Consider the following 87,734-nt stretch of genomic DNA (forward strand, 5'->3'; position numbering starts at 1 on the left):
AATTATCTGCAAATTCAGTAATGAGAGGACGTGTAAACGCAATAAGGACGTTCAAGGGCTTAGTTGCGGATTTGAGGCTTATCAGTATCGTCCGATTGATACTCCTTTAGGAAACGGTGACGATGCTTTGTTCCAGATGGGATCTAAGAATATTGAGGTGGGTGCCAATCCTGTTGGTCTTACTAATGCTATCACTGATTTGACAAATCGCCAAAATATCCGTGCAAATGCTGCTTTGAACTGGGAGATTATTAAAGGTTTGAAAGCTCGTACAGAATTTGCGATTGGTCACGGATGGAGTGAGGGTAAATATTACGATGATGGTTCTGCTTCTTCTGCTGATAATTTTACTAGAGGATATAAATATGCTAAGTTGACAAAAGGCAATACTGAAAATTGGCGTTCTGTTACTACAGTGAATTATGAAGTACAAGGTTTGGGAGATAATCATAATCTTTCTTTCTTGTTGGGTAACGAAGTCATTAAAAATACGGGTGCTTCAAGTGAAATGATTGGTGCCGGATATTCGATGGCTGAAAGCTGGGACATGGATCGTGTCTTTGGTATGTTCAATATGTATCAAGCTGGTCATGCCGATAATTCTTATTCAAATAAAATTAATACTCCTTCTACTACGGTTTCTTTCTTTGGACGTGGTAACTATTCGTTGAAGGGACGTTATTTATTGACTGCTACATTACGTGCTGATGGCTCTTCTAAGTTTGGTCCCAATCATCGTTGGGGATATTTTCCTGCTGGTGCTTTTGCATGGCGTATTTCTGATGAACCATTCTTTCAGCCATTGGCAAGAGTTGTTGATAATTTGAAATTGCGTCTTTCTTATGGACTTGCGGGGGCTGATAATATTGATGCTAGTTTATGGCGTGAAACTTGGAAAACAGGAACTACTACTTATAATGGTAATGTGGTCTCCACTTATGAACCGAACGGAATGAAAGCTAATCCAGACTTGAAATGGGAAACTACTACTTCACGTAATATTGGTTTTGATTTTGGATTGTGGGGAAGCCGTTTGTCTGGTACTTTGGATTTGTATTGGAATACAACAAGTGATTTGTTGATGCGTCAAGAAATTGATTCTTCTACAGGTTATAGCTATCAGTATCGAAATATTGGTCAGACTTCTAACAAAGGTGTTGAATTGGCTTTGAATTATCATTTGATTCGTACTAAAGATTTTAATTTGAACGTATCGGCGACTTATAACTTCAATAAGAATAATATTGATGAGTTAGATGGTGGTAAAGATATTTACTATAATAGTGGATGGGGGTCTTCAGCACAACATCCTTCATATGACTATGTTCTGTCAGAGGGCAAACCTGTAGGTGTTATTCGAGGTTTCAAAAGTGCCGGTTTCTATACGGTAGATGATTTTGATTATGTGGATGGCGTTTATAAATTAAAAGCAGGTATACCTGATATCTCAACTGCAGCTACTGGTACTTATCGTAGACCATCAGAACTGCAAGTGGCAGATGGTCAGATTGCCTTTCCTGGCGCTTTGAAATTACAGGATGTTGATAAAAGTGGTATTGTTGACTTGGATGATGTTGTTGATTTGGGTGAAGTCCAAGCAAAACATACAGGTGGTTTTTCTTTAAATGGTAATTATAAAAATATTGATTTTGGAGCTAATTTCACTTATCAGATTGGAGGAAAAGTATATAATGTTGCTACAATGAGTCAGCTTAGTGGTGGTAAAGAAACTGGTTTGGGACTTAATAAGTATAAAGATTTGGCAGGTGCTTTTCAATTGTATGATATACAGAATGGAAATTTGGTACCGGTAATAGAGCCGACAGCTTTGAAACAATTAAATGCTAATGCTAAATATGCTCTTCCTTATTATGAAGATGCCCCTATATTATCTGATTATGTAGAGGATGCTTCATATTTGCGTTTGAATACATTGACTGTCGGTTATACTTTGCCAAAAGCATGGACAACAAAAGCATACATGCAGAAAGTACGTATATATGTCACGGGAGGTAATTTATTCTGCATTACAGGTTATTCAGGTCTTGATCCTGAAGTAAACTCAGATCCGGATAAAGCCAAGTCTTATCCTACTCTTGGACTTGACTGGGGGGCATACATGCGTGCTCGTACATTTACGGTGGGTTTGAATGTTGAATTTTAATTTGAAGTCTAATAATTAAAAAACACGTAACGATGAAAAAAATATTATATACAATGATGGGTGTAGGAATGCTGTTTGCTGCTACATCTTGTGAAGACTTCTTGGATACTTCTTCACCTTCAGAGGCTGATGTGGATTTTGTATTTTCTGAAGCGTCTACTGCCCGTGCCGCACTTTATAATGCTTATGAAAAGTGGCGTGGAAATGCAGGGGTACATTCTAATGGCGTATTTTATGACTTGGTGGTTTGTGGTTCTGATGCAGAGCGTCATCCTGAGGCTTATGCATCACAAATAGCTCGTCATGTTCCTGAAAATTTATATGGTTATTCAGATGCTACTTTTACAAAGAAGGGACCTTCTAACTATACTATTTCTCAATATGGTAATGCAAAAGGAACTTGGGAATCACTGTATGCTATTATTGCTACAACAAATACATTGATTTCTGCTGTGGAAGGGTCTTCTGCTTTTGCTGGATTTGCGACTCAGGACGGACCATCTGAATTGAGTCAGATTTATGGTGAGGCTGTCGCTTTGCGTGCTACTTGTTATCATGAACTGATTCGTTTTTATGGAGATATTCCTCATCAGCTTCAGGCTGGTGAAGAGGCCAGTGAGATAACTCCCCGTGATGTGATTGCGGAATATCATATTAATAAATTGAAAGAGGTTGAGCCTTTAATGTTTAGAGCGGGAGAATCTTCGGGGATTGATAAGACTTTCATGACTAGAACTTATGTACAAGGCTTGATTGCTCGCATGGCTTTGATGGAAGGTGGATATCAGACTCGTCGTTCTGATTTTGGAAATGATTATTATAAGGATCTTGACGGTAATGTATTGTCTTTTGAGAAAGCAGGCGAAACATCAGCTACTCAGTGTTTTTATGGTCGCCGTACAGATTGGGAGAAGTTTTATAAGATTGCAGAAACTTATCTTACTTCTGCTGTAAATAATTCTGGTACTACAGCTTTGCAGGTTAATGACCCTAGAAGCAGTGATAAGAAGACATTTGGTAATCCTTATCAGTATGTATTCCAACAAATGATGGATGAAACGATTGCAGATGAAAATGTATATGAAATTCCTGAAACTCGTGGTAAGCAGGGTGAACGTCCTTATGCATTCGGACGTCCGTCGTCTGGTGGCGGTTCTGCTGCTTATCCTTGTAAAAACTATGGTCAGAGCCGTTTCCATGCAGTTTATTATTATGGTGATTTTGATCCGAATGATATGCGCCGTGACGTTACATGTACGGTGACCGGTTCGACTGGTGATGGCTCTGAGAAGATTATTCCTTTTACTATGGGCTCTGTAGCTAATAATGGTGGTATTGCTTTGAATAAATGGGACGAGAATCGTCAAGCTAATCCTTGGGTTATTAAGAGCCGTCAGGCTGGTATCAATACTCCTTATATGCGTTTTTCGGATATCATTTTGATGTTGGCTGAAGTAAAAGCAGCATTGGGTGATGACGCTTCTGCCAAGCAATATTTGTCTATGGTTCGTAATCGTGCTTTTGCTTCTACATCAGAAGCTAATGTAGATGGCTTTATCAGTAAATGTGGTTCTGTATTGGATGCTGTCCTTGAAGAACGTAAGTTGGAGTTTGGTGGTGAAGGTATCCGTCGTTATGATCTGATTCGTAATAATAAATTAGGTGCGGCTATTGATAACTTCCATAAGCGTACTAGTACAATGATCAGTGATTTAAAGTCTAAAGGTTATCATACTTTTGATAATGGTAATACCATTTCATCTTATATTTGGGTTAAAAAAGTAAATCCGGCAGATTTTGGTGTTAGTTATAGACTTACCACGACTTGTACTGATAAAACGAATCCTGTACTTTTCCCAGGCTGGAGAGGTCAGAACGATGATTGGGCATCTGTAGCTTCTTCCAATGGAACTTCAACAAAGAATCTTACGGCAGGTAATATTACTAATCTTGCTATCAAAGGATTGTTTGAATATATTGATCCAAATGGAAGTGAGGCTAAAGCTTTAGAAGCCGATGGATATACAAAACAACCGTGGGGAGCAAAAATCGCAGAATTGGAGAATGAATACAATTCATATGTATTTAATGGATACGTTGCAGGTGAGGCTCCTATTTATTTGATTCCTTACCATCCTGATGTTATTAAGAATTCAAATGGTGTATTGACTAATGGATATGGTTTTGGACAAGAATAATGTATTATAAGTAAATAAAGAGAGGTTTGATAAAGACCTTTGTAAATAAAATCTTAAAGTCTTACTCAGGTTTGCGAAGCTTAACGTATTCCTGAGTAAGCTTTTTATAGATATACCAGATTTTTGGAATTTCTGATCTAAGTGTTCAAAGGGGGTGGGTAGTAATTTATTAATTTTTGCTTCTCAATTGTATAACTATTATTGATAGCTAATGTGCTTTTATATGCAACGATGTTTATTATTGGTGTTGATAGTGCTCATGCTTGTGGTAAAGGTATGGGGTGAACCTGTATGTGAAATTTTGTATTTTAATGAACTGAAGGGACTACCCAGCAATCACATCACTCGTATAATACAGGACAAACAAGGTGCTATCTGGATGGCTACTTGGAATGGTCTTTGCCTTTATGATGGTTATGAGTTTCACACCTATAAGAGCAATGATGCTTTGAGCACTTCCGATCGCTTTCGTAATGTAGTGATGGAAGAGGATGGAAATTTTGTATGTGCCATAGATGATGATTTTTTCAACTTCAATGTGGTTAGTCATGTGTTTTCTAGGCTTAATGGGGTGGAGAAGGAGTACGCCAAGCAGAAGATGACACTACACCCTTTACAGATAAAGACTGAAATTAGTTTGACTGACGATTTCGGCACGAGATGGCAGATTGCTTTTGACGGTAGAATTAGCTATTGTGGTCAGGACGATAATACATTTACGAATATGCCAGACCGTATAAAGTTGAACCATATCACAGGATTTTTCATAGACCGCCAAAAATGCTTGTGGATATATGGACACGATGGAGTTTGTCGCATAGCCTTCTTTGACAACAATATTCATCGTTTAGCATTCTCAGGTGGTGCAGCGGTGAAGTGCTTGTTTTCAGATAGCGATGGTCAGTCGTTCTGGATGGCTTCAAGCAATGGAATGGTCAGATATTACGCTGACCTACAGTCGTCACCGCAGTATCTCGATGCCCAAGGACATTTGTCGAACAAGATGGATCACTTTGGAAGAAAAGTATATTGCATGGATCGTTTCGATGATAAACTTTGGCTGGGTTGTAAGGGAGAGGGGGTCTTTGTTTTAGGAAAAACGCTAGAGAATATTCTGCCAGACTTAGATGTTTACAGTTTTGAGTGCGATAGTTTGGAACGTTTGTGGGTAGCCACAATGGATGATGGTTTGAAGGTGATCCAAAAGGGCGAGCACTATATTATATATAATGTGGAAACACCGATGAAAAGCATTCGTCGTCTGCTGCTGACAAGCAGTGGAGAGTTGTTGTTGGCCGGTCCTGAAGGATTGGCAGTTGCCAAGATTGATAAAGACTTACAGAAGATGAAGTTTCACCTCTACCTTAATCAACCCGACAATGAAGCGAGTCTGCCTAGCAATGCAGTGATGTCACTTCTAGAGAGTTCTAGTGGACGTATTTACGTGGGTACGGAAAGCCGTGGGCTCTGCTATATGGAGGAAGATAAACAGAGTTTTCATCGTATGAGCCACTATCAAAACGTGATACTGTCACTGAGTGAATGGGACGGAAAAATATGGATTGTGTCGTCCAACCGTATTGAGAATGTAGACGAATCCACTAATACAAGAACTGTTTATGACCACTACCCATATCCAATTAATGTATCCCATGGAGAATGCGCGCCACTCATCACTGCTGAAGGCAAGTGGTTAGTACCAGTGTCTAGTGGCGTATATGTGATGGACATGAAGCAGTATATCGCGAAGCGCTATGTGCCACCGCTAGTTATTCTGAATGCAAGTGTTGATGGTTATCGCCACGGGTTACAGGGGGATACATTGTTACTTAGTCCGGATGAGCGCAACCTATCGGTTCAGTTTGCTGCTTTGGATTATATCTACAATGAGAACATAGTCTACGCGTATCGTTTCATGAAGGAAGGAGAAGAGAACACCAATTGGATAGACTTGGGGGAGCAGCATAGTTTGACGCTAATGGATATCTGCCCAGGTGAATATGTCTTGGAGATGCGTTCCACTGATGCTTCTGGAGGATGGGCTGACAATATAAGACATATAAAGGTTTTCGTTGAACCAAAGTTCAGTGAGACTGTTTTAGCTAAGGTGTTGCTGATAATGGTTGTAGTAGTAGGTTGGGGTTATATCATCCGTTACTTAAAAGTTATAAAACGCCGTCAACGTGAAATTGCTGATACTTATCTGAAACTGATTGAGGAAAATGCAAGGATTAGAGAATCAGAAGTTACAACTCTTCGGAGAAGGAAGTCTGTGATCGGAGTAGCCCCCAATCATAAGCAAGCAGAAACGCAGACAACAATACTAGCTGTAGAACAGCTATCAGAATATGATAACGAATTCTTGTCGCGCGTATCGGCATTTGTAGAAGAGAATCTTTCGAATGCTAATGCCACAATAGATGACATGGCTTTGGCTACAATTACGAGTAAGTCAGTCCTCTACAGGAAAATGAAATTGCTTACTGGCAATTCACCTATGGACTTTTTAGCTTCTGCTCGCATACGTGAGGCATGTCATTTGCTGGAAAGTACTCAGTTATTGGTGAAAGACATTAGCTCTCGCTGTGGTTACACGAGTCAGCGTTATTTTAGTCGTGCTTTCAAACGTGATTTAAATATGAGTCCATCGGAATATCGTGATACCCATAAAATTCTAAATTGATGCACTTTTCTATTCAAACAGACTTTTTTGTGTTTGTTACCTGACTTGTTTTAAAAAAATAGCAATAATTTTATGCATGAATAATTTACTAAAACTTAATTTTATGCTTAAAAAACTACTATTTTCTTTTTTATGTGCAGCATTTCTTGTAGGATTCCCATTTTCATTATCCGCCCAAAAGCTAATGGAGGTGGAACCTATCGTGATTGAACTTTGGCCGAATGGAGCTCCAAATGACAACGGGCTCACAGGCGAGGAATATCGTAATAAAAATAACCGTATTACTAACGTTACGAAACCAACATTAACAGTGTTTCCCGCACCTAATCCCAATGGTATGGCAGTGATAGCCTGTCCTGGTGGTGGATATCAGCATCTAGCATTCGAGCATGAGGGCATCGATCAGGCTGCTTGGTACAATGCTCAGGGGATCACGTTCGCTGTGCTGAAATACCGTATGCCAAATGGACATTTCGAATGTCCGTTGAGCGATATTCGTCAGGCTATGGCATTGATGCATGAGTATGCTAAAAAATGGGGTGTTGATAATAATAAAATAGGAGTGCAGGGCTCATCGGCAGGTGCCCATTTGGCTTGTACTTTGGCCACGGGCTTTCGTACCCCCAAGGAACGTCCAGCCTTTCAGATTATGTTTTATGGAGCTATAACTCCAGCAATGGAGGGTTGCAAAAAGAATGGAACAAATTCGAAACTTGCTTTTCAAGATAATAAACTTGAAGTGGTAGCGAACACACCTCCTGCATTCATTATGGTGAGTGCGGACGATAGACTTTGTGTGGATCTGTGTGTCAACTATTTTCTAGAATTGAAAAAAGCTGGTGTTTGGTCAGCCCTACATGTTTATCCTGAAGGAGGACACGGCTGGGGATTTAAGGATGCTTTTAAGTATAAGCCTATGTGGACTATGGAATTGAGTCACTGGCTTTCTTTACTAAACCAGCGACTCGACAACCAAAAAGCTGAAATCATCCAGAAAAAGACCATTGAGAATGGTGGTACAGGTCCTTATAAGGCCATCGCTGCCAAAGTGAACACATTGAATGATTATGTGGTGTATCGTCCTGCCGACCTTAAGGTAGCTGTAGAGTGCGAGGAGAAGGCTCTGCCATTGGTGGTCTTTGCGAATGGCGGTTGCCACGATTGTTCTGTACGTTTTGAAGGTATGCTTAACGAGATAGCTTCTCATGGCTACATTGTGATAGCTCTTGGTGAATTACGTATGGAGTATAGTCTGGAAGGTAATCACAAGACCAATCCTCAACAACTCATTTATGCTCTTGATTGGATGGAGCAGCAATTGAATGATTCTGAGAGCGAATATTATAATATGGTGGATATGCAGGCAGTAGCTTCGGCTGGGCAGTCGTGTGGAGGTGCTCAGGTGCTTGCCGTATGTGGTGACCCACGTTTTAAGGCTCATATTATGTACAACTCAGGCTTAGGTGAAATGAAAATGGCAGGAGTTGACATGGAGTCACTGAAAAATCTTCATGCTCCCATTCTCTATATGCTTGGAGGTGACGATGATATAGCTGCTAGAAATGCAATGATGGATTACGACAACATAATCACTGTCCCTGTGGTAATGGCTAACCATAAGACTGCAGGTCATACAGGTGCTTTTGATGAGCCCCAAGGTGGTAGTTATGCTAAACTCAGTCTAGACTGGCTTGACTGGCAACTGAAGCACAAGAAAACATTATCGAAGGTCTTCAAAAAAGGTGATCCCCAGCGCTATTCAATGTTTGAAATAAAAAGTAAATTTTGATGGTTACTTCGGTTTTACAGCAGGTGTGGTTGAAATATTGCTTCCGGGGTCAAGATGGAGCTGTTCATTCTTTACCAGCCATACCAGATGAGGGGAAGAGTGGCTCTGTGAAGGGAATCTGTGCTCGTGGTGGTTTTATGGTGGACATAAAATGGGAAGCAGGAATACTCATTTCTGCGGATATCACTTCTCGTAAGGGGGGCAACTTGCGTCTATGTTCATATGTTCCTTTTAAGGGCGAGGGTGTAAAGAAAGCTTTTGGCGATAATCTAAATAAGCTATACCAGAGATTATAATCCATATTGTTATAATTAATGAATAGAAATGAAAAAAACATTGTTTTTATATAGTATTACGTTCTGTGCCGTATTCCCCATTTTCACTTTCGCCCAGAAGCCTTTGTATAAGAATCCGGAAGCAGCAATAGAGGAACGTGTAGAAGATCTCTTAGGACGAATGACTCTTGAGGAGAAAGTAGCGCAACTTGGTTCTACTGGTAATTTGGAAGTGGAGAATGGCATAATAATGCAACGAGATGGACTCCGCAACGGTTTGGGACAGTTGAGTCGTACGGGTGAGAAACTGCTTCCTAAGCAAACTGTACAATTGGTAAATGCTCTACAGCATTTTCTGATGGACAGCACTCGACTGGGCATACCCGCTATAATTCATGAAGAGACGCTTCATGGTGTGATGATGGCTGGTGCGACAGTATTTCCTCAGGCTATTGCTCGTGGTTCGTCATGGAATGTAGATCTTGAACGAAAAGTTGGGGAGGTTATTGCTCGCGAAACTAGAAGCAGAGGAAGTAATCTTTCGCTCTCGCCTAATCTTGATTTGGCTCGCGACCCACGGTATGGTCGCACTGAGGAAACTTATGGTGAGGATCCTTATTTGGCTTCTCGAATGGGTGTTGCTATTATAAGCGGTATGCAGGGTGATACCTATAATATAGGTAAGGACCATATAGGTGTCACTGTTAAGCATTTGGGGGCTTCTGGGCAGCCACTTGGCGGTCTCAATCTTTCGCCTAACTATATGAGCGAACGAACGATGCGTGAGGCCGATTTTGTGCCGTTTCGGGCTGCTGTAGAGGAGGCTAAGGTTGCATCGGTGATGGCTGCTTATGTGGAATATGACGGACAGCCTTGCCATTCCAATCAGTGGCTTCTTGATGACTTGTTGAGACGCGAATGGGGATTTGAAGGCATTGTGGTATCTGACTACGGAGGCATTGGTACAATTGCCCATTCTCATCATTGTGCTGAGGATATGGATGAAGCAGCTCTATTGGCGCTTAATGCTGGAGTCGATGTAGAGCTGGCACGTACTAACGCCTATAAAAACTTGGTGAAGTTGGTACACGACGGACGGCTTGAAGAGAAGAGTATCGACCGTGCCGTGAAACGTGTGTTGCGGCTGAAATTCCGTTTGGGGCTGTTTGAAAATCCGTACGCTGATGAGAATTATGCCATGAAGAATAACCGTTCGGCAGAAAATCTCTTGTTGTCGCTCAATATGGCTCGTGAATCAGTTGTGCTGTTGAAGAATAAACAAGGTATTTTGCCTCTCAATCTTGACAAATACAAGGATATTGCTGTAATAGGTCCTAATGCTGCTCACGCCCATTATGGAGGTTATACCACTGAGTGGAGCTATGACAAGGGGATTTCTATTCTTGACGGTTTGCAAAAGGTACTCTCAGAACTCAATCAGATATGTTCCATTAAGTATGCCGAGGGTTGTAAGATTCATTCTGATGATGGCTATTGGCGCCATCCTGAGCCAGCATTTTACGATGAAGACAAGGACCATGAGTTGATATGTGAAGCTATGGAGGTGGCCGGTCAGAGCGATATTGTCATTCTGGTTCTTGGTGGCACACCTCGTACTTGTCGCGAGAGTGCAGGAATGAAGCGACTGGGTGATCGTAACGACCTTTGCCTGTATGGACGTCAGCAGGAATTGTTCGATTCGCTCTGTACGCTTGGCAAACCGATAATAGTTTATCTGATGAACGGTCGGCCGCTTACCATTAACAGGATTGCGGCTGAGGCTGACGCCATTCTAGAGGGTTGGTATTTGGGTGAGGCTACGGGTAAGGCTGTGGCAGAGGTATTATTGGGTAAAGTCAATCCTTCAGGTAAACTTCCTGTCTCATTTCCTCGTTCAGTCGGCAACTTGCCAGCCTATTACAATCGTCATCCATCTGCCTTTGGGCTACGTTACATCAACGCGGATAATGAACCTCTTTATCCGTTTGGATTCGGCTTGAGTTACACCACTTTCGAATATGGCAAGCCCAAACTCAGTACAAAGGAAATGACGGTAGATGGAAGCGTTCTACTAAGCGTTAAAGTGAAGAACACAGGTTCTGTGGAAGGCAAGGAAGTGGTACAACTCTATGTGCGCGATGATTTGAGTACAGTGACACGCCCTATTAAAGAACTGAAAGGCTTTAAGAAGATATTTCTCAAACCAGGCGAAGAGCAAATTGTGAGGTTCACAGTTGACCGCACTACTCTGAAGTATTTTAACCGCAAGATGCAAGAGGTAGTAGAGCCTGGTACATTCACACTCATGGTGGGGCCTAACTCTACCGATTTGCAAGATATAAAATTTATAGTAAAATGAAAAAGATTCAATTGTTGTTTTGTTTACTATTGATACCCATAATCGTTTCGGCTCAAGACGTATGGCAAGCGAAGTATGTAGAAATTGAACAGAGTATTAAGGTTCCAAATTTTAAGAACAAACAGTATAGAATAACAAAGTTTGAAGCTCTAGCTAGTGCTTTGGCGGCAGTTAATCAGAAAGCCTTCGATACTGATAATGGATGTATGGCAGATCTCGGATGTACCCAGGATAATCATGACCATGATTATCCTAGTGCAGAAAATGTTGCCATCGATTGTTTATTGGGTAATATTTGTTCTGAGGGTTGGAACAGCATTGCTTTTCCTTCAGTCACAATGGTGGAATACAATAGTAGCAAACTCGGTAATCCGGTTGAAAAGGTTGATAATTCAAAGCAACACAAGTGGAATTGTCAATTTGCTTTGGAGAAAGACGTCGAATTGATTGGCAACTATCGAAATCCAGTCTATGTTCTTAATAGTTGGAATCCTACGCAAATATCCATGGTCGATACACTTAGAATTCAGGGGGCACGCGGACGATTGGCGGCAACACTTGAAGTGCCCGTGCTCAAAGTTGGTGAGAAATGTCCCATCGTGATAATTTGTCATGGCTTTGGAGGCAATCGTGACAGAGGTACTACTTACATGGTGGCAAAGCAACTCCCAAACGAAGGTATAGCTACACTTCGTTTCGATTTCAACGGTCACGGACAGAGCGATGGAAAAATGAAAGACATGACTGTGCTCAATGAGGTTGAGGACGCCAAATGTGTATATCAGTATGCTGCAGGATTGCCTTTTGTTGACCGTGAACGTATCGCTATGTTAGGAGCTTCACAAGGTGGTGTGGTAACTAGCATGGCTGTTGGTGAATTGGGTTCAACGAAGATAAAGGCAGCCGTATTGATGTGCCCGGCAGCTGTGCTCCGCGATGATTGCATCAAAGGGCTGCTGATGGGTAAACGTTACGATCCGCTTGATCCTCCTGAGGTTGTGCAAGTTGGCGATAAGTGCATTGGGCGTGAGTTTATCAAGACTACATTCCGCTTGCCTATTTACGAAACAGCCGCAAAATTCCAAGGCCGTGCCTGCATCATTCATGGCACAGGTGACCGCACGGCTCCATATACTTATGGTATTCGCTATCATAAAATATGGACTGACAGCGAGTATCATGAGCTCGATGGCTACGACCATAGTTTTAATCCTGAACCACAGACGGCAGTTTCGATAGCTATTGATTTTCTTAAAAGAACTTTGTTGTATGCAAAATAAAATCGTTCTCTACAACTAAAGCATTACAGCTATGTAATATAACCGTCATTCCATAGCCTATCAGTTGACCAATGAAATCATAGGCGATTTTTTTGATACGTCGTTATCTGTAGATAGGAATTTCGAGCCACCGATAGGATATGGAATGATTTTTAGAGAAATTATTGAAGGAACGGTGTTTGAATGTTCAATCTGTGCGATATTATTCAATTCATTACTGACTGTTTCAATCAACACCTTCTTTCTAAGCAGAATTTTATCTGCTATGCTCATCAAGGAATCGCTCATGCTGTTTTTTACCTTGGTGACAAGCTGTATTCCGTTAAGGAAAAGATTCTCAAACATAATCAGCCCGATATATCCCTTGTCAGCGCATAATTCTTCCTATATGTTTTCTAGAAATTTTCCCTGCTTCAAAGGCTCATGGGACATCCACATTGTGTCATACAATTAAACTCTGTAACTATGGACTCTGAGAACATAGGGATAATCGTTTAAATGTTATAATTCAGCACTATAAATTTAATACTTTTATTACTATGTTCCTAATCAGCAATGATATATCTGCATATTTATATCGAACTCATGTTATATTAGAATAATCCTTGTTTCCTAATGTTCGATAAGGCGGTATTCGTTATTTTGTATGGTGCTTTTAAAGTTGCCCATCCTCCTCAAGAACGACATCTTCCGAGTATGAGCTATTGTTATGGGTAGATAGATTATCTTACTTTTTCTCAATAAGTTTCATAGATAACTTTTGGGGGGGAGCTTTGATTCTTTTATTAGGTATTATAATTGTGAAGCATTATATATGATAGTTTGGATTAAATTCAAGGATATGGAGATGTCGTAATCTTATGGTTTTATACATATATCCTGATTGATCCAAAGAGAAAAAATATTTTATTTCTAAATACGTGATAGGACATTTTCTGCCTTTGTGAGGGCAACTGCTCTCACCTTTAGAGGTATCTCTCACCCCATCTCTCACCCTTGAAACGCTTTATTCATCGGGGGAAAGCGATAAAAGGTGAGAGCATGAGAGATAAAATGTGTTTTTTTGTATTGATAGGAGTAGTCCCGAAAGTTAACGGCATAACTTCCGGGAACAATGGTGGAAACTCCCTAAAGTTATGCCGTCAGTTTGGAAAAGACTCCCGTCATGAAAGGGAAGACGTTCCGGGGAAAAACAGCCTGTTTTTACACGAATGTTCATGTGGGTCTTCATGAACGTTCACGTAGGGCTACATATACGTTCGCGTGAGGTTGTACGTATATACGTGTTGAACCATCAGTGTTGTCTTCATGTGCAGAAAGACCTTGTTCTTTTAGAAAAAGATAAGGATCTTTTAAAAAAACGAACTTATCTTTTTTGCCTGTCTGCAAGATCAAGAACGTCTTACTATAGAATGTCTTAAAGAAGTTCCCACTCTATTTATCCCAATCTGTTTTTTCGACCATGTTCTTATGTTGCTAAATTGTGCACATAAAAGACCAATTTTTACCTTGTTCTTCTTTGATTGCCTGTTATTTTTGCACCCAGACACATTCTAATCTGATACGAAATGAAATTAAAAGTTTTAATAAGTGCAATAGTGAGCATTATTATATGGCCGGAAAGTATTGTAGCACAAAGTGAATTGATTCCAATGATAGAAATACCTGCAGGAAATTTCTATATGGGTACCTTGGGTGAAGATGAGAATTATGATGAGGCGCCTATGCATAAGGTACATATATCCAAATCTTTTAAAATGGGAATGACCGAGGTGACTAATGCACAGTATGAATTGTTCTGCCCTGAGCACAAGACGTTACGTGGTAAAAATGGTTTTTCAAGTGAAGATGATGAAGCGGTGGTGTACGTAACTTATCAAGATGCTGTTGCCTTTTGTGACTGGTTGACTCAAAAAGAAGGTAAAACTTATCGTCTGCCTACTGAAGCTGAATGGGAGTATGCCTGTAAGGCAGGTCGTTATTGGAATTTCTATATGGATGACAAACTTCCTGTTGCTTGGCAAAAAAATCAAGTGATAACAGCTACTCCAAAACCGTTGTCTTTGAAAGTGGCTCAAACCCCTCCTAATGACTGGGGACTATATGATATGTGTGGAAATGTGGAAGAATGGTGCCTGGACTGGTATGGACCTTATATAGATAAGGAACAGACAGATCCGGTAGGATATTCGGATGGCATAGCACGGGTGACCAGAGGAGGTAGTCATAATACACCGGTGAAATATCTCCGTTCGGCAAACCGTATGGCTATGTTGCCAGAGGATAAACATGCAATGACGGGCTTTCGGGTGGTACAGGCAGAGTATCCGCAGACCGCTCCGCTTTCTCAGCCAAAAGATGAGTATGTTGTGTCTCAGATAAAATGGGATTGGGCCTCTCAATATATCACGGAACCTGTCTTCACTGCTCCTTTGGTTTATGTGCATGAACCGGATGCGCATAGTGGAACGCCTTTTTTCAAACATAATCATCAGCCGGCATTGACTTGGTGTGATAATGGAGATTTGTTAGCTGTGTGGTTTTCTACCAATGAAGAAAAAGGGCGTGAGATGGTGGTGCTCTCTTCGCGTTTGCGTGCCGGAAGTAGTGAATGGGAGAAGCCCCGTATGTTTTATCAGATAGCTGATCGTAACTTGACCGGAACTGCATTATTGAATGACCATCAAGGGACTCTTTATCATATTAATGGAGTGGAGGCGGCCGGACATTGGCAGAATTTGATGATGACTTTGCGTACAAGTACAGATAATGGACAAACTTGGAGTAAACCTCGTATTATTGCTCCAGAACATACGAGACGCCATCAAGTGATAGCCGGAACCTCTATTACAAAGGAAGGCTGGTTTGTTCAGGCTTGTGATGCCGGACCAGGTGGAAGAGACGGGGCGGCTGTTCATATCAGTAAGGATAAAGGAAAAACTTGGACGGATCCATGGGATGGAGCATCTTTGCCTGATTTTAAAGAAGGGGGGACAGGTACCACTATCGCTGGAATCCATGCCGGAGTGGTGCAATTGAAGGATGGCAGATTGATGGCATTGGGGCGTAATAATAGTATTCGTGATAAAGAAGGACATCTACGTATGCCCATGAGTGTGTCTGATGATATGGGTAAGACTTGGCATTATTCCGCTTCGGAATTTCCCCCCATTGATGGAGGACAACGGCTGGTATTGATGCGTTTGAATGAAGGTCCTATTTTACTGATATCTTTTACTGAGCATCCTTATCGTACTCCGAAGGAGGAGCGTGGTATGATGTTTACTGATAAGTCAGGAAAGTCTTTTAAAGGATATGGCATGTATGCTGCTTTGTCATACGATGAAGGTAAGACTTGGCCTGTACAACGTTTGTTGACTGACGGTACTTATCGTTTTCTTAATGGTGGAGCTTGGACTCAGTTTTTTGAAATGGATGAGGGTCATGCCGAACCTCGTGGTTATTTGGCTGGAACACAAACACCCGATAATATGATCCATTTGATAACAAGTCGCTTCTATTATAAATTTAATTTAGCTTGGTTGAAAGGAAACGAAAGTATTATATCTCCTCAATCTTTGTCTGACTAAAGGACGTAGAATGCATATATCCAATACTTTGTATTGTCTTACTTTCGTTTTCTAGTTGTATTGTTTGTTGTAAATGAAAGTAATCGAAATAAAATAAAGTAAAATAATGCAAAATGATTTTTGTTTTCCGAAAATATTTCTACTTTTGCAATGTGTGATTTAAGATATTATGATTATGGCGCACGCTTAAAGAGAACACAAAAAGAATTATTAAATCTAAAATGATTATTTGTTAACCCAGGAAAGTATGGAAAATGTTCAGAAAACAAGGCGTTTGTTTGCAAGCGCATACGGTTGCAAAGCCAGCCGTTCTTTTCTTATTTGGGGATTGTCGGCCGCAATGTCTATAAGTGTTATACCGATGATGGCTGAGATTTCTGTTGGTGAGAAAAACTATGATACTCAAATTGTTAGCCAGACAAAGACTATAACCGGAACCATTATTGATGAAACAGGTGAACCTATGATTGGGGTGTCGGTTTTAGTTCAAGGGACTACTACAGGGGCAGTTACAGATTTGGATGGTAAATTTACATTGGAAGTTCCCGCAAACGCTACATTGGTAGTTTCCTATATCGGATACAAGACTCAAAATGTAAAAGTCGGTAGCCAAAATACGTTTGCCATTAAGATGGAGAGTGATAATGAGGTGCTTGATGAAGTGGTAGTAATTGGTTATCAGACTATTAAACGTAAGGACTTGACTGGTTCTGTTGCTTCTGTTAGTGGTAAAACCGTGTCTGTTATGCCTGTTTCTAATGTAGCACAGGCTATGCAAGGTAAACTTCCTGGTGTGAACATTACCTCACAAGATGGACGTCCTGATGCGGCAATTTCTATTCGTGTGCGAGGAGGAGGTTCCATTTCGCAAAGTAATGAACCTTTGATTTTAGTAGATGGTGTAACTGTGAATTCTTTAAATGATATTCCGTCTGATCAAGTGGAAAGTATTGATGTGCTGAAAGATGCTTCTTCTACAGCTATCTATGGTGCGCGTGGTGCCAATGGTGTAATTCTTGTGACTACAAAGGGAGCGAAAGAAGGAAAGGTTTCGGTTTCTTATAATGGCTATGTTAAATTCAATACTCCGACTAAATACTTGGAAACATTAGATCCTTATGATTATTTGTCATTTGTTTGGGGAAATGCCGCCGCCAGTGGCGATGCATATCGTTTGCCATTTGAAAAATTATATGGTATTGGTGATTATTTGGGTAGTAATACAGAGGGTATAGAAAGCTATCGTAACACCAAGAATTATAACATCCAAAAAGATGTGTATAATAGTTCTGTATCCCATAATCATGATTTGTCTGTTAGTGGAGGTACTGAAAAAACAAAAGTCTTGTTTGCGATGAACTATATGGATGAGCAAGGTATGAAACTTAACTCTTATGCAAAGCGTGGAGGTGTTTCGTTGAAGATTAATCAGAAATTACGTGATAATTTAGATATTAATCTGGATACTCGTTATAGTGATATGCGTACTATGGGAGATGAAGGAACAACTAATGGTTCCGGCTCATTGCTTTCATCTTCTTATCGTTTTCGTCCGATTGCTACTCGTGATATTTTGGGGGACTTGAATGCTTTGCGTGAAGGGAATATGGAGATGTATGGTCGTCAGTCTACCTGGGATACTTATAGTCCTGTGGCTCGTATCGGAGATTATGATCCACTATATATTAAACAAAGACTTCGTGGTACTTTATCTTTAAATTGGAGATTGTTTGATGGCTTTGCTTATCATACTGACTTTACTTTAAACCAATCATGGGAACAAGATAAGATTTGGGGGGGGGCTATTTATAATAATTATTTGGATGACGAAACAGGAGCCAAACTATATGCGGGAAATGTGGAATATACAAAGCGTGACAGTTGGGGACTGCGTTGGACGAATACAATCAGTTATGACTTCAATTTTTTACCTAAACAGCATCGTTTGAATATTCTGTTGGGACATGAAGTTACAGACTCCGGAGGTAGTAAAATGTCAATTTCAGCTAGTCACTTTCCCTCTAATTTTACAAAGGATAATGCATTTGCCATGATTAACCAATATGATGCAGATCATGGAACAAGTAAATTTTCTTCTGGAGTAGATATTCCCGGACGTATTCTCTCATTCTTTGGTCGTGCTAATTATACATTGATGGATCGTTATTTGTTTACTGTGACATTCCGTGCCGATGGCTCTTCTAAGTTTTCCCCCGAACACCGTTGGGGATATTTTCCTGCTGCGGCTTTTGGATGGCGCCTTTCTGAAGAAACTTTCATGGAAGGGACGAAAGACTGGTTAGATAACTTGAAAGTCCGTTTGTCTTATGGTACGGTAGGTAATGATGGTATCAGCTCTGATTTATGGTCACAAACGTGGACTTCTGAAACAGATTTACGATATCAATATATACTAAATAACCAGTATTCATCTTCTTATGACCTTTCAACGGAACAAATGGCAAATAAAAATCTAAAATGGGAAACAACTATTACACGTAATTTTGGTTTCGATTTCGGATTTTTAAAGAACCGTTTGTGGGGATCTTTGGATTTATATTGGAATACAACAAAGGATTTGCTGATGTTGACTTCGCTTCCGGGGATTACCGGATTCACATCTACGTATGATAACATTGGTCAGACTAGTAATAAGGGAATTGAGTTTTCTTTGTCAGGTGTGATTTTTGAAAATAAAGATTGGAATATTACGGCTGGTATGAATATAAATTTCAATAAGGGTAAGGTCGATAAGTTGGCAGAAAATGTAACAGGTTTATATGGCTCTAGTTGGTGTGGCAGTAGCAGTTTCCCGGGTGAGGATTATATTTTACAGGAAGGCAAACCTGTGGGTATGGTCAGAGGTTTTATATATGATGGCTTTTATACTACAGATGACTTTAATTATGTAAACGGACAATATATATTGAAAGAGGGCGTGGCAGATTTAGGTTCTTTTATTAATCCTGTACATGGGGTGGACCGTCCGTCCGGACAAAATGCCTATCCGGGTCTTCCGAAATTTAGGGATATGGATAATAGTGGCAGCATTGATGAGAAAGATGTTACCATTATTGGTGATATGAATCCTGTTCATACAGGTGGTTTCAATATCAATACAACTTATAAAAATTTTGATTTAGGATTGTATTTTAATTGGAGTTATGGTAATGATGTGTATAATGTGAATAAAATCGCTTCCTTGTACGGCGCAAAAGAAAAGGGAGTATATGAGAATAAACTTGGTTTTATGAAAGACTCCTATAAGATTTATGACGTGGTAGATGGGAAATTAGTTCGTCTCACTACTCCTGAGCAATTAAATGCAGCTAATGTAAATGCTAATTTACCATTACCTTATAGTGAAAATGGGGTTACTTCCAGTATTGCTATTGAAGATGGTTCTTATTTGCGTCTGAACACGTTGACATTGGGGTATTCATTGCCCGATAAGGTTTTGCATAAGGCTGGTTTGAGTAAATTGCGTATTTATGGAACAATCTATAATTTGTTTACCTTAACCGGTTACTCAGGTCTGGATCCTGAAGTTAGTGCTAATACCTCTCAGAATAAGGCGAAATACCCTACAGTAGGATTGGACTGGGGTACTTATCCTAGAGCACGTTCGTTTGTGGTTGGTTTAAATCTTGCTTTCTAATCAAAAAAACAAATCATTAAATTAATTATTATGAATAAATTAGCAACATATATATCTGCATTGGCACTATGCTGTTCCTTTGCTCAATGTAGTGATTATCTGAATACTTCTTCACCGGAGAACACTGGAGATGAGTTTGTAACCTCTTCTACTTCCGAAACTTTTAAAATCCTGTCTTGGTGTTATGCTAATTATCGGCAGAATTGTATTATGGGAGCTTATCGTTGGAATGATCCCATTGGCTCAGACTCTGAAATATATCCGGAAATAGGCTCTTTAAATAATGCCAACGCTAGACTATTACCGGAATTGTTAAGTGTAAATGCTGGTGGTTCAGGCTTCAACGGGCTTTATACTACGATTGCACGTGCATCTAAGGTAGCGGAATTGGTAGCTGATAAACCTGCATTTCAAGATGCTGTGGCAGCAGGAAAAGTAAATGATTGGACTCAACTTTATGGTGAGGCTTTAACAATGAAGGCTTTCTGCTATTTCGATTTGGTAAAACATTATGGTGATGTACCTTATGGATATGAAAATAACAATGTGGAAGATTATTCATTGACTTCCCGTTTTGAAATTTATGATAATCTTATTGAGATATTGAAGGAGGCAGAAGCATTGATGTATCCACTGGGAGAAGGTGGCATTACTGCTGAACGTTTTTCCAAGGGGTTTGCTGACGCGTTGTTAGGACAGATAGCTCTTTATTCCGGTGGATATCAGACAATTCGTACAGATGTGCCCGGTTTGTATGGTGACGTACAGTTTACGACAAAAGGAAAAGAAGAACTAGGATGTGTCTATGCTCGGCGCAATGATTATCTAGATTATTATAAGATTGCCGAGAAGTATTTTCAGGCTGCTTTGAATAATAAAGGGACGGCTGCTTTAGTTACGGTTGATGACCGGAGTTATGCGAATAACCCGTTTCAGCGTCATTTTCAATATACTCATGATCTGGCTCTGAGCCCAGAATCTATTTTTGAAGTAGGTAATATACAAGGGGGACAAAGTGGGCAGACTACTACCAGTGAATATTCTTATGCTTTTGGACGTCCGTCCAGTGGTGGTAGTAATCAGGCTGCGCCTTGCAAGTCGTTTGGGGCGTTACGTATTATTCCCTCTTTCTATTATGGTGAGTTTGAAGCAGGTGATATGCGTAGAGATGCTAGTGTGACTGTTACTGGTAGTAAAGGTGATGGCAATGAAGCTCTGTTGTCTTTTACTCCGGGTAGCAAGTTGGATGGGGGAATTGCTATTAATAAATGGGATGAGAATCGTATGAATCCTCCTTATACTACATCTCAACGTACTTCGGGAATGAATTGGCCGGTGTTGAGGCTTGCTGATCTTATTTTGATGCAAGCGGAGGTCAAAGCGGAATTGGGAGCGGAAGGAGAAGCAATCCAATTACTTAACCAAATCCGTCAACGTGCATTTGGGAATTCTGAACATGCTATTTCAGCTTCAGGTGAGGCTTTGAAGGAAGCTATTTTGCAAGAACGCAAATTAGAACTTCTAGGTGAAGGGACTCGTCGCTGGGATTTGATTCGTTCTGGTAAGTTTGTGGAAAAAGCTTTAGCTGTTCGTGCAGAAATGACGGAGATGGTTAATGATTTGCAAACAAAAGGATATCATGAATTTGCTAATGGTAATGTGATTTCGAATTATGTATATACTAAGAAAGTGTATTTAAGTTCACCGCTGACTTTTGATCCAGATGAGTCGAATCCGGCTCTGTATCCGGGATGGAGAGGTCAATATGATTATAGCACTACTCCGGTAAAAGTTACTGGGACAGACCATAATCTGGCTATTGAGGGGCTGTTTAATTATATAGATCCCGATGGTGCTGAAGCAAAGAGATTGCTTGACGAGGGTTATACACAGGATGATTGGGGAGTGACATTGGTGAAATATGCTGATCATTATACAAATAGCAATTTATTGCCGGGAGTAAAAGAAGGTAATGTTCCTCCCAGATATTATTGGCCTATTCCATTTGAAACGCTGAGCAAGTCTAAAGGCAAAATAACGAACGGATATGGCTTGGCACAAGAATAAAGAGTATATATGAAAAACATTTTATCTATTTGCACATTTTTATTGGCCTTTGGGACGCTTCCTTTATGGGGGCAGTCCCAAGACCCTTTGAATGAGGATCAGACTACAGTACGCATTCTTGAGGGGGATAATTCAGACCCTTCTATTGTCCGTTATGGAAAATCTTATTATCTGGTTCATTCTTCCTTTGTTTATACCCCGGGACTGGTAGTTTACAAATCGGATGATTTAGTAAACTGGACTCCGTGTTCCACAGCTTTGACTACTTTTACAGGAGATATCTGGGCTCCGGATATTGTGGTTCATAACAATCGTTTTTATATCTATTTCCCGACCTTGAATGGAAAAGGGAGAAAGACCAATATGGTAACTTGGGCTGATAGTTCGGAAGGTCCGTGGAGCACTCCGATAGATTTGAAAATAGGAGGTATTGATCCGGAGCATGTGGTTAGTGAGGATGGAAAACGTTATCTGTTGCTCAGTTCTGGCGCTTTATATCCGTTGTCGGATGACGGATGCTCTATTACAGGAGAACCGGTCAGAATTTATAAGGAATGGGAAATACCGGAGGAATGGGATATAGAAGGAGTTTCCATGGAAGGTCTGAATGTGAAAAAAGTAGGAGAGTACTATTATTTATTTGCGGCCGAAGGGGGGACGGCAGGTCCTCCCACCAGTCACATGGTAGTACAGGCACGTAGTAAAAATATAATGGGCCCTTGGGAGAATGCTCCTTTCAATCCGCTTCTTCGTACGGAATCCCGTAATGAAAAATGGTGGAGTAAAGGGCATGGCTCTATTGTTGATACGGAAGATGGACGGTTATTTATGATTTTCCATGCTTATGAAAACGGATTCCAGACATTGGGGCGTCAGACCCTTTTACGTGAACTGGTCCAAAAAGAAGATGGATGGTTACATTTGAAAGAAGGAGCCATTTCTTTACCTGCACCGGAACGTTTGAAATTATCTGGTATAAAAGATTTTGTATGGCAGACGTGCCGGGAACATAACTTAAATGATCGGTTCCGGATTACTCCTGATAAAATCAGTATAGAGGCAAAGGGGAATACTCCAAAAGAAGGATCTCCCTTGTTAGCACGCACCAGTGCTCATAAATATGAAGTGGAGGCTTGTTTTGAATTGAAAGGTGAAAATACATCTGCCGGATTGGTGGCTTATTATGATGAGAATTATCATTTTGGATTTGGTTTTAATCATAAGCAGATGCTTCGTTATCGGCGTGGACAAGTAAGCCGTACGGAATCAAAATTACCTCAAGCAAACCAATGTGGAAAGATGTGGTTACGTTTGCGGAATGATGCTAATGTATTGTCGGCCTGGTACAGTGCCGATGGTAAAAAATGGCATAAGTATCCATGGGGATTTGAGATATCGGGAGTACATCATAATACGGTATATGGTTTCTTGTTTGTTCGCCCAGGTATTTTTGCCGGTGGTGACGGGCAGGTGGAAGTAACAGATTTTGTTTTGAGAAATCTTGATTGATGCGTTGTTTAACTGGAATTTAATGATTGAATTGCTTATGAAATATTGCTGCTCTTTTTTATTGTTATTGCTTTTTGGGATTTCCGGTGGATTTGCCCAAGATAAGGTGGAGTGTTGGGGACGTTATGAAATCTCCCTGCCTGCCAAAGTAAAGGGGAACCCTTTTGATATTGAGCTTACGGCAACGTTTAGCGGACCGGATACTACATTGACTGTACGTGGATTCTATGACGGAAATGATACCTTCAAAATTCGTTTTATGCCTGTGAACCAGGGAGTATGGTCGTACGTGACGCAGAGTGAGATTCCGGTGCTGAATGAGGTGAAAGGGCGGATAGAATGTATTGCTCCGGGTAAAGGAAATCATGGCCCAGTTAAAGTGGATGGAACTTATAATTTTAAATATGCTGACGGAACGCGTTATTATCCAGTTGGAACTACTTCTTATGATTGGATGCATGTGGCAGGTAACCAGCCTGATCAGACAGTGAAATCATTGGAGCTATCCAAGTTCAATAAAATCAGGATGCTGTTTTTTGTGCAAAACTTTGATCCGGATTATCCTGAACCCTCCATGTTTCCTTTTGAGATAAAGAAGATAACAAAGGATGAAAAGGGAAAACCTGTGTATGAATGGGATTTCACCCGCTTCAATCCTGCTTATTTTGCTCATGTGGAAGCATGTGTGGATAAATTGGCCGGAATAGGAGTAGAGGCTGATTTGATTCTTTTCCACCCTTATGATGGTGGCCGTTGGGGATTTGACAGAATGCCTTTGGAAGCCGGTGTCCGATACTTGAAGTATCTGACAGCCCGTATGAGTTCATTTCGCAATATTTGGTGGTCATTGGCCAATGAATATGATTTTTTGAGAGAATTAAAACCGGAATATTGGGATACTTTTACACATACGGTAGTAGGGAATGATCCTTATTCCCATTTATGCTCCATTCATACTTATACAGCTAAGTATTATAAATATTGGGAACCTGAATACACTCATGCCAGTATACAGGACCAGGCACCTGTGGAGGGATTTGGAAGAGCGGCTACGGTGAAGAACATTTATAAGAAACCGATTATTTTTGATGAGGTATGTTATGAGGGTAATATGGATAACCGATGGGGAAGCTTGAGCGGTCAGGAATACCTTTATCGCTTGTGGCAAGGATTGATTGTGGGGACTTACGTGACTCATGGAGAATGTTATATGGATGATCCTAAAGATTATTCTCGTGACTTTTTGGCTGTGGGAGGAACTTTTCAAGGGGAATCCTGGAAGCGCATTGGCTTTACAAGACAGATTTTGGATGCACTCCCTAATCCTCTACATTTATGTGATAGCAGTTGGGACCCTTATACTTCGACTGCCGGAGAGAATTATTATATGATTTATCTGGGCAAGGAAATAAAACCGGAATGGGCATTTGATTTACCGGTAAAAAACGCTTTTTATCCACGTTTGAAAGAAGGAGTACGTTTTAAAGTGGAAGTCATTGATACTTGGAACATGACGATAGCCGAATGGCCTGTCGTTTTTGAAACGACTGCTCCTGTAAAGGATAGGGTGTATGATAAAAATCAAGGAAGAGTAAGACTGCCTGCAAGTCCTTATCTGCTGCTAAGGATAACTGAAGTAGAATAATTTATGAATGTGTTAGTTTGTTAATATGCTAATTGCCGTTTGGTTCCGCTATGTTTACATGTCAATTGGCCTATTAGCAAATTGGCAAATTAGCACATTATTCAAAATTTGCACATAATAGACCAATTTTTACCTTTCTGTCCTCTGTTTCTCGTTTAATTTTGTATTAGAACAAATCTTAATCTATACAAAATGAAACATTTACATTTTCTTGCTTTTGTCTTGTGCTGGCTTGTATGGGGACATCTGTTAAAAGCACAAAGTCTTGATAATTATAGTTCGTTAGATCCTTCGCAACCTATAGAATTTAAAGGGAACTGCCTTCGTTATGCAGATAAAGAAATTATTTTAGGTCCGAAAACATTTTTTGTTGATGGGCAGTTGTCCGATAGAGAAGTGGCGGATAATCCTTATGTTTTTAATAGTTTCAATAAAGCTGCCGCTAATTTCTCAGCTGGTACGGAAGCGGAACCAATGAAAGTCTATCTGGCTCCATACGTTTATTGGATTGATGATCCAGATGACCCTGCTATTCGTGTTGGTAAAGACGGCCGTGAACCGTTCGGCTTGGTTGTTAAATGCCCTTATCTCCATATTATCGGATTGAATACTCATCCTGAAAATACAGTCCTGGCATCCAGACGTGGACAGACACAGGGGGCTGTCGGTAATTTCACCATGTTTGATTTTTGGGGAGACGGTCTGTTAGTAAAGGACTTGACTATGGGGAATTTCTGTAATGTCGATTTGGAATACCCTCTGAAGAAGGAATTAAGCAGGAAGAAAAGAATGTCTGCCATCACTCAGGCACATGTCGCTTATTGTCATGGCGACAAGATTGTGGCGGATAATGTACATTTCATCAGCCGCTTGAACATGAATCCGTTGAATGGCGCCAATCGGATACTTTTTAATAAATGCCACATGGAAAGTACGGATGACGCATTGACCGGAACAGGGGTTTATCTGGATTGTACACTTCATTTTTATGGTCAGAAACCTTTTTGGAGAAGTGATATGGGCGGAGCTGTATTTTTGAACTGTGACTTTTATGTATGTCATGAGGAAGATCGGCAATATTTTTGTAAGTCGGTCGGACCATTAAGTATTGTCGATTGCCGTTATCATTCGAAGAAGCCGGTTTATGCGGGCTGGACACATGATCCCACAGATTGGTTGCGTTGTTACCAATACAATGTGAAACAGAACGGGCAACCTTATGTAATTGGGGCTGACAAGCCTTATAATACGGTTTGCATGGATCAGCTGAATCAACTGAAAGCTTTCCGGCTGGAAGAGAATGAAGAGGTAGTTTATAATACTTACAATTTATTGAGAGGAGAGGATGACTGGGATCCTCTTCGGGTGAAAGACCGTGTTATTGCTATAGGTAAGCGAGATGGAAGGGATTATACTCGGATGCCCTCTTGTCTTTCTGTAGAGCCCTTAACGGCTTCCATCCAAACAGGTGGCCGGACGGTCAGATTGACTGCAACAGTAAAAAGGCATTGTAACTATGTACTGAATAATGTTCCCGTGAAGTGGAAAGTACAACAGGGTTACGAAAAGGAGGTGAAATTATCCACTTCCGAGGGTTATGAATGTGTTGTCGAGGCAACTAATGTGGAGGATGAAACAAAGCATTTCACTGTGATAGCCTATACAGAAGATGGTTTGGAATGTGCGACAGAGCTTACGGTTGCTCCCGATTATGTGCCGGCTCCTTCGTTTACGAAAACTCCAAAGATGAATATCACTAAAGGAGTAGCTACTGTCAGTTATGCTTTAGAATTGAATGGGCGTAAAGATGAATCATTGATAACTTGGTATAGATGTACAGACAAAAATGGAGCCAATAGACTTCCGGTTTCTGTATCTCGCTTGAATGAACCGGAATACTCCTATACGTTGGTAAAAGAAGATGTCGGTTATTATCTGATGGCAGCGGTTGCTCCCAAACACTTGCGTTGTGTGCCGGGGAAAGAACAGATTGTTGTTTCCAACTCTCCGATAAAGAAAGGACAAGTGAATATTGCTCATATATTTGAAACGGATTTTCAGAACTTTCCATGTAAGAATCAACCACAACTTTTACCGGGATTTTGGACGATTGGTGGATATAAGCCTTTGGATACGGCAGCATACGATTGGCAGGTAGTTCCGGATAAGGATTATTGGATTTATGGGCCGGGAATGAATGGTTCTCACGGAACCGGTTTGTTGCAAGATCAGAAAGGAGCCCGTTTGCTGTATACTCCATTGGATGGCAGCTATGGAGATATGGCAATAACCTTGAATGTGGATGCCAGTAAAACAGCAGGACAAGGTTTTGGTAGTGCAACAGGACAGTATTTGGATTTGTATATCAAGTTTGATACCCGTACTTTAACGGGATATGCATTGCGTATCATTCGTACGACCAAGTATAGTAATGCGGTTGATTTTATTTTGATGAAATATGAGAACGGGGTGGCTGAGGCCATCAGTCAACCGGTGTCTTCTACCTGCTATCGTACAAATTGTACTCTGACATTGACTGCTAAAGGAGGAAAATTGACGGCACACGCTTCAACAACAACTCCGCTTCCGGCGCCTGTAACAGATCCGAACTTGAAACTTTCGGTAGATTTGGAGGCGGATATAGCCTCGAACACTTTTGGGGGCACCGGTATCCAGCATACGGGCAGTTGTGGTGAAAGTACAACGATGCTGCACTATATGAAGGTGGAATGGGAATAGAGTGATTAAAACTTGAATTTAATACTGATGAATCTATGGTTACATTAAAATCGTTTTTAGGTATGATTGCCACAGTTCCTTTTATAATGGCGTGTAATCAGACAGGGCAGGTCAATGCAACACTTTTTCCTGCTTCCGGTTCGGAAAATGTCAATCCGGACACTCATTTGGTTCTTACTTTTTCCGAGACTCCTGTCCTTGGAGATTCCGGTATGATACGGGTTTATGACGCAGTTACTGACCAAGTGGTGGACAGTTTGGATTTGAGTATCCCACCTGGTCCTACGGAGAGCCGTACGTATGGTCCGGAATGTGATTATACAAAAGTGCCTTATGACTATACTCGTACCGTTATGCCTACCAATAAAGATACTCGTCCGGGTACTCCTTCGGGAACGGCGGAACCTACTCCTCCTGTGTACCAGCTTACTATTATAGGGGGATTTACGGATGCCTTTCATTTTTATCCCGTCATCGTGCGTGATTCTATAGCTACTATTTATCTACACAATAATATGCTGGAATATGGGCATACTTACTATGTGACTATAGATAATGGTGTGTTAAATTTAGCTGATGGCAGTTTTCAAGGAGTCACTAAAGAAGATGAGTGGGTTTTCACTACTAAATCTGACATGCCGGAACTTTCAGATACATTGATTGTGGATGTTGCAGGAAAAGGAGACTTTAATACAGTTCAGGGAGCCTTGGATTTTATTCCTGATTTTAATGAACAACAGACTGTGATTTTAGTTAATCCCGGTGATTATGAAGAATTGGTCTATACAAGAAATAAATGGCATGTTAAAATTAAAGGAGCAGGAATGGCCGATACTAAAGTACATTATGCAAATAATGAAGTCTTTAATCCTCATCCGCTGACTGTGAAAACCAATGAGTGGCCCGGTACATTTCCTTCCCGTCGGGCGGCTTTCATGCTTGATAATTGCAAGGATATAGTCATTGAGGATATGACCATTGCTACAGATTTAAAAGGTCAGGCAGAAGGGTTGTTGATTAATGGAGAAAGGATTGCTTTATACCGTGTACATATTATAGGTTCAGGAGATGCATTGCAGGCGAATGGAACAATCTATATGGAATCTTGTGAGTTGGATGGTGGTGGTGATACTATTTTAGGACGTGGCAGCTTGTTTGCTTATAAAAGTAATTTCCGTAATGGTGGCGGCCCTTTCTCATGGGTAAGAAATACGGCGGGCAATCATGGTAATGTGTTTGTTGAATGCACTTTTTCTACGGAGGATGGTAAACAGGCGGATTACGGACGTACTAAAAGTAACCACGGTTCGGCCTATCCTGATGCAGAGTTTGTCTTGATAGATTGTAAAGTGAAAAATATAATTCCTGAAGGCTGGAGTTCTATTGGAGCGAAGACTGCTAAAATGTACGAGTATAATACTTGTGATATGGTGACAGGAAATCCGGTTGATGTATCCAAACGTCATCCATATTCCCGCCAGCTGACAAAAGATAAAGATACAGAGCTGATTAACAATTATCGGAACCCTGCTTTTGTTTTGAAAGGCTGGGTGCCGGATAGTTGTATAAATGGGACGAAGTAATAATTAGTGGAGATAAGTTTGCGCATCGAATATTGAGGTATCTAATTAAATACCGGAAACAGATATGGATGATCTATTAAAGTTGGAAACAGAAACTTTTAATAAATTATATACTGATTACAGGTTACGGTTTATTCGTTTTGCGCAAACTTATATTCCCGATATTTCTATAGCTGAAGATATTGTGATGGACACTTTAGCTTATTATTGGGAACATCGAAGAGATATAAAGAACGATGAGAATATATTAAGTTATCTTTTAACGGCTATAAAGCATAAATGCTTGAACTATTTAAGACAGGAACGCTTTCATTATGAAAAGAATAATTCTTTGTCTGAACTTGCTTTATGGGAATTGGATTTTAAGATATCAGCATTATCGGCATGTGATCCTTGTGAATTGTATACTAATGAGGTGCAAGAGATTGTAAATCATACGCTTGAAAAATTGCCATCAAAAACTCGACAGATTTTTTTTATGAACAGATATGAAGATATATCCTACCCTGAAATAGCTAAAAAGTTATTTGTGAATCAAAAAACCGTTGAATATCATATAAGTAAGGCATTAAAAGCTCTACGTGCTGTCCTCAAAGACTATCTTTCTTTTTTGATTTATCTAATTTAGCAAATTTTTTTGTTTTTCGTTTAGGGTATTTCCATTCTCATGTGCTTATAGAGTAAATAATGGAAAGAAAATGAATTTATTATCGTTGTATCATTTTTTTGCAGGCAAAGCATCTGACAAGCAGAAAGAAGCTATTAAACGATGGGCTGAAAGTTCACCGGATAATTATGAGACATTATGTCGTGAAAAGAAAATATTTGATGCAGGTATTTTGTTGGTAGATAAAAAGGAACTGTCTCAAAAAGAAAATGCCCCGTTGTTATATAAGCTAATTAATTATACCGTAAAGATAGCTGCGGTTGTTCTTTTGGTTGTTGTGTCTGTTACTATTTATAAGTATCAGGAATTGGTGAAAAAATCAGAGGTATTACAAACCATACTTGTTCCTGCCGGTCAAAGAATAAACATAATTTTACCCGATAGTACGTTTGTGTGCCTTAATTCTAATACGAAATTTAGTTATCCTTCTGTTTTTGCAACAAATAATCGTAAAGTAAAGTTGGATGGAGAAGCTTATTTTGAAGTATCGGCCAATAAAAATAAGCCATTTTATGTACATACTTCAAAAGGAGAAATCAAAGTACTCGGTACTCATTTTAATTTGGAAGCTTATTCTAACGCTGATGTATTTAAGACTTCTTTGTTTGAAGGCAAAGTTCGTGTCAGAGTAAAAGGTAACAATATTTATTTGAAACCTGATCAAATGGTATGTTATCATAAAAATGGAAAAATTCATTTGGAAACCATCCACGATTATGACCAGTACCGATGGCGTGAGGGATTAATTTGTATAAAAAGCGCAAAATTTAAGGACATCATGAAAACTTTTACTAAATATTTTGGAGATAGCATTGTTGTTCAAAATAAAGAGGTGGAACATTATAAATATACAGGAAAATTTAGACAAAGTAGAGGGGTTATTAATGCGTTAAGGTTATTGCAGAAAGATGCTCCTTTTACTATAGAGCAGGATGAGGACAAACAAATTATTTATATCAAATAGAGGTTCAAATACATAAAACACAACTATATTTTTTTTAAAACTAAAATCTAATAACATGGAAACAACTTATTTAAACGTATGTGATAGGCCAATAAGTCGGTGGTCTATTGTGAGATTACTGAAAACAGTCTTGTTGCTATTATGTGTGTCATTTAGTTCAGTGTACGTACAAGCATCAGATCGGAGCGAAGGTATCACTATTTCATGTAAGAATGAAAGTTTGGAACAAGTGATACACTTGATTGAGAGCCAGTCATCTTATCTTTTTGTGTTAAATGATAAGGTGAATACTAAACACAAAGTAAGTATAAAGATAGAGAATGGAAATATAAATGCTATTCTGAATAAAATCTTTCAAGGTACCAATATGACGTATCAAGTTGATGGAGATCATATTTTAATTTCAACTACTCATAAAAGTATCGGTTTGGATGAAACACGACAGACTACTATGATAAAAGGAAAAATAGTAGATAATGCAGGTGAGCCTATGATTGGAGTAAATGTATTGGTAAAAGGAACGACTAATGGTGCCATTACTGATTTTGAAGGTAATTATTCTCTTGCTGATGTAAACGAGAATGATGTATTAATGGTGACCTATATTGGCTATCTTACTCAGGAGATAAAAGTCGGGAAACAGTCTGTCATAAACATTGTGATGAAAGATGATACTCAATCTTTGGATGAAGTGGTAGTGGTTGGATATGGTGTTCAAAAGAAGAGTGATTTGACTGGTTCTATATCTTCTATAAAACCAGCGGATATTACATCTACTCCTACTACCAATGCGTTGAAATCTTTGCAAGGTAAAGTAGCGGGATTGGATATAACACAATCTAGCGGGCAGCCCGGAGCCTCTATTTCATTAACCATGCGTGGTAATCGTTCTCTTAAAGCTGACAATAATCCGTTAGTATTGGTCGATGGTATAGATTACGGATCATTTGTTGATATTAATCCTACTGATATTGAGTCTATTGAAGTCTTGAAAGATATCTCATCTACAGCTATTTATGGAACGAAAGGAGCTAATGGTGTAATTATTATTACAACAAAATCCGGAGCCAAGGGACAAAAGACGAAAATCGATTTTAATGCTTATGTTTCTATTAAAAATAAGGCTAAATACCCTCGTATGATGAATGGAGAAGAATATGCTCAATTAAAGAGAGAGGCCTATAGAACTACTAATTCAGCAGCGCCGGATCAATATATGGATGATGCTTTGATTTTCAATGCAGAAGAATTGGAGTATTTGGAAAAAGGTTATTGGGTTGATTGGCAGGATTTATTGTTGGGTACCGGTATTACCCAAAATTATGAAATCAGTATGTCTGGTGGTACGGAGAAAACATCTTATTCATTATCATTTGGTTTTCAAGATGATAAAGGATTGTTGAAAAATGATGTATTGAAACGTTATAATGGTCGTATTAGTCTTGATCATAAGATAAATAAAATTTTCAATGTGGGTGTGAATGTTTCATATACTTTTAAAGATCAGGATAAGAGACAGAATCCATTGAATTTGGCTAACAAAATACCATGTATAGGCAGAGCTTATGATGATAATGGTAATTTTATATTAAACCCTGCTCCTGGAAATAGTTCTGCATTCAGTCCTTTATGTGATGAGCAGCCGGGTGCTTACGAGGATAATATTCGTACGAAACGTATGTTTGCTTCGGGGTATTTGAATGTGAATATTCTGAAAGATTTTTTCTTTAAATCCACTATTGGCATTGATGTTACAGATAGTCGGGAAGGTATTTATAAAGATAAAAATACAGTAGCTAATCTTGGTGTAAAATCTACCTCTTCTGTTCAGGCGGATAACGATTGGCGTTATACTTGGGAGAATATACTGAATTACTCCAAAACATTTGGGAAACATGGACTAACTGCAATGATTGGTAGTAGTACCACTGCTTATGGATATGAAAAGGTTTTGGCTAGTGGAGCTAACCAAGCTTCTGCTCTGACTTCATTCCACGATCTGGGAGCAAATGCTGATTCAAAAGAAAATGCCAGTCAATTGATTGAGACGCAAATGGTTTCTTTCTTTGGACGATTGAATTATAAGTTTAATGAACGTTATTTATTCCAAGCTTCTTTGCGTGCTGATGGATCTTCCGTTTTGGCGAAGGGGCACAAGTGGGGGTATTTCCCGTCAGCATCCGCTGCGTGGCGTATTTCAGAAGAAGGCTTTATGGCTGATCAAGATATTTTTAGTAATTTGAAATTACGTTTAAGTTGGGGAGTTGCTGGTAACAGTGCAATTGATGCTTATGCTACTTTAGGAGGACTTAAAAAATCAGTATATACATTTGGTAGTAGTGTTTATGGATATTATCCTAGCGAGATTGCAAATAAAGATTTGACTTGGGAAAAAACATCGACATGGAATCTTGGACTGGATTTCTCAATTTTAAGAAATCGCATATCTGGTACAATTGATACTTATATTTCACAAACCTCGGATTTGTTACTTCCAAGTTTATTGCCTAGTTCTACTGGATATGCATCTGTTATGCAGAATATAGGTAAAACAGAAAATAAAGGTATTGAAGTGACATTGAATACAATTTGGTTTCAAAATAAAAATTTTAGTTGGAATACGGATTGGACATATAGTTTGAATCGTGAAAAAATTAAAGCTTTAAATAGTGGTGTAACGCGTGATGAAGGTAATCTTTGGTTTGTTGGCTCTCCTACTCAAGTTTTTTATGATTATAAAAAGATTGGTATCTGGCAATTAGGTGAGGAAGCTCAGGCCAAGGCTTTTGGAGGATTTAAGCCAGGGGATATTAAAGTGGCAGATATGTCACCTAAAGGTTCTGAAGGTGAAGGCGTTTTCTCTACGGATGACCGGGTTATTTTTTCAAGAGTTCCTAAGTATACGTTTGGTATAACTAATAATATCACCTATAAGAATTTTGATTTAATGTTCTTTATTTATGGTCGTATCGGACAATATGTAAAAGATGCCTATACTCAGTTATACAAGCCAAGTGCGTTGGAAAATAGCGCACCTGTAAATTATTGGACACCTGAGAATCCTAGCAATGAGTATCCTCGTCCCAATAGTGGTTATTCAACGAACAGCTATTTGTTACAGTCTTCATTGGCATTCCGTAAAGCTTCTTTTGTGAAAATACGAGATATTACATTGGGATACACACTGCCTAAAGAATGGACATCCAAAATGATGGTGCAGAAGTTGCGTATTTATTGTTCTTTGAATAACTTCATTACCTTCACGGATTTCCCGAATTATGATCCGGAAAGCAATGGAAGTATGGACTTTCCATTGGCGAAGCAAGTGTTGTTTGGCATCAATCTTAGTTTGTAATCTTTAATTATGATCATTATGAAAACAAAATTTTATTATTATATAAGCATATTATTTCTTTGTTTATGTCATGTCTCTTGTGAAGACTTTCTAGAAGAAACTAATAAAAGTGGATTGACAACGGATCCATTTATGAAAACGAAAGTTGGAATAGAGAGTGCGTTGAATTCCTGTTATTCGGGTGCAAGGACATTTTATGGTCAGGAAGATGGTTTTGGTATGACAGAATCTGGTACTGATTTGTTTTTGCGTGGGGGAGATAATAAAGCAAATCAATTGGCTGATTATACTATTGACTTAAATGGCTCCCAATCAACTATCGGAAATGTTTGGAAAAATCTTTATTTGTCATTAAGTGCTTGTAATCAGACTATTTCTTTGTTGCCAAGTGAAGTATTGACCGAAGCTGAAAATAAGTCATTTGAAGGCCAGGCTAAGTTTTGGAGAGCCTTCTATTTGTGGTTGATAACAGAAACTTGGGGAGACGTGGTATTGAACACAGAACCTATAACGGGTGCTGTTACTGAAGCACACCGTTCGTCTGTAGAAGATTTTTATAAAGTTATTTTTGATGATTTAGATGTGGCTGTCAATCAACTGGCACCAGGCAAATCAACAGATGGTAGAATAACTCAGGATGTAGCTAAAGCTTTTAAAGCAAGAGCTTGTTTGACCAGAGCTTGTGCAACGGGCGAGGCTTCGCTTTATGCTGAGGCCGCTATGTTGGCAAAGGATATTATCAATAGTCAACGCTATTCTTTCTATACTGATTATAGTGATATGTGGGATATTGCCAATTGTGATGGAGGTACAAACAAAGAAGCAATTTTTTCTATAAATTACACCAACTCAGAATTAGAAAATAATGCTTTTGATGCTACTGCTACTAATTCGGGTAATAAAGGGATTGTTGATTTTGTAATGAAATATGATAAGGAAGCCGGAATGGAACGCGATGTCTTGAATGCTCGTCCTTTCCAAAGATATATGCCGTCCAGGTATTTGCTGCAATTATATAATGAGAATATAGATCAGCGTTATAAAGTGACGTTTAAAGATGCCTGGTACGCAAACAAGAATCCGTTATCTGAGAGTGATTTAAAAGTTTATCCTTTAATGGCTACAGGAGATACGGCCATATATATCATGAAAACGGCTGCTACTGATTCACAAAAAGTATGGGCGTCAAAGCGGTATCGTTTGCTGGATGTTAATGACGTGTACACTTCGGAAGGTAAAGCTATCTTAAGGTCGCAATTTGTAGAAATGCATAAGTTTGCCGATCCTACGGCGGTTTATAATCAGGATTGGTGTCAACGGGATGCATTTGTCATTCGTTTGCCGGAAATGTATTTTATTGCAGCCGAAGCGATGCTGCAAACGAATAAACAGGAAGCAGTGGATTTGATGAATGAATTTTTGATGAAACGTGCAATACCAAGTAAAGAAAATGACATGAGAATTACTGAATCGGAACTGACTATCGATTTTATTTTAGATGAGAGGGCTAGGGAATTGTGTGGAGAACAAATACGTTGGTTTGATTTAAAACGAACTAAAAAGTTAGTTGAATACGTTAAGTTGCATAATATGGATGCAAAAGATAATATTCAAGAATATCATATGCTACGTCCGATACCCCAAAATCAATTGGATGCGGTGACTAATAAAGATGAATTCACTCAAAATCCCGGATATACAAAATAAAGTAATTTTGTAAAAGGAGTATATTGAAGTATTTCTTCTTAACATACTCCTTTTACAATATACCATAAAGAAAAATAGAGGTAAAATGAAATCAGCTATAAAAAAAATATTCGTTTTAACGGGTTGTGTACTATTGCTTGTAACATCTATGAGAGCACAGAGGGCATGTCTCAATTTATCAGAAACTCTATGGAATATCACTCTTGATCGTTCGGCTGTATGGCAAAATGATTCTCTTTACGTTCCTCCTGTCAATATTCATGACCTCCCTGTCCATATACCTACCGGAGGCTGGAATTTGCTTGATACACCCGATAAGATAGGGGTGACACTTCCTGCTACCGTAGAGCAACACCTATGGGGATGGAATGGAGAAACATTTGGAGTTACCGGAAATTATGTAGGGGTTTCATGGTTTGATACAAAAATAAATGTACCTGCTGATTGGAGAAATAAACGGATAGTGATGAATGTTGCTTCTGTCCGTTTTAGAGCTGAGATTTTTGTTAATAAAAAATTGGTGGGATATGATTTGGTGAATAGTACGCCGTTTGCTGTAGATGTGACACCTTTTATTCTACCTGGTCAGGAAAATGTGATTGCTTTCCGCATTACTGATCCAAATGGTAATTTTAATTGGAAAGATTCCCAAGTCTATACATGGGGAGAGTATAGAACTAATCCTTCTCATGGTTTTGGCGGTATAACTGGAAAAGTGGAGTTGGTTGCTACGGATAAGTTATATATTGGAGATGTTTTTATTAAAAACCAACCGGACCCTCATTCTATTGAAGTTGAAGTGACGGCTTGTAATGAAACAAAGAACCCGATGAAGGCTCAGAAAATGCTTTTAACAGTAAAAGAACATAAAGGTGAGAAAGTACTTTACCGAAAAGAATACTCTGTTGAAAATCTTGTTGTCGGAGAGAATAAACAAACTTTTCATATTCATTTGCCAGCGGCAAAATTGTGGAGTACGGATTCTCCTCATCTTTATGATTTGTCTGTTTCAGTAGGTACGGATAATTATACGCAGCGTTTTGGATTCAGATGGTTTGAAGTGAAGGATATTCATGGAGATAAGCAATTTTTCTTGAATGGAAAAAGAATTGTTTTACGTACAGCTATTTCATGGAGTTTCTGGCCGGATAATGGGATCACTCCATCTGATGAGTTGGCTAGGAGACAAGTGGAGAGTGCTAAAAAGCTAGGACTTAACATGTTGAATTTTCACCGTACTATCGGGCATAGCAATGTCTTGGATTATGCTGATGAATTGGGATTATTATACTTTGAAGAACCGGGAGGCAATCAGTATCCTATCAGTCACTTTAATGATAATAACAAGCAAAGCAAGTTTTATTTTGCTTACCGGAATGAAAAATTGGTGCGAATGATTAAACGTGACCGTAACCATCCGTCTCTTGTTATTTATAATTTGCATAATGAACGGGGAGCTTGGCCACAGGTACAGGATTATGCGCAGATGCGTATGGCACATTCGTTGGATCCTACCCGTATCTTAACTTATAATTCCAGTAATGGAGAGAACCCGGAAAATGAGGCGAATGCCCGTTTTAAATTGCACTTGATGCCAAACGATACTACTTTTTATGATTATGGATGGTATGACAGGCATCATGCAGGTGGTCCGGGTTGCTATCATGATAATTTATATTGGGGTAAAGATAACTATCACCGTTTTTCAGATCATAAGGATGAGATTATTTATTGGGGGGAAGACGGGGCCATTGGTACTCCGCCGCGTCTTCAGCTCATCCGGGATGAAATCCTGCAATCTGGCACTACTTCTGGATGGGAAGCGATGGATTATATGAAATGGTATGATGCATATGATTCGTTTCTTAAACACAATGGATTTGCCAAAGCATTTCCTACAGTGGATGATTTGACCCGTGCCATGGGGAATGTGGCTTTCTATTATCAAGGTAGGGTAATTGAGAATATTCGTATCAGTAATACGGTGGATGCTTATGCTGTAAATGGTTGGGAAAGTATGAAACTGGAAAATCACTCCGGCATTGTTGATAATTATCGTTATCCTAAAGGAGATGTGGAAGTAATGGCTCGTTATAACCAACCGTTATTTTTAGCTGTAAAAATGAATCGGAAAGTGCTGAATGTTGGAGATACGACTATAGTAGATACTTATATTGTAAATGAAAAGAATTTGAAGGGGAATTATTCTCTTCAATTGATAGCGAAAGATGCAGAAGGTACTGTATTGGCTACCCATGTATCTAGTGTACATGTTAAAGGGGGGAATGTATATGGTCAATGTTTACAGATCGGCTGGAATTTTGTTCCTCGGGCAACAGGCTATGTTTGTATTGAAGCAAAGTTGGTCAAAGGCAAAAAAACTTTTGCAACTGGAGACGATTCTTTGTTTGCTGTAAGTTTGAATACGAAAGGAATTACAGCTAATGGTTCTATTGCTGATACTACGGGCGTTCTGAGCAATTTTATGAAAACAGTTGGTTTTGATATTCCGGAATATAAAGAAGGGACACCTTCGGGAGATTATTTGTTGGTTGGCGCCTTTGAACCTACTCAATGGGGAAGTGGTATGAGTGATATTATGGAATGGGTTTACAAGGGACATACATTGATTATTGTGGATAATGCGGAAAGGTGGGCTGAGTTCTTAGCGGATAAAGAAGTTTTGGATTATCGTGGTTCAAAGAAACTAGGTACGGCTTGGTATGGTGGGAACTTTTTCAATAGAGAACATCCTATTTTTGATGGATTGCCTGTCAATTGTGTCTTTAATTGGGAATATCAATGCTTTGCTACTTACAACCGTCATCGTGTAGGGTTGCGTTGCTTTAATGGGGAAACATTGGTTGCTTGTGTTTCCGATCATAAAAAAGAAGTTTATTCTGCCTTGTCTGTTATTCCGGCAGGTCGTGGAAAAATAATTATTACTACATTGGATATTCCTGCATGTATAAAGGATGTCAAAGCTTATACAGTTCCTGTTGATCTTGATGGCATGAACGAGTCGATGAATACTTTTAATACCAAAAGCGAGAATAGGGCTAATGTAGTGGGCCAACAGTTATTATTGAATTTAATAAAAGAAAGTAATAGATAATTATGAAGAAGAGTATTATTGCCATAGCATTTTTGTTGTTATGTCCATTTTATGGGGTGAGAGCACAGGAGAGACCATTTTTTGATTTGTCAGGAAAAGGATGGCATTTATGGCAGGATAAAAAAGCGACTTGGCAGACAGAGGATATTTATTTGACATTGGAAGAGGCACGGAAAAGTTCTGTAATTGTTCCTACAGCGGGATGGGATATATTGACTTCTGCCCAGGCTGTTCCGGTACAGGTTCCCGGAACAGCTGAAGAATATCTTCAAACTCAGTCCGGACCCGAAGGAGATATTACAGGAGTTACATGGTGGAGTCGTACAATGGATATTCCGGTGTTGAAGAAAGGACAAAAAGTCTTTTTGAATTTTGGCTCTATACGTTCACGGGCGGAGATTTTTATTAATCAGAGATTAGTGGATTATCAGATTGTGGACAATGTTCCTTTCGAAACGGATATTACTCCTTATATAAAATCGGGAGAACAAGTACAATTGGCTGTACGTATAACGGATGCGGGTGGTAACCATGATTGGCGCGACTCCAGAACTATTCCGTGGGGAGATAAAATGTTGCCTCCCGGTCATGGCTTTGGAGGAATAACAGGAAAAGTTGGTATGAAGGTCTGTAATGCTGTTTATGTGGCGGATATTTATATGCAGAACACTCCTCAGATAACCACCGCCAACGCTATTCTGACATTACAGAATGAAAAAGGAAAGACTACGAAGCAGGATCTTCGTATAACGGTGTACGAGTGGCAAAATAAAGAAAAAATAGTTTATTCTAAAGAGATAAAGGGTGTTTCATTAAATAAAGGCATGAATGAACTGAAGATTCCTGTATCAGCTCCGGATGCGAAATTATGGAGTGTGGATGATCCTAATCTGTATGTATGTGAGGTGGAGTTATCCGAAGGAAAGAACTGGGTAGATAAAGATTCCCGCCGTTTTGGATTTCGTTGGTTCGAGGCTTCCGGTATAGGTGAGGATGCTGTTTTTCGTTTAAATGGAAAACGTATCATGCTTCGCTCGGCCATCAGTTGGAGTTTTTGGCCGGTCAATGGTATTTTCCCATCGGAAGAATTGGCTGAAAGGCAAATTCGCATAGCTAAGGAGTTAGGGTTGAATATGTTGAATTTCCATCGTTTTATCGGTAATACTGACGTAATGAATTATGCTGATGAGTTGGGACTGCTCTATTTTGAAGAGCCTGGTGGCTTCCGTCTGGATGTGAAACAGCCGTTTATGAATGCTGTTTTGCATGAAAAGGTCATCCGTATGGTAAAGAGGGATCGCAGTCATCCCTGTCTGGTTATCTACAATATGATGAATGAATCGGGAAATGCTACTCCTGAAAAGTTAGAATTGGAGATTCAAGCGATGAAGGATATGCGTGTACTGGATCCTTCCCGGCTGATTCTTCGTACCTCGGCTTGGGCAAAGGGGGATGATATAGAAGATCAGGCTAAAATTCATATTCGTCCTTACGATGAAAAAGTGTATTGGAGTGGTTGGTATGATTATCATCGTGCCGGAGGACCTGCTGTTTGGAATGAAGGTTTGTACAAAGGCCCTGAAGATTATTATAATGATACAAAGAATAAGCGTGAAATTGTATTCTTTGGTGAGGAAGGGGCTTTATCATCACCTCCTCGTTTGGAAAAAAATAAAGAAGATTTGGAAAAATATAGCTATAAAGGATGGGATGGTAGAGAGTTTTTACGTTGGTATGATGAATTTAATGAATTCCTGGATGCTAAACAGTTAAGGACAGTTTATCCTACGGTAGATGATTTGTGTGTGGCTATGGGGACTGTATCCTATGAGCACCAAGGACGTAAAATAGAATCGGCCAGAATGAATAATTTGACGGATGCATACGTTGTTAATGGATGGGAATCGGAATTGACGGAGAATTATTCGGGAATTGTCGATTGTTTTCGTTATCCCAAATCAGATCCGGCTATCATAGCTCGTTATAATCAGCCTTTGTATGTAGCGGTAAAGACCAGGCAACAGGTTGCAGCCGCAGGGGGAGAGGTGACCGTTGATTTTTATCTGATTAATGAGAAGAATGTCCGGGGAAACCATCAATTGAAAATCTCGGTGACAGACTCTCAAGGAAAAGTGATGGAGGTAGGGACTTATGAAACGGAAGCTGCCGGAGGTGAGGTTTATGGTCAGTTGTTGGTGAAAGATGTAAAAATACCTGTTCCTACAGCTGGAGGACTTTGTAGAATTGAAGCAAAACTATGTAAGGAAAATTCTGTTGTTACAACTGGGTATGATGATATATTGTCTGTAAATCTGGCATCCAATATGTTGGATGGTAAAGGGGCCGTTTGGGAAGATGGGAGTGCTTTACAGAATTTCTTGAAGGGTAAAACGAAAGAAGCGGTTGCAGCTTATGAGGATAATTTAGGAAAGTTGGATTGGATTATGGTGGCCCGTCCTCCTAGGAAAGATCAGTTGACAATGGTGCCGATGGAAGCGTTACGCTCTGCCGATGGCAAACCGGGATTAGATGTGGTCTATTATGAGGATATGGAATTTCAGAAGGAAGTTTATCATGAAGTGGCCAAGGTGGTTAATCTGAGTGCTATTGAGGGAGCTACACCAAGTCCTTTTGTGTATATGCTTGATGGTTATGGTATTAAATGGAGTGGTAAAGTACTTCCCTCTGTCAGTGGTGAATATACAATTATTCCTCAAAGTAATGACCGTAGTATGATTGAAGTCTTTGTCAATGGTAAGAAAATATATGAAATAACCAGAAAGAAAAAGCATTTGGGTGATGGAAAAGTTTATTTGGAAGGAGGCAAGTCTGCCGATATAGAGATCCGTTTCAGGCATCCTCGTAGTAACGCGCGTTGTCGTCTGGATTGGGCCGTTCCTAATGATAAGATGCCGGATGCACAGCGTTTAATGGAACGTGCAGTAAATGATGGAACCAAAATCTTTATTATTCAGAGTGCTGATGAATGGTCGGAATTTATAGCGGTTAATAGTAAAGCGGTGTTTAAGGACAAATTTTTTGTTGGAACCAACTGGCTGGGCGGGGTGATGTTTAATAAGCCGCATGATATTTTCAAGGAACTTCCTGTCGGAAATGCTCTCAACTGGCCTTATCAGGCATTGATACATACAGGGGTGGAGCGTATGGGATTAGTGATGGAAGGTGAAGAATTGCTGGTCGGAGCCTATCATACTTATCCTATGGCTATCGGAACTGCTATGGGGATTGTCCCTATGGGTAAGGGTAGTGTTTTGTTCTCTACATTGGATATCTATGGGAACATCATTAATGATTCGGCTGCCGGACTTGTAGCCAAAAAGCTGATTTTCAATATGATTGATTTTAAATAAAATAACAGATACCATGAAAAAAACAATCCTATGCTTTTGTTTATGCCTGTATTGTATAGGGGTATGGGCGGCTAGTGCTTCTTTTAAGAAGACAGGAAATGATTTGTTGTTTTTTTTGCCTCAGGGAAATGTGAAATTGGAATTTTGTACAGATGATATGTTCCGTGTACGTCATTCTCAAGGTACTGTGTTCGCTGAGAATGAACAGTGGATGGTTCGGAAATATGATTTTTCTTCTGTCAACTATACGGTGGAAGATAGAGGTACTGCATGGTTGATTACGACCAGAAAACTGATTATAGAGGCTACCAAGAATCCGTTCTGTCTGTCTGTTTCTGATAAAAACGGCAAGATGCTTTATACAGAACTTGAGGAACAACGTTTTTATAAGGATTCTGTCAAGATGAAAGCTGTTCTACAGCCGGATGAGCATTTCTTTGGTTTTGGGGAACGTATGGATTTCATGGATCAGCGAGGGCGTAAGATTTATCTGAATGTAGAGTTGGGAAGAGGGATAAAACCGGCTGTAGGAGGAAAAGATATTTTACGTGCCAATTATTGTCCCGTACCTTTTATGATGAGTACCAAAGGATATGGTTTGTTCTTTCATACTCCGTTTGCTACCGAATGGAATATGGGGTGGGATAGTAGTGATTATTATTCGTTTAAAGCTTTTGGCGGTGATTTGGACTATTATTTTATGTATGGTCCCGATTTTTATACCATGATTGACCGATATACGGAATTGACTGGAAAATCCCCTATGCTTCCTCGTTTTGCAATGGGGTTGCATGTTGGTACTTATTCCGGTGGAACTTGGAAGAATGAAGAGATGACTTCCGATAAATACCCGCCTGCTTTATGTAAACGTTTGCGTGAGGAAGGAGTGCCTTTTGATTTGCTTTGGCTGGATTCTACTTGGAGATTGTTTAATACCACTTACGGAAATGGTGGTTGTTGTTTTGAATGGCGCAATACGTTCAAAGATCCGAAAGCCATGTTTGATAGTTGCTATGCGCAAAATGTAAAAATGGTGGGGCTTCATATCCGTTCCATATTAGATAATGGCCCTGAATATCATCTATTGGATAAGGCGCGTGAACAGGGAAATGTGCTGTATCCAGGAGCCAAGATAGAAGGGGTGGTGAATTTCTTTGACCCGAAAGCGGTGGATTGGTGGTGGGAGAACGGAGTAATGAAAGTGGCTTCCATCGGGGCTAAGTTTGTGAAAACGGATGTCGGAGGGACGATGGACCTAAAAGGACTTCATAATATTTTTCCTTTAGCTTATGCGGAAGCGCCCTATCGTAAATTTCAGGAATATAATAATATGAGGGGGGTGACACATACCCGTGAGGGTTATGCGGGAATTCAGCGTTATCCTTATATTTGGGCCGGAGACTGGGGGAGTGAATGGCAGTGGTTTGAACCGGTGATACGTGCGGGACTTAATATCGGTATGAGTGGCGTGGGTAACTGGACTCATTGCATGGGAGGATTTGAACAATATTCTCCTTACGATACGGAATTATATACTCGTTGGGTACAGTTCGGTATGTTTTCACCTATCGCCATGGTGTTCGGTATGGATCACCCCCGTTATCATGAACCTTGGACTTATGGTCCGGAGGCTTTGGCCAATTTTATCAAGTACGATAGTTTGCGTTATACATTGATTCCTTATATTTATAGTAATGCTTATCAGCTTTATAAAACGGCACGTCCCATGATGACCCCTTTAGTGATGGATTATCCTCAGGATGAGAATACCTATCAGCTGGCGCGTCAATATATGTTCGGGCCATGGATGATGGTTTGTCCTGTCACTACCAAAGGTGCACTGAGCCAACATGTCTATTTCCCCGGTGGAGAATGGTTTGATTATGAAACCGGTGAGCGTTACGAGGGCCGCCAATATAAGTCTTTTCTTACTCCGTTGGATGTGTTGCCTGTCTATATAAAAGCCGGAGCTATTATTCCCATGCAACCTGCTATGCAGTGGGTAGATCAGCATCCTGTAGATGTGATAACATTGGATGTCTATCCGTCAGGTATTTCTTCTTATGAGATGTATGAAGATGATGGTATATCAATGGATTATCAAAAAGGGATTGGTTCATTGACCCGCTTTACCAGCAGGCTCGCTGATGATAGCTGGACGTTTACTGCAGATAAACCGGTAGGGAAGTACAAACCTGTCAGACACACTTATCTGGTGAAGGCTTATTTGCAGAACGCTCCGCAATCTGTGATAGAAAATGGTAAATCGTTGCCCGTTCTTTCATCATTTGCAGATGCAGACCGGAATACAGGCTGGTTTTATGATACGGAGCATAAACGTCTGTATGTGAAGACAGCTGGAGATAACCGTCAGAAAATTGAAATTGTGGTACAATAACTTAAAGGATTGATTCTATGAGAAAAATCATCGGTTTTCGCACTTTGTGCGTAAGTTTGGGAATATGGGTGGGGACTTTGGTGGTATCTGCTCAAGGTGAGTTTAAGGCATTACCTTGGAGGCAAAGTACCGCTTATAATTCTTATCTGATGCGTGATGTGCATCGGCAGTTTGCCGACCGGCAGTTTGCCATTCAAAAAGCGTTTGCTTCTCCTGCCGGGATGCAGAAGTATCTGGAGGGTTGCCGTGAACGATATAAACAAATAGTAGGTACTTTTCCTGAAAAAGGGAGTTTAAATGCTCAGGTGGTAGGGAAGGTACAAGGTACGGGTTATCATATAGAGAAAATAATTTTTGAAAGCAAGCCCGGCCGCTATGTCACAGCACATCTTTATATGCCAGAGAACACGACTGTTCCTGTTCCGGCGACATTGGAACTTTGCGGACATGGATTGAATGGCAAAGGTCCTTCGTCTCATGCCGCTATGTTGATGGCATCCAATGGTATTGCTGTGCTGGTGGTAGATCCCATAGGCCAGGGAGAACGGTTGCAAATTATTGATAGGGAAGGAAAGCCGCTGACACGGGGGGCTACTACGGAACATACCTTACTGAATGCGGGCTTTAACTTGCTTGGTACTAGTTTGGCAGCACAGGAATATTGGGATAATCATCGGGCTTTGGACTATTTACTGACCCGTAAGGATATTGATCCGGAGCATATCGGAGTATATGGATCTTCTGGCGGTGGCACTCAGACCGCTTATTATATAGGTTTGGATCCCCGTGTAAAGGTAGCGGCTATTTGTAGTTTCTTTTCTACCCGAGAACGTACTATGGAGTTGCAAGGTCCTTCCGATGGTTGCCAACATATACCATACGAAGGGCGTGAACAACTGGAGGTACCTGATTTTGCTTTAATGATGGCTCCACGGCCTTTATTGATTTTAAGCGGTAAATATGATTTTGTCGATTTATGGGGTGCGCAACAAGGATTTGCTGAATTACAACAGTGCTATAAAGTCTTGGGAGTTCCCGAAAAGGTGGATATGCTGACAGTAGAAACCGGTCATGGACTTGGAGCTGAAAAAAGGCAAAAGTTGGTCAGTTGGTTCAAGCGTTGGTTGAAAGATAATCAATCTCCGGTGAAGAAAGTGGCACAAGACCGTTTTCAGTTGTCAGATATGCTTTGTACGACTAAAGGACAGGTGAATGTATCTATGCCTGGAGCACTCAGTATTATGCAGGAAAATGTGAATCAGCTGGATGAGTGGGCTTCCAAGCGTGAGACGTTTCTTTCGAAAGGAAAGAAAACTGTTCAAACAAAGATGCTGGATTTGTTAGGTCTTAAAGGTCTTCCTGACCATAAAATAAGAATTGAGGCAACCGGACATGATTCAATGCGTGAATATGAACAATATAAGTTTCAGCTCATAAGGGAAGGGGAGATGCCTGTTCCTTGTATTCTTATCATGCCGTCCAGAGCGAATGCTGATTCTCCTATTGAGTTAAGGTTGCAGGAAGAGGGGAAAGGAACTTATTTGAGTGAATATGCGAATTTTGCTGCTGCCTTGACGGAAGGAAAAATTTTGTTGTTGGCAGACTTGCGCGGATTGGGGGAAACAACAGATCCTGCATTTTATACGGATGCTAAATATTGGAACCGTGAATATCGTAATGCAATGATCAGTATGCATATAGGGCGTCCTATTATGGGACAACGGGTAGTCGATATCCTGACTTTGCTTGATTTTTGTTCAGAACATGAACTTTTGAAAGGACATCCCGTCAAAGTATTTGCCAATGGTATTTATGGTCCAGCTGTAATTCATGCTGCTTATTTGGATGAAAGAATCAACAGTGTGGAGATAACACATAGTGTGAAGACTTGGAAGGAATACATTGAGAAGCCTATGCAGTGGGATATGTATTCTAATGTGTTGTATGGTGCTTTGAAATATTATGATTTACCGGATTTGATAAGGTTAAGCAATCGTCCCATCCGTTTTGCAGATTAAAAAACAGAATTTATCTCCACTGTAGGAGCATATTAAATGTCCTGAAGGCACAACAATCTGCTCCTGCAGTGGATGGAATATATGGCTTGTCTATTTCTTTTCCAGGAAATCAGCACGCATCGGGCTGAAACAATCTATCAGCATACCCGGCTCCAGGCATACACAACCATGCACTGCATCTGGTTCCTTATACAGACAGTCACCGGCCGATACAATTTTTTTCACACCATTGATGGTGAACTCAAATTTTCCACTTTCTACATAAGTGACTTGTGAATGGATATGATGGTGAACAGCTCCTACAGCTCCCTTTTCAAATTTTACTTTAACAACCATGATGTCATCATTGTAACCCATGATTTGGCGCACTACACCTTCGCCTGCAGGTTCCCATTCTTTGCCTTCTGCAAAAATGAAGTTTTCACTACCTGTTTTCATAACCTTTTTTTCAGTGTTTTTGTTTGTTTCTTCAGTACACTCTTTGTCGCTCTCTTTTTTTTCACTTTGTGCATTGCAGCTCTGCAATATTAGTGGTGCCATCAGGGCACAAGCATACAATGCGGTTCTTACTTTACGATTCATGATCTTGCATTTAATATAAAATGAATAACTAAAACTTTTCTTCAAATATATATAATATATAAGGAGAGTGGTTCACCGTGATTAAAATATACGAGGAAAAGACCAAATATTACAATCCCATACCCTAAAAAATGGCTTATTTTGCTTCATAATGATATTCAAACTTGAATCAAAACACTACAACAACAATGAAAAGCACATTAAAGAAGAGATGGGGAAGAATTGCCCTTTGCTTGTGTATGGCAAATTTTGCTTGCGCAGGTATGGCTCAAACTAATAAAAAGTTAGATGACCAAGTGATAAATACAATGAAAACCGCCACTCAGTTTATGATGGATAAAGTGAGTTATAATGGTGGTTTTGTATGGAATTATTTGCCGGATATGTCCCGCTCATGGGGAGAGATGGAAGCCAAGAGGACAATGGTTTGGATTCAGCCACCGGGAACTCCTTCTGTCGGTCATTTGTTGCTTGACGCTTATCATGCTACAGGAGATGAGTACTATTATGAAGCTGCCCAAAAAGTGGCTAACACTTTGATTTGGGGGCAGCTTGAATGTGGAGGATGGAATTATGTATTTGATTTTGCAGGAGAGAACTCGTTAAAGTCCTGGTATGATACCGTTGGTAAAAATGGCTGGCGTCTGGAGGAATTTCAACATTATTATGGAAATGCGACTTATGATGATGCGGGTACTATGGAGGCTGCTAAATTTCTACTTCGTATGTATGTGGAAAAAAATGATCCTGCTTTCCGTCCGGCTTTGGAGAAAACCATTGATTTTGTTTTGAAAAGTCAATATCCGGTGGGTGGATGGCCTCAACGTTATCCTTTGATGTATGATCACCCTTTTCAAGGTAAGAAAGATTATTCGTCTTTTATTACTCTGAATGATGATGTGATTCCTGATGCGACCGAGTTTTTGATTCAATGCTATCAAGCAATGGGGTTGCAAGGGGTAAAGGAGCCTATTATGCGTGCTATGTACTTGATGATTTCTCTTCAACAAGGGGAACCTTATGCAGGCTGGGCGGACCAATATACAGTAGATGATTTGAAACCGGCTCATGCCCGTTCTTATGAACCGCGCAGTGTGAATACCGGTACTACCGTCCGTCTTATCAATTTAATGATGGATTACTATAAACTTACAGCTGATACTCGTTTCCTGTCGGGGATTCCTGCTGCAATTCGTTTTTTGGAATCAATGAAATTACCGGAATCGGATGTGAAGAAATGGAAGCGTCAGTCTACTAATCCGGAAGCTATTTTGGTTCCTCGTTTTGTTGATCCTGATACAGGTAAACCACTGTATGTCCATCGTAAGGGAAGTAATGTGAAAAATGGAACGTATTATATTGATCAGAATATAGAAAATACAATAGCTCATTATAATTCGGCAATTTTTGTGAATCCTGGTGAACTGCGTCGCCGTTATGAGGAAGTGAAGAAACTTCCTGTATCCGAGTTGGCGAAGAATTCACCTTTGCTACAGGATCATTTGGTTCCTTTACCTAAATATTATACTCGTTTACGTGGAAAAGCTACGGAAGAAGTTGCCCGGAAATTGGTGCAATCACTGACTAAGGACGGTTGCTGGCTCTCTCCTTTAAAGTCAACCTCGAACCCGTATAAGCCATATACTGTTTCAGGACCTAGTGAGGAAACGAAATATATAGCTACTTTTGTAGGGGACGAGCACGATACATCACCTTATCCGTGTACTACCGGAGAATTGTGCATCTCTGTAGGGGATTATATTGATAATATGATAAAATTAATTAGTTACCTTGAAAAGTAAAAGTTTGTTAGGTATAGGTTTATGAAGAATGCTGTAATTTGTTTATTGTTGTTCGGGATATGTCTGACGGTTTCTGCTCAAGAAAAGGTGGAAACCGTCTCTATGCGTTATGAAACGCAGAATGATATGCCGCTGTTTTATCAGAAGCTGAAAGAAAGTCTGACTTATTCTATGGCATGGGGGAACTCTTCTATCCGAAATTTTGAAAAATGGCGTGAAGAGGCTAGAAAAGTTTTGTTGGATTGTATGCAGCCTGCTCCTCCTGTAGCGGCTTTTGATAAAGAAGTGATAGATATTGAGCGGAGGGAAGGGTATACAGTGGAAAAAATTCTGTTTAATGTTTCGGAATATTCCCGTGTTCCCGCTTATCTGTTGGTCCCTGAGGGGAAGGGACCATTTCCTGCAGTGTTATTACTTCACGACCATGGGGCCCATTTCTCAATAGGGAAAGAGAAGATGGTACGTCCGTTCGGTGTGGAGGCATCTGTGACAGCCGATGCGGATGATTGGGCGGAAAGATGTTATGATAAACAGTATGTGGGTGATTATCTGGCAAGCCATGGATATGTAGTGCTTGCTGTGGATGCCTTGTTTTGGGGGGAACGGGGACGTAAGGAAGGAGTGCGCTATGACTCACAGCAAGCGTTGGCTGCCAATATGCTACAGATGGGAATGTCATGGGGGGCCTTGATTGTTTGGGATGATATCCGTAGTGCTGAGTTTTTGGCTACATTGCCTATGGTCAGTAAAGATAGAATAGGTACTATGGGCTTTTCTATGGGAGCACATCGTGCTTGGATGGTCAGTGCCGCTACAGATGTGGTGAAGGCAGGCGCTGCTGTGTGCTGGATGAATACTACAGATAGCTTAATGACACTTACCAATAATCAGAACAAAGGCGGGTCTGCTTATTCCATGATTATTCCCGGAATACGGAATTGGATGGATTATCCTCATGTGGCATCTATCGCCTGTCCCAAACCGATGTTGTTCATCAATGGTTTGCGGGACAAACTTTTTCCTGTAAAGGGCGTTGAAAGCGCTTTCTCTACCATGCAGGATGTATGGAAGGGTCAATCGGTAGAAAATCTATTGACTACCAAGTTCTATGATTTGCCTCATTTTTGCAGTAAGGAGATACAGGCTGATATACTTGAGTTCTTTAATCAAAATTTAAAATAGAAAGCGATGAAAATTAAGATGTTGATGGCATTTGTTGCCTTGTTGTTATTTTCTGCTTTTACGGCAGACCACACAATTACTATTTTTATGATAGGTGACTCGACTATGGCCAACAAATCCTTAGAGGGAGGTAATCAGGAACGTGGATGGGGCCATGTGCTGGGAGGATATTTCAGTGAAAATATTCGTGTGGAAAACCATGCTAGAAATGGTCGGAGTTCTAAAAGTTTTATTGATGAAGGATTATGGGAGGTAGTAATTAATAAAGTAAAGCCGGGTGATTATGTTTTTATTCAGTTTGGGCATAATGATGAGAAGGTAGATGAGAAACGTCATACTGATCCCGGATCTACTTTTGATGCCAATCTACGCCGTTTTGTAAAAGAAACACGTGCCAAAGGAGGAATTCCCGTTTTGTTCAATGCTATAGTTCGCCGTAATTTTCGGAATAATAAAAATGCGGTGGCCGAAGATGATGTGCGCAAGGATTTGTCAAAGGGGGGTGTTTCTCAAGATGGAGAAGTGCTGATTGACACTCATGGAAAATATTTGGATTCTCCGCGCAATGTGGCAAAAGAATTGGATGTGCCTTTTGTGGATATGAATAAGATAACGCATGATTTGGTGCAGAGAATGGGGTCGGAGGCCTCAAAAAAATTGTTCATGTGGATTCCTGAAGGCGTGTGTGCAGCTTGTCCGAAAGGCCGTGAGGATAATACGCACCTGAATGTATATGGGGCGCGTACTATTGCAGGTTTGACAGTGGATGCTATAGCTAAAGAGGTTCCTGTATTGGGGCCTTTTATACGTCATTATGATTTTGTTGTGGCAAAAGATGGCAGTGGTGATTTCTTTACCATTCAGGAAGCGATCCATGCTGTTCCCGATTTTCGTAAAGCAGGACGCACTACTATTCTAGTCCGTAAAGGGGTATATAAAGAGAAAGTGGTTATTCCTGAAAGTAAGATTAGTATTTCTTTGATAGGTGAGGACGGAGCAATTCTGACAAATGATGATTTTGCTTCTAAAAAGAACTGTTTCGGAGAAGAAATGTCTACCTCCGGTTCATCAACCTGTTATATCTATGCTCCCGATTTCTATGCTGAGAATATCACCTTCGAGAATAGTGCCGGCAGAGTAGGGCAGGCAGTGGCCTGTTTTGTTAGTGGAGATCGCGCTTATTTCAAAAACTGTCGTTTTTTGGGAAATCAGGATACTTTGTATACTTATGGCAAAGACAGTCGTCAGTTCTATGACCATTGTTATATAGAGGGTACGGTGGATTTTATTTTTGGCTGGTCTACGGCATTGTTTAAGGATTGCACCATCCATAGCTTGGGTGATGGTTATGTTACCGCTCCTTCTACAGATCAAGGCAAGAAATATGGTTATGTTTTTATTGGCTGTAAATTGACGGGTGTGGTTGAGGCTCAGAAGGTGTATTTGTCCCGTCCTTGGCGTCCTTATGCACAGGCTGTCTTTATTCATTGTGATTTAGGAAAGCATATTCTTCCGGTGGGGTGGAACAACTGGGGCAAAAAAGAAAATGAGGAAACCGTATTCTATGCTGAATATCAGAATACAGGAGAAGGGGCGGCTACCGCTTCGCGTGCTTCGTTTGGAAAGCAACTGAACGATATCAGTAATTATAATGAAGCACAGATTTTGGCAGGTGATGACGGATGGAATCCTGTGGAAAATGGAAATGTATTGTTGCAGAATTTAAAGAGATAAGCTGTTTTTTCTTCATGTAATAATACTTTGTCACTGTAGGGATGGATCTTATTTACCCCTATGGAAAATGTCAAGGAAGAGTGGAATGATAAAAGGGGTATTTAACTTTGCCCCTTTTATTTTTTTAGGAACTTGTATGTCGGTATCTCTCGTTTTTTATGTATTTTTGCCATACTATATATGAAAATCTACGAAATGAAAAGACACATTCTGTTTATACTTACTTTGCTGTTCTTTTTTTATGCAAAAAGTCAGCCTAATTGTATCTTTACTCATTATTCTTCGGAAAACGGTTTGTCTCAGAACTCTATCATGAGCATGGTACAAGACCATAATGGAGTGTTATGGTTCTCTACTTGGGATGGAATCAACCGGTTCAATGGTTATGACTTCAAAGTTTATAAAGCCAGACAAGGGAATAAAATTACTATGACTAACAACCGGGTAGACTTATTGGAAGTAGACCCTTATAATTATATTTGGCTGCAAACGTATGATTACCGTGTGTATCGTTTTGACCAAAGAACAGAGAAATTCGAACAAATTCCTGCAGAAGGTGAAGAGGAGGGCATGCGTTTCTCTTCTATTAAAATATTGCCCGACAGTGTCATTTGGCTACTTTCTGAAAATGAGGGGGCTGTCCGTGTGAAAACAAATCCTAAGGATTACAGTGTAACCACTCAAGTATATGCTACTCATAGTCATGGAGGAAATGCCGCTCACATTAATCAGGTTTTTAGCGATGCTTATAATCAAGAGTGGTTACTTACTGATAACGGTCTGCTAAAGATTACGAATGATAAAGAAGAGCCTGTTTCTTATTTTGTGAATATCCAATCAGGCAAAGATGAATCCGTACAGGCTTTCTACTCTTTTTGCAGTTATGGTGACGAACTTTATTTTGGATCAGACAGGGGACGGATATGGTGCTATTCTTTGCAAAATGAAATCTTTCGTCTTTGGGAATTGCCGGTAAAGGATAAAGTGATTGCTATAAATGAAATAAAAGGTACGGGACTGTTGATAACAACTGCCCATGAAGGATTGATATTGTACCATTCGGATACAAAAGAGTGTAAAGTCTATAATAAATCCAATTGTCCCGAATTCCCGGCAGACGCTTTCCGTTCTGTTTATGTTGACAGTAAGCAGGAAGCATGGTTTGAGATGACCGAATGGGGAAAGGTTTGTCATTTCAATCCTTTGACGGAAGTATTTAAGCAAGAAAAGATGCAAGTGGAGCCTCGTGGTGCCGATCGTTCCTATCCCAGTTTTCATATTTGTGAGGACTTGAACGGTAATTTGTGGGTACATCCGCAAGGAGGAGGGCTTTCTTGGTATGACAGGGAGGCAAATCGGCTGTTACCTTTCTACAATGACCCCGATTCACCTGATTGGCACTTTTCTAACAAATTACATTCTATGTTATCCGATAAACAAGGCAATCTTTGGTTATGTACTCATTCTAAGGGGTTGGAGAAGATTACTTTTTTAGGAAGCCAGTTCCATATTTATCCCCGCATGGGGCACAGTTATGACTTGAATGCCAATACGGTACGTGCGTTGTTTGAAGATAGCGAACATCGCATCTGGATGGGAAAACGGGACGGTCAGATTGAAATTTATTCTTCTGATTTAGATTTTCAGGGTATTCTGACTGAAGAGGGGATTATAGCTAAATCTGGTAGGCCGTTAAGTGGAGTTCCTTATCATATCATGCAAGATTCTCGCGGAAACATTTGGATTGCTACTAAAGGGGATGGTATTATTCTGGCAGAAAAGGAGGGGGCACATTTTAAGTTTACTCGATTCAAATATGATGAAGATGATATTTATAGCCTGAGTCATAATAGTGTTTACTGGTTACATGAAGACAAGCATGGACGTATTTGGGTGGCAACTTTTGGTGGAGGGTTGAATTATATTCAGAAAACTCCTGAAGGGAAATATGTGTTTATTAGTTCTAGAAATAACCTGAAAGGTTTTCCGTATGACCGTTGTTATCGTGTACGCCATATCACTTCTGATAAGAAGGGGAATATATGGGTGGGGAGCAGTGATGGCGCACTTAGTTTTAAAGAGGATTTTAAGGATCCGGAGTCGATTGTGTTCCATCTTTATGCACGTATCCCCGATGATATGAATTGTCTGAGCAACAATAACGTATATCGGGTTGTAACCACTTCTCAAGGAGAAGTTTATTTAGCTACATTTGGTGGTGGCCTTAACCAACTTGTTTCCATGAACGGAGAAGGGGGAGCTGTATTTAAATCCTATACAGTGAAGAATGGTCTGCCTTCAGATATCCTGTTGTCTGTAGAAGAGGATGACACAGGAAGCTTGTGGATAAGTACGGAAAACGGATTGAGTAAATTTATTCCGTCCGAACAACGTTTTGAGAATTATAATGAAAGGGATTTTGGTGGTAAGATACGTTTTGAGGAGGGAACGTCGTTGAATCTTAGTTCCAGCACCATTTTGTTTGGTACCAGTCGTGGCGTGCTTTATTTTGAACCAGAGCATATTAAGAAGAGTAATTATGTACCATCCATTATTTTAGGTACTTTGAAGATATCCAATCAAGAGGTAGTTCCAGGGGTATCAGGAAGTTTGTTGCGGCAATCACTCAATAATACAGAACATCTGGTACTTTCACATAAGGAGAATATTGTAACCTTATCGTTTGCTGCATTGGATATGATTTATCCTGAAAATATCCGTTATGCTTATCGTTTACGCGGATTTGATAAAGAATGGAATTATGTAGACAGACAGCGTACCGCTACATATACTAATCTTCCGAAAGGAGATTATGTTTTTCAGGTTAAATCGACCAATAGTGATGGTGTTTGGGTAGAGAACGAGCGCAGTTTGAGAATCACCATTCAGCCTTCGTTTTGGGAAACAGCTTGGGCTATGGCAATTTATATTCTTGCTTTTCTGTTGATTCTGTTTTCAGGAGTATATATATTGTTTACTATTTATCGTCTGAAACATGAAGTGTCTGTGGAACAGCAGGTTTCTGATATAAAACTTCGTTTTTTTACAAATATTTCTCACGAACTTCGCACTCCGCTAACGTTGATTGCAGGTCCTGTAGAATATGTTTTGAAAAACAAGACTTTGCCAGATGATGTACGTGAGCAATTGCATGTAGTAGAACGTAATACCGACCGTATGCTTCGCTTGGTGAACCAAATTCTTGATTTCCGCAAAATACAGAAAAATAAAATGAAGTTGCGTATAGAACAGATCGATATTGTTCCTTTTGTACGCCATATCATGGATAATTTTGAATCGTTGGCCGAAGAGCATCATATTGATTTTGTATTCGAAAGTGAAATGCCTTCCTTGAAACTGTGGGTAGATGCGGATAAGCTGGAAAAGATTGTCTTTAATCTGCTTTCCAATGCTTTTAAGTATACTCCACAGGGTAAGATGATTACGCTTTTCATTCATGAAAATGAGCATAATGTGGCGATTGGTGTACAGGATCAAGGTATAGGAATTTCTGAAAGCAAGAAAGCTTCTCTTTTTGTCCGTTTTGAAAATCTGCTGGACAAGAATTTGTTTAATCAGCAAAGCTCAGGCATCGGTCTTTCTTTGGTTAAGGAATTGGTGGAACTGCACAAAGCGACTATCCGTGTGGATAGTAAAGAGGGGGAGGGCAGCTGTTTCACGGTTGAGTTTTTGAAAGGTAAAGAGCACTATACGGAGAATGTGGAGTTCATTCTCTCTGATTCTGTCGAAATGAGGCCGGAAGAGGTGGAAGAACCAGTTCAGGGACATGAAGAGAAAAGGAATGAAAGTAAAACGATGTTGCTGGTTGAAGATAATTTGGAACTTCGTTTCTTTTTGCGTAGTATCTTTATCTCAAATTTCAACGTCATAGAGGCTGTTAATGGGGCTGATGGTTTGGATAAAGCTTTGAAGTTTGTTCCGGATATTATTATTAGTGACATCATGATGCCGGAAAAGGATGGTATTACTATGACAGAAGATTTGCGTGCTAATATGGCGACCAGTCATATTCCAGTGGTTTTACTGACGGCTAAAACGGATATGGACAGTAAGTTGGAGGGTATGGAGCTGGGAGTTGAGGATTATATAACGAAGCCATTTAGTGCCACTTACCTGAAGGCTAGGGTGGAGAATATTTTGACACAACGTGTCAAGTTACAACAGTTGTATTGTGCGAATCTGATGAATATTCAGCCTGTTCCGGAGGAAGAACAGCAAACACAGCCTGAGATGTCTTCGCATGACCGTAAATTTATGGAAAAACTGACGGAATTAATGGAGAAGAATATGGATAATGGCGATTTGATAGTGGATGATTTGGTACAAGAACTTGCGGTGAGTCGTTCTGTCTTTTTCAAGAAACTGAAAACCCTGACAGGACTTGCCCCCATTGAGTTTATTAAAGAGATGCGTGTGAAACGTGCCGCGCAATTGATAGAAAGTGGTGATTATAATATGACGCAGATTGCTTATATGGTAGGTATTAATGATCCTCGTTATTTCAGCAAATGTTTTAAACAACGTTTTGGTATGACACCTACTGAATATAAAGAGAATGCAAAAAATAAGCGATAACTTTTGCTGCTATTTGTTAGTTCTTGCAGCGTTTATTTTTTAATTATTTCTTAAAGGGTATGTTTAAGTGTCGGGTATTTCTTTTGTTATGTGAGTGAGTTGCTCATGTTATTTTATTATTTTTTCGAATATGTAATGGGGGTTTTTCTGAATTTTTAGTCTTTTACATAGATAATGAACTAAAAAGAGGAAAAAGATGAAAAAAGTAATTTTATTTATGGTAGGTGTTTTGGCGAGTCTGATGTTGAGTGCTCAGTCTCGTTGGAGTGTTACGCCGGAAGCCGGCTTGGTAGTGAATAAGGAAAATGAAGGGACATCAGTTACATTAGGTTTTAAAGCTGGTGCCGGTGTATTGTATCAGTTAAAGGAAGGGGTGGGAAAAAAGCCTTCTTTTGGCTTGAAGTCCGGAGTTTATATCTTAATGCAGAAAGGTGGGTATCATCCTATGAGTTGGGGAAACATATCAACAGGGGGAGGATTTAGCATGGATTATGAAAAAACGGATGTTGAGTCCACGCGTTATTATTTGCAATTGCCTGTTATGGCTCATTGGGGTTTTAAACTTTGTGATGATGTGCGTCTTAAATTAGCAGTAGGGCCTTATGTAGCTGTAGGAATTGGTGGACGCACTCATGCTTATGTTTCTTCCTCAAAATATAATATAGATGAAGAAACAGGTGTTGGACAGTATGAATATCGGAATGATTATTACCGGTTTGGCACATTTAAAGGAAAAACAGTAAATGAGGAATTTGGTTTTGAGGCGTCCCCTCGTTTGGATTGGGGAGGAACGGCTTCTGTCGGGATTGCTGTTAAACGGATTTCATTTACTATCGGGTATGATTTGGCTTGGGGAAAATATAATAAGGAACAGAATGATTTAAGGATACGGAATCATATGGTTAGCTTTATTTCAGGGTATACTTTTTGATAAGAAAAAGGATAAATGAAACAAACATACACAAAATTTCTTGTTTAAGATTGTTAAATGAAGAATTTTGTGTATGTTTGTTTTTTCATAAACACGATAAAAGTTCAATCTATGAGGAAAATGCTATTCATTACCCTTTTAATGGGCGGTCTGTGTACGACTGTCTCTGTTGCAAAGGCACAGGAACGCTTGCCAGAATACTTGCAGGCAGAGAAGTACACACAAGAAAAATTGAACACCATGTTGTTTTCTACTGTGGTGGATCCGCATTGGTTCCAGAAAGGTAATAATTTCTGGTTCGAGTACAAAACAAGTGAAGGAACCTTTTGGTATGTGGTTGATCCGGTTGCCCGGACAAAGAAGCTTTTGTTTGATAGGGATGAATTAGCTTCTCAGCTTACTGAAATTGTAAAAGATCCCTTTGAGGCACGCCATTTGCCAATTATAAATCTGAAAGCGAAAGAAGATGGGCGTACCTTTACTTTTGAAGTAAAATCAACAAAAGATGCGACACCAAAGACAGAAGGTAAGGATAAGAAAGACAAAAAGAATGAGAAGGAAATCTTTTATTTTTCTTATGACTATCCTACTCGTAAATTGACTCATTTGAAAGATAAAGAAGACGACCTGAAGAAAATCTATTGGGGATCAGTTTCTCCTGATGGTAAAACGGTGATTTATGCCAAGGATTTGAATTTGTATCGCATGAGTCGTGAAGATTATGAAAAAGCGAAAAAAAATGAAAAGGATAGTACGATCGTGGAAATCCAGCTTACTACAGATGGCATGAAGGATTTTGGCTATGGTATTCCCTATAGTATGCTTAATACAGATACTTTATGTAATGGCAAGCGTCGTCGTGTAGGTGGAGTGTGGTCTCCGGATTCACGTTATTTTGCTATGACAGTTTCTGACGATCGCGCTGTGAAAGAATTATGGGTAATAAATTCGATGGCCCATCCGCGTCCCACATTGGAAACTTATAAATACCAGATGCCGGGAGAAAAGGAAGCTCCCATAGAACATCTGTACTTGTTTGACTTGGTTGATAATAAACGTAAGGAAATTAAAGTAGCAGCTTATAAAGATCAAAGCATTGGCCTGGAATACAAACCAATGATGCAAAAACAGCGTGATATGGAAGATCAGGCTGTCGTTTGGCAGGGTGATAACAACCGTTTTTTTCTGACTCGCAGCAGCCGTGATTTACATCGGATTGATGTTTGTTCCTATACGATAGGACAGGATTCCGTTGTACCTGTTATAAAAGAACGGATGAATACCTATCAGGAAACTCGTCCTTTAAGAGTCTTGAATGGTGGAAAAGAAATTATTCAATGGAGTGAGCGTGATGGTTGGGCACACCTTTATTTATATGATGATCAGGGTAATTTGAAAAATCGTATCACAAAAGGTCCCTGGCACGTGGAGGAAATCTTGAAAGTAGATGATAAGGCGCGTGTGATTTATTTTACTGCTAATGGAATGAATGCTAAAGAACATCCTTATTATGAACATTTGTATCGTGTGAATTTGGATGGCAGCGGTTTGAAACTACTGACTAAAGGGGATTATTTCCATCGTGTGGAAGTGGATGATGATGCTCGTTTTGTGGTGGATAATTATTCGCGTGTAAATACAGTGCCTTGCGCCATCCTGCTGGATACTAATGGCAATAAAGTAATGGATATTCAGGAGAGTGATTTTTCACAGCTTTTTGCTGCCGGTTATAAATTTCCGGAAATATTTAAAGTAAAGGCGGCTGATGGTGTGACAGATTTGTATGGTGTGATGTATAAACCTTTTAATTTTGACTCAACTAAGGTTTATCCTATTGTGGATTATGTTTATCCTGGGCCACAGGTGGAAGGTGTTTATTATCCATTTACCCGTATGAGTCCCCGTACCGACCGTTTGGCACAGGCCGGATTTATTGTTATTTCTGTAGGACAACGTGGCGGGCACCCTAGCCGCTCTAAATGGTATCATAATTATGGATATGGAAATATGCGTGATTATCCGCTGGCCGATCATAAATATGCTATCGAGCAATTGGCGCAGCGTCATCATTTTATAGATATAGATAAGGTTGGTATTCATGGACATTCGGGAGGTGGATTTATGAGTACGGCGGCTATGTGCCAATACCCGGATTTCTTCAAAGTGGCTGTTTCTTGTGCCGGAAATCATGATAATAATATCTATAACCGTTGGTGGAGTGAAACGCATCACGGCGTAAAAGAAGTAGTGAGTGAGAAAGGGGATACAACTTTCGTTTATAAGATTGCTACTAATCCTGAAATAGCGAAGCAATTGAAAGGAAATTTGTTGCTGATTCATGGTGATATTGATAATAATGTACATCCAGGCAATACCTTACGGGTAGTTGATGCATTGATTCGTGCCGGGAAACGTTTTGATATGCTGATTCTTCCTCAACAGCGTCATGGATTCGGCGATATGAATGAATATTTCTATTGGAAACTGGTAGACTACTTCTCCGAACATCTGAAAGGGAGAAGTGAAAAATCGGTGGATATACCGAAACGGTAGATTTAGGATAATTGCCGGACGAATATGAAAGGAGCACAGAGGGTTCGTGTCATTAAGATACCTTTGTGCTCCTTGTTTTTATAGCAGACTGTTGATATAAGCCTTCATGTCCGGTGTCGCGGATTTTGCTTCCAGATACAGTTTATACTGAGCTTTGGTACGTACCAGATTATGGTCTTTATACCGGGTTTGATAATACGTGTCTCCGTTTATATAATCTGCTAAAAAGCGTACAGCTTGCATATAAGGGAACAGAGTTGCAGCGTATGGTAGCATTTCTATTTCAAGAGGGGTCAGGAAAGCTCGGGCCGACTCAATATAACCTTTGGTAAATGCTTTGAAGATTTCCATGTTGAACTTCACCTTATTTAAATCAGCCTCATCCTCCTTGCCGGTATTGGCTGCCGAACGGAGGAAATCACCGAAATCGGAGAAAATGAAACTGGGCATTACTGTGTCCAGGTCAATGACGCACAACACTTTTCCGTTTTCATCAAATAACATGTTGCTGACTTTTGTGTCACAGTGGCAGATGCGTTTGGGCAATTTGCCTTCACGGTAAAAACGTTCAGCGCTGCACATCGTATCAGCATCTTTTTCTATTGCGTCCACTATGTCCTGTACTTCTGCCAAACGGCCAGACATGTTGGCAGATACGGCTTCACGTAATTGTTTTAAGCGGAATTCCATATTGTGGAAATCGGGGATGATTTCTCCGAGTTGTTCGGGTACATCAGCCAGCATGGCTTGGAATTCACCAAACTTCAGTCCTGCCAGATAGGAGGATTCCGGTGTAACTGTTTCCAATGTTTGTGAACGTGGAATAAATATTGAAATTCGCCAATAACCTTCTCCATCATAGAAATAGGTTTTGCCATTGGTGGAAGGTAGAAAATGGAGTACCTTACGTTCAATGTCCTCTTCGTGTCTGGCTTCCAGCTTTTGGCGGATGTGTCTGGTTACTACTTCTATATTGTGTTGCAGCATTTCAATATTGGTAAATATTAAATGGTTGATTCGTTGCAATACATAGTCAGGCTCTTCAGGAGATACCGATTTTACCAGATAAGTCTGATTGATGAGGCCGGATGTCAAAGCTTTGATTTCTTTCACTTCACCCACTTTGGGGAACTGTTTGATAATTTTTTTGAGGTTTTCCATAGGTTTGTTTGAATAATGTCTATATATGAAACAAAGATAACTTCTTTCCTTCAATTGGAGGAAAGAAGTTATCTTAAAAAACATATAATAGGAATATAAATCTTTTTATTTTTTTAAATCAGTCTGGAACATACGGTCAGCGCGTAACAGATGACGCCAGTAGGAAACCAATTCTTGTGATTCCTGCAATACATTGAGGTACACCATAGAAGCTTTTACATTGACATCCCGTTCTTGTATGCGGTCCATCTGTTCCTTGCGCAAGGTGGAGATCTTGCCTTTCAGAAGGGCGCCTTCACGTAGCAAAGCATCAGTCTGGTCGTAGGCCTTGTTAGCAAGTACTTCAGTAGCTTTGGCCATTAATGCCGTCATCTCATCGCGGATAGGGATGAACTCGTTAGTGGCACGTTCCGATAATGGGGTGAACTTATTGTCCACATGTTCTTTACAAGGCTCGCAGATACGTTTCAGACAGTAAAGCATTTGTTCACAACTGTTGCTTCCTAAATGGAACCAAGTATTTTTCTCAATAGCAGTGAAGTTGTCTATGCGACGTAGGCCCAGTATTTCTTTACGGCGTATCTTTTTTAACATTTCTTTCTGGTTGTCAGTATTGCTCACGGCCTTGCGCAGAGCTTTCAGATTTTCGTTGATGAAACCGTCGGTTATCTGCCGGTAGGTTTCATTGGTGAATGCCATTTCGGCTACCAATGTGTTATTTACATGCTGGCGAAGTAATGTCCAACGCTCTTCTTTGTCTTTACTGGCAATGAGGCGGGAGAATATGTCGTCTTTGCCTTTATCCTTCTGTTTCTTGCTGTAGTGTATGTTGCTGCGTACCAATAGGAAGATGGCAAGTGCAATAAGAGCCAACATGGCGAATGTGCCTCCATAATACATGATGAGCGTAACCACAAAACAGATAGTGAAAGCAGCTCCGGCAGTAATGAACCATCCACCGATAACAGAAAGCACACCGGTGATACGATATACGGCACTGTCACGGCTCCAGGCACGGTCGGCTAATGAACTACCCATAGCTACCATGAAAGTTACGTAAGTGGTAGAAAGAGGGAGTTTCAAAGAGGTTCCCAAAGCTATGAGCAGACCGGCCAGTACCAAATTGACAGAAGCGCGTATCAAATCAAATGCTGCCCCATTCTCCATAATCATCACATCTTTGTTAAAACGGCTGTCGGCCCATCGTTTCAGATTGTCGGGTAATATTTTGGCTATATTTTCTGAAGCGCTCATGGTAGAACGGACAATACTGCGTGCTACAGCGGAAGAACCAAACATTTCGTCACCTTCATCCTGACGCGAGAGATCTACCGAAGTCTTCACTACATTTTGCGCTTTTTTTGAAGTAATCAGCGCATATACCATGATGACGCCTGCTAAAAATAAAAAAAGGAATGGGGTTTTAGCCGGACCATTCAGTGAATTCATCAAGTATCCCATTGGTTCACCGTTTCCATTAGCCATGAAGTCTGTATAAGCTGAGAAGCCTGCCAAAGGCACACCAATGAAGTTTACTAAGTCATTGCCTGCAAAAGCCATAGCTAAGGCAAAAGTACCTAACATTACCACCACCTTGAATACATTTATCTTGCACCAATGCAGTATTTGCATCAGAATGGTGAAGAACACAAAACTGCAACTTACTAACATCAAGGTGTTTTCCTGAATCCAATGTTTGTTTTCGGCAGTCATGAAGGCGGAATCTTTCAGGCCTTTTATCAACATGAAGTAGATAATGGCCGTAACAGCGATACCGCCGAACAGTCCGATAGTGTATTTCAGTTTCTTTGTATAATTAAATGTGAAGAGGAGACGGGAGAGATATTGTACTAATGTGCCGAAGAAGAAGGCTACTGCTACTGAGAGGAAGATACCTAAAATGACGGATAATGCCTTTTCCGTATTCAGCAGATCAGCAAATCCTAGCATTCCGGTTTCGTCTTCTGCTATTTTGATAAGAGCTAGAACGAAAGTTCCTCCCAATAGTTCGAATACCATGGATACGGTAGTGGAGGTAGGCATTCCTAAGGAATTGAAAATATCCAATAGGACTACGTCTGTTACCATAACTGCTAGAAAGATACACATTAACTCCTGAAAATAAAATTGTTCAGGTCTGAAAATACCGTGTCGCGCGATTTCCATCATACCGTTGCTCAGTGTGGCGCCGATGAAGATACCGAAAGCGGCAATGGCGATGATGGTCTTGAATGACGCGGCTTTAGCACCAATGGCGGAATTCATAAAGTTCACTGCGTCATTGCTGACGCCTACTACCAAATCGAATATGGCTAGCAGAAAAAGGAATACAACGATTCCCAAAAACATAGTTTCCATATAATTTTGTCTCTCTATTTTATTGGGCGCAAAGGTACGGGAGGTATATTATGATAAAATGTCATATATGTTACATTTGTGTTACAGGTGTTTTTTGTTCACCATAGATTGCACGGATTCACACAACTTGATTTTTAATTTATTATTATCCATATTTAGTGGCGAATCTCTTCTTTTTTGAGACAAATATGAGTGGATAAATAATATTTCACGTTTATGTGTGGAATTTATAGAGTGAAAATTTATACCTTTGTAGCCCAAATACTTAATCTATAAAAAATGTCAGAGGCTAAGAGAATTAAAACCGCATTGGTGTCGGTTTATCACAAAGAAGGTTTGGACGAGATTATAACCAAACTACACGAAGAAGGAGTAGAGTTCCTGTCAACAGGAGGTACAAGACAGTTTATCGAATCTTTAGGTTTCCCTTGCAAAGCGGTGGAGGATCTTACTACTTATCCCTCTATTTTGGGCGGACGTGTGAAGACACTGCATCCTAAAGTCTTTGGAGGTATTTTATGCCGTCGTGGTTTGGAACAAGATATGCAACAGATAGAAAAATATGAGATACCCGAAATAGATTTGGTCATCGTTGACCTGTATCCGTTTGAGGCAACTGTGGCTTCGGGTGCCGAAGAACAAGCTATCATCGAAAAAATTGATATAGGTGGTATTTCTTTGATTCGTGCTGCTGCTAAGAACTTTAATGATGTAGTGATTATCGCTAGTCAGGCACAATATAAGCCGTTCCGTGATATGTTGCTGGAACATGGCGCTACTACTTCACGCGAGGAACGCCGTTGGTTCGCAAAAGAAGCGTTTGCTGTTTCTTCTCATTATGATTCTGCTATCTTTAACTATTTTGATGGTGGTGAAGGTTCGGCTTTCCGTTGCGCGGTGGAAGAACAAAAACAACTTCGTTATGGTGAAAATCCTCATCAGAAAGGTTATTTCTATGGAAATCTGGATGCGATGTTCGACCAGATTCATGGAAAAGAAATTTCCTATAACAATTTGTTGGATATCAATGCAGCTGTTGATTTGATTGATGAATTTGATGAGGTGACATTTGCCATTCTGAAGCATAATAATGCCTGTGGATTAGCTTCGCGCCCTACTGTGCTGGAAGCATGGAAAGATGCGTTGGCAGGCGATCCGGTGTCGGCTTTCGGCGGTGTGTTGGTTACTAATGCCGTGATTGATAAAGAAACAGCAGAAGAAATCAATAAACTGTTCTTTGAGGTAATTATTGCTCCGGATTATGATGTAGATGCATTAGAGATTTTGGGACAGAAGAAGAACCGTATTATTTTGGTTCGTAAGGAAGCTAAATTGCCGAAGAAACAATTCCGTTCTTTATTGAATGGGGTTTTGGTTCAGGAAAGAGACCTGGATGTGGAAACTCCTGCCGACTTGAAGCAGGTTACTGAAAAAGCTCCTACGGCGACTGAAGTAGAGGATATGTTATTTGCAAATAAGATTGTGAAGAATAGTAAAAGTAATGCTATTGTACTGGCCAAGAACAAACAACTGCTGGCTAGCGGTGTCGGTCAGACTTCACGTGTGGATGCATTGAAACAAGCCATTGAAAAAGCGAAGTCATTTGAGTTTGATTTGAATGGCGCAGTGATGGCCAGTGATGCTTTCTTTCCTTTCCCCGATTGTGTAGAGATAGCGGATAAGGAGGGTGTGAAAGCTGTTATCCAGCCGGGAGGCTCTGTAAAAGACGAGTTGACTTTCCAATACTGCAATGAACATGGCGTAGCTATGGTCGTTACAGGGATTCGTCACTTTAAACACTAAGATCATTGCAATTTACCATTTGCGGCTACAATCGGACTGTTTATACAGCATTGTTCAGTAAATGGTCAATTGCAAATGTCAATTGTAAATTGCTAAATTGTAAATGAATTTATGGGATTATTCTCCTTTACACAAGAGATTGCGATGGACCTTGGCACTGCCAATACCATCATTTTAAATAACGGGAAGATTGTAGTGGACGAACCTTCGGTCGTTGCGCTTGATCGCCGTACCGACAAGATGATTGCCGTAGGCGAACGGGCTAAAATGATGTACGAGAAGGAAAATCCGAATATTCGTACTGTACGTCCGCTACGCGACGGAGTTATTGCCGATTTTAATGCCTGTGAACAGATGATGCGCGGTTTAATAAAGAAAGTGAACATGGGTAATCGTTTCTTTTCTCCTTCTTTGCGTATGGTGATCGGAGTCCCCTCGGGTAGCACTGAAGTAGAGCTTCGTGCGGTACGTGACAGTGCTGAGCATGCGGGAGGACGAGACGTTTATTTGATTTTTGAACCTATGGCCGCGGCTATTGGTATCGGTATTGATGTAGAGGCTCCTGAAGGTAATATGATTGTTGATATAGGTGGTGGTTCTACAGAAATTGCCGTGATTTCATTGGGTGGTATTGTTTCCAACAATTCGATACGTATTGCCGGTGACGATCTTACAGCCGATATTCAGGAATATATGAGCCGTCAGCATAATGTGAAGGTTAGTGAACGTATGGCTGAACGTATCAAGATACATGTAGGTGCTGCCTTGACTGATTTGGGAGATGATGCTCCTGAAGATTACATTGTACGCGGGCCTAATCGTATCACTGCTCTTCCCATGGAAGTTCCAGTGTGTTATCAGGAGGTGGCGCATTGTTTGGAAAAGAGTATTGCAAAAATTGAAACAGCTATCCTTAGTGCATTGGAACAGACTCCGCCTGAACTTTATGCTGATATTGTTTTGAACGGTATTTATTTGGCTGGTGGTGGTGCTTTGCTGCGTGGTTTGGACAAGCGTCTGACAGACAAAATCAATATTCCGTTCCATATAGCCGAAGATCCTTTGCTGAGTGTGGCGAAAGGTACCGGTATTGCACTGAAGAATGTAGATCGTTTCTCTTTTTTGATGCGGTAAATAATTTGCTAATGAGGCAGTTTGCTAATTTGCTAATGCTATGCGGTATGGATAGTGCAGTACATTGGCACATTGGCAAATTAGCACATTGAACAATTAGTATTAATGAAAAATCTGCTGAATTTCTTTTTAAAGTATAATTACTGGTTTCTCTTTGTTCTTTTGGAGATAATCAGTTTTGCTTTATTATTCCGCTTCAACAGTTATCAGGGAAGTGCGTTCTTTACATCTGCTAATTTTGTGTCGGGAGCTATGTATGATGCAGCCAATAATGTTACCGGATATTTTCATTTGAAAACGATTAACGATGAGTTGGTACAGAAAAATGTGGAACTGGAATTGCAGTTGGAGAGTATTCGTAAAGCTTTGATTGAAGCGACGGAAGACAGCAGTGGTGTGGAACAGCTTAAGCAGGAAGCACTGGCAGGATATGATATCTTTAAGGCTAGCGTGATAAATAACAGTGTGACCCATGCTGATAATTATATTACACTTGATAAAGGAGAAGTAGATGGCATTCGTAGTGAGATGGGAGTGGTAAATGGAAGCGGTGTGGTTGGTATTGTTTATCTCACCTCTCCACATTACTCCATTGTCATTCCGGTATTGAATTCCAAAAGCAGTATTAGCTGTAAAATAAAACGGAGTGATTATTTCGGCTTCTTGAAATGGGATGGCGGTTCATCCGAATTTGCTTTTATAAAGGATATGCCCCGTCATTCATTATTTTCTTTAGGTGACACTATTGTAACCAGTGGACACAGTGCTGTTTTCCCTTCCGGCATTCCGGTGGGTACAGTAGATGATATTGCCGATAGTCACGATGGCTTGTCTTATTTGCTGCGGGTGAAACTATTTACGGACTTCGCCCGTTTGAATGATGTGCGCGTAATTGCTCAAAAAGGGCAGGAGGAACAATTGGAGTTGGAAAAGCAGGTAAAAACGATTAAGTAAGAAGGTTGATGTTGACTTATCTACAAAGAATAGAGTGGTTTATCGGACTGGTACTGTTGCAGGTGTTGGTGCTGAATCATATGCATATCAACGGGTATGCCACTCCTTTCTTTTTTATCTATTTTATTTTGAAGTACAATTCGGGAGTTAGCCGTAATGTCCTTATGATATGGGCATTCCTGTTGGGATTGGCAGTCGATATATTTGGCAACACTCCGGGGATGAATGCGGCTGCGGCCACTGTACTGGCTTTTATGCGTGAACCTATTTTAAGATTAGTCACACTCCGCGATAGCGTCGAGGATTTTGAACCAGGTATCAAAAGTATGGGATTCTCGCCTTTCTTCCGGTATATCTTATTATGTACTTTCTTATTTTGTACCATTTTACTTGTCATAGATACTTTTTCATTCTTCAATCTGCCTGTCTTATTGTTGAAAATATTGACAGATGCCTCAATAACCGTCATTTGTATATTGTGTGCTGAGGCAATCAGGAGGAAAAAATAGTGGAAAGAGATTATAATCTGGAGAAGCGGAAATATGTAATCGGTGCATCGGTAATCGTTATTGTGCTGATTTACTTGATACGTCTTTTTACCTTGCAGATTATGAGTGAGGATTATAAAAAGAATGCAGATAGCAACGCTTTTCTGAACAAGACACAATACCCTAGCCGTGGGGTAATGTATGATCGGAACGGTAACCTGCTGGTATACAACCAACTTGCCTATGATGTAACGATGGTGATGAAAGAGGTGCATAATCTTGATACGCTTGATTTATGTAAAACATTGAATATTACTCCCGGGTATTTCAAGAAGCGTATTCGTGAGATAAAGGACAGACGTTCCAATCCGGGTTACTCTCCATATACTCATCAAGTATTTATGACCCAGCTTTCGGCAGAAGAGTGTGGAGTCTTCCAAGAAAAGCTGTTCAAGTTTCCCGGTTTCTATATTCAGCGGCGTACTATCCGTCAGTATAATTACAATTCGGCTGCTCATGTTCTGGGAGATATTGCAGAAGTGTCCAAGGGGGATATTGAAGCGGATGATTACTATGTACGCGGTGACTTTATAGGGAAACAGGGGGTGGAACGCTCATACGAAAAACAGTTGAGGGGGGAGAAAGGAGTGGAGATATTACTGCGCGATGCCCGTGGACGTATTCAGGGACGGTATATGGACGGGAAATATGACAAGACTCCCGTTCCGGGGAAGAATCTGAAACTAGGTATAGACATAGAGCTTCAGATGTTAGGAGAGCGTTTGTTGGAAGGGAAGATAGGCAGTATAGTGGCTATCGAGCCATCCACAGGAGAAATACTTTGTATGGTATCTGCTCCCACTTTTGACCCAAGATTGATGGTGGGGCGCCAACGGGGTAAAAATCATCTGGAACTGGCGCGTGACAGTTGGAAACCATTGCTGAACCGTTCTATTATGGGGCAATTTCCACCGGGATCTACTTTTAAGACTACTCAGGCGTTGACTTTTCTGCAAGAAGGGATTATTACTCCTCAGACAGCCTATTCTTGCTATCATGGTTTTGTGTATGCCGGTCTTAGGGTGGGTTGCCACTCTCATGGGTCGCCCCTGCCTTTGGTGCCTGCCATTGCAACTTCCTGTAACGGTTATTTTTGTTGGGGGTTGTTTCACATGATAGGGGCAAAGAAGAAGTATGGTTCTGTACAGGCTGCCATGAATACATGGCGTGATTATATGGTTTCTATGGGATTTGGTTATCCTTTGGGAGTAGACCTTCCGGGTGAGAAGCGTGGGATGATCCCGAATGCTGCTTATTATGATAAGAACTATCGGGGATCATGGAACGGACTGACGATTATTTCTATCTCCATCGGTCAGGGGGAAGTGACGGCTACTCCGTTGCAGATTGCTAACCTTGGGGCTACTATTGCTAACCGGGGCTACTATATAACTCCGCATGTAGTGAAAGAAGTAGAAGACGAGCCGTTGGATACCCTGTATACGACCAAACATTATACTAAAGTAAGCCGTGAACATTATCAGACAGTAGTCGAAGGTATGCGTTCGGCAGTATTGGGAGGAACCTGCCGTAGTGCGAATATTCCGGGAATTGAGGTGTGTGGCAAGACAGGTACGGCGCAAAACCGTGGAAAGGACCATTCTGCTTTTATGGGGTTTGCACCAATGAATGATCCTAAGATTGCCGTGGTAGTCTATGTAGAGAATGGAGGTTGGGGAGCAACTTATGGTGTACCTATCGGTGCATTGATTATGGAGAAATATTTGAAAGGAGAACTTTCACCGGAAAGTGAGGCGAAAGCGGCGGAAATACAAAACAGACGAATAGATTATGGCATACACGAACGATAGTATATGGAAATCAGTGGACTGGATGACTATCTGCATTTATCTGATGCTGGTTATCTTTGGATGGTTCAGCGTATGTGGAGCCAGCTATGATTATGGTGAAATTGATTTTTTTAGTTTCGACACTCGTGCAGGAAAACAATTTGTATGGATCTGTTGCTCTTTGGGGCTCGGATTTATCCTGATGATGTTAGAGGATAAGTTATATGATATGTTTGCTTACATTTTATATGGAGGCATGATGCTGTTGTTGTTGATAACACCTTTTCTGGCAGAGGATACCAAGGGATCTTATTCATGGATAAAATTCGGACCTGTAAGTTTGCAACCGGCGGAATTTGCTAAATTTGCTACGGCTTTGGCTTTGGCTAAATTTATGAATGTCTATGGGTTTACAATGAGTAAGTTAAAGTATTCATTGCCTGTAGTAGGGATGGTGTTGCTGCCTATGCTGCTCATTATTTTGCAACGGGAAACGGGGTCGGCTTTGGTTTATCTGGCTTTCTTTTTTATGCTGTACCGGGAGGGGATGCCAGGTTCTATTTTGTTTGCTGGGATTTGCGCTGTGGTTTATTTTGTAGTTGGGATCCGTTTTGGCAATGAATTGATGGCGGATGACTGTACTTCCATCGGTGAATTTTCTGTGTTGCTGTTGATAGTCATTCTTTCTGCTTTATTAGTTAATAGTTATTGTAAAAAAGCATCGGTAGTGTGGTATATTGGAGGGGTTGGTGTTGGTGGTACCTTGCTGGCTTTATTATTTTCGTTTTATGTTATCCCTTTTGATATTACTTGGTTTCAATATGGATTGTGCGTAGTTTTATTGTTCTATTTGATCTTCCTTTCTATGCATGAACGTATGCGTAATTATTTTTATATTGCTCTATTTGCGGTAGGTTCAGTGGGATTCCTTTTTTCTGCTGATTATGTTTTCAATAATGTGCTAGAGCCACATCAGCAAATACGTATTAAAGTGGTACTTGGTATGGAGGAAGATTTGGCTGGGGCAGGATACAATGTGAACCAAAGTAAGATTGCTATTGGTTCGGGAGGCTTATGGGGGAAAGGCTTTTTGAATGGTACACAGACTAAACTGAAGTATGTGCCTGAACAGGATACAGACTTTATCTTTTGTACGGTAGGGGAAGAAGAAGGCTTTATAGGTTCGGCAGCTGTATTGTTTCTTTTTACCGGACTTATTTTGCGTCTTATTGTGGTGGCAGAGCGTCAGCATACTCGTTTTGCCCGTGTTTATGGATATTCGGTATTAAGCATTTTCTTATTCCATCTGTTTATTAATATAGGTATGGTTTTAGGACTGACCCCCGTTATAGGCATACCATTGCCTTTTTTCAGTTATGGGGGGTCTTCTTTGTGGGGATTTACGATCTTGCTTTTTGTATTCTTGCGTATTGATGCTGGGCGGGGAAAACGTTAGAGTTTATTGGTTTTCCAGTTTGCGCAACTGGATACCTATATCACTGATTCCCGTCAACGGGTTATCCCTCATGATATGGACGATGCGGAAAGTACGTGTGCTTCCTTCTGTACGGATAGGAATAAATGCTTTATAAGGCAGATTACATTGATATAATCCACAAAGACCATTTCCTGTTTTATTTCCAGCTTCGTCAACTAGAAAAAGTTGTAAAGTGTCTGTGACGTAAGTCAAAGTATCCTCTGTGTTATGGCTGACTCCTAACCAAATATCTCTGTAAGGATAAGATTCTTGATAACGGATGCCGATTTCTGCTTCGTAATTTCCGGCAGGGATAGAATTGGGCAGGGTATAAACAAGAGTATCACTTTTATTCCATCCGTCAAGGGGGACGGGGGTATAAGAGTGATAGATTATATTGTTTTGACAGGCTGCCAATATGATTATTGGCAGCCATGTCAGTTTATTCTTTAATTGATACAGGAGTTTGTGGCTTTTCATTCGGAATTTGGCTATTGTTTCCGTTGTTCTTGTTGTCATTTTCCTTCCCTCCTCCGTTATTCCGGTTTTCACTGCCTCCTTCATTATTACCATTATTGGGGCGGCGTTTATTGCGGTTCCGGTTTCCGTCTTCCCGATTTTCACGACTGCGTTCTTCCCGGCCGCGACTTTCCCTGTTGTGATTTTCTTCTTTAGGGCGGTTTCCGTTCTCTTCGCGTGGCTGCTGAGCTTTGTTTTCTTTAGGCTCTCTAGGTTGTTTGGGACGTCCTTCTCTAGGTGGCCGGTTTTCCTTGGGTTGTTGTGACCGGTTCTCTTTAGGTTGTTGCGGACGTCTGTTTTCATTGGGAATACTTTCTCCGTTATTACCGTTATTTTCCGGCTTACGTTTTTTCTTTCGGTTGCTGTTGTTGCCTTTTCGTTTATCGAATCGGGTTAAGCTTTCTTGTTCTACTAAATCGACAGGTTTTTGAGGTTCGTTCTTTTTTACTGATTCGGTTAAGCTTTCCGGTTTCTCACCACGTCGGTTCATATTAATAATTTCAAAAGCACGGCGTGCGGTGATGGTTACAGCATTAGCTATGAAATTTTTGTCAGTAGAGTACATGATAGTTCCCTTCAAAATATCCGCTTTGAAAAAATAGAATGTACCATCTGTCGTTTCTAAAGTCATTTCTTTGCTTGGAAGGCGTTTTTGGGATTCTACATAAGCGTCTACCTCATAGTTTAGGCAACATTTCAGTTTGGCACATTGTCCGGCTAACTTTTGAGGATTCAGAGAAATATCTTGATAACGTGCTGCACTGGTAGATACAGATACAAAATTTGTCATCCAGGTAGCGCAGCACAATTCACGTCCGCAAGGTCCGATACCGCCAATGCGTCCGGCTTCTTGACGGGCGCCAATTTGTTTCATTTCTATACGTACACGGAAAGCTTCGGCCAGTACTTTGATCAGTTGGCGGAAGTCTACGCGTTCGTCCGCGATGTAATAAAAGATAGCTTTGTTACCATCGCCTTGATATTCCACATCACCGATCTTCATGTCCAGGTTCAGATTTTTGGCTATCTGACGGGATCGGATCATTGTGTCATGTTCTTTGGCTTTTGCCTCCTCGTATTTTTCCATATCTACAGGTTTTGCCTTGCGGTAGATACGCTTGATTTCGGCATCGGGTTTGATGTTTGCCTTACGCATTTGCAAAGGTACCAATCTTCCCGTCAGGGTTACTGTACCGATATCGTGCCCGGGACTTGCTTCTACAGCTACTATATCTCCTTTTCCCAGCTTCAGTTTGTTGCTGTTCTTATAATACCCTTTGCGGGTATTCTTGAATTGAACTTCAACCATTTCCTGTTCCTCGGTGTTGCCGGGAATATCAGCCAGCCAGTCGTAGGTGTTCAGCTGCTTATCCTGTCGTCCGCAGCCTTTGCAACACAAACAGCCGCTTCCGTTCTTTAATTTGAATTCATTGTCCATAATTCTGTTTTAATTGAGAATTGAAAATTGAGAACTAAGAAATAAATGCCATGCAATTCTGTTATTTTTTAATACTCAATTCTCAATTTTTAATTTTTCAATAGCACAATCATTTTTAAAGAGAAATCAAAGAACACCATTTTGGGATTCACATTCTGTCCTATATGTAATTGTGCTTCACTAAGTTCGTCCATTATGCCCATCACATTCCGCTCATTGACAAACGGTGCAAAACGGGTGGAAAAATTTTGTTCTTCGGGATTCATATACACTAAATCACGTTGATGAAAGTTGTATATGAAGTTTTCTCGTATCATACGTTGGCAGTAAGCCAGAAAATTCTTCTGACGTTCACGCCCCATGGAGGCTACCGCATCGCTCCATTGTTTCATTTCGCGTATCTTCCGTTGATAGGAGAGACGCATCAAATTTATAAAGAGTTCAAAGAACAGTTTGTTCTCCTCACTCAGGTGTATGGTTTCCAGTGCTTTCAGAAAATTGCCTTCTGAGCGATGTGCTATATCGTCAGCATCTTCTGGTTGTAATCCATATTTGGTTTGCAATACTTTTGAAATCTCAGGTTCTTTGATCCCATGAATGTTAAATCGTTGGGTACGGCTTTGGATCGTTTGCAAAATGGCATCAGGCTCTTCGGATACTAATAAAAAGACAGTCATGGCAGGAGGCTCTTCCAGTAACTTCAGCAGTTTGTTGCTGCATTCCACATTCATCTTTTCGGGAAGCCATATAATCATGATTTTGTAACCGCCTTGACTGGATTTCAAACTGAGCTTTCGTACAATCTCATCGCTCTCTTTTACAAAGATTTGCGCCTGTTGGTTTTCTGCTCCCATCTCTTTCAGCCAATGGTTCAGATTAAAATATGGGTTCTGCAGGACAAAGTTGCGCCAGTCTGCTATGAAATCATCGCATACAGTATCCTTTCCGGCTTTTTTCTTGATAACAGGAAAAACGAAATGCAGGTCGGGATGTATCAGCTTATTGAATTTCACACAAGTGGGGCAAATTCCGCAGGCATCTTGTTCACCACGGTTTTCACAGCAGATGTAACGGGCATAAGCTATTGCCAAAGGTAACTTTCCTGTACCTTCGGGACCGCAAATCAGTTGTGCATGAGGGATTCTTCCTTCTTTTACCTCGGCTATGAGCCGCTGTTTTGCTTCCTCTTGTCCTATTACATCTTTAAATAACATTGCTTTTTATAGTCATTTATTTACTGTTTAATAAATTGCTTTTGCAACTTCCTTTACACTGTTCACGGCACTTACGGTATAGAAATGAATGCTGGGAACACCACAGGCTATTAATTCACGGCACTGGTGTATGCACCATTCTATGCCAAGACTTTCCGCTTCTTCATCTGTTTGACATTTCATCGCTTCGCTTGCCAGTTCCTGCGGCAAGTCTATCTTGAACGTCTTAGGTATCATGTTCAGCTGAGATAATTTGCGGAAAGGCTTGATACCCGGAATAATAGGCACGTTGATTCCTTCTTTTCTTACTTTTTCTACAAATTCGAAATATTTGCGGTTATCATAGAACATCTGTGTCACGGCATATTCAGCTCCTGCTTCAATTTTTTTCTTCAGCCAATAAATATCTTGTTCCATATTGGGTGATTCCTCATGTTTTTCAGGATAGCAAGCTACTCCATAACTGAATGGAGTTCCTGTTATCTTGATAGGGGAACCGTCTACAAATACGCCTTTATTGAAATCATTGATCTGCGCTTCCAGTTCTATGGCGTGGTTGTAACCGTTGTTTTCGGGTACGAAAGCTGATTCGTGTTTTGCCTTGTCACCACGCAGTACCAACAAGTCGGTGATGCCCAGGAATTGTAGATCTAACAATACATATTCTGTATCTTCGCGGGAAAAACCGCTGCACAGGATATGTGGCACTGTCGTTATATTGTATTTGTTCTGCAAAGCGGCGGCAACAGCAACTGTTCCGGGACGGCGGCGCTGGCGTGTACGTTGGTACAGCCCGTTTCCCAGCTCTTTGTACACATATTCGCTGCGGTGGGTTGTAATATTAATATATTTAGGGTCGAATTCGCGTAGCGTATCAACCGTTTTATATAGTTTTTCAATACCCGTTCCTTTCAGCGGAGGGAGAATTTCAAAAGAAAAAGCCGTATTGTCCGTGCTTTTTATTAAATCAACTACTCTCATCGTTCTGTCTCGTTCTCTTATGCCTTCTCGGGCGGAATTACATATTTGGGCAAAAATAAGAAAAATATCGTAGTTTATGGGGATGAAAAAGCGATTTATTTTATCTTTGTTCTATAATAAAGTGAAACATACGGAGAGAAAAGCATTTCCCTGCAGTTAAGCCGTGGTTTTCCATACTTGTCAGGGATACCGTCCGTGATGGTGGAGTAACATTTCTCATGATTACAGGCATTGTTCTCTTAGAGGATGACCTGTCAAACTTTACTGCATGGAGAATAAGTTGCAGATGGGATAAGTCCCGTCCTTGCAGGAGATGAAACAATTTGTAAACCTTTGTTTGGGGAAGTGGCAGAGGTTTATAGGAACGGACTGAACAGATTGGCGAACCAACCGACGAAGCGTTTCCATCCGGAGCGTTTTTTATATTCTTCCTTAGTGAGCAGAGTGCTGTCCAGCTTGTCATGGTCAAACATGGTACTCAGTTCATGTGTGGTTTCTTTGTCAAAAATAAAAGCGTTGACTTCATAGTCATAGCGTAGGCTCCGGCTGTTCAGATTCGTACTTCCCACAGTGCAGAACAGGCTGTCCACCATCATGATCTTAGAGTGATGGAACCCGCCATTATACACATAAATCTTTGCCCCTTTCTTACGCAGCTTGTTTGCTGTATAGAATGCGGCGTCGGGGGTAAAAGGAATATCCGATTTGCCCGGTATCATGATTTCTACTTCAACACCTCGCTTCAGAGCCCGTTTTATGGCTTTTTTAATGCTTGGAATGGGAGTGAAATAAGGGTTCACTATTTGTATTTTATCCTGTGCGGCATCAATGGACTTGATATAAGTCTGCCTCATCAGTTTGGGCTCTTTTTTCGGAATACGGTCTACAATAGCTACATTCTTATTTCCCTTGAAAGTAGAATCGTTTCGTAGGGGATAGTATTGGCTTCCGCTTATGTGTTGTTTAGTGCTTTTGTTCCACATAGTCAGGAAGATGTTCTGCAATTCGTTTACGGCATTTCCCTCTATACGGATATGCATGTCACGCCAGTCGCCTATTTCCGGCAGACCCTTTATGTAGTAATTGGCTATGTTCATTCCACCAGTATATCCTATTTTTCCGTCTATGACTACAATCTTGCGATGGTCTCTGTGCAGGGCATGATTGATATAGGGAAATTTGAAAGGGTCGAATTTGACAATTTCTATACCTTTGTCACGGATTGCTTTTATGTGTTTCTTTTTTAATGGCTTGTTGTTTGACAAGTTGCCGAAGGCATCAAATAAAGCTCTAACTTCCACCCCTTCTTTTACTTTTTCCCCCAATAAATCAAATAGTGCGTTCGCTATGGAATCGTTACGAAAATTGAAGTATTCTAAGTGGATATGATGTTTGGCATGCCGTATTTCTTCAAAGAGATCGATGAATTTGGCCCGACCGCTTTTTAATAATTTCAGTTTGCTGTTTTGGGTGATAGGAATGCCGGCGTCCTTTAAGAAGTTGATAACGGCAGAGTCGCTTGTATAGGCTGGTACAGTATCTGTTACCGCTATATGGATGTTGGTCACTTCTTGTGACTGCGCTGTTTTTACAGTGAAGGGTAAGATGAATAAAAGTATTAAATAAATATGTTTTTTTATATCAAACTTCATTGTTTTTTTTATTAAGGCTGCAAAGGTATTTATTATTCTAGGAATGAACAAGCCATCGGTATTATTTATGTTTAAAAGGGAGAAATAGAACAGTGTGGTCATTCTGTTTAAACAGTTGATAAATTGGGCGGTAGAAATTTAATGAAGACTGCTTTTTATTATTCTATTCATATCTTTCTTCAGGTTCGGTATAAACATCTGTAGTGTGTGTGAAAGAAGTTTGTCAGTCCGGCCTTTCTGCTGTTATGACATTCAAGAGGAGGAGATACTGAAAAAAATAATAACCTGTCAGCGGGATTAAAAGAATGCATATCGCATCTCCAGCCCTGTTGCATAAGCCTTTTCTGTCTTCTGATTAAACCTTTTTATACGGATGTATTCTATCTCCATAGCCTTTGGAATTATCTCCATAAGCTTTGGAGTTATCTCCCAAGGCTATGGAGTTTACTCCAAAGGCTTGCGGAGATAAAACACACGGGAAGAAAACCCTTAATCATAAGGTAGGAAAGGTCTGAGGATACATATAAAATCTTTTAGTGGCGAATCTGATGTATGTGCAGGCCATACATACATTATGTTCATTCTTATGTGTATGTATATGAACTTCCATACGTCCAGAATGAAATTCCACATCAGAAACGGGGGTGTTTTTTATCTTTGCCGACGCATCGTAAGCCGTCATTCCGTGGAGGTACAAATCCTTTATGGTGCTTTTTACGAGGAAAAAGTTTTGGAATGCTCTACTTTGTATCAAGCTGGAATAGTTTATAAAAAAGAGAATATATAACTGATAACCAATATGCTATGAGAAAATTATCTTGAAAATGTAGTGAGGGCATGAGAGCATGAATGAGAGTAAGTATTTTTACATTGATGTATAAGTGGTTTATAATTAGCTTGTTATGTTTGTTGTGAGGGCATGAGGGCATAAATGTTTCAAACTTTCTAGTGAGAAAGACTGGTGCGTCAAGAATATTTTGGGAAACTGACCCGGAAAATCCATTCTTGGTTTAACCAGTTTAATTCTGATATAAAAAAAGAGAGCTATTTTGATGTAACTCTCTTTTTTTCTTGGTGATCCGCTTGGGGCTCGAACCCAAGACCCCAACATTAAAAGTGTTGTGCTCTACCTGCTGAGCTAGCGAATCAATCCTTTGTTATTGCTATTCTTCTGAATTGCGAGTGCAAAGGTAGACTTTTTAAATGAAACATGCAAATATATTACCTGTTTTTTTTGAATTATTTCTCTTTGGTATTGCTTATTTGTTGATTGTCAGTCGTTTTTGTACTTTCGGAAAATTCTTTTTCTTTTATTCGTATATACCTTTGATAATAAGAGAGCATTAAACTGGTACAAGGTAGAGCAATAATCATTCCTACAATTCCCATTAACGCTCCCCAAACAGAGAGAGATAATAGGATGATGGCAGGATTCAGACCTGTAATTTTTCCCATAACCTTTGGTACAATTAGGCCATCTTGTATGATTTGCACGATACAGAATACCAAAAAAGCGCAAAATAATATCCACCAGAAATTCTCTCCTGTATCCGCTGCTTTCAGTAGTGCCAATAAGACGGTGGGGATGAAAGCGATGAGCTGAAGATAAGGTACCATATTGAGAAGTCCGATAAATAAACCGAAACCGATAGCTAATGGGAAGTCAATAATAAGGAAACCTATACTGAATAGAATTCCTACACAAAAGGCAACAAATGCCTGGCCGCGAAAATATTTGTTCATTCCATCTTGCACATCAGTAACAATGCGTATTGTCATTTCACGGTGTTTGATAGGAACCAGTTTAATCCATCCTCGCGCAATGGCTTCATAATCCAATAAAATAAAGAAGGTATAAAGCAGGATAATGAATGAGGTAAATACGCTGACCACAATATTGACGGATTGGGTCAACAAGGCCCATACTTGTGGAAGCACATTACGCATAGTATTTGCGAAGTTGTTTTCGTTCAGTGCTTCATGTATTTTCAGCATATCTATATGTTCTTTTATGAAATTGGCCACAGTGCCGGGAATAGCTGCTTGCTTGGAACCTTCGATAAAATATTCGGTAAGCAGTTCTTTCAGCTTGCCGAATTCTTCAATGATAGGTGGAACAAGTCCGATAAATGCTAGTGTGATAATGGATAATAATACTAATAAAACAACAAATATGGAGATAACCCGATTCTTCAGACGCAGTTTATGCTGGAAGAAAATAACCATCGGGTAGATAAGATAAGCAATAAGCCATGCCACGAAAAAGGGGAGTAGCACTCCGCTAAGCTGATTTACTAAGTATAGAATGCCGATAATGACAACCGCTGTCAATATTCCACGGATAAAACTGTCGAATGTTATTTTTTTCTGCAGCATAAAGCATATGTTATTTATTTTCAGTTTCTTCTTTCAAGGACTCCATATAGCAGGCTCGGCAAAGCGGTTCATAATCAGCCTTTTCTCCCAATAAAACCCGCTTGTCACTTTTGGTGATTCGATGAGTGGCATAGGCTAGATTTCCACATTTCACGCAAATGGCGTGAACTTTGGTTACTTCATCAGCGATAGCCAGCAGGGCAGGAATAGGACCAAAAGGAATTCTTTTAAAATCCATGTCCAATCCTGCTACAATGACTCGTATGCCATTGTCGGCCAACTGGTTGCAAACATCAACCAGGCCTTCATCAAAAAATTGAGCTTCGTCTATTCCCACTACGTCTTTGTCTGATGAGAAAAGTAGGATACTGGCAGAAGAATCGATGGGGGTGGATGCAATGGAATTACTGTCATGTGATACGACTTCTTCTTCTGAATAGCGTGTGTCCATGGCCGGTTTGAATATTTCAACCCGTTGACGGGCAAATTTCGCTCTTTTTAAACGGCGGATTAGTTCCTCGGTTTTACCTGAGAACATAGAACCGCATATTACTTCTATTCTTCCTCTTCTACGCGTTTCCTGAATGTGGTCTTCTGAAAAAACTACCATAATTTTGATGTAACAATATAGATTAATTTTAGGTACAAATGTACGATTTGTACCTCGAAAAAGGACTATTTTCACTCGGAAATTTATTAATAAAAGATATAATGTTAAACTAAAGTGCAACATCTGTTAAATAATGGAGGCAATTAACTTTATTCATTTAATTTCTTTCTACATTTGTTCCATTATAACAGAATGCAATTGTTTTATGGGAAAACTGTATGTCGTACCTACTCCTGTAGGAAATTTAGAGGATATGACTTTCCGTGCCATCCGTGTGTTGAAAGAGGCTGATTTGATATTGGCGGAAGACACGCGTACTTCGGGCATTCTTTTGAAACATTTTGAAATTAAGAACGCCATGCAGTCTCATCATAAGTTTAATGAGCATAAAACAGTGGAAGGTATTGTGAATCGTATCAAAGCAGGCGAAACTGTTGCTTTAATATCTGATGCTGGAACTCCTGGTATTTCTGATCCCGGATTTTTGATAGTGCGTGAGTGTGTGAAGAATGACATCGAAGTGCAATGTTTGCCTGGAGCTACTGCTTTTGTACCTGCGCTGGTGGCGTCGGGATTGCCTGATGAACGTTTCTGTTTTGAAGGATTCTTGCCACAAAAAAAAGGAAGAGTGACCCGTTTGACTTCTTTACAAGAAGAAAAACGGACGATGATATTTTATGAATCACCTTACCGTTTGGTGAAAACCTTAACTCAATTTGCCGAGTTTTTCGGTGCCGAAAGGCCTGTTTCCGTATGTCGTGAGATTTCAAAAATTCACGAAGAAAGTGTTCGGGGCACATTAACTGAAGTTATAGCGCATTTCACTCAAAACGAGCCGCGAGGTGAAATTGTAATTGTACTCAGTGGGAAAGAGGACTAAAAATGAATAAACTTAAAATGTAAAGCAAATGAAAAAACTAGTATTTTTATCGTTGTTATCTGTAGCTTTATTGACTTCATGTGGTAATGGAGCTCAGAAAGATGCCTTGAAGGCTCAAAATGATTCTTTGATGGTGGAACTGTCAAACAGAAATGCTGAATTGGACGATATCATGGGTGCTTTCAATGAAGTACAGGAAGGTTTTCGTCAGATAAATGAGGCTGAAAATCGTGTAGACTTACAGAGTGGTTCTATTCGTGAGAATAGTGCTGATAAGATAAAAGAAGATATTCGCTTCATCAGTGAAAAATTGCAGTCAAACCGTGAGCAGATTGCGAAACTGGAGAAGCAATTGAAGAATAGTCAGTATAATTCCGCTCAGTTGAAGAAAGCTGTAGCCAACCTGACGAAGGAGTTGGAAGCTAAACAGCAGCAGATTGAGACTCTGCAGGCTGAATTAGCTTCAAAAAATATTCGTATCGCTGAGCTGGATGATGCTGTAGCTGGTTTAAGCCAGAATGTAAGTGAACTGACCGCTGAAAATGAAGCGAAGGCTGCAACTGTAGCCAGCCAGGATAAAGCTTTGAATGCTGCCTGGTTTGTTTTTGGAACAAAATCTGAATTGAAAGACCAGAAAATTCTTGAAAAAGGTGATGTCCTGAAAAGTGCGGACTTTAATAAGGATTATTTTACTCAGATTGATATTCGTACTGATAAGGAAATCAAGTTGTATTCTAAACGTGCTGAATTGCTGACTACACATCCGGTAGGTTCATATGAACTAGTGAAAGATGCAAAAGGGCAACTGGCCTTGAAAATTACAAATCCTACTGAATTTTGGAGCGTATCACGTTATCTTGTTATTCAGGTGAAATAAGAGAATTTAAATTATTGTTTTGTGAAAGGGTTGTGCCGTGAGTGACGCAACCCTTTTTTAATCTGCTTTATGTTGTATGTATAGAAGTATATTTATTGATTTGGATGATACAGTATGGGCTTTTACTGAAAACGCTCGTGATACATTCCAAGATATGTATGATAAATATCATTTTGATCGTTATTTTCGTTCTTTTTCTCATTTTTATACCTTGTACAGCGGGAAGAATGAGGAGTTGTGGAATGAATATGGTGCTGGTAGGATTACAAAAGATGAGTTGAATGAGCAAAGATTTTCCTATCCGTTGTTGCAGGTAGGAGTTACAGATAAAGCGTTGGTAAAAGCCTATTCGGATAATTTTTTTGATGATATAATTTACAAGAAGAAACTAATGCCTCATGTAAGAGAAGCTTTGGAATATTTGGCATCCAGTTATAATCTGTATATTTTGTCCAATGGATTCAGGGAATTGCAGGAACAGAAGATGCGTTCTGCCGGTGTGGAAGGGTATTTTAAGAAAATTGTTTTGTCAGAGGACATAGGAGTACATAAACCGTTTCCGGAGATTTTTTATTTTGCCATGTCGGCTACACAGTCCGAGCTACATACTTCTTTAATGATTGGAGATAACTGGAAGAATGATGTTGAAGGTGCGAAAAACGTAGGGATGGGAAATGTTTATTATAATATAAAAGGTGAGAGGGGCTTGCCTTTTAAACCTGGTTTTGATATGAGGGATTGGCAGGATATCGCTTCTTTCTTATGAAATTGAATGGAAGATGTTGATGGATAATTCTGTTGGCACAAACAATGTATTTGTATAAGGAGTGTCAGGTATTTGTTTCAAAGGGATGCTCCTGTGTATTGGAACATCCCTTGATAAGCATTTTTTTCTTTCAACTCCTTCCTTTAAAGATTATTTGAGAATTAGCGGAGTTGAATTTTTATTTAGTAACCTGGATTTTGTTGAGCTTTTAAAATAGGGTTAGCATTGGTTTCACTGACAGGTATTGGTAAAATCGCTCTAAAATAAGAACGGTCGAATACTTGTGATTCTTTATTTATAGAATAATGCCAACCTTTCTCATCTTCATTGGTATAACGTGTTATTGTTTCATTATTACGCATGGCGTCAAAGAAACGTTGTCCTTCACCTACTAATTCTTTACGACGTTCCAATAAGACTCTTTCTAGAGTAGCGGTAGACTCTGTAACTAATTGTTTTGTATCATCTGTACGGTTTTTAATAATTTCATTCAGATATTTAACTGTAGAAGCTTTGTCATTCAACTTAGCTGCAGCTTCTGCTGCATTTAAATACACTTCTGACAAACGAAGAATAGGTAAATTGTTTAATCGCATATCCCCTAAACTTCCCATTGGGAATTTATTGATAAAGATACGATTGTCTCCATAGGTCTTATACATATCGGTCGGTTTTCCACTGTCATCTGTTTTCAATTGTACCGGCAGAATCACATCCAAGCGAACATCACTTGGATCTTGAGCTAACATATCAACAAATGATTTTGTGCAAATAGCATCGGCATATCCATCTTCATGATATAAATATGCAATACCTTCACGGTCTGCCCAGTCGTCAGAGCCGCTATTGACAAGTTCAAAAATCATTTCATTGATATGATTGGCGTTGTTTTTATCCCAAGCGTTTGCATATTGAGCCTTTGTCCATAGGCTATAAGGAGAATTTTCGATAATGTTTTTTGCTATATCTAAAGCCTCCTGGTTTTTACCCATGTATATATACACGCGTGTAAGTAGAGCTTTGGCAGCCCATTCGTCAATAAATCCTTGATTGTCTCCAGCTGATTTAGAAACATTTAAGGCTTTGGAGTCAATGGCTTCGGTTAAATCTTTTACAATTTGGGCATATACTTCGGCCACTGTATTACGTCCGGGAATAGCACTGGCATTCAAAGGATCTATCGGGGTGGTCACAATGGGTACTCCCATTGAAGCTCCATAATCAAAAGAATAAGGCATACCATATACTTTTACCAAATCAAAATGTACCAAGGCGCGAACAGATTTTGCCTGTGCATAGATGTTGTTCACATTTGCCTGATTCTTTTCGGCATCTGTTATTTTGTTATTTTCTACGGCTTCTATCAAACGGTTGGCACGGCGTAATACATTGTATTGTACATTCCACATGTTGGGAGCATCGTCAATGGTGTATTTCATTTCGTAACAACTGGAAGAGCGCATTCCTTGTGTACGTGCCTGCATGTCATCTCCCCGGACGTCACCATAGTAAAACATACGTGCGGCATAATACTGTGTATAGGTAGAGTTTCCCTGCAGACCATCATACATACCATACAAAGCGGTTTTTGCATCATTGTAATTTGTGATGGCAGAATTACTGGGAATACTATCTGATGGTGTCAGATCTAGCCAATCGTTTACACACGAAGTCAATGCAATGGTTGCCATCGTGAAAACTAGAGATTTATATATTTTTTTCATTTTGTTCTCTTTATTTTTTAGATTATATGTTGAATAAGATTTCTGGATAATGGAATTTTAATATCCTGTTTCTTATTCTGTATAAACTTTATAATTAATAAATTAGAATCCAACTTCTAAGCCAAATGTAATGGTTCTTAAAGCCGGTGTTTCAAATGTACATAGTCCATCAACGGGTGTTTCCGGATCAACATATAAACCATCTGATTTCCATGTCAACAGATTGTTTGCAGAAACGAAAGCCCTTAATTTGTTGATTCCCCACTTTTGAGATACTTTGGAAGGCATAGTGAAACCTAATGTGATATTTTTGATGCGCAAATGATCTGTAGACATCAACCAACGAGATGATGCGATATTAGTATTTCCATATGCAAACTGAGGTAATTTAGCATTATCGCCCGGTTTTTTCCAAGTGTCTTCTATTTTGTAATAAGCAGGTACGTTACCCAAATAATTATATGTACCTCCGTTAGATTGCAACCAAGTCGCATAGTCATAAGCATGGCCTCCTAATGAGTAGGTTAATGTCATATTGAAATCAATAAACTTCCAGCTTACAAAGTTTGTGAGACCACCCTGTACGGTAGGTTCAACTGATCCTATGATTGTTTTATTTGCTTGTGCGGAGTTGGTAGTTGTCTCTCTGCTTCCATCTTCTCCGTTTATATAATATAATTCTTTACCTGTTGCAGGATCAACTCCTGCATATTCATAAGCATAAATAGAATAGTATGGTTCCCCAATACGATGAATGGATACACCGCTAATCATTTCGTTCTGTTCACCATCCAACTTTGTTAATTTGTTTTTATTGTGGCTGATGTTGAATGTGGTAGTCCATGTCAAATTGTTGTTTTGAATATTCGTTGATTTGATTTCAAACTCAAATCCCCGGTTTCTCATTGAGCCTACATTCATCAATGTATTAGCAATACCACTCCCGTCAATAATGCCGGGTACAGCAGATATAGCTCTATCCATCAACAAGTCTTTAGTTTCACGATTGTACCATTCGAATGTTAAAGCCAGACGATTCCACAAAGTTAAGTCCAGACCTATATTTGTTGCATAGTTCTTTTCCCATTTCATATTAGGATTCTCGATACGATTTTCTGCAGAACCAGCTCCTTTATTATAATTGTATCCAAATCCGAAAACACCCAAATAACCATAATAATCAGATGGCTGTGTACCATTTACACCGTAAGAAGCACGTAACTTGGCATCAGTAATTACTTCTTTTATATTTTCCATGAAAGATTCACTGGTAATTCTCCACGAACCGGATACAGACCAAAAATCACCCCATCTGCTTTCTCTAGATAAACGTGAACTTCCGTCACGACGGAAACTGGCACTGAAATAATATTTATTTTCATAATCATAGTTCAAACGTCCTAGAAATGATGTCATACGATATCTTTGTACACTGCTGGATGCACGGGTATTACCTGCATTTTCTATTTCCGGCAGATAAGATGGATAGGTGTTTCCGTTAGCATATACATAATCATATTTGTAATCTTCTGTTTCAAAGCCAATTAAAGCGTCTAAAGTGTGCTTTTCTGCAATTACTTTGTTATATGTCAATTGAGTTTGGGTATTCAATTTCGCACGGTTTCCCATAACACGCTGGTAAACTCCATTAGAAGAACGTCCGTCATTTGAGCGGGGATCCCACCAAACACGTTCATTGTTTTGATTGAAATCATAACTGACTACCTCTTTTATGTTTAAGTTGTCCCAAATGTTCCATGTTGCAGAAAGAGAACCTAAAAAACGGTTTATTGTACTTCTGTTATAATTATAGGCTTCTGTTTGTATAGGATTGGCACCATTTAATGCCGGGAAGTTTGTGCTGAAAGAACCATCTTCATTATACGGATATGTAGAAGGAGAGGCAGTCATTGCATAGCACATGATGGGGCTGGCAAAACTGGTCCCTTCGTTGTTTACGTTTTGAGTGGAGTTGGTAAACATTGTGTTTGCCTCCAGTGTCAAACGATTGGCTTGATGAGTTACATTGGCACGTCCGGTAAAGCGTTCATAGCCGGAAACGTTTGTAATACCTTCCTGTTTAGTATAAGCAAAGGAAGTATAAAAACGTGTTTTTTCGCTTCCTCCTTGTGCGCTTACTTCATAATTTTGGTGACTTCCGTTGCGGAATAAGACGTCTTTCCAGTCTGTATAACCCGACCATGGTCTTGCGGCGAAGTCTTCAATATTCTTATCTGCGAAGGCTTTTGCAGCTGCTTCGTCATTACCATTGTTTAATGCATAGTTTGCAAGTCCCAGATGTAGTATTTCACGTCTGTCTTCTCCATTTAAGATCGGACGGTAGTTAATGGCCATGTTGGAAAGTCCCCAATCTGCTCTTAAATTGATTTTTGTCTTGCCGGATGCCCCTTTTTTAGTTGTGATAACAATTACACCGTTGGCAGCACGAGAACCGTAAAGTGATGCAGCGGCGGCATCTTTTATCACGGTCATAGATTCGATATCGTTGCTGTTTAATGTAGCCATAAGGCTGTTACCTGAATCTGCGTATGAGAATTCACTAACATTGCCATTCAGCATAGGGACTCCGTCAATAACGTACAATGGCTCATTGCTGGCATTGATAGAACCCATACCACGAATACGTACAGAAGCGACAGCTCCGGGTTGTCCTGAAGTTGATGTAATTTGTACACCAGATACAGAACCCGCTAAACGATCCTGAACACTAACTGTAGGGATATCTTGTAATTTCTCTGTTGATACATTAGAGGCTGATCCTGTAAATGATGATTTTTTGAAATTACCATATCCTGTTACTACCACTTCTTCAAGCACTTCGGCATCCGACTTCAAAGTAATATTGACAGTCTGTTTTATAGCCACTTCTTGTGTAGCCATTCCGATAAAGGAAACTACCAAAGTCTTTGCAGAACTAACAAGACACAGAAAGTGCTT

The 87,734-nt window shown here is 40.0% G+C and carries 48 protein-coding genes, 1 tRNA gene and 3 pseudogenes; 38 read left to right on the forward strand and 14 right to left on the reverse strand.

Going from position 1 to position 87,734, the window contains the following annotated elements; translation table 11 throughout:
* Positions 1-136: 136 nt before the first annotated feature.
* From AB5935_RS06860 to AB5935_RS06895, 8 genes and pseudogenes are all read left to right on the forward strand, one after another.
* Positions 137-2,164: a SusC/RagA family TonB-linked outer membrane protein gene (locus tag AB5935_RS06860; RefSeq protein WP_368327373.1), complete on the forward strand. Its 2,028-nt coding sequence runs from the start codon at positions 137-139 to the stop codon at positions 2,162-2,164.
* Positions 2,165-2,196: 32 nt separating this feature from the next.
* A complete protein-coding gene (locus tag AB5935_RS06865; RefSeq protein WP_007840567.1) occupies positions 2,197-4,362 on the forward strand; it encodes a RagB/SusD family nutrient uptake outer membrane protein in 2,166 nt (721 codons plus the stop codon).
* Between the two features lie 223 nt (positions 4,363-4,585).
* Positions 4,586-7,045, forward strand: a complete 2,460-nt coding sequence (locus tag AB5935_RS06870) for a two-component regulator propeller domain-containing protein (RefSeq protein WP_007840569.1) — start codon at positions 4,586-4,588, stop codon at positions 7,043-7,045.
* Positions 7,046-7,148: 103 nt separating this feature from the next.
* A pseudogene (locus tag AB5935_RS06875) lies at positions 7,149-7,991 on the forward strand (alpha/beta hydrolase); the annotation flags it as partial.
* Positions 7,992-8,075: 84 nt separating this feature from the next.
* A pseudogene (locus AB5935_RS06880) lies at positions 8,076-8,834 on the forward strand (chlorophyllase/cutinase-like alpha/beta fold protein); the annotation flags it as partial.
* Positions 8,834-9,130 carry a glycoside hydrolase family 95-like protein gene (locus AB5935_RS06885; RefSeq protein ID WP_353798371.1) on the forward strand — a complete coding sequence of 99 codons (297 nt, stop codon included), beginning with the start codon at positions 8,834-8,836 and terminating at the stop codon, positions 9,128-9,130. The pseudogene AB5935_RS06880 and the gene AB5935_RS06885, both read left to right, overlap by 1 nt.
* Before the next feature lie 28 nt (positions 9,131-9,158).
* Positions 9,159-11,468: a glycoside hydrolase family 3 N-terminal domain-containing protein gene (locus AB5935_RS06890; protein WP_051926305.1), complete on the forward strand. Its 2,310-nt coding sequence runs from the start codon at positions 9,159-9,161 to the stop codon at positions 11,466-11,468.
* A 206-nt stretch (positions 11,469-11,674) separates the two neighbouring features.
* Positions 11,675-12,748, forward strand: a complete 1,074-nt coding sequence (locus AB5935_RS06895) for an alpha/beta hydrolase family protein (RefSeq protein WP_157134002.1) — start codon at positions 11,675-11,677, stop codon at positions 12,746-12,748.
* Between the two features lie 103 nt (positions 12,749-12,851).
* Here the strand turns inward: AB5935_RS06895 and AB5935_RS06900 are convergent.
* Positions 12,852-13,171: pseudogene (locus AB5935_RS06900) on the reverse strand (transposase); the annotation flags it as partial.
* Positions 13,172-14,316: 1,145 nt separating this feature from the next.
* Here AB5935_RS06900 and AB5935_RS06905 point away from each other — a divergent pair.
* From AB5935_RS06905 to AB5935_RS06975, 15 genes are all read left to right on the forward strand, one after another.
* Positions 14,317-16,338: an SUMF1/EgtB/PvdO family nonheme iron enzyme gene (locus tag AB5935_RS06905; protein ID WP_038611288.1), complete on the forward strand. Its 2,022-nt coding sequence runs from the start codon at positions 14,317-14,319 to the stop codon at positions 16,336-16,338.
* Positions 16,339-16,585: 247 nt separating this feature from the next.
* A complete protein-coding gene (locus AB5935_RS06910; protein WP_032934143.1) occupies positions 16,586-19,996 on the forward strand; it encodes a SusC/RagA family TonB-linked outer membrane protein in 3,411 nt (1,136 codons plus the stop codon).
* A gap of 30 nt (positions 19,997-20,026) precedes the next feature.
* Entirely contained in the window at positions 20,027-22,063 is a 2,037-nt protein-coding gene (locus AB5935_RS06915) for a RagB/SusD family nutrient uptake outer membrane protein (RefSeq protein WP_007840585.1), read from the forward strand.
* 9 nt (positions 22,064-22,072) lie between these two features.
* Positions 22,073-23,572 (forward strand): family 43 glycosylhydrolase, encoded by a 1,500-nt coding sequence (locus AB5935_RS06920; RefSeq protein WP_038611285.1) that lies wholly within the window; start codon positions 22,073-22,075, stop codon positions 23,570-23,572.
* 37 nt (positions 23,573-23,609) lie between these two features.
* Positions 23,610-25,217, forward strand: coding sequence for a DUF5060 domain-containing protein (locus AB5935_RS06925; RefSeq protein WP_007840587.1), 1,608 nt, complete (start codon positions 23,610-23,612; stop codon positions 25,215-25,217).
* 192 nt (positions 25,218-25,409) lie between these two features.
* On the forward strand, positions 25,410-27,956 hold the full coding sequence (locus AB5935_RS06930; RefSeq protein WP_038611282.1) for a hypothetical protein: 2,547 nt from the start codon (positions 25,410-25,412) through the stop codon (positions 27,954-27,956).
* Between the two features lie 35 nt (positions 27,957-27,991).
* The gene (locus AB5935_RS06935) at positions 27,992-29,539 is read left to right on the forward strand and encodes a pectinesterase family protein (RefSeq protein ID WP_244057999.1); all 1,548 of its coding nucleotides are present in this window, start codon (positions 27,992-27,994) and stop codon (positions 29,537-29,539) included.
* 64 nt (positions 29,540-29,603) lie between these two features.
* Positions 29,604-30,167 carry an RNA polymerase sigma-70 factor gene (locus tag AB5935_RS06940; protein WP_007836468.1) on the forward strand — a complete coding sequence of 188 codons (564 nt, stop codon included), beginning with the start codon at positions 29,604-29,606 and terminating at the stop codon, positions 30,165-30,167.
* A gap of 70 nt (positions 30,168-30,237) precedes the next feature.
* Positions 30,238-31,170: a FecR family protein gene (locus AB5935_RS06945; protein WP_007840590.1), complete on the forward strand. Its 933-nt coding sequence runs from the start codon at positions 30,238-30,240 to the stop codon at positions 31,168-31,170.
* Positions 31,171-31,225: 55 nt separating this feature from the next.
* Entirely contained in the window at positions 31,226-34,525 is a 3,300-nt protein-coding gene (locus AB5935_RS06950; RefSeq protein ID WP_007840591.1) for a TonB-dependent receptor, read from the forward strand.
* Between the two features lie 18 nt (positions 34,526-34,543).
* Positions 34,544-36,232 (forward strand): RagB/SusD family nutrient uptake outer membrane protein, encoded by a 1,689-nt coding sequence (locus AB5935_RS06955; protein WP_007840592.1) that lies wholly within the window; start codon positions 34,544-34,546, stop codon positions 36,230-36,232.
* 85 nt (positions 36,233-36,317) lie between these two features.
* Positions 36,318-39,347 (forward strand): glycoside hydrolase family 2 protein, encoded by a 3,030-nt coding sequence (locus tag AB5935_RS06960; RefSeq protein ID WP_038611279.1) that lies wholly within the window; start codon positions 36,318-36,320, stop codon positions 39,345-39,347.
* Positions 39,348-39,349: 2 nt separating this feature from the next.
* Complete coding sequence (locus tag AB5935_RS06965; RefSeq protein WP_038611276.1) at positions 39,350-42,718, forward strand: sugar-binding domain-containing protein; 3,369 nt, start codon at positions 39,350-39,352, stop codon at positions 42,716-42,718.
* A gap of 13 nt (positions 42,719-42,731) precedes the next feature.
* Entirely contained in the window at positions 42,732-45,116 is a 2,385-nt protein-coding gene (locus tag AB5935_RS06970) for a glycoside hydrolase family 31 protein (protein WP_368327374.1), read from the forward strand.
* A 17-nt stretch (positions 45,117-45,133) separates the two neighbouring features.
* Complete coding sequence (locus tag AB5935_RS06975; protein WP_038611273.1) at positions 45,134-47,134, forward strand: alpha/beta hydrolase family protein; 2,001 nt, start codon at positions 45,134-45,136, stop codon at positions 47,132-47,134.
* Between the two features lie 90 nt (positions 47,135-47,224).
* Here AB5935_RS06975 and AB5935_RS06980 read toward each other — a convergent pair whose 3' ends face one another.
* Positions 47,225-47,716 (reverse strand): cupin domain-containing protein, encoded by a 492-nt coding sequence (locus AB5935_RS06980; RefSeq protein WP_007836458.1) that lies wholly within the window; start codon positions 47,714-47,716, stop codon positions 47,225-47,227.
* A 188-nt stretch (positions 47,717-47,904) separates the two neighbouring features.
* Here AB5935_RS06980 and AB5935_RS06985 point away from each other — a divergent pair, with 188 nt between their 5' ends.
* The 6 genes from AB5935_RS06985 to AB5935_RS07010 all read left to right on the forward strand — a co-directional run bounded on the left by AB5935_RS06985 (position 47,905) and on the right by AB5935_RS07010 (position 60,514).
* A complete protein-coding gene (locus AB5935_RS06985; protein ID WP_007856028.1) occupies positions 47,905-49,518 on the forward strand; it encodes a pectate lyase in 1,614 nt (537 codons plus the stop codon).
* Between the two features lie 21 nt (positions 49,519-49,539).
* Positions 49,540-50,700, forward strand: coding sequence for a dienelactone hydrolase family protein (locus tag AB5935_RS06990; protein WP_038605642.1), 1,161 nt, complete (start codon positions 49,540-49,542; stop codon positions 50,698-50,700).
* A 6-nt stretch (positions 50,701-50,706) separates the two neighbouring features.
* Complete coding sequence (locus tag AB5935_RS06995; RefSeq protein ID WP_038611270.1) at positions 50,707-52,434, forward strand: pectinesterase family protein; 1,728 nt, start codon at positions 50,707-50,709, stop codon at positions 52,432-52,434.
* Positions 52,435-52,629: 195 nt separating this feature from the next.
* Complete coding sequence (locus tag AB5935_RS07000) at positions 52,630-57,030, forward strand: hybrid sensor histidine kinase/response regulator transcription factor (protein WP_007856026.1); 4,401 nt, start codon at positions 52,630-52,632, stop codon at positions 57,028-57,030.
* A gap of 196 nt (positions 57,031-57,226) precedes the next feature.
* A complete protein-coding gene (locus AB5935_RS07005) occupies positions 57,227-57,961 on the forward strand; it encodes an outer membrane beta-barrel protein (protein ID WP_007856025.1) in 735 nt (244 codons plus the stop codon).
* Between the two features lie 111 nt (positions 57,962-58,072).
* A complete protein-coding gene (locus AB5935_RS07010; RefSeq protein ID WP_007840602.1) occupies positions 58,073-60,514 on the forward strand; it encodes a S9 family peptidase in 2,442 nt (813 codons plus the stop codon).
* A gap of 78 nt (positions 60,515-60,592) precedes the next feature.
* Here the strand turns inward: AB5935_RS07010 and AB5935_RS07015 are convergent, their stop codons facing one another.
* Together AB5935_RS07015 and AB5935_RS07020 are read right to left on the reverse strand one after the other, a co-directional pair.
* The gene (locus tag AB5935_RS07015; RefSeq protein WP_007840604.1) at positions 60,593-61,675 is read right to left on the reverse strand and encodes a phosphotransferase enzyme family protein; all 1,083 of its coding nucleotides are present in this window, start codon (positions 61,673-61,675) and stop codon (positions 60,593-60,595) included.
* Between the two features lie 105 nt (positions 61,676-61,780).
* On the reverse strand, positions 61,781-64,033 hold the full coding sequence (locus tag AB5935_RS07020) for an inorganic phosphate transporter (RefSeq protein ID WP_008655662.1): 2,253 nt from the start codon (positions 64,031-64,033) through the stop codon (positions 61,781-61,783).
* Positions 64,034-64,312: 279 nt separating this feature from the next.
* Here AB5935_RS07020 and purH point away from each other — a divergent pair, with 279 nt between their 5' ends.
* The 6 genes from purH to rodA all read left to right on the forward strand — a co-directional run bounded on the left by purH (position 64,313) and on the right by rodA (position 71,718).
* Positions 64,313-65,836, forward strand: a complete 1,524-nt coding sequence (purH, locus tag AB5935_RS07025; RefSeq protein ID WP_007836449.1) for a bifunctional phosphoribosylaminoimidazolecarboxamide formyltransferase/IMP cyclohydrolase — start codon at positions 64,313-64,315, stop codon at positions 65,834-65,836.
* 111 nt (positions 65,837-65,947) lie between these two features.
* A complete protein-coding gene (locus tag AB5935_RS07030) occupies positions 65,948-66,970 on the forward strand; it encodes a rod shape-determining protein (RefSeq protein WP_005842742.1) in 1,023 nt (340 codons plus the stop codon).
* Positions 66,971-67,075: 105 nt separating this feature from the next.
* Positions 67,076-67,924: a rod shape-determining protein MreC gene (gene mreC, locus AB5935_RS07035; RefSeq protein WP_007836447.1), complete on the forward strand. Its 849-nt coding sequence runs from the start codon at positions 67,076-67,078 to the stop codon at positions 67,922-67,924.
* An 8-nt stretch (positions 67,925-67,932) separates the two neighbouring features.
* Positions 67,933-68,433, forward strand: coding sequence for a rod shape-determining protein MreD (gene mreD / locus AB5935_RS07040; RefSeq protein ID WP_007836446.1), 501 nt, complete (start codon positions 67,933-67,935; stop codon positions 68,431-68,433).
* Positions 68,433-70,283, forward strand: coding sequence for a penicillin-binding protein 2 (gene mrdA / locus AB5935_RS07045; RefSeq protein ID WP_368327375.1), 1,851 nt, complete (start codon positions 68,433-68,435; stop codon positions 70,281-70,283). The genes mreD and mrdA overlap by 1 nt, the downstream gene beginning before the upstream one ends.
* The gene (gene rodA, locus AB5935_RS07050) at positions 70,264-71,718 is read left to right on the forward strand and encodes a rod shape-determining protein RodA (protein WP_007836442.1); all 1,455 of its coding nucleotides are present in this window, start codon (positions 70,264-70,266) and stop codon (positions 71,716-71,718) included. The genes mrdA and rodA overlap by 20 nt, the downstream gene beginning before the upstream one ends.
* Positions 71,719-71,721: 3 nt before the next feature.
* On the opposite strand, the gene AB5935_RS07055 is transcribed toward rodA, so the two are convergent.
* The 8 genes from AB5935_RS07055 to AB5935_RS07090 all read right to left on the reverse strand — a co-directional run bounded on the left by AB5935_RS07055 (position 71,722) and on the right by AB5935_RS07090 (position 80,529).
* On the reverse strand, positions 71,722-72,219 hold the full coding sequence (locus AB5935_RS07055) for a gliding motility lipoprotein GldH (RefSeq protein ID WP_007836440.1): 498 nt from the start codon (positions 72,217-72,219) through the stop codon (positions 71,722-71,724).
* Positions 72,182-73,696, reverse strand: a complete 1,515-nt coding sequence (gene ricT / locus AB5935_RS07060) for a stage 0 sporulation family protein (RefSeq protein WP_038611267.1) — start codon at positions 73,694-73,696, stop codon at positions 72,182-72,184. Before ricT ends, AB5935_RS07055 begins: the two co-directional genes overlap by 38 nt.
* Before the next feature lie 89 nt (positions 73,697-73,785).
* Entirely contained in the window at positions 73,786-74,910 is a 1,125-nt protein-coding gene (locus tag AB5935_RS07065) for an ATP-binding protein (protein WP_007836435.1), read from the reverse strand.
* Positions 74,911-74,937: 27 nt separating this feature from the next.
* The gene (metF, locus tag AB5935_RS07070) at positions 74,938-75,891 is read right to left on the reverse strand and encodes a methylenetetrahydrofolate reductase [NAD(P)H] (protein ID WP_007836433.1); all 954 of its coding nucleotides are present in this window, start codon (positions 75,889-75,891) and stop codon (positions 74,938-74,940) included.
* 356 nt (positions 75,892-76,247) lie between these two features.
* Positions 76,248-77,543, reverse strand: a complete 1,296-nt coding sequence (cls, locus tag AB5935_RS07075) for a cardiolipin synthase (RefSeq protein ID WP_007840615.1) — start codon at positions 77,541-77,543, stop codon at positions 76,248-76,250.
* 1,072 nt (positions 77,544-78,615) lie between these two features.
* A tRNA-Lys gene (locus tag AB5935_RS07080) sits at positions 78,616-78,691 on the reverse strand.
* Positions 78,692-78,782: 91 nt separating this feature from the next.
* Positions 78,783-79,919, reverse strand: coding sequence for an AI-2E family transporter (locus AB5935_RS07085; RefSeq protein ID WP_022185009.1), 1,137 nt, complete (start codon positions 79,917-79,919; stop codon positions 78,783-78,785).
* Positions 79,920-79,929: 10 nt separating this feature from the next.
* On the reverse strand, positions 79,930-80,529 hold the full coding sequence (locus tag AB5935_RS07090) for a thymidine kinase (RefSeq protein ID WP_008655654.1): 600 nt from the start codon (positions 80,527-80,529) through the stop codon (positions 79,930-79,932).
* 205 nt (positions 80,530-80,734) lie between these two features.
* Here AB5935_RS07090 and rsmI point away from each other — a divergent pair, with 205 nt between their 5' ends.
* The 3 genes from rsmI (at position 80,735) to AB5935_RS07105 (ending at position 83,052) form a co-directional block, all read left to right on the forward strand.
* Positions 80,735-81,409, forward strand: a complete 675-nt coding sequence (gene rsmI, locus AB5935_RS07095; RefSeq protein WP_007836423.1) for a 16S rRNA (cytidine(1402)-2'-O)-methyltransferase — start codon at positions 80,735-80,737, stop codon at positions 81,407-81,409.
* A 28-nt stretch (positions 81,410-81,437) separates the two neighbouring features.
* Positions 81,438-82,286, forward strand: a complete 849-nt coding sequence (locus tag AB5935_RS07100; RefSeq protein ID WP_007836421.1) for a hypothetical protein — start codon at positions 81,438-81,440, stop codon at positions 82,284-82,286.
* Positions 82,287-82,362: 76 nt separating this feature from the next.
* Positions 82,363-83,052, forward strand: a complete 690-nt coding sequence (locus AB5935_RS07105; RefSeq protein ID WP_007836420.1) for a YjjG family noncanonical pyrimidine nucleotidase — start codon at positions 82,363-82,365, stop codon at positions 83,050-83,052.
* 182 nt (positions 83,053-83,234) lie between these two features.
* Here AB5935_RS07105 and AB5935_RS07110 read toward each other — a convergent pair whose 3' ends face one another.
* Both AB5935_RS07110 and AB5935_RS07115 read right to left on the reverse strand, forming a co-directional pair.
* Positions 83,235-84,776, reverse strand: a complete 1,542-nt coding sequence (locus AB5935_RS07110) for a RagB/SusD family nutrient uptake outer membrane protein (RefSeq protein WP_007836419.1) — start codon at positions 84,774-84,776, stop codon at positions 83,235-83,237.
* Positions 84,777-84,878: 102 nt separating this feature from the next.
* Positions 84,879-87,725, reverse strand: a complete 2,847-nt coding sequence (locus AB5935_RS07115; RefSeq protein ID WP_080565197.1) for a SusC/RagA family TonB-linked outer membrane protein — start codon at positions 87,723-87,725, stop codon at positions 84,879-84,881.
* Between the last annotated feature and the right edge of the window lie 9 nt (positions 87,726-87,734).

Origin of the sequence: Phocaeicola sp. RTP21198st1_B8_RTP21198_201120 (genome assembly GCF_040929485.1) — a bacterium.
In the GTDB taxonomy this organism is placed as follows: Bacteria; Bacteroidota; Bacteroidia; order Bacteroidales; family Bacteroidaceae; genus Phocaeicola; species Phocaeicola dorei.

Excerpts from the sequence above, each read along its gene's own strand:
- AB5935_RS06860 (WP_368327373.1), top strand. The coding sequence starts at position 137 with ATGGGATCTAAGAATATTGAGGTGGGTGCCAATCCTGTTGGTCTTACT.
- AB5935_RS06865 (WP_007840567.1), top strand. The coding sequence starts at position 2,197 with ATGAAAAAAATATTATATACAATGATGGGTGTAGGAATGCTGTTTGCT.
- AB5935_RS06870 (WP_007840569.1), top strand. The coding sequence starts at position 4,586 with ATGCAACGATGTTTATTATTGGTGTTGATAGTGCTCATGCTTGTGGTA.
- AB5935_RS06885 (WP_353798371.1), top strand. The coding sequence starts at position 8,834 with ATGGTTACTTCGGTTTTACAGCAGGTGTGGTTGAAATATTGCTTCCGG.
- AB5935_RS06890 (WP_051926305.1), top strand. The coding sequence starts at position 9,159 with ATGAAAAAAACATTGTTTTTATATAGTATTACGTTCTGTGCCGTATTC.
- AB5935_RS06895 (WP_157134002.1), top strand. The coding sequence starts at position 11,675 with ATGGCAGATCTCGGATGTACCCAGGATAATCATGACCATGATTATCCT.
- AB5935_RS06905 (WP_038611288.1), top strand. The coding sequence starts at position 14,317 with ATGAAATTAAAAGTTTTAATAAGTGCAATAGTGAGCATTATTATATGG.
- AB5935_RS06910 (WP_032934143.1), top strand. The coding sequence starts at position 16,586 with ATGGAAAATGTTCAGAAAACAAGGCGTTTGTTTGCAAGCGCATACGGT.
- AB5935_RS06915 (WP_007840585.1), top strand. The coding sequence starts at position 20,027 with ATGAATAAATTAGCAACATATATATCTGCATTGGCACTATGCTGTTCC.
- AB5935_RS06920 (WP_038611285.1), top strand. The coding sequence starts at position 22,073 with ATGAAAAACATTTTATCTATTTGCACATTTTTATTGGCCTTTGGGACG.
- AB5935_RS06925 (WP_007840587.1), top strand. The coding sequence starts at position 23,610 with ATGAAATATTGCTGCTCTTTTTTATTGTTATTGCTTTTTGGGATTTCC.
- AB5935_RS06930 (WP_038611282.1), top strand. The coding sequence starts at position 25,410 with ATGAAACATTTACATTTTCTTGCTTTTGTCTTGTGCTGGCTTGTATGG.
- AB5935_RS06935 (WP_244057999.1), top strand. The coding sequence starts at position 27,992 with ATGGTTACATTAAAATCGTTTTTAGGTATGATTGCCACAGTTCCTTTT.
- AB5935_RS06940 (WP_007836468.1), top strand. The coding sequence starts at position 29,604 with ATGGATGATCTATTAAAGTTGGAAACAGAAACTTTTAATAAATTATAT.
- AB5935_RS06945 (WP_007840590.1), top strand. The coding sequence starts at position 30,238 with ATGAATTTATTATCGTTGTATCATTTTTTTGCAGGCAAAGCATCTGAC.
- AB5935_RS06950 (WP_007840591.1), top strand. The coding sequence starts at position 31,226 with ATGGAAACAACTTATTTAAACGTATGTGATAGGCCAATAAGTCGGTGG.
- AB5935_RS06955 (WP_007840592.1), top strand. The coding sequence starts at position 34,544 with ATGAAAACAAAATTTTATTATTATATAAGCATATTATTTCTTTGTTTA.
- AB5935_RS06960 (WP_038611279.1), top strand. The coding sequence starts at position 36,318 with ATGAAATCAGCTATAAAAAAAATATTCGTTTTAACGGGTTGTGTACTA.
- AB5935_RS06965 (WP_038611276.1), top strand. The coding sequence starts at position 39,350 with ATGAAGAAGAGTATTATTGCCATAGCATTTTTGTTGTTATGTCCATTT.
- AB5935_RS06970 (WP_368327374.1), top strand. The coding sequence starts at position 42,732 with ATGAAAAAAACAATCCTATGCTTTTGTTTATGCCTGTATTGTATAGGG.
- AB5935_RS06975 (WP_038611273.1), top strand. The coding sequence starts at position 45,134 with ATGAGAAAAATCATCGGTTTTCGCACTTTGTGCGTAAGTTTGGGAATA.
- AB5935_RS06980 (WP_007836458.1), bottom strand. The coding sequence starts at position 47,716 with ATGAATCGTAAAGTAAGAACCGCATTGTATGCTTGTGCCCTGATGGCA.
- AB5935_RS06985 (WP_007856028.1), top strand. The coding sequence starts at position 47,905 with ATGAAAAGCACATTAAAGAAGAGATGGGGAAGAATTGCCCTTTGCTTG.
- AB5935_RS06990 (WP_038605642.1), top strand. The coding sequence starts at position 49,540 with ATGAAGAATGCTGTAATTTGTTTATTGTTGTTCGGGATATGTCTGACG.
- AB5935_RS06995 (WP_038611270.1), top strand. The coding sequence starts at position 50,707 with ATGAAAATTAAGATGTTGATGGCATTTGTTGCCTTGTTGTTATTTTCT.
- AB5935_RS07000 (WP_007856026.1), top strand. The coding sequence starts at position 52,630 with ATGAAAAGACACATTCTGTTTATACTTACTTTGCTGTTCTTTTTTTAT.
- AB5935_RS07005 (WP_007856025.1), top strand. The coding sequence starts at position 57,227 with ATGAAAAAAGTAATTTTATTTATGGTAGGTGTTTTGGCGAGTCTGATG.
- AB5935_RS07010 (WP_007840602.1), top strand. The coding sequence starts at position 58,073 with ATGAGGAAAATGCTATTCATTACCCTTTTAATGGGCGGTCTGTGTACG.
- AB5935_RS07015 (WP_007840604.1), bottom strand. The coding sequence starts at position 61,675 with ATGGAAAACCTCAAAAAAATTATCAAACAGTTCCCCAAAGTGGGTGAA.
- AB5935_RS07020 (WP_008655662.1), bottom strand. The coding sequence starts at position 64,033 with ATGGAAACTATGTTTTTGGGAATCGTTGTATTCCTTTTTCTGCTAGCC.
- purH (WP_007836449.1), top strand. The coding sequence starts at position 64,313 with ATGTCAGAGGCTAAGAGAATTAAAACCGCATTGGTGTCGGTTTATCAC.
- AB5935_RS07030 (WP_005842742.1), top strand. The coding sequence starts at position 65,948 with ATGGGATTATTCTCCTTTACACAAGAGATTGCGATGGACCTTGGCACT.
- mreC (WP_007836447.1), top strand. The coding sequence starts at position 67,076 with ATGAAAAATCTGCTGAATTTCTTTTTAAAGTATAATTACTGGTTTCTC.
- mreD (WP_007836446.1), top strand. The coding sequence starts at position 67,933 with ATGTTGACTTATCTACAAAGAATAGAGTGGTTTATCGGACTGGTACTG.
- rodA (WP_007836442.1), top strand. The coding sequence starts at position 70,264 with ATGGCATACACGAACGATAGTATATGGAAATCAGTGGACTGGATGACT.
- AB5935_RS07055 (WP_007836440.1), bottom strand. The coding sequence starts at position 72,219 with ATGAAAAGCCACAAACTCCTGTATCAATTAAAGAATAAACTGACATGG.
- ricT (WP_038611267.1), bottom strand. The coding sequence starts at position 73,696 with ATGGACAATGAATTCAAATTAAAGAACGGAAGCGGCTGTTTGTGTTGC.
- AB5935_RS07065 (WP_007836435.1), bottom strand. The coding sequence starts at position 74,910 with ATGTTATTTAAAGATGTAATAGGACAAGAGGAAGCAAAACAGCGGCTC.
- metF (WP_007836433.1), bottom strand. The coding sequence starts at position 75,891 with ATGAGAGTAGTTGATTTAATAAAAAGCACGGACAATACGGCTTTTTCT.
- cls (WP_007840615.1), bottom strand. The coding sequence starts at position 77,543 with ATGAAGTTTGATATAAAAAAACATATTTATTTAATACTTTTATTCATC.
- AB5935_RS07085 (WP_022185009.1), bottom strand. The coding sequence starts at position 79,919 with ATGCTGCAGAAAAAAATAACATTCGACAGTTTTATCCGTGGAATATTG.
- AB5935_RS07090 (WP_008655654.1), bottom strand. The coding sequence starts at position 80,529 with ATGGTAGTTTTTTCAGAAGACCACATTCAGGAAACGCGTAGAAGAGGA.
- rsmI (WP_007836423.1), top strand. The coding sequence starts at position 80,735 with ATGGGAAAACTGTATGTCGTACCTACTCCTGTAGGAAATTTAGAGGAT.
- AB5935_RS07100 (WP_007836421.1), top strand. The coding sequence starts at position 81,438 with ATGAAAAAACTAGTATTTTTATCGTTGTTATCTGTAGCTTTATTGACT.
- AB5935_RS07105 (WP_007836420.1), top strand. The coding sequence starts at position 82,363 with ATGTATAGAAGTATATTTATTGATTTGGATGATACAGTATGGGCTTTT.
- AB5935_RS07110 (WP_007836419.1), bottom strand. The coding sequence starts at position 84,776 with ATGAAAAAAATATATAAATCTCTAGTTTTCACGATGGCAACCATTGCA.